Below are 115343 nucleotides of genomic sequence, written 5' to 3' on the forward strand. Positions count from 1 at the left end.
GTCTCCACGACAAAGCGTTTGGGGGGCGCGCTGTCGGTGTTGACCGCGCGCGAGGGCGTGAGGATGAAGCCCCCCAACGGCTGTCGCCTGGCGAGCTTGAGCGTCACCGTCGCCGATCCCGCGGCGGCGACCGGAACCTGCCAGACGCTGCCCGGATCATTGTCGATCAGCGCGCCCGCGCCGGACCCGCTCGCGGACACGACCGAGAGGTCCGATGAGGGCAGCACGTCGCGCGCACGGGCGGCGGGCAGTTGCACGGCGACGGGCGCGACCTGTCGGAACAGCGCGACTTCGCTGATCGCCGGGCAGGCCTGCGCCGCGACGATCCGCAGCCGCAACCGTCGCGCGACGACCGGCGTCGGCAGGCGGACGACACGTTGCGCCGCGATGCATTCGCCGCGGGCCACTTCCGTCCATCCCGCGCCATGGTCGATGTCGATCGCAAACCGGTCCACGCGCACGCCGAGCGGCAGGAATTCGCGGATACGGACGAGATCGAAGCTGGTGCCGGGCGGCAGGTCGAGCACGAGGCTTGGCGTATGGATGGAATCGGGCGTCGACCAATAGCGCGCGGGATCGCGGTCGAGCACGTTGGCCGCGGCAAAGCCCGGCCCGCGGACATGGTCGGCCGATGCGATCGCACCCTGGGCGCGATCCTTCGCGAACGTGGCGCGCTGCGCGTCGCCGAACGCGTGCAGCACCGCGACGTCGGGGTCGGCGAGGCGACCGCGCCGGTCGGGCGGCAGGTTGAGGATCAGATTGGTCCCGCGCGCGACCGATTCGTCGAACAGTTTCAGCATCCGCTGGGGATCCTTCACCTTCGAGTCTTCGTCGGCGTGATAGAACCAGCCCGGCCGGATCGAAGTGTTGGTCTCGGCGGGCCACCACAAGGGGCCGCCGCGCAAGCCCGCGTTGCCCTCGGCCTGGCTTGGCTTGTGATCGGCCATGGTCGGCCAGCACGGATCGCCCGCGACCCCGTCCTCGTTGCCGACCCAGCGCAGGTCGGCGCCGAGCGGCTCGAACGTGCACGCCATCGGCTGATGCTGGTGGACCAATGCGAAGATCGAGGGCCAGTTATAATAGGTTTCGGAATCGATCTTCCGCGTCTCGCGTGCGCCGCCATAATAGCCGTCGCCGCCATTGGCGCCGTCGAACCAGAATTCGAACAGCGTACCGTAGCGCGTGCAGAGCTCGACGATCTGCTTGCGGTAATACTCAAGATAGGCGGGGCGGCCATAGTCCGCGTGGTTGCGATCCCATGGCGACAGGTAGATCCCGAAATCCATGCCGGCGCGGCGCGCCGCCTGTTCGAACTCGCGGACGATATCGCCCTTGCCGTCGCGGAACGGGCTGTTGCGCACGCAATGCTCGGTCAGCATCGTCGGCCACAGGCAGAAGCCGTCGTGATGCTTGGCGGTCAGGACGATACCGCGCAGGCCGCCCGCCTTGGCCGCGCCGACGATCTGATCCGCCGAGAAGTCGGTCGGCGCGAACAATTTGGGGTCCTCGTCGCCATAGCCCCATTCGCGATCGGTGAAGGTGTTGATCGAGAAGTGAACGAACGCATATTGCTCGCGCGCATGCCAGGCGAGCTGGCGCGGGGAGGGGTTGCGCCCCAGGGTGCTGGTGCGGCCCCCGACGCGGGTTTGCGCGCCCAGCCGCTCGACGTGCCGATCGAGGCCAAGCCCGATGCGAGCCCCGAGGCCAGCATCTTGCGGCGGGTGATGATCGACATGGCGGCTCCCTGAAAACTCTTGGGTCATGCGGCGTCGGAGCGCTTGCGAAGCGCGATGCGGTAGGGGCGGCCCGGTGTGGTCGCGAACGTCATCGTATGCGGGGTCCGTGCGAACCGGACCGCCTTGCCGCGCTGCGATACCGTCACCGCTTCGAACCCCGGCGGCGTCCGCACCGTCAGGCGCTCGCCCCCGGCGGTCACGGTCGCGTCGACATGCCGGTCGCTCCAGGCGATCGCGACTTCGTGACCGCCGCGCGCGCGCAAACCGGCAACGCGCCCCGAGGTCCATTGCGGCGGCAGCGCAGGCAGCAACGCGATCTCCGTCTCGCGGCTTTGCAGCAGCATCTCGGCGATCGCGGCGGTGATGCCCAGATTGCCGTCGATCTGGAATACCGGGCGCGGTTGCGCGGGGTGGGTGTCGAGCAGATTGGCCGCCACGCTGTTGGCGATGAACGCGGAGAGCGAGCGTCCGGCCTGCGCGCCGTCGCCGAGTCTGGCCCAGACCGCGGTCGCCCAGGCGCGGCTCCACCCGGTGCTGGCGCCGCCATGCGCCTCGCGCCGCGCCATTGACGCACGCGCGGCCTGCGCGAGCCGCGGTGTCCGGACCGGGTCGATCGCATCGCCGGGATAGAGCGGATACAGATGCGAGATGTGGCGATGCCCCGGATCCTGCTCGGCAAAGTCGCTCGACCATTCCTGCAGCTGGCCGTAGCGGCCGACGCGGTACGGTTCGAGCTGCTTAAGCAATCCCACGAGGCGGGCGCTCAGCCCGTCGACGTCGCCGATCACGCGTATCGCCGCGATGCAGTTGGTGAACAGTTCGCGGATCAGCGCGAGGTCCATCGTGCAGCCGGCCGAGATCGCCGCCGCCTTGCCGGATTTTGTCATGAACAGGTTCTCGGGCGAGATCGACGGGGCGGTGGTCAGATGGCCGCTGCGGGGATCGCGGACGAGCCAGGCCGCACAGAACTCGGCACAGCTGCGCATCAACGGGAAGCCGCGCGCCTCGAGGAACGCGCGGTCGCCGCCAAAGCGGTAATGCTCCCAGACATGCTGGACCAGCCACGGCCCCGCCATCGGCCAGTTCGCCCAATTGGGATCGCCGACGCCCGCACCGACCGGATGGCTCATCGCCCATAGGTCGCTGTTGTGATGCACGCACCAGCCCGGCATGCCGTAAAGCGACCGGGCGGTCTGCGCGCCGGTGGCCGCGAGCCGCTCGATATGGTCGATCAGCGGCAGATGGCAGTCGGCGAGATTGCAACTCTCCGCCGACCAGTAGTTCATCTGGAGATTGATGTTGGTGGTGTAGTTCGCGCTCCAGGGCGGGCGCAGTTCGGTATTCCACACGCCCTGGAGATTGGCGGGCATCGTGTGCTGACGCGAACTGGCGATCATCAGGTAGCGGCCGAGCTGGAACAGGCGCTCCGCGCGCGGCGTATCGCGGTCACCCGCCGCACCGTGAAGCGCGAGATCGGCGCGACGGTAAAGCGCCTGGTGATCTGCGACGTGACGGTCGAGCAGCGCGGTGTAGCCATGCCGCGTGCCCGTCGCGAGGATGCGCTCCGCCGACGCGCGCACGGCCGCCGCGGGCGTGTCCGGCATCAGATCGAAGCGGCGGAATCCGGTGGCGGCGGCGATCCGGACGGTCGCCGATGAGGCGCCGCGGATGCGCAGCGCACCGTCCGACGCGGTGACCGCGCCGCCATCGGTCTCGACCGACAGGAGCGTCGCGAACGCCATCCCCCGGCCCGGCGTGTCCGAATAGCGCACGGGGTCGGCGACGTCGCGGTAATTGGGTTCGCACAACGTCGGCGCCTTGCCGACCAGTGCGATCCGGTTGTTGCCGGCATTTGCGGTGGCGGTCGCCGTCGCGCGCAGTTTGCTGGTCAGCTTGAGGCGGCAATCGATCATCCCGCGCCGGTCCGCGGTCAGGCGCAGGACGATCACCGAGTCGGGATGCGAGACGAACAATTCGCGGTGATAGGTCGCGTCGCCACAGCGATAGCCGACCGTTGCGACCGCGCGATCGAGGTCGAGCACACGCCGATACGCCTGCGGGGCTTCGGTATGATCCATCTCGAGCTCGAGATCCGCCATCGGCGCGTAGCTGGCGCTGAACGGCCCCTGTAGCGCCGCGCTGCGCCGATCGGCGTTCACCGGATCGCCCGCAAAGACGGACTGACGGACCGCCGTCAGTGCATCCCGGCCGTCGAGATCGGCGGTGTCTGCGGGCTGTCCGCTCCACAGCGTGTCGTGATTGAGCGACATCACGTCGCGCGCGATCCCGCCGCCCATCATCGCCCCCAGCTGGCCGTTAGCGACCGGATGGCCGAGCAACCACTCGGTGGCCGGCTGATCGGCGGTGATCCGGTGGCGTGCGTCCGTCCCCGGCTCGGCAGCGGCATCGCCCATTCCTGCGAGCAGGCCGGCAAGCACCGACCCCGTACCCCCGGCCAGGACCGCGCGGCGCGATACGTGGCCGGACGCGGGGGACCTGGTTCCCAGCTCAGAAATCGACCGTCGCCCCGATGTTGATCGACCGACCCAGCGCGTCATAGACCGAAGGCGAGGTGTTGACGCGTTCGGCGGCCTCGAGCGGCGGGCTGGGGCGGACCGGCGCCGCGCGGTTCAGCACGTTGTTCACCACCAGCCGCAACGTCAGCGCGCGCGATACCGTTACGCTGCCGCTGAGATCGAAGACGTCGTAGGCGGGCAGGTATTTATATTCGGCCGGCACGGTCGGATCGTCCTCGCCGAAGATCGGGTTGCCAGCGAGGCGCGAGTTCTTCAGCCCCGAATTGTGGCGCCAATTGACCGAGACCAGTCCTTGCGTCTGCGCGGACTCGGGCGAACTCAGCGTGAACCGGAAATTGTGCTGATAGCGGCGATAGCCCTGCCCCGCATAGGGGCCGAACAGACCGACAACATTATAGTCGGTATCGGGGAGCCCGAGATCGCCCCCTTCGCGGTCTGCAGCGTCGCGACATAGCTTGTCGAGAACCGCGCCCAGCTGCCCATCCGCGTGTCGTAATTGGCAGAGAAATTGAAGCCGCGCGCGTTGGTCCGGCCGAGGTTGCTGTATCCCTGGTTGATATAGCCCGTCGCGGCACCGGCATCGCTGAACAGCGTCCCGTCGGCGTTGCGCTGCAGTTGGCTGCAGAAGAAGTCATAGCCGGTGTTGGCGCAGGTCTGCAGGAAGTCGATCGCCCGGTAATAGCCGATGCCGTTCTGGATCTCGATGCTGTAATAATCGGCGGTGGCGGAGAAACCGCGCAGCATCCGCGGCGTGAGGACGAGGCCGTAGGTATAGGTATGCGCCACCTCGGGCGTCACCAGCCCCTCCGAGCCGTTGCGCACGGTGCATAGGAAATCCGGACATTGCTGGATCGCGCCATATTGCGCCGCGGTGACACCGGTGCTTGCACAGATCTCCCGGCTCGCGACCGGGCTGGTTCCGGCGCACGGGTCGCCCAGCGTGTTCGTGTCGAGCGTGCCGTAGCTGGTATTGGCGTTCGACGAGAGCTCGTAGATGCTCGGTGCGCGCGTCGCCTTGTTGTAGCTCGCGCGGAACAGGATGTCCTCGACCGGTCGCCAGCTGCCGTCGATCTTGTAGGTCGACCGGATGTTCTCGACGCCCGAATATTCCGACCCGCGGATTGCCGCGCCGATGCTGAGGTCGCGGATGAACGGCTTGTCGCTGACCAGCGGCACGTTGACCTCTCCGTAAAGATCCACGGCATCGTTCGACAGCGTCGACGGTGTCGCGCCGAACGCGGCCTGATACGCGGCATCGGGGCGCGAGCGATAGGTGTTCGCGCGATATTCGCCACCCAGGGCGATGTTGATGCCCTTGCTCGAGAACGGACTTTTCAGCCCATAGTCGCCAAGGTCGCCGGAAAGGTTCGCGTTTCCGACCCATTGTTCATAGCGCTCGCGGAACACGCCGCCGCCCTGCGCAAACGACAGATACTCGACCGCGGCGGCGCTGGGGGCATTGGTCGAGAAGATGTCGAGCGGGACGCACCTGGGGTCGGTACCGTTGACCGCCGCGACGCAGGTCGCCGTGCCGTTGACGTCGACGACCTGCAGTGCATTGGCGACCTTGGTGGGATCGATCCGGCCGGTCTGCTGCTGCCGGTACAAGGTGGTCGAATAGACCCCGCCGACGTCGTAATGCCAGGCGCTGCCGAGATCGCCGCGAACGCCCGCCACCGCGCGATAGATCTCGTTCGACGAGCGGGTCGTCTGGGGTTCGGTGAAGCGATAGCGAACGTCGGTCCGGACGCTCGTGCCCGTCCCGGCCGCCGATCCGCACAGTGCCGCCGCCTGTTGTCCTGACAGCAGCGGGTTGTTGCAGTTGATGTCATACGGCGTCGAGCCGGGCTGGATCGTCGCGGGATCCGACTGGCTCTGCGATTCCGATCGCAGATACAGGCCGTTCGCATAGAGCTGGATCGCGGGCGACACCTCGTAATTGAGGAACGCCGCGCCGTTGTAGCGCGTGTTCTCGCGCTGGAAGAAGAAGCTTTCGTTGTAATTATAGCCGTTCGTGCCCGTGAACGGGACGAATTCGCGGCCACCCCCGGCCGCATTGGTAAGGATGCTGCCATTCTGTGCGGGCCCTGACAGCGCCTGAAAATAGCCCGCCGAGGTCGCGGACGACGGCGAGGCGCAGACCACCGACTGGCCCGACAGCGTGATCGGGCAGACCGAGAACGACCGCGACGATGCCAGCACGGGCTCGACCTGGCTGTATGCGCCGAAGATCGAGATATTGCCGCGACCGCCGGCGAAGTTCTTGCCCATGCTGATGTTTGCGTCGAACCGGCCGCCATCGTTGGTCATGCCACTTGGCACCGCAAACCCTGCATTGCGCGCGGCCTGCGCTGCGATGTTGTCGCGGTTGTCGGCATTGTAGAAGCCGTAATTGACGTTCGCGTTGACGCCTTCGAAGTCCTTGCGGAGGATGAAGTTCACCACCCCGCCGATCGCGTCCGACCCGTAGACCGCGGACGCCCCGCCGGTCAGCAGGTCGACCCGCTCGATCAACCCGACCGGCACGACCGAGGCGTCGATGCCCTCGGTGACGCCGATCCGCTGGCCGTCGATCAGCGTGAGCGTCCGGTTGGTGCCGAGCCCGTGGAAATCGAATTGCTGTCGCCCGTTGCCGTTGGACAAATTGGTATCGCTGTTCTTGATCGCGGGCACGCGGTTCAGCACCTCCTGGACGCTGAACGCCGCCTGCAGCTTGATGTCGGCCTGCGTGACGCTGGTCACCGGCGCGGTTTCGACGAGGTTCTTCGAGCGGATGCGCGATCCCGTCACGACGATGTCGCCGCCGGGGGTGGCGTCGGGGCCGCATCGTCCGTCGTTGCCGAGGCGTCGCCGGTCGCGCCCGCTGTACGCTCCTGACCGCCCGCGGTCTGTTGCCCGGGGCCGCCATCGAAACCCGCGTGAGCGCGGCCGCGCGCGTGATGACATAGACGCCCTGGCCGGTCCGCGACATCGTCAGACCGCTGCCCTGGAGCAACCGGCCCAGTGCTGCGTCCGCGGTCATCGCGCCATTGACGGCCGGAGCGACGCGATCACCAAGCGCGGCTTCGTCGAACACCATCTGCACGTGCATCTGGCGACCGAGCAATCGTAGCGCGGGGCCGAGCGGTTGGGCGCGTACGTCGACACGGACGACCCGCCGGGTCTGGCCCGTCTGCGCCAGCACCGGCGCCGCCGTCATCATCGTCGCGATCACAGCGCCGCTCGCGCCGACGATCATACGCTTCGTCACAGTCATCCACCGCCCCCTAGTCTTGTTATACTTTTATGACGCACGGGGTCGTTGGATGCTCAGCAAATTGCCGCAATTATCTTCGATTGATCTTCTTTTGGTTGGCAACCGGTATCACTGGTGCCGTTTCAACCGGATGGTCGTGTCTTCGACCGCGGCATCGACGGGGAAGGTCGCGGCGATCGCCTGCGCGAACGCGTCGACATCGCCGATGTTGAACACACCGCTGATCCGCACGTCCGCGACGCCGGGATCGACCACGACGCGGCGTCGCTCGGCATAGCGGTTCATCCGTTCCGCGGCGGCACCCAGCGTTTCCGCGGTGAAGCTGATCTGTTCCGCGCCCCAACCTTCGCCGCCGGCGATGGGGCCGATCGCGGGCCCGATCGAGCCGATCGTCCCCGACACCGGCAGGCCGATCTCATGGCCCGGCGTCAGCGCGCGCTCGACCGTGAGGCGGCGACCGTCGCGACGGACGATTGCGTTCGTCTGGCCCTGCGGCGTGTCGCGCAGCACCGCGACGTGCCCCTCGAACAGCGCGACCCGGATCTCGCGGCTGAGCCGTTCGACCGAGAATTCGGTGCCGGTCGCGACGATCACGTTGCGGCCGCTGCGCACCGCGAACGGGCGCAGCGGGTCCTTTGCGACCTTGAACCGCGCCCGGCCCTTTTCGAGGACGATGTTCCGCCGCTGTGCGGTGAAGGCGACCGTGACGAGGCTGTCGGCATCGAGCGACAGGCGCGAGCCATCGGCCAGCGCGATGACGCGACGTTCGCCGATCCCGGTGCGATAGGCATCGCGCCCGCCCTGCCACCACAGCAGCGAACCGACCGACAGCGTCAACACCAGCGCCGCGGCGATCGCCCAGAAGAATCGGGCGGGCCCAGGGGATGGGGGAGGGCACGAACCGGGTCCGCAGCCAGCGTCGTTGCCCCGCGCGGTGGACCGCACCGAGCGCGTCGCGGCGCAGCGCCAGCATCTCGGGCGCGTCGGCATCCGCCTCGACCGCGTCCCAGGCGGCGAGTGCCGCGCCCAGTTGCTCACCGCGCGCCGCGTCGCCGGCCAACCACTCGTGCAGTCTCTCGCGGTCCTGCGGCGACATCGTGCCGTCGCTCAGGCGCAGGCACCAGTCGATGACGACGTCCGCATCGGGGCGGAGCGCGGTCATTTCGCCTCTCCCATGACGGCCAGCAACGCGCGCATCGCGCTGGCGATATGCTTTTCGACCGCGCTGACCGAGATGCCGAATGCGTCGGCGATCGCCTTTCGCTGCATGCCCTCCAGCCGGTAGAGTATGAAGATCTGTCGCGTGCGATCGGGCAGCCCGCCCAGCGTCCGCGCCACGCAGCCGACGCTCTGCCGCGCGGACAGCAACCGTTCGGCGTCGATCGGATCGATCGCAAGGTCCGGATCGCCCGCATTCGAGCGTTGATACCGCGAGCGCGTGGCCTCGCGTCGATAATGATCGCGCAGCAGGTTGGCCGCGGCCTGGAAGATATAGCCTTCGGGATTGCTCGTCGCCGGGCTCGTCATCGTCGCCATGCGGATGAAGAGATCCTGGATCAGGTCCTCCGCCTGCGCCGGATCGCCGAGACGCCGGATAAAGAACGCCATCAGCGCCGGCCGCATGCGTTCCATCAGCGCCGACAGGTCGCGCGAAGGCGTGGCGCCGGCAGGCCGCGTGGGCTTCATCATAATAGATAGACGTCCGGCGCCGCGATGTGCTCAACCGAAACCTGAAACTCTTTCACTCGCTCTGGATGGTTGGTGGCGAGATCTCGGGGATCAGATTGACGATGAACCACCCGCGCTCTGAAGACCGAGGCTGGCAATGGACGTCTCGGTCGAAGGCTCTCGCGCGTTTGAAGCGGTCAGCCGAAGCGCTGCCCGGCGGCGTCCACCACCTGTTCGCCGTCCTCCTTGGCGAACGCCCCCGCTGCGGCTCGGGGAGCAGATCGAGGACGGCTTCGGACGGGCGGCAGAGCTTCACGCCGAGGGGCGAGACGACCAGCGGGCGGTTGATCAGGACCGGGTGCGCGATCATCGCGTCGAGCAGCGCGTCGTCGCTCAGCGAGGCGTCGCCAAGACCGAGTTCGGCATAGGGCGTGCCCTTCTCGCGCAGCAGATCCCGGGGCGTAAGGCCGGCGCGGTCGACCAGCTCAACGAGCAGGGCGCGGGACGGCGGGGTCTTCAGATACTCCACGACGTGCGGTTCGATACCGGCGTTGCGGATCATCGCCAGCGTGTTGCGTGACGTGCCGCAGGCGGGGTTGTGATAGATGACGACGTCGACGGCCATGGCGCGTCCTTTCAGCAGCAGGGGGTCAGTTCGGCGATGAGCGGCGCACACAGCTCGGCCGAGCTGGCGCAGCAGTCCTTGATCAGGAACAGCGTCAGCGCGCGCAGCCCGTCCAGATCGGCGCGATAGATGATGGAACGGCTGTGCCGCTCCGAGCGCACGATGCCGGCGCGGGCGAGGATGCCCAGATGCGCGGACATGGTGTTCTGCGGCACGCCGAGCTGTCGGGCGATTTCGCCTGCCGCCATCCCGTCCGGCTCGTGTCGTACAAGCAGGCGGAACGCATCGAGGCGCGTATCCTGCGCGAGCGCCCCGAGCGCGGTAATTGCCAAGCCGATATCCATGTATCCAGCATAGCCGATATATCCGGCAGGGCCAGCCCGTGTGTATGGAGCAGCAGCCTCGCACTGTACCTGCGCAACAGCGGGCCAGCCGGTTTCCTTTCCCGTCACGACATTCGCAAGCCGGGCGGCAAAACCGGTCAAATCGCGGAGATGAGTTGGCGTCCGACGTGGTGAGGCCAGGAAGGAAGCGTCGGCGTCCGTCAGTCGGCCGCCGCACTATCGAACGCGAGGCTCGACCGGTAAACGACAGAGGCGCGTGCGTGGCGCGCCTCCAGTAACGAACGTCAAAGCCGTGCGGCGGCGCTCGCGAGGGTGATATACATCGCGCCTTCCGGGACGACATATTCGTTCTCGCCCCAGAAGAACGGCCAGTCGTCGCGGTTCTCCGGATAGTCGGGCTTCAGCAGCAGGACGCCCGGCACCACGCCGCCGGGAATGAACGAGAAGTCCGCGCGGTTGCTGCCATAGGCCACTTCCTTCGACATCGCGCCGACGCCAGAGACGAACGAGCGGTCCGACGCCGGATGATGACCGTGGAGGAAGTCGAGCGCGCGCAGCACCGGCGCGGTGTCGACCACCGCCGGAAAGGCGCGGTGAAGCGCGTCGGCGGTCAGGCCGAAATTGAGCACCGCGCCGCTCCCGGCCCAGCCCCCGGCAGTGATCGGCACGCCGAACGGATTGGCGGTCTCGGTCGCCTTCGCGCGGGCTGCCCAGTCGCGCGCCGCGGTCTCGACCTGCCGGCGATAGCCATCCGGCATGTGGCGAAGCGCCTTCACCATCGTCGTCGCGGTCGCATCGAAGCGACGCAGCATCGCCGGGGCAAGCGCCTCGACCCGTTCGGCGTAGCCCGTGTCGCCAGTCGCGACGAGCAACTCCACCGCGGCGGTGAACTCTTCGGCGTCGAGCGGGCCGCCCGTCGTGTTGCCGTGGCGGAACAGGTCGGGTGCGTGGCGATGTTCGTCGGCCCACACCTGTTGCGCGCGGTCGAGACAGCGTTTGGCGAACGCCGGATCGCGCGTCTTCCACACGCGATAGGTCGCGGCCAGCGCCGCCGCCGATCCATAATCGAGCGCGGAGGCCTTGCTCGTGAAGGCCCAGCGGTCGTCGGGCGTACCGCTGCGCCCGCCGCGCGCGTCATAGGCGCGCTGATAGGGTTTGAGCGTCGGGTCGAAGATGAGCCCGTCGGTCTTGGTCGCCGCATCGCCCAGATGCGTGTACTGGCCAACGTCGGGCTCGACGATACCGTGGATCGCATGGCCGACCGCGTCATACTGCGCCAGCAATTGCAGGCTGCCGTGGCGGATCTGTTGCAGGATGTCGGGCACACCGTCGGGCACGTGCATCTCCACCCGCCGCGTCGTCCAGTCGACCGCCACCGTGTCGCGGTCGATCCCGAAGGTCTCGACCGCGTCGACGAGCTGGCGCACGACCTGATATTGGGTCTGCGTGCGGATGTCGAAATCGCCGGCATCGAGCCAACCGCCGATCGCAAGGCCGGGGATATGCTCGCCGGGCTTGAAGCGCGTGTCGGTCGTCGGCCCTTGCCGATACAGGTCGATATGCTCGTGGTTGACCGGGGCCTGTAGAGCATCGTCGCGGTGCGGGTCGCCGTGCCAGACGCGATAGGCTTCGTTGACGGCGACATGATCCATCGCGATCGGCAGATAGACGTCGTTAGTGAGGTGCCACAGTCCCGTCAGCGCGTCCGCGCCGATCGGAAAGGGCGCGCTGCGCGTCGTCCCATAGTCGATCGCATAGGTGCCCGGCGTCTTCACCGTGCTGAAGTCGAACCGGACATAGCGATAGCGCAGATAGTTACCCCATTCGCGCGTCGACCCCGCCGCCACCGGCGCGAAGACGCCGTCGGGGTTCAGCCGCAGCAGGCGAGGGCGGAGCGCGCGGCGATCGTCGCGGTCCAGTTCGATCGTCGCGACCTTGGGCAGATCGGCGCGATAGCCGGCCTGCGAATGGCCGATGACTGGCGGGCGCAGCCAGTCGGGAACGCTGTTGGCGTCGAGCGTCCATTCGATCACCTTGCCTGTCCGACCGCCCGGCAGCAGCTGACGCGCGACATACCACCCGTTCTGCGCTTGGTTGCGCCCGTCGAACAGCGATACCGTCCCCTCGCGCGTGGTGATGCCGACGCGCCGCGCGGGGTCTTCGGGCGCGAGGATCAGCTGCCGCGCGCTCGCAAAGGCTTGCGGTTCGGCGCCCGGACCATCGCTGCGCCCGCTCGCCAGATTGCGCTCGGGTACCAGCGTCATCGCATCGGCGGGATAGCGCGGGAAAAGCGCGGGCTTGCCGTCGGCGGCATAGCTTTTGTGGAAATAGGCAGAGGGCACGAATTCGAGGTTCAGCCCCGCCTTGCCGACCTGTGCCGTTGGCAGGGGCTGGTCGAGCAGCACCGACAGCACGACCATGGCGCCGCGCCGTTCGGCGCGGACGGTATAGCTGAAGTCGGGATAGCGCATCGCGACCTCGATCACGCCCGCCGCCTTGTCGACCCGCCGGCGGACGAAGATGGCGGCCGGATCCCACTGACCCGGCGTCGCCGACAGGCGCACATCGCCGTTGGTGGCGGTACGCACGCCTTGCTGGATGAGTTCGACGCCGCTGATCTTCGCGTCGGCGAACAACCCTTCGTTGACGTTGGAAAACACGAGCCAGTTGACACCCGGCGCCTCGAAATAGTCGGAGCGGTCGAGCCGGAGCGGCGCCCGATCGGGTGCCTGCGTCACCCCCGCGCTGCTCGTTGCGAGAAGCGCGGCAATCATCCACGCGCGATACTGCGTGCCCATCAGCAATCCTCCCCTATCTTATCGTTAGCGCTACCATATCTCCACATTGTCCGTTTTCAAGCGGCTGAAGCGTTGCTCTGCATCAAATGGGAAAGGGTTGTCCGTGGATCGCGACTGGTAGCTCACAGCCGCCGGCGTTCTCATGTTGCGCAGGGAACGGGGGACGTCAGGGATGGCCCAAACCAAAACGGCCCCGCATCGCTGCGAGGCCGTTGGAAACTCTGGTGGACGCACTTGGGCTCGAACCAAGGACCCGCTGATTAAGAGTCAGCCAAGTAGGCCGCGTTTTCATTGTCTTTTCCGACTTATTCCCGCTCTGTACCCTACCGGCATGCCGAGGAGGTCCGTAATTTGTCGGAATGGGAGATGGCGAAAAATCATCCTGCCGTAGGTCAATATGAGGAACGAATCACCCTCGCGGACTGCTAATGGCACATGGGAGAGCAGGAATGCTAACAACATTGCGTCCTGAAGTATTAAGCGTCACAGCAAATGAAGGGAGGTTCTTATCGATGCCCCCGGTCTTGCGGTCACTTTAGATATTGAACCAGCATCATTTCTTTCGGACGAACTACTCGCAGGGTGTGCTGCTGCTCGTCGCTAACAGCAAGCCTTGATCGGCCAATGCCCAAATTTGGGCCAGTCTCCACCGGGGTAAGCTGTATGGCGATTATCTATCGGTCCCGCTGCGGTACGCACCGGGCGACGTTGCACGGGCTACCCGTCTTCCAGCTAACTAATAGGCAAGTGTGGCTCACCGCAGGGAAAATACTCGCGACGCATGTTGAGATGACCGCCGATTACGTTCGTGACGACCTAGGTGACACCATCGGGCCAAAAATAGGGTTCGAAAATCTGCGTCGGATTGCTGCTGCCGTTGACGCGATCGTGATGGTCGGACCGCATACGCCCAGGTGTTAATAGACAGATTCAGCGGATCGTCCGGTTCATTAACGCTTCAAATCTACGCCCGGTGCCGGGAGGGAAGCCGTGGCATGATTGACTATGAGCGCTACCTGATTGAGCTCGCCCTGACTGTTCTCCAGGAGGTAGCCGAGGCGCCGGCAGCGGAGCAAAAACCGTCAAGCGGAACCAGGCTAGCCCTTCGGGTCCTTCGTCCTCACTGTCCTGATCAGTGGCCTCTTACGCAATTCTGGAGCGGCATCAACGCAACGGATGACATGGTTCGCCCGCAGATCGTCAAAGCATCGTTGAACGGCATAATCCATCAACTGGAGAAATCGGGCGCTCGGACCATAAACCGGTAGGCGTAGGTGCCGGTAATTTAGCGCATGCCGTCTATCGAGGCGGTCAGTTCGTTTATTGATATAGATTGCCCGAATCGTTCAGGGACGCATAGGCTATGTGGATGATGAACGACCGCGAAGTCTGGCTAAAGGCGATGGCGATCGTGGAAGTGCATGGCACGATGGAGGCCGCTCCCATCGTTGATACAATCCTCGATGTGCTGGGCGACGAGCCCCACAAGAACGATTGGGCGCGTGTAGCCGCGGCGGTCGACGTAATTCTGGAGGGTCAGGCTCAGTGAACGCAGGTCGCTTTGTCAGCTTCAATAATCGTTGAACCGGCTGGCCACCCCGGGAGGAGATGACCAGCCCGGTCATACTTACTGCGGCTTTGTGGAGCTCATGCTCCCCTGAGTTGCCGGCGTATGGTTCATGGTTGCCGGCTTCGATGCTTTAGCCTTGGGCTTCTTCGCCATCGCTTTATCGCCAACGCGATTTCCAGCGTCCGAACCAACCGACACGACGCGCCGGCGGAGAGTCTATGACGACCCGGTCAATAACCGACGACGCCACGTCAGCTGTGTAATCGCCGAATGCGACAAAATCGGATATGCGGAATTCCAAATCTACTCGGCGGCCCTCGACGCCGTACGGGATGATCATTGATACCATCTGCTCACCGGCAGATACGAAAGTGCGGTATACAATTTCGCCGTTCACACGGAGCTTCTGATCAACAGACATTACGCCTGCCGATTGATGTATGCTGACGAGCCCCTCTCGGAGATCATCGTAGCCTGTGGTGCCGCCATCACGCCATTCGCAGGCACATCGGACGTCACCAACGCGTTCACGCCGATCGCCGCGTCGTTGCCGACTGTCACTTTCCCCACGACTTTGGCTCCAGAGCCGAGAAATACGCGATCACCCAGCGTGGGCGCACCTGCCTTCGACCCGCGATTTATCTGGCCGAGCAGCACGCCCGGAGTAATGTTGCAGTTTCGCCCGATCACAGCGTCATTGTGCACGTAGATACCACCGAACCGATTAATGAAAAGGCCACCACCAATTACCGTGTTCTCTGGGATGGCTATCCCGTATTTGTATCGACAGCGAAGTAAGATTAGCTTGAAAAGTGGGTAGACCGTCAGCTTTGTTATCTTCTTGGTCTTCAGGTAACCTGTGCTGCGCATCCAGCAGGTGTATTTAAAGCCTGGAGTAAACAGGTAGTGCTTAAATGCTTGAGCCGTACTTACCTGACCAGAGTAGCGATAGAGATCTTCGCTTAGTAATGTCCGAAGTTCCCGAAAAGATCGTGGGCAACCGTCTAGATGACCAGGACGTTTTCCGTCACCGTTGTGTATGTCAGACATTCATGCCCCCGTTTGCCTAAGAGCCTTATCTAGCAGATATTGGCCGCCGTCTATAGGCCTTGGCGGCGCAGACGTTCTCTGCCGCCGCCGATCACAACCCGCGGATAGCCGCGGTTTACCCGCCCCAAGTCGTTCAGGCCGTTTTAATCTGGCCGGTCTAGAAATGTGCGCATTCTCCGTAAAACGATATCAGCGCCATACCGGGAGAGATGGGCATTATCTACCATCAGCGCCTTCCCATTACGATAGGCTAAACATTCATCACCTCGGCACAGCGACGTCATAGGATTAAAAAACTCGTCTTCTCCGGCGACATTACTTAGCTTCTTGTTAAACTCTTGATTATTGCGAATAGGCACGTAGAAGTCGGCGTGAGGAAGATCGCGCTGCTGAAGGCGCATTGCTAAATATTGAGGATTAGCTATCGGAAAGTCTGGGTTGTCACCAATGATTCTTACACTAAGGCCCATTGCCCGTAATTTAGATACTGACCTTGCCACGTCGCGAACGCTGAGGCCATTCTTCTTAAGGTTGTACTCCCAGTATCCTGCTAAGACGATGTTCTTGATGTTGTAACTCTTAATGATATTCAATGCGTGGCTATTGTTTGATCGGCAATGCTCTCGACTCGAAATTGTCACATCAAGTATCGGAAGGCACCCAGCGTTTGCATACAATATAACGGAATGGCGCAGGGCAGGATCTATACGAGAGATTGCGCCACGGTAATGATCTCGCATGAGAGTCTCCCCACAGTAGGACCGGCGATCCTGCACCAGTGGCAATTCGGCAGTTTGCCCCATTCCAGTCATCATAGCCCTGTTTGAGGAAGCACGGACGCTCGCTGTTCCGCTCCGCATTTGCTTCAGTGCTAGGTGCTTCCATGTTCGGGAAGCGTTGTGGGAGCCCCTTGGTGGCAAACAAGACAGCGCCTAGAACTGCAAAGGCGGCGACTCCTGTGCCGGAGCCTACAAATATCGCACGCTGCGACACCGTTTGGCGTTTGCGAAACGGTCGCTCTACGAAACGCCAAGAGAGCCATGCTAAGGCGAACATCGCCGCCAGCATCAGCGCCTTTTCTCCAAATATAGGCGGGCGAAGTAAATAGTAGTTCGAGAAAACTATCAGGGGCCAGTGAACTAAGTAAAGCGAATAGGAGATAAGGCCTACCCAGACTAACGGCCTGCAGCCTAAGATCCGCCCAACTATGGTCCGGCCACCAGAATTGGCGTGTATCAAGGCGGCTGCTCCTAAGCAGGGCCACATAGCGTTGGGCCCCGGAAAAGGGCTTTCGGAACTGAGTAATATGCTTGAAAGAGCAATAGCGGCAAGTCCAAGGACGGCGACACACTCTGCCACTATTTTCGACACACTCGGGATAGCCCCTAGTGCCAAGATAGAGCCTATTAGGAGCTCCCAGGCGCGTGATGGAAGAAGGTAATAGTTGCCACTGGGATGGGAATGCAGCAGCGCCACGCTCAGGGCAAAAGATACCCCGGCTGCTATAGCTACCGCGATATTGATCTTGCCCCGGGCAATTCGAGATAGCGCAAACAATGCTAGTGGAAAAATTACGTAAAACTGTTCCTCGACGCCAAGCGACCATGTGTGAATAAGCGGCTTGAGTTCGACAGCTGCCGCAAAATAATCCGTTTGTTGCCAAAACAGGATATTCGAGATCGACAATGATGCGGCCACAAAACTGATGCCGAGGTCTCGCAACTCGTCCGGCATCAATATGGCCGTGCCAATTGCGAACGTGCCCAACATCGTTGCGAACAAAGCTGGCATAATGCGTCGTGCTCTGCGTTCGTAAAACGTGATCAACGAGAACCGACCGCTGTCGATATCTCGAATGATAGCAGACGTTATTAGATAGCCAGAAATAACAAAAAAGACATCTACACCAACGAAGCCGCCACTGAAAAATGTCGAGCCCATATGGAATAAAACGACGGGAAGCACCGCCAGCGCGCGCAGTCCATCGATATCGGATCTATATCCGACAACCGGAGACGCCCGCTCAGCAATCTCGGGTAATACCTTGGAATCGTGCATCGTGACTTCCCCCCGCCCCAAGTTGGCTCGATGTATGGCCCATGGACCGGCGTCAACCATCAAGATGAGCATAGTATGCCGAAATGGGAAGATCATGGTTACTGCTCGCCGCCCTACAGATGCGGTCGAGTCTGGAAACTAGGCTGAAAGAACGAGTATCTACGCTTTGGCTGCGGCGAGTGCGCGCCGCGAACTTAGTTCGTATGCTCCGGTCCTATGGAGCGCAGCGCGATCGGGGGAGGGGCGGGCACTGGACGGGAGAACGAGACCCGCTCTACCGTCCAAGCGACAAGCCCCTCCACCTTCGATGAGGCTTCTTGTGCGTTACCTCAACTAATCCGCGGCCGACTTTTCCGTGTCAAAGCTTGAACGGGTGCGTTTGAGCGGGGAACATGATTTGGTCGCTATCGGACATAGGATTTTCAGCGTAGAGCGTGAAAGCGCGATTTTGACCGCGCTTGGAACCATCGCTTAGCTCAGAGCACCACGCCCTCCAAGCCGAGCTGCATCGCCGACGGGCTTTAACGACGTAAATTGCGGTGCTCGTTCACCGCCTGCCTTTTGCAAATGTGCTACCAGCCGTCGGACGGTCGGTGGCATCGTTGGCCAGATGTTGTGTGGTCGAGGATTCTAGCTATTGCGGTGGCGAAATGCTTCGAGCGATATGGAGATCGGGAAATGGTTGAACTCGCTTACAGCGCGCCAGAATTGCGGCTTTGCGTGGATGATATTGTTGATCGGAATACGACAATCGATCGAGCTGATCAGCTCTATCTCGTCCTCGATTATGCGGCGAGACGCGCCTGGGTAGAGCTAGGGACATCGCAGTTTTACGCTCCGGAAGCGGAGGATGGGGCAGGAAACGTATGGGAAATTCAGGCTGATAGTTTGGATTTTAGTGTCTCTATCTTTTTCTCAGGCGTCGGTCATGTTGTGATCAAAGAGCTCAGTCGCCCTGGCTCGTCCCTCAATGCGATAGATCGCTATTGTGCGTCATTTTACGCAAGGCAATCGTGATACTTTAAATCACCGCCGCATTCTGCAAGGCAGCTATTGGCTGCTTTGCCGGGTGTTCCGGTGGCTATAGGTGCTGGGATTGGAAGCGCCGCGGTGGATCTCACTTTGTGCGCTGCCCCCATCTCCATCGCAGGCCTCGCCGTGGGTGAACTCGCACTCGGTGTCTTATTTTCGTTGGGAGCCAGACTAGGCGTAACGGCACCCCGCCGTTTGCTGTCGATGTTAGCCATTTCTGGCGCTAATCCGTTCGTCCAATGCCTACGCCGCCGCAAGACGTAATTGGGTAACGTCGCCGCTTGCCGGATGTAGCGCAGCGCGCTGTCAATCGTGTCGCATGGGGCATAGCCGTGCCGAGACATTTGTCTTAGTAGCGCATGGCGGCGCATGCGGTTTCGACGATCGGCACGAAACCTCATGTGGTAGGCTTGATGGAAGGTGAAACACCGTGCGCTTATTCTACTATCATTCGAAGCACGGCAACTTCGGTGATGACCTAAACGGATGGTTATGGGAGCGCCTAGCGCCGGGGCGATGGGATGACCGTAGCGATACGCTTTTCAGCGGTATCGGTACTATAATTGGTAACCCACAGCCGCCTGCGTCTCGAACCGTCGTATTCAGCAGCGGCTTCGGTTACAGCAAAATACCTGCTGATTGGGGCAGCGATCGGTGGAAAGTTGCCGCCGTTCGCGGGCCCCTAACGGCAAAAGTTCTTGGGTTGCCAGCAGACGCAGCCGTGGCGGATGGTGCGCTTCTCCTTTCTACGCTCCAGGAGCTTAAACCAATCCCCGAACCCAAACGCGGCAATGTTATTTTTATTCCGCATCATACCGCTCTGGACTTTGCCGGGTGGGAAGAAGCCTGTGATTTGTCAGGCGTGGATATGGTTGATCCTCGCGGCGATAGTCATCAAGTCATTGGACGTATCCGCGAAGCTAAGCTTGTCATTGCTGATTCAATGCACGCCGCGATCATTGCCGACACTTTGCGCGTACCATGGATACCTGTCGCATCAAGTAACCAGATCAGCACATTTAAGTGGTTAGATTGGTCAATGTCGTTGCAAGTTCCCTACGAACCTCAACGCTTACCAATTCCCTCTGCGCGTGGCGCATTTGACAGCTGGGCTCAGAAAGTTTCCCGCAGCGTAAACTATCTCGAACCTCCTACTCCTGAGTTCGCTACTGCCCATCAAAACAAAGCTTTATCTTTTACGGATGATGCGACTGCAAGAAAATTAGCATGGCGCAAGCGATATCTTCACAAGATGCCTGCTAGGGCAATGAAGCATTCTATATTCACGAAATATAGCTCAGCGTCAGATGCTCGCCGTGTGAATAAAACGGCGGAAGCCCTGTCTAAACACGCCGCTCGTAAAGGATATCTGAGTGATGAGTCGGTCTTGAAGGCGAGAGTAGATGAGTTACTTTCAAGATTTAACAACGTTATCAATGGCGCATTCAAATGAGCCCGATGCCTTCGATTTCTGTCATAATTCCACTTTACAATAAAGCGGAGACGATCGAGCGCGCAGTCCGTTCGGTGCTTTGCCAACAGCACGGCACATTCGAAATAGTGATCGTTGATGACGGTAGTACTGACGGATCTTGCTCGGTGGCATCATCGATAGTCGATTCTCGAATAAGGCTTGTGACGCAGGCTAATGCTGGGCCGGGAGCCGCAAGAAATAATGGCGCGTCTTTGGCGCGTGCACCGCTGTTAGCATTTTTAGACGCAGATGATGAATGGAGGCCTAGCTTTTTATCGGCAGCGGTCGATGCTTTAGATACAAATCTTGCGGCAGTTGCGTATGTTTGCGGATACGACGCGGGTGATTATCGGAAGTTCAGACCTAATAAGGTCGTGGAATTGTATCAATATAGTGGACTCTACCCTCCGCCATCTGAGGCAGATGGGCGCGTGCTTAAGGCAACCGTGGATGCTATGCATTCGTCTTCAGTGGTGGTCCGAAAGCGCACCTTTGATAAGACCGGGGGTTACTTCACCGAAAATGGCTGCCGATATGGAGAAGATAGCTGGCTATGGCTAAAGGTGCTGTTTTCGGGGGCGATATACTGGGATCGCTTTGAGGGGACTATTTTTCATGTTGAAGACTCTGATTTAGGTTTTGCCACGAAACTGAGAAAGTCGGCGCGCCCAATATCTAGCTATCCAGATGCCTTATTGGATGGGATTGACCCTGAATATCATGCATCCCTAGCTAGGGCTGCGTTTCGATATGCTGAATCGGACTATAACTTAATGATGCGATCGGGAGCCTATGCAGATGCCAAGACAATTTTAGACCGGTATTGTCTAGGTGGTCGACTACGAAAGATGAGTCACTATACAAGGATGATTAAGTGGATCGTAGCCGGCCGTTTCGGAGTGGCGTAGCCGGGAAACTATTTTGCTCAACGGAACTGATCGGGTGCGGACCAATCCCCTTTAACACGCGTGTCAGCTGCGATACTCTTCTTGGCTCATGTCGCGCCCAGCTCCTCGATCCAGTAGTCAGACTTGTTGGACAGTACCTTACCTCACCGCCTCACGCCGAGTGCCAAATTCACCGCGCGCACCCCTTGCCCAGCGTGATCCTCGCCCGAGTGTAGAGGCCAGATAGCAGCGCGGTGCCGGTCCACTTCGACAGGTCGCATTCCTTGATCGTGACCTTGCCCCCGATTCCCTTGTTGTCGACGTGAACAATCGCCCTAGGGCCGATTGCGATCAGCTTAGCGATCGTCACGTCGGTTGACGCAGCCGCGATCTGAATGTGCGCGCCGCCTGGGTTCTCGGAGGTCAGCGTGCCGACGGTGGCTAGTGCCCAGAACCGGTAGCTGTAATGCCCTATGTTCGCGACACGGATCCGGTCCAGTGTCGTCGTCGCCTTTGTATCGATCCCACCATCGGTGCAGTCGTGGAGGTAAAGGTCGGTCGCGGTGAAGCTGTCGCCGCGCTCGGCAGCGATGCAGTCGGCATTCGCGTACTTTTTGGGGTCAGCCAGCACCGTCTTGAAACCGGAGACCTCGCCGCGCCGGATGGTGATGTTGTGCGCGCCGTCCATCACGATACCGCCCGGGATGTCCCCCGGAGACGTATTGATGCCCGAGCCCGTGATGCGGAAGTCCTGGACGACCCAGTTCGACGACCCGTTGCGGATGAAGATGCCGCGCTTGCGGGAGGTGATCGCGAACCGTTGCAGCGTCACATTGTTGATCGGCGTGTACGCGCTGGTCTTGCTCGATCGCGGCTGGGTGGTGACGCCCTCGCGCGACGCCTCGATGCGAAAGTCCTGCACCGTACGGGGCAACTGGTCCCAGACGTTCGGCTTCTCGACGCGGAACAGCACGCAATCCATGGCGCGCGTTGCCCAGAAGTTGCCGCTAACACCGGGGCGGGGATACATGCAGGCGCTGTTCGCCCCGTAGTCCTTGGCGACGGTCGTGATGCGCGCCGCAGCAATGGCGGCGACGATCGGCGCGGCCGGCGCAGGGCAGGGCACCGCGACGCTGTAGCGCCAAGGTGGGCCACCCTCGCACGCGAAGACCGTCACCCCCTTTTTATAGGAGGCGTGGTCTTGGCGTTGACGATGACGATCCCCGGCGTCGCTGGACTGTTGTCGACCAGCTCGACCGGGGAGGTAACGATCTGCTGCGCCGCAATCGGCGAGGCGATCAGCGTGATGGCGAGTAGGATGATGCGGGTCATGGCGAGGCCTCTCAAGATTGCGGAATGTAGAGGGGCGTGGAGTACGGACCGGCCAGGATCGCCGCCCGTGCGGTGGGGTAACTCACGCTTGGCACCGGAACGCCTCCATCGATGGCAAGGCTCGCATAGACGCCCGCCGACTGACCCATGCCGGTCAGCGTAAATTCCATGCGCGCGTTGCTGTGGAAGATCTTGGAGAAGCTGGGGGCGTAGAGGAACTGTGCCCCCGTGACGGGGCCTTGCATTGCCTCGGCAGCGATCGACAACGATGCGTTTGAGCCCCCAACCACGCCCTGCCGCCAAAGCGCCATTCCCGACCCGTCGTCGTACGCAACGCGGCGTTTGTCGTGCTGGTCGTAGCGATATGCCGAGTAGCCGACAGTCTTGGTCGAGCGAAGCCCCGCCTGCCCGTTGCTGATGTCCGCGCCGGTCAGCTTGAAAGGCGCATTAAGCTGCCAGATGGGATCGCGGGTATAGATGCGATCCTGCAAGCCATAACGGCCTTCGACTGCCGGGTCGCAGTAGTGCAAGGCGTCGAGGCCGTATCCCTGGAGCGCCGTGACGAGCGATGCCGGGATGCGGCTATCCCCGCTGTAGAGGATGAAATAGAACATCCCGAGAATGTAATCGTCCCAATCGTCCACAACTGCCTTGCGAGCAGCGGCGTCCATGCCTGCCTGTGCATACCGGAAGGCATTCAACGGCAAGTCGGTGGAGAAACCGCCAAGAACTTGCGTTCCAGTCGTAAACGCCAGTCGCTACAGGCGTGCCGGTGGTAACGATGTCGGCAAGGTCAACTGCCTGCGCCCCCGAGGTTTGCGAATTGACCAACGCGCATTGCCGGGGAAGAGAGTCGTAACGCAACGCGTTGTAGTTTCGCGGCGGACCGTTGCGGAACAGATAGTCCCAGCGGATCGCTCGCGCCTTGAGGTTCGTCACCATCAGGCGCTTGTTCATGGACTGCGGAACCGGGTCTGCCGCGCCCGCCGCCAAGCCGACCGCATTGAGGTCAACCGTATCCGGCAACAGCCCGCTCGCCGGGACGCCGGTGGTCACATACGGATCGACCCGCACGTTGGTGACTTCTGCGTGGTTGAAAAGCTGGAGATACGCGACCTGCGGGCGGTAACCGTTCAGATTTCGATGCCGGAACCAGCCGGCTCCGATCCCATCAGGTACGGCTCGCCAGTGAGGAACACGCCCTCGCCTTCCATATCGCCCCAGATGAAGCAATCGGCGCGAGCGGTGAAGGTGCGCCCGTCGCGCGTGGTCAGCGTGCCGTTCGCGCCGGACCGCGTAAAGCTAAGCGCGCCGCCCGTCATATAGATCGGTATGTCGAGACCCGCGAGCGCCTGCGTTGTTCGGGTAGGATCGAAAAGGCGGCGAAGGCCATAGTTCCAGACCCGGCCCTCCATCGAGAGTCCGGTCTGGTCGGATGTGTCGGAGCGACCGTAGAAATCGAGATTGGCCCACTTCGCCACCTCGCGGAAGAACCCCGAAGGTGCTGTGTAGTTCTTCGCATCGACCCAGCCCAACCCGGCCGCTGGCATCCCGCCGATGTCGTCGATGTTATAGTCGTGGAAGTCGCCCAACATCTTGACGGTTTTGCCGGCGCGCTTTGCCTCGTAGGCTGCTGCCAGCGCGCCGGGAGTAAGGCCAACAATGATGACCTGGGCGGTGTGGTTGGCCTCCCCGACGCCGCGTTCCTCGATGTACGGGCACCCATAAACAAGCGCGTCGATGAAGGTCGTCGTGATGGCGTGAAACGCTGCCTGCTCGCCGATCGTCAGGTCGCGATTGAACAGCGCCATGCCGCCCAGCTTGCGATCAGTGAAGGCGGTCGAGCCGGTCGCGCCGAGATAGCGAAGCTTCTGGGTCGCGGGGCTGACGAGCGTTGCAGCCGTGCTGGTGATCGCCAGTTGGTGCTGAATACCGTTTGCACCGCTATTCACTTGCGTGCTGTTCTGACGGCCATAGCCCTTCCAGCCGAGACCGCCGTACGGTGTACCGACGTTGCTTGGCGCGACGCTGGCCCCAGCCGCGCGGAACCCAAACCCTGATCCCGCGCCGTTAAGTGTGCAGCCGTTGGTGCCGCCCGTATCAAGCGCACCGGCATCCAGCGCCACCTTGGTGCTGCCCGTGCGGACATTGACCATGAAACGGTGGTTGTCGCGGTTGATGTCGGCAAGCGTGAAACTACTCTCGTAGTAATCCGCTGCCGATGCAGTCGTCGCGCCGGAATATGGCGCGAACGTCGGAGCGCCGACTTTCACCAGATCGCCCGTGCCGGGAGACTTCACGTTGACCAGCATCTGCGCTTCGGTCGCAAACGGCAGACCCGTCAGCAGTTGAGTCGCGTTCCACAGCGAACCATTGCCTTCGTTGTACGCCTTAAGCCGCCGAATCATCCGGTCGAACTGACGCGCCACCGATGGGATGAGCTGAGTGCCAGACGCGGCATACGCGTTCATCGCGGTAGTGGTTTCTGCCTGATAGGCGAAGGCGGTTGGCCCGGAACTCGCTGCGGTGACCGTCAGCACACCGCTCGCACCCGTCGCGCCCGTCGCCGCGACCGAGAAGTTGACCGTGCCTGCCGACAGCGCCGACATACCGACGACGACCTTCCAGCCGGCCGAGGAATCGCCGGCGATCACTAGGCGACCGTCGTTCGGGGTGACGGTCGGCGTGGCGCCCGCCGGGACGTTGCTGATGTTCGACACCAGCGTGCCCGCCGCGGCGTTCGATGCGATCGAAGGCGAGGATGCCGACAGGGCGAGGGTCGGCGAAGGGGTAGGTGTTGGGGTGACGCCGCCGGGGATTGGGGTGCCGATCGACGCGAGGACGCCCGCGGCCGCACCGACCATCACCACGCTGTAGGGCAGGAAAACCCGGCGCGTCGCGGTGCCGGGGCCGTGCTGAATCACGACTTCTGTCAGCATGGTCGGATCGAGCGCGCCACCCGCCGACAGCGCACCTGCCTCAGCAGGATCCGCAGCAGCGGCGACGCCGGCGCGCACCGCCGCTGACGCGACTGCGTCCTCGACCGTGAGGCGCGCGGGTCGGCGATCCGGGAACCGTGGGTCCCAGAGTAGAATGGTCTTCATGCGATTTCCCTCGGGCTCAGTGTGCAGTGGTGATGACGGAAGTGGCGGCGTCAGCCTGCTTGAGAGCCGCCTGCTGCTCGGAGATCGTCGCGGCGACGCGGGCCGCGAGCAGCGCCCGTTCGGTCAGCGCCATCGCAAGCCGGATCCGCGCGGCGCGCTCCGCCGACACGTACGGCAGGACAAGGTCCGCCCATGCCTTGGCGTCGTCATAGCGCGCCTAGACGCGGTCGATGGTCGCGGACGATGCGGTTGGCATGGTCGCGCAGCCGGCAAGCGCCATCGACGCCGCGCACAGCGCAGCGGTCAGCGATCTCTTCATGGTGATCCTCTCAGGTGACGGCGTTGAAGGTGAGGCGGGCGACTTCAGTCATGTCGCTGCGGTAGAGCGCGGCCTCGGCAGCCCGGCGACGCACGAGGCCCGCCATCACTTGTCCAGCTGCGCGCGTCCACGATCCGAACGCCCGCGCAGCCTCGGTATGCTTCCCGGCCCGATGCTTCTTCAGCACCTCGGACTGTCGAAAGCCCTTGGGCAAACCGAAGATCCAGACGCGCGGGCCGATCCCGATATTGTAGGCCAGGGCGACCATGGCGCCGAACTGGGCGGGGGTGGTCGCGGCGTCGCCGATCGCGGCCGACACCGGCTTGGCGAAATCGCGCTCGACCAGCTGCGCGAACATATCGTCCGCCTGCTCCTGCGTGATGTGATCGCCCAGCTTCACCAACCGGCCGTCGAGGTAATAGGTCATGCCCCAGCCGATGGTGTACGGCTTCCGGCCGGTCGCCGGATCGGGGTACGCCAGCAGCTTGCAGGACTCGAAGTGATGCATCAGGGCGCGCGCCTTCGGCCCCACCTTCCGGTCGGTCATGATTATTTCCTTCGATGTGAAGCTATTGGCCGGATCGGTCGTTATCGACGCGCCTGGCTAACCCTAATCGGCTCGGGCCGGCCCGCCAGAACCCTCCCGGTTGAGGCGGGCCGTTATTCCGCGGGAGTTGCCGGGCCCGTTCCGATCGTCTGTGGAGGCAGCTTGTCGAGCGCCGTCGCGAGGTTGGCGTCCTGCTGGGCGCTCCCGCCTTTGCCGACGTTCAATACCGCCGCGACCGCAGCGCCGACGATCGGACCCAGACCGGTGAAGAAGCCATCGACAAAGCGCGTGTTGTTCGCGGGGACTTGATGGAAGAATGAGATCGCAGCCAGCCCGACGTATCCAACGATCAGGGTGAGGGCGATGATGTAGCGCCAGTGGCGATCAACGTCGTTCATGTCGCCGGCTCCACGGGGGTGGCGGTGAGACGAGCCGCGGCGATTGCGCCCTTCTCGGCAATCTCGTTGGCCTCTTGGCGTTCACGCATCTGCCGGACCCGTGCCGCTGAATCGCGCGCGCGCTCGGGGTCGAGTTCGATCAGGGCCAGCAGCATGGTCAGGCACTGGTCGAGATTGTTCATCCGGTGCCGCATGATCTGAAGCTCGGCCGCATGCTCGCGGCGCTCTTGCTCGATCTTCGCCTCGTGCTGAACCGATTGCCGGTCCAGCCGCGCCTCGAGTTCGGCAATACGCTTGCCCATGCCCTCGATGTCGGCGCGACGTTGGCTGCCAGCGATAACCTGCCACGGGCCCCACTGCCGGATGATCAGCGAGATCACGCCGATGCCCGCGAGGACAACGCCCGTCCAGACGCCTGCGCGAATGGAGCCCCCTGACGCGGTCTGAAGGACTGGGCCAACGGCTTCCGCTGCCGCTGGTATAACTGCTGTCATGAGTCATTCCTTCCGCGATCGTTGCGCGTTCACCGGGCTTGTTGCCGGTGGCAAATCTTAAAGAAGCTAGAGGATCACGCCCGCGGACTGCGCGAGCTGCCGCTCGATCCGGAAGCGGATATCATCGGGGCATGCCTGGTTGAGCACGGCCAACGAATAGAGACGGCCGTCGATGAAGCTCAGATAGCCATTGCCGTCGTACCGTGCGCCGACCAGCGGCTGCTCGGTGGCGAGCGGGTAGGTGTTGGCCGCGGTGTCCGTTGCATCAACGACCGGAACAGCGTTCGACCGAACAACAGCGTCAGTGCTTCTAAACGACAGCATCAGTCGGCGATCGACAGCGCCGCCAACACCATCCGACGTACCGCTTGGATTGGTCATCCGGAACGTGGCAGATGCCCCGCCGCGCACGCCAAGCCAAAAGGTCCCGTTCGAGCTCGACGTCGTCGTGGTCCCGCGCCGGCCGAAGAATATTGCCGTGCTGAGATCCTCGCTGTCGTCCCGAGCGCGGCGCAGGCCGGCAAAGGCCGTGAACTGCGGATATCGGAACCCGCCCGCCGGGCCCATCGTGTAGAAGGTCGATGCACCGTTGAACTCGAGGCACGGATAAAAACCGTCCATGCGGAAGACGGCCTGGCGATCGGGATCGGGCTGGACGAGATGATTCCCAAAGCCGCTCTTGTCCTGGACGACGGCGACGCTCCCGCCGACGATCGCCGGAACGGTCATGGCGACGTCTGCCCATAGGGTCGAGGTGTCGCTCAGGTCGAACCACGCGCCGTTCGCCCCGCTATAGGCAAAGGCTTCCACCGGCAGGATCGGATCGTCGGCCGCATCCTGGATCTCGACCTGGAACGGCGTCGGCGCCGAGCCATTGCCGTTCGCATCGCGCGCGACGACGGTGATCTTGAGGATCTTGGAACCGTCGGCCGCGGGGCCGTTGGCGACATCGTAATCCTGCGCACGCATCGAAATGGTCCGCCCGCTGCGCGCAAATTTGCCAGCATCCGGACCGCTGATCTCCAGCGTGCCGGGCTCGCTGAGCGTCAGGAGATAATCCTTTGGCTGGTTCTCGACAGCGGTTTGCTGAGTCGCGCTGGTGATCGACGGAGCGACCGTATCGGCGTGGTTCCAAACCACCGATGGCGCATCGGCATTGCCCTCGTCGTCGAACAGCTTGCTGCCCTTGTGGCTGGTTGCGTTGATCGTCGCCTGGTCGACGGCCAGGAAGCCCGTCGCGAAAATATGGAATGGATTGGTGCCGGTGGTGTCATCCGTGAACGTGCAGCTGGCTACGCGGACGCGACTGTTCGCATAGGCATAGACCTGCCCGATCGAACCCGACCCGTATTTGACGGGTCGCTGCCCGACACACTGGACCAGGTACGCATCGCCCCACATGCGAAAGTTACGCTTGTTCTCGACACCGAGGCACCGCGTGAGGGTGATCTGGCTTTTGAAATCGTAGCCACCATCGGTGTTATACCGCGCAACGCAGTCCTCGAGCGTGAGCCGGTAGTTGCCGCGCTCGCCGGAAAAGCCGTCCGAGTTCCAGTATGCCGAGCCGTTGTTGTTGTAGTTGTTCTCGGAGATGCAGCGGCGGAAAACTACGTCGTGCGCAGTATCGTCGATCTGGAAACCGCACGCGAAATTGTCGCCATCCTGTTTTTGAGCATCGGCATGGCAATCCTCGATGAGGACGTTTGCGCTGTCATACCGGACGATGACGAACTGCTTCGAATAGCCGTTGCCGTTGCAGCGACGTATCGTCAGGCCGTTGATCGATGCGGTTTGGCCCGATGACGCACTGTTCTGAATGAGACGGCGGATGTTGTTTCCGTCGATATCCTCGAACGTCAGATTGCTGTTCGCCTGGCGCAGGCGAAAGCACGTCCCGGCATTGCGAAACTCGATCGACTTGAAGACCAGATTGCTGGCGCCGGCATTCAGCCAGAAATGCTCCGCAACGCCGCCTGGCGATCCCATCGACCATGGATTTGCGCGATCGCCGACGAACACAGCTTTCATCGGATTGCCATCAGCATCGACGCCGCGGACGGTGACAGCCTTTGCGGTCGTCCCGCCCCTACTGATCGTCATCGTCGACGTCGGCAGGGTGTAGGTGCCGGCATCGGCGCGAAGCCAGACCTCCGCGCCGGTCAGCGCTGCCTTGCTGATCATGGTGTTCAGCGCAGAAAGCGGCGCGGCGTTATCCCATGACGAACCGTCAGCCGAACCAGCAGCTGCCCGGGCGATGCGAACCGGCGCCGGGCCGGTGGGCGGAGGCGTCATGTCGACGTCGCCGGCATAGAATAGCTCGAAGCTGGTGACCTCTTCCTCGAGGTCCAGCTCGATACGCGAGCAGCACAGCCGGGCGTCGACCGACTGCTCGGAGTCGACCAGGCGAACCGCCGGCGTCGCAAGCGAGGGATCGGACCAGACCAGCGCCGCGACGCTGACCGAGAAGCGCGGGTCGCCCGCGAGCACGAGGCCGCGCTCGTCGACGATCGTCTTCGCGTCTGCCAGGAGGTCGAAGAACCCCTCGCCGGGGGTGAGCGAACCGTCACGCGCGCCGGTCAGCGCATCGCGGACGGCGGTGTTCTCGTAGCGCTCGATGATGGCTTCGCGCGTCGCCGCGGCGATGTCGTTGGGGAGAGCGCTCATGATGTCTTCCAGCTCACGGCAGCAGCCTTCAGCGCATCGGTTTCGGTCGCTGCGGATTTTACGGCACGCTTGGCGATCTGCGCCTTCGCCTCGATGTCCTCGACATCGCCGGATGACGTAATCCCATCGGCAAACCGCTTCAGCACTACCGAGAGCTTCTCGCCGGTCAGCGCAGCTTCACGGGCCGCGTACGGATACTTCGCCTTGCGATCGGTCAGGGACAGCGCATCGAGCACCGTCGCAAGGATGCCGGCGGACCGGTCGACCTCGATACCCTTGCGGCTGTAGACCCACTTCTTCGCGCCACCGTTGGTCAGAAAGGTCATCTGCCGGGTTTCGCGCTCGTCATCGATCTGCGCGAGCAACCGTGCCTTGACCAGTGCCATGTCAGGCACCCAGCCCGATGCCGGCACGTACTTCTCGCGCGCGAGGTCACCGAACCGCGGCACCTCGTACGTCGTCCAGGTCGCGTCCCATGTCCGGGTGGCGTTCATCGCCGGGTGCACGTCGGAAAAGACCTGCGCCTGAATCTCGCCGGTTCTCAGGAGAATGACCCACTGTTTCAAAGCCCGGTCCTCACGGTGAACGCGCCGGCAGGATCGCCCTGGCCCTTGCTCGAGGCTGCCACCGGCTGCGCGCGCAGCAGCGGGGCGGCGTCATAGGTCGCGCCTGGCGTCAGACCGGATACGGTGATGACGCCGGTGTTGAGACGGCCTTGAACCACATCGATCTTGCCGGTCGTGGTGTTGCCCTGGCGATACGCTTCGGTGCCGACGATCTCGGCCGCGGCGTCGGTCCAGCTGGCGCCGCCGGTCGGGCGATATTGCAACCTGGTGGCGGCGGTGAGCGAGCCGTAATCGAACGCGGGCGATCCCTCGTTGCGGAAGTAATAGGTCACGTCGAGCACCATCGAGATCCGGCCGCTGCTGTCGGCCTTCGCCGAGACGAACGACGTCGGTGCCGATGGATAGGTCGGTGCGCGGCTCTTGATCGTCGGGAAGCTCGTCAGCGAGGCGCTGGCGTCGGTCGGCGGTGGTGCGACGGCGTCGGGTAGATTGATCGTGACGGTGCCGGGCAGCACTGCGCCATCGAGGAGCGACACGACCTGGATGGTCCCCGACGATTGCACGGCCGTGATCGTCACGGTGCCGCGGGCGATCGATGACGGATCGTTGTCGATCGTCGCGGTGATCGAGCCCGCGATGACGATCGAGAAGTCGGTTGCGGCCGACACGTCCGCGCCGCCCCGGCGCCGCGTGGCCTTGACCGACGCCGGCAGCTGGCCGGCGACGATCGCGCCTGAAGCGTCGGTCGATATGCTGATAACCGTGTCGGAAAGATCGAGGCTCTTGGTGATGTCCGAACCCAGCTCGGCTGGCTTCCATTCCTCGATCGTCGTGCCATCCGCATAGCGCGCCTGGATCGCCGGGCTCATCTGGTACCAGGCGGGGCCGGGCAGCGCGCCGGTACCGGGCGTGGTCGAGACGTACAGCCAGCGCGAACCGTCCGACAGGTCGACGATATCGCCCTCGCGGTACGTCGTGCCGACAACGTAAAGGCCTCGCGGTGTCAGCGGCGCGGAGAACGCAATGTCGGAAAGAGCATGGACCGTCCAAGTCGGCTGCGCCTTGATATCGACACGCCACCAAGGCGTACCGTTCTCAAGCTGCTTGACCGACGACACCGGGGGCAGCGCCGAACCGTCCGCCTGCAGCGTCGCCATCACGTCGCCGATCGCGCCGATCCGCGCGACGAACAGCTTGCCGAGCCAGCTGACGCCGGCGACCGCATTGACGCTCTGCGCAATGCGCTGGATCAACTCGCGCGCGGTGGTCTGCGCGGTCACCTGAATCGACAGCGGCATCGGCCGCAGCGTGTCGAGCGCGGCGAGCGATGCCTGATCGATCCGGTCGCCGGCGCCGACGATCTCGGCAATGCGCCGGATCAGCTCGCCTGCCAGGCGCGGATAACCGCTCGAGCGCCCGCCGGCGTCGCCCTTCACCAGATAGCTGAGCGTTCCCTCGGGCGGCGCGCCGTGGCGCACCTTGCCTTCGGCCAGACAGGTCGCAAACCGCCCGGCCGGGATCGTCGCGGCGACCAGCGCCGCGTGATCGGCATAATCGCCGACTGATGCGGGAAAGCGAGACAGCTTGTCGAGCGCGACCTCGACCGCGGCGATCGGGCCGGCACCGGAGATCTGCACGACGGAATTCGCGACGTCGACGAGCACGCCGCTGGCATAGCGCGGCGCGCCGAGCGCCAGCGGCTTCGCCGTGCCCTTGAGGTCGGCCGATCCTTCAGCACCGCCGGTGCCGGCATAGGTCCCGAGCACCGGCTGATCGAGCCATGCGTCGTCGACGGCGATCGAGGCGGTGGCGATGCCGGCGTCGATCGACGGCTGCGCCTTTACGCGGCCTTCGAAGCGCTGCGTCCAGGTCGCGAACGGCGCGCCGACGTCGCCGGTCCAGATCCGCACCGGTGCGCCCGCATAGCGCAGCGCCGGCGCGCCATCGAACGGCAGGCAGGAAAAGGAGAGGTTCGACGCCGGCGTGCCGACCTGGCCGTCGAACTCGCCGGAAAACAGATCGTACGAGAGCTTCGGCAGCTTCGAGATCGCCGGCCACCAGACGGTATCGTTCAGATGGCAGACGCGGCTGTCGTCGACGCTGGCCATCCGGAGCGTCACCGGCGCGAGCGTACCGGCCATGCGGGCGACGATCTCGATCAGCGCGCCCTTCATCGGATCAGGCTGACCTGGTTGACCTGCCAGCCCCAGCTCGCGGCGCGGCGCTGGACGGCCGTGAGGTCGCCGACGAGCGTGCCGTAATAGCAGCGGCGCTGCCGCTGCGCGTCGGGCGTGGGATCGGTGCAGACGAACACTTCGCCAGTGTTGCCGATGCGCTCGATCAGCGGGCGCACTGCCGCCTCGACCTCGTCCTTGTGGACGGCGTTGAACTCGATCGACAACGTCGGGAGCTTCGGACCCCGGCGCTTGAGCGGTACGCCACGCGCCGACAGATCATAGCTGCCAAGATCCTTGACGCCGAACTTGCCCCCGAAGGTGAAGTTGCGGTGCAGCTGGATCTTGCTGCCGATCACGACGCGGCCGACCGTAGCGACCGCGTTGCCGAGCCCGCCGATCGTCAGGCGGACATATCGGCCGACGATCGCCGCGCCCGACCACCAGCCGATGCCGCGCCCGCTCGCCCACCCGGCCGAGCCGGCGAGGAACGGAAGCGCGCCGGTCGAGAAGCTGCCGGCCGGAAAGCCTGCCCCCTGGCCTGCGGTGGCGACCTCGACGGTTAGCGTCCACGCGCCGGTTGCACCGTCACAGCCGAGCAGCGCGGCGAAGTCGAGCGCGCGATCGGCGCCGAGATCCACGACGAGGCTTTGCGCCGCGGCGCCGGCAGCGGACTGCCAGGTGACGCCGAGATAGTCATTGCCGACATAGGCCGCGTCGTGCCCGGCCGCGGTGGAGCTGGCCGTCACGCCTGCGAAGGCGAGCGGCTCGACGATGATCGCACTGGCCATGTCTTATCCCGCCGCCACGAAGGATCGGCCGCTGCCGATGAAGCTGCTGTCGTTGCCAGCAGCCAGGGTGAGCCGCGCCAGCAAATCATTCGTCAGCGCCGCCTGCTGGCTCATCTGATCGAGCAGCTCGTTGGTGGTCTGCACGCCGGTCGCCGTCGCCGCAGCGCTGGCGGCCGTGGCTTTGGCGAACGGCGATTCGACCGACGTGCCGATCGGCGTGGCGTTGTCGATCGTGCTGATCGCCTTGTTGGTCGCGGCCTGCACGGCGTCGAGCGCGTCGAAATACGCCTTGGTCGATCCGTAGAGCTGGCGCTCGATGTCGAGATAGGTCTGCGCAGCCGCCTGGTATTTGCTCTGGTCGATCGTCTTCCCGCCGGCGATCTGGGCGAGATACGGCGCCAGCGCTGCCTTTGCCGTCTGCTCCTGGTCGCGCAGCGAATAGGGCGAATTCGACCCCATCTTCAGACTGGCGACAAAGTCCTTCAGGCTGGCACTGGCGGCTGCGGTGCTGTTCTTCACCTGGGCGAGCTGCAGATCGTACAGCTGTTGTGCCTGCATCATCTGCTCGGCGCTCGCCCCACCTTCCTTCAGCGCGTCGACCGTCTTCAGGAATTTGGCGTTCAGCTCGTCGATCGCCGCGCCGACCGGATCGAGCATCGCCTTCAGATCCTTCGGCACCGCCTCGATCATCAGTGCCTTCGACAGCGCTTTTTCGAGATCCCCGCCGGCCGCGAGGATCCGCTTCGATGCAGCCGAGATCCCGCCGATCACGCCATCGGACAATGCGTCAGCGATCGCCGCGCGCACCGCTTCCTCCTCGGTGGCGAATGCCATTACCGAGCCGCCCTTGACGTTGCCCTGACCGGTCGGATCGACGCGGTACGCGCCTGCCTTGTGCCCCGGCCGGTAGCCGAGCGACACCGAACCGGCGCCGGTGACGGTACCGCCGAGCGCTTCGGCGATGCGGTTGAGCGATCCGGCCACGCTGTTGGCCGACGCGGATGCTGCCGCCTTCTCGGCCGTGCCGTTGCCCTTGGCCGTACCCGCCGCCAGGCCATCGCTGCCGAAGGTCAGCGTCGAGGATCCGGACGTGCTTTTCTTGAACAGCCCGCCGATGACGCTGCCGACGATGCCGCCCGCGATCGCGCCGAGCGGACCTGCTGCGCCGCCCAGCGTCTTGCCGAGCGTCCCGCCGATCGTCGAGGCGACCGTCTTGCCGAGTGCGTCGCCGGCGACCTTGCCGAGCGCACCGCCGACCGCGCTGCCGAGCTGGTTCTGTTTGCCACCGGTAATCGAAGCGAACAGCGACCCGCCGAGCTGGCCGTATGACGCGCCGGTCAGCACACTGCCGATGCCCTTCTCGAGACGGTCGAGCGACTCGGTGCTGATCTTCAGCGGCGAATTGCGCAGGCCGTCGATCAGCGACCTGGCCGAACTGCCCGCCTGCGCCTCGATGCCGCCCGGCTGCAGCATGGTGCGGGCCGGTCCGCTGATCCGGATGCCGAGCAGATCGGCCACGCCGGCAATACCATCACGCACCTGGTCGGAGAATGCGATGCCCGCCGCTTCAGCGTGGTCGCGCATCTGGTCACCAGTCGCATCAATGCCCGCCTGCCAGGCGGCGATCGCGCCATCGACTTCCACCGGTCCCATAATGAGACGGAAGTTGTCGTGCGCCGCGGTCGTCTGCGACGCGGTGAAATCGCGCTTCGCATTGCGGATATAGACGACCTGCTGGTCGGGCGTGATCTTGCCGGCGCCGGCCAGCTTGTCGATCTCGCCCAGCTCGTCGCGGTACCGGCGCGCGGCATCGGCTGCCGGATCGAACTTGCCGAGGATTTGCTCAAGCGCGGTGTCGAGCTTCTTCTGCTCCTGCGCCGCTTCGCGTTCGGCCTTGGCCGTATCGCGCACCGACGCGCGATAATTGTCGACGGCGAGTTTCCCCTTCTCCCATGCGACATGGAAGTGGTCGGAATGCCCCTTGTCGCCGGGACCGAACAGCTGCTCGACACCGCCGGCATTGCGACGGATCGAGACGCCCGCCTTCTCGAAGATCGCGCGGACATCGTCCTTCGTCATCGATCCCATGCCGCCCTTCGGCACGAAGTCGAGTGCGGCGCCGCGGTAATGGTCCGAGCCTGCGACATGCTTGCCGCCGGTCGTGCTGGTGATGCGCGCGCCGAGCGTATCGCGCAGCAGCTTCGATATCGTCGTCGGCGACGCCAGCTCGGCATCGCGCGCAGGCTTGCGGCTCGAGGCGCTCTGACGATCGCGCTCCTCCTGCATCTTGGCCTGGCGCTTCTTCTCGATCGCAGCCAGCTCGCGGGTCAGCGAGGCGTCGACGTTCTTGCCGCGAGCCGCTTCCGCTGTTGCCGCGCGCTGGGCTGCGGCTGCCTGGTCGTCATACAGCTTCTTGATCCGCTCCATCGGATCGACGGACCGCTTCGCTGCTTCGGCCGCGAGGTCGATGCGGGTGCGCTGGACGTTCTGCTCGGCCTGATCGATCTTGGCCTGCTGATCTGCGGCGTCCTTCTTCAGCTTCGCCATCTTGGCTTCGTACTGCGTCGCGACGACCGCCGGCACACCGCCGGGCCCGAGCGACCGAAGGTTCTCGCCCTCGGCCATCGCCTTGGTCTGCTCGATCAGCGCGAGCGTGGAACGGCGGACGGCGATCTCGCGCGCCAGCTCCATCTTCGCATCGATGTTGGCCTGCTCGGCACGCGTGCGCAGTGCCTTGTCGCCCTCATCGAGCGCCTTGGTCTGCTCGCGGATCGCCATTGCGACGCCGTCTGCCGAGCGTGCGACCATGTCCTGCGCCTTGGCCGTGATCTCGGCTTCAGCGGCGGTTTTCTTCAGCTTGGTGACCGCGTCCTCGAGCGCGTCATTGCTGTCGAGCAGCTTGGCAATCAGCGGCGGAAGAACGGTCAGCGCGACTAGCGTTGCGGTACCGGCGAACGTGCCGAGGAAGGCACCGACGACGCCGAGTTTCCCGCCCATGCCGGTCAGGGCGAAGCCGACCTGGCCGATCTGCTGCGAGAATGCGGTCGCAACGGAGCCGCCATTTGCCGTCTGCACGGCGAAGTCCTGGATCTGCTGCCCTAGCATCAGCATCGACTGCTGCTGCTGGCCTGCCGACTTGGTGTTGTCGTTCGCAGCCCGCGTGTGGATCCCGGTCGCGCTGGCGGTCTTGTTCAGCTCGACCTGGACGGCCTCGAGCGCGAGGATCCGCTGACGGATCGCGCCGGCGTCGGCCTCCTCGGCGCGCGCGGCGACCATCGCGGCATCCGCCTCGAGGCGCATGGCTTCGGTGACGGTCCGCGAGCTGGCTGACGCCGCGAGCATTGCCGCGTTCAATTCGCGCGCGACGGCTGCCTTCTCATCGGCCGCGGCCGCGGCCTGGCGCAGCGACGTGATCTCGCCCGACAGATCGAGCGAACCCGTGGCGGTGCGCGGTAGCTTCAGCGACTGCTCGGCGAGCTTTTGCACCTCGGCAAAGCTCTGCCCGAAGCTGTCGCGGATCCCGGCCGCGGACGTGCGCGCCTTCGTCGCCAGGTCGGCGAACGATCGCCCGCCCTCGCTGCTGAACTGCTCGGCACGCAGCTGCAGGCGGGCGACGATATCGAATTGCGATGACGATGCCATGCTATCCCCTCCCTGCTGCGGTGCCGCGGATGGCGGCGAAGAACTCGCGGGCGATCTCGCCTTCACTGGCGGTGATCATCGGCCCGATTGCGAACGCGTTGCGAAACTGCACGACCGGCAGCAGCACGAAGATCGGGATCGTTGCGGATCCGCGGCCGGCATCGATGCGGCGCTGCGTGTTCGGTTTGGCGATCTGCTTGCGGCCCGACAGGACCGCGTTCTCGGCGACGAGCAGCGCGGCGCGGCCGGGGCGCTGGACGAAGGTCAGCTCCTGATTGTGCAGGGCTTCCCATTCGACCGGCGTCGGCCGGGCATCGCGCCCGCGGCCGGTACCGGGCTTGCTGCCGGCAGCGGGCAGCGGGATCGCGAGATACTGGCCTTCACGTCCCCGGATGGTGCCGGGCGTGGTCCAGAACGCGATCGCGGCGCGGGTGCGCGCACCGCCCTTGATCCAGATCGTGCCTGACGGATTGCGCGCCGGGCCGCTTTTCGGGAACGTCGACGACTGCCAGGCGCGCCATAGCCGTCCGGGTACGGCCGATTGTGTTGCCGCCTCGAGGCGCTGCTCGAGGCGACGGGTGGTCGATGCGACGGCCGAGGTACCAGCCGCCAGGTGGCGTCGGACCAGACGATCGCCATCGCGGGCGAGCGCCGCGGCGTCGAGCGTGAGGTCCGTACCGTCATTCGCCACTAGGCTTCTCCAGGCTGTCGATGATCGCGAACGCGTCCATCAGCGCGGCCGGCTGCTCGCCCGGGCTTCCTGGGCAAGGCAGCACCTGCGGCATCAGGGGCGAGGCGAAGCGTCGGCAGTGGAACCAGAGGTCGACGACCGGCCAGATCCACGCGGGGAGCGCGAGACGCGGATTTTCTTTCCAGCGCGTGCCGGCGATCTCCCAGCCGCCTTCGACCGTGCGGCCGAACTGGAAGGCTTCGGGCTGGCGTCTGACGGCGACGGCCGCGGCGAGTTTCCCTCCAGCCCTCGCGGCTGTTGCAGCTCGTACGCACGGTTTCCGGCGAGGCTGAGCAGGAACGGCTCGATCTGCGACATGGTGGCGTCACTGACCTGACCGTCGCGGCCGAGCTCGAAGGTCACGCCCTCGATCTCCATGCCGACGCAGTAGCGCTTGAGCGCGACGATCGGCGCGATCGCGCGCCGGCGCTCGAGCTGCGCGACCAGGTCGCGGTAATCCGGCCAGCATTCCGCCAGGATCTTGCGGACGCCGGCGAGCAGCGCGCGATCGTCGACGCTGAGCTGGTCGACGTCGCCTTCACCTTCCGCCTCGATCAGCCCGAGCAGTCGATCGAGATCCGGATCATCGGCCAGCAGCGCGACCACGCCGCCCCGAATCGCCTGGCGCAATTCGAAGCCCCAGACCTGCGCACAGCGATGCGGGCCCGACAGCTCCGCCTCCATCTGGCCGCGCTCGATCACGTCGCCGGCGCGCAGATGAAGCACAGGCGCGCCGGGCTTCGGGTTGCCGTGGTCGTCGGTCATCCAGGGCGGGGTGTAGGGGGTCGTCGCCCCCTTGCTGGTCAGGATCATCTAACGGCCCTCAATAGAAGACGAGGAAGCCGTCGGAATCGCGGACAAAGCCGTCCTTGCCGATCGAGCGGACCTGCAGGGTGACATCGTCCGAGCGCAGCTTCCCGCGCATGCCGTTGTCGAGCATCACCGGCTGCGTCGCCGGCATGACCATCGCCCAGCGGTTGCCGGTCTGGCTGCCGTGACGCAGGACGCTCGGCATCTGCACGCCGTTGCCGATATCGGTGATCGTGTCCCGGTTGGCGACGAGCGTCGCCAGCGGGTCGAGCTTCAGCATCTTCTTGCGATCGACGATCTGACCGGGGCCGAAACCATAGGGCGTGTTCGGATCGTCGATGTTCTCGATCTGGCTGCCGGGATCCACCGACCAGGTCGAGATCGTGGTGGCCTTGCGGTTGAGGCTGGCTGCCGGCGACACGCCTGCGCCCTGCACCAGCATCGGCGCCGAATGCCCGGCGATCACGAGGTTGGCAGGAATCGGCGCGTCGACGCGGCCGGCATAGATCCCGGTCATGTTGAACGTGCCGTAACCCGGGCGCGCGCTCTTGCCGTCTGGCGTCATCGTGCCGCGGCAGCCGACGAACTTCATCAGCCGGCCTTCTTCGTAGATGTAGCACGTCCCCGACGGCTGGTCGGTCAGGCGCGAGGCGGTGTCGCTGGGCGACGTCTGCGCGTAGCTCCAGTTGGCCGGCATCGAGACCTGCGTCGTCGCATCGAGCGCGGGCGTGAACGTCTCGGACAGCGTCGCGACGCGCGCGGCGCTGTATTCGATGACGGCGGGCTGCGCGCCGGCTCCGGTGCCGCCGGTCAGCAGCAGGATCATGCCGAGCACGGCGCGCGACACGGCAGGGAAGCCCGCCGGCAGCGTGAGGGTGCTGGCGCCGCCCGCGGTCGCAGCGGCCGCAGCGATCGCCGCGGTGAACTGGCCGCGCCAGCCGCATGCCTGAAGGGGCTGGTGCAGCGGGGGCTTCACGGTTGCCGAATAGACGACACTGGGCCCGGCGCCTTTGATACGCGACTTAAAGCTGATCGGCGTGACCTGGCCGATGATGAGCGGCGCGCCGGCGACGAGCGAACCGGTCGCCTCGTTCGCGTCTTCCATCGTCCAAGGCGTGCCGTAGGTGACGCTGTCGGCCTCGACGGGCAGCGCGTCGACGGTGGGATCTGGATTGGCGTCGACGCCTTCGATGCCTTCAAGCTTGAACAGCACGGCGACGTTCGCCGGGCGAATGGTCTGGTCCATGGGTGGCCTCCTTCAGGCGGGTAGAGCGGGGTCGGCCCGCGAAGTGGAAAACTGGATCTCGAAGTCCTGGGCAAAGCCGAGGCGGCGTACGCTCGAGAGCGCGGCGGTGAACAGGCGAAGGTCGCCGTCCTCGATCAGCTCGACGGTACCGCCCAGCGTCTCGTCGGCCATGAGCGCGGCGACGACGGACGCGAGCAGCGCGTTGCGCGCGAGCGTCGGTGCCTTGCCGCCAGCGCCGTCGACAAAGCCGTCGATCGTCACCGTCATCGCGCGGCGCGTGAGGCTGACCTCGCGCTCGAGCACAGCATGGCCGGCGTCGGTAATGCCGAGGGCGGGGAATGCGCTGGGGTCGCCGGCGGGCTCGACCTCGACCTCGACAGCCAGGTCGACGATCGCCGCCTCGATTGCGGCAAGGATCTGATCGCGCACCGTCATTGCGCCGGTCCCGCGTCAACGACGATCAGCCACCAGGCGCCGATATCGTCGCGGCGCGTGACGTCGGAGATCTCCCAGCGCTGGCCCTTATGAGTGAAGCTGTCGCGCGTTTTCGAAGGCCGCTTAGGCAGATCGCTCTGCTGGATTTCGTAAGTCAGCTTGCGCAGTGTGCTGCCGGCGCCAGGGAAGCTCGCAGCTGCGTCGTCGGTCCAGATCGCGCCGATCGGCTCGAGAAGGATGCCGTCCTGCGAATAAAGAATCGGCTCTGGATCGACGAAGGCGGCACGAATGGCGGCAAGCGCCGCCGCCTCGGCAGCATTCATTTCGCTGCGGCTTCCCGCTCGTCGGCTTTGGCGGCGGTTTCCGAAACGGCGCGATTGCCGTCAACCATGGCTTTCGCGCGGTCGGCGTCGATCTCACCGGCCTTGTCTCCGATCGACAAAGTCTCGCCCGCGTCGACATAGCTGCCATCGTTTCGAGATGCTGCGCTGTACAAAGTGATCTTCTTCATCGCTGATCTCCAGCAAAGGGGGCGGCGCAACACGGTCACGCCGCCCAGGTGCACCGGGCAATGGGAGGTAGCGGAGCCCCGGTGTTAGGCGACCTGACCGGTCAACAGCACTCGGCCGACGGTGTCGGCGCTGGCCTGCGCCTGCGTCGCGGCGCCGATCAGCGTGTTGTTGGTGGCCGTGGTGGTGACGTTGAACGCGGTGTTGTCCCAATAGACCTTTTGGCCCTGGGTCCACGCGCCCGTCGCCTTCGCGAGGTCGAACACTTCGACGCGACGAGCTTCGACGGGCTGGCCGGCCGCGGCATCGGCAAGGGCGACGGCAAAGATCGCACCGGCGAGGATGCCCGAACCCGACGCGACGGTGCGCGGGGCGATGAGAGTCAGGGTCTGACCCTGCTGGACGTAGTTGCGTGCCATCTCGGCTTACTCCTTGTCTGCCGCGGCCTTGCGGCGCGTCGGCTTGGCTTCGGTCTCAGCCGCCTGCGGGGCGACCTCGGCCTGATGCGGGTTCACAGGCTCAGAAGCGTCCGCCGTCCCACCGGTTGCGGTGTTCGTCTCGACGGGCGCGGCTTTGTCCTGCTTGGCGGTGAAGTCGTCGGACACGTCGGTCGCGACTCCGTCGGCGACGAGCTTGTCGGCTTCGTTGTCGTCGACATGCAGCACACCCTCGTGGGGGTGCCGAAGACTGCCGCCGACATAGGCGGAAGTCAGGAGGCTCAGGAATTTCATCGGGTATCTCCAGAATGGAGGGGGCGGCACGGGCCGCGCCCCTCATCCGTCAAAGGGCGGCGATCAGGCGCCCGGCTGCTTGTACGCGGAGCGCCAGTTCACGGCGCCGACGCCGTAATCGTGGCGGACCTTCCACTCGACGCCATCCACGCGCCAGCCGTCCTGGCTGTCGGTGAACGGCTCGGTGACGCCGTTCAGGAACACCACCTCGATCGCCGGCGCGACGTTCGGATCGGCGAACGCATAGTATGCGGTGCCGGCGAGGCGCTTGCTGGCAACGATGTCGGCGAACAGGCCCTTCACGATGTTGGGCTTCTGCAGCTTCGACACGGCATCGGGGTCATACTCGCTGCCGTTGATCGTCACTGCCGCACCGCGCAGGCCGCGCGGTACGAGCAGCGTGTTCGGCGAGATCTCCAGATACTCGTTGCCCGAGAGATCCTTCTGCGACGCCATGGCGACGTCGATCGCGTCGAACGATGCGACACTCGGGATCGCGCCGGCAGCGGCGAGATTGCCGTGCTGCGACGAGAAAAGCGCGAAGCCGTCGTTCATCAGCGGGTTGCTGTTCAGCAGCGCATAGACGTCGATCTCGATGGTGAGCTTGGCAGCGCGACCGAGGTCGACTGCGAGGCCCGAGAAGATGTCCATGTCGTCGTTCACGATCATCTGCCGCGACAGGTTGATCATGTTGCCGACGGTCTTCGCCTTGATAAGCTCCTTCGCCAGATCGGGGATCGGCTTGTCCTTGAACTCGCCGGCCTCGTTGACCTGGTCCAGCGCACCGAAAGTGCCGCGCAGGTAGCGGGTGTGCAGACGGAAGTCGGTCACGGTGCCGGTGCCGGCAAAGCGCGACCACGTATCCGGCGTCGTGGCATAGGCGGCCTGAAGCGTCCGGTGGATCGCGTTCTCGAACAGGACGGGGAAGTCGCTGGTCGTTTGCGTGATCACGGCTGCGCGCGGGCTCATCGCCTCGCGAACGATCGCGTCGGGATCGCGCGACGTGACGTTCATGCCGATGTTGGCGAGCGACTCGCGCGCCAGATCGACGTTGCGCACGCCGCGGAACTCGCCTGGATCGATCTTTACGGTTTCGCCGCGCAGAGCCGCTGCCTTCTCGACGAGGTGGGCGACGCCCGCCTTGACGAGCAGCCAGTTGGTGGCGCCTTCCCGAAACTTCTCGCGCTGATCGACGGTCACGCGCGCCGGGCTGTTGTGGCCGACGTTGGCCGCGTCACCGCCCTCGGCGAGCTTGTCGAGGATCTTCTCGCGCGCAACGGCGAGCGTGGTGTCGCCGTTAACGAGCTCGTCGACGAACTCGTTCGTCATGCCGTGCTTCGTGCCAAGCGCGCGGATGCCACCGACGCGGGCGCGCTCGGATGCGACCGCAGTGTCAATACGCGCCTGCGCATCTGCGGGGGTGATGGTCTCGGCCGGCTTCTGCTCGCCCGCCGGCTTTTTGTCCTGCTCGGACATAGTCGTCTCCTGGTTGGGTAGGGGAGCGGCGGGTGCCGTCCGGTGTGCGCTCGCCATCGCCGACGTGGTGATGAGCGGGCTATCGGGGGCCTTGCGGAACCCGAATGCTTTGACGTTGATCGCGGCCGACGCTGTGATCGCGCTGCTGATCGACGTGATGAAGTTCTGAGCGAGGGCCTCGGTCGCCGTCATCCACGTCTCGGCATCGAGCATGGAAATGAGGTCTTCGGCGGCGAGCCCCGTCTGGCCGGAATAGATGCCGACCAGCTGGTCACGAATGCGATCCAACTGGTCGGCAGCAGCGCGAAGCTCCTTCGCGTCGCCGCAGGCGCAATCCCAGGGATTGTGAATCATCATCAAAGAATTGTCGGCCATGATGATCTCGTCGCCGACCATCGCGATCGTCGACGCCATCGACGCGGCCAGGCCGTCGATGTGCACGGTGATCTTGCGGCCACCCTGCTTTGCGCGGGCGAGCGCGTTGAAGATGGCGAGACCTTCCATGACGTAGCCGCCGGGCGAATTGATCCGGACGTTGAGGTCATCCGACCCCGCGGAGATCAGCGGGACGAGCGTCTTTGCGTCGAGACCGTCCCAGCTATCGCCGACGATCCCATAGATGAGGATTTCAGACATTCAGGCCCCCTGGGCTGCGCCATTGGTGGATGCGGCTGGCGCCGCCGGGTTGCCGACCGCCGTGACGTGGCGCGGATCGGAATCGAAGATCAGGCCGAGCGAGGTCGATCTTCTCGGCATCGGCCTTCCACTCGGCGAGGAACGTGTCGGGATCCTCGCCGCGCTCGCGCGCGGCCTGCGAGATCGTCATCTGGCCTGACCGAATTGCGTCCCGATTGGCCTTCACTTCGTCCGACGGGTTGATCATCGCCCGACCGGGTGGGGTCCACCGGACCGTGACGCCTTCGACGTCCTCGCCGACCATGATCAGCGCATCGATCATCCAGGTGGCGACCGAGTCACAGAACTGAGGAATGAACATCGTCCACTGCCACGTCGCAAGCGATCGCTGGTATTCGAGCCAACCCATGCGGCCAGACGAGAAGTTCACGTTCGACAAGTCGCCGGTCAGCGCCTCGTACGGAACGCCAAGGCCTGCCGCGACGGCGCGGAGCGATACCTTCGTATAGTCAGCGTAGCCATCGACGCCTGGGGGGGACGAGAACGACACCTCTTCGCCGGGACGAAGATACTGGAAAGTGCCGGGCTCGACATAATCGAGCGGCTCGCGGTCCTCGACGGCATCATCGGTCGCGATGCCGGGAATCGCATTCCCGTCATCATCGCCGGTGACGACGCCGACGAATGCGGACGCCAGCTTCTGCCGGGTCAGCTGCGCGTCTTCGAAGTCGGCGAAGTCCTTCATCCGCAGCACGATCGGTGCAAGCCAGGTCGCACCGTGCTCCATCTCCGGCCGGTCGGCGCGGAAGACGTGGGCGATGTCCACGGCAGGAATAAAGGTCGAACCCAGCGACGTCGTGCGACCGCTGCCAGGGTGGCCGTTGTACAGCCAGTATCCCTCGCGCGCCCCGATCGGCGTGAACTGGACGCCGTTGATCAGGAAGCTGCCGTTGACGCCGGGGGCCGCGGCAAGCGGGCCATGCTTGGACGGATCGATATAGTCCGGCTCGAGCACTTGCATCTGAAAGGGCAGGGGCAGCCGATCGGAGAGGCGGCGCCAGCGACGACGTAGAACGACGGCGCCGCTCTCCACGATGGTCCGCGCTGCCTGAAGTTGCAGGCCATAGAGATCATGCCGGCCGCTGGAATCGCACGACTTCGTGTCGAAGTGCTTTCGTGCGATCTTGTTCAGCCGGTCGTCGATGACGCCGTTACGGTAGACCTGGAACGTGATGCCGGTGCCGACCAGGTTGTTCGCGATCGTCGCGACGCCTCGTGCTGCGAATGGATTGTTCCGGACGAGGTCGCGGGCGATGCCGCGAAGCGCTGCGGTGACCGCCGGCGATAGTTCGCCGTTCGCATCCCGCTGCGTGCGGCGCCATCCTGCGGCGCGGCGGCCGAATGTCGCGCCGTCATATTCCGCCCGAGGGCCTCGTCCGCGCGCGATACGCTGCTTGGGCGCGACGGGCGCAACCTGCTGCGGCTGCCGGCGCAACAGGCGGTCAATCAGGGATCGATCAGCCAAGGTCAGAGCCCGCTGCGATAATAGGGGACACGGCGACGCAACACGCCGCTAGCGGCGTTGGCCTGCATCTTGATCTGCGCTTCGACGACGGCGATCGCGGCGGTGACCGCCTCGACCGATTGGAAAGTCGTCTCGCGGCCGTCGGCGAAGCGGACCTTCTGCGCGCCCATCGCAACCGCGAGCAGCGACTGGTGAAGCTTATCGAGGTCGGATTGCTGATACGCCATGCCTACCTCCTCCGGTTGCTGGTGAACGGGTTTGAGCGCTTCGCCCTGGCGGCGGGCGGGGAATTCGCCGGCTTCGGTGCCGGTTTTGGAGCAGTCAGCATGCGCCCCGGCTGGGGCGGTTCGGATCGTTCGGCGGTCGAGTGATCGTCAGGCGGTTCCGGGACTTCGGGTTCGCTGGGCTCTGACTGCTCGCCGGTCAGCTTCGCCCATTGGCCTTCGGTCCAGCGGTCGGCGCCAAGGCTGATGGCAACGGCCCGGGCGTACACGGCGTTATCGAGCGCCTCGTTGCGGTCGCGGAGCTTGTGCCATTCCCGCCGGATGCCCCCGGTGCGCTGCTTGATCTCGCGAAGCTCTTCCGCGACCAGCTGCTTGATCCACTCGTCGTCGGTGCCCTGCGGCAGGTAGATGTACCCGTCGGGATAGGCCTCGCCGTCGGTGGGCTTCTCCAGCCCAAGCTGCCCGTAGAGCTCGAGCTTCAGCATCGACGTGCCGATGTTCCAGAGCCTGACGCCCTTCTTCAGCTTCCGCCCGTTGACCGAAACATCCTGCCAGGATGGCGCGCCGATCGCTTGCTGCGCGGCTAGGGACTCGCGCCCCTTTACCGCCATGACGAAACCGGGGTGGCGGCGAGCCCACCCGTAGACCTCCATCGTATTCTCACCGTCGCCTGAATCGACCGCGACGCGCGCGAGGCGCATTGATCGGCCGTCAGCGGAAACCCACTCGCGCGCGATCTCCTGATCGAGCTTTTTCCAGGTCGCCTTGTCAGCGATTGGACCGAACACCTCGATGCGCTGGACGAACGCCCGACGACGGCCGGAACCGAATGCCCAGATGTCGGCGTCGATACGACCACCGCCGCCTCGCTGAACGTCTGCCGCCATGACGAGCAGCCCGGCCCATGATGGCGGCGTTCCGATCATCATGGCCGCCTCGCGACGTTCGTAGAGCCGCTGCCACTCCGGTGCCTCGCCGCGCTCGGCCCAAACATCGCCAAGCACCTGATTGACGAACGTCTTTAAAAGGTTGGGGTCCTTGCGGACTTCCATGAACTCGCGGGCCAGTTCGGCCCAGGCCGCGCCGCGGTGCTGACTGTAGCCAGACCAGATATGGAAGCTGCGGTGGCGTGGCCCGTTCTCCGGGGCATGTGCGCGCCACTCGCCGTTGAGGTCCATCCAAGGCTTGTGCGATTCCTCGATGTCGCAGCCAGCTTCGCACCGATACCAAGCGCGCTTCGGGTTCTCCTTCGGTTCCCATCGAATGCCGGGGCCTGTTCCATCGCCCCAGACCAGCACCTGCATGTGCCCGCACTGCGGGCAGGGGACGTACCGATGTTCCTGCGTCCCCGCGTAAAACAGCGCGTCGATCCGGCTGATACCCGCCAGCGTTGGCGTGGAGCCCGCGGCACTTAGCGGCTCGTCTGACGTCTGGTTGCGCTTGAACGCCAGGCGGGCAGGGTCACCCTCCAAGCCGGAGGATACGGGGTAACCGTCAGGCTCTTCGAGCAGCACGCTGTCAGTCGTGACGCGCCGGAATTCCTTTGGGCTGTTCGCACCCTTGATCTGGATCCAGCCGCCCTTGAAGCGCTTGGCCCTGATCTGGTTGTCCCGATGCCGCGGTTTGAACGTCGCGACGGTGCGGATGATTGGCCACTGCAGCACCGGGTCCAGATCGTCTCGACTGTATTTCTCAGCGTCGTCGATCGTCGGCTGATAGATCAGCAGGCGCCGCGGGCTCTGATGGATGCACCAGCCGATATAGTTCTGGACGATCTGCGAGTAGCCGATGCGGCTGCTCTTCTTCACCGAGATCTGCGTGGTCGCCGGGTCGGTGAACGCATCCGCTATCCCGTCCTGGAACGGGAAGGCGCGAAAGCGTTTGCCGTTATCGAGGCGGGCATGGATCGCTGACCATGCTGACAGCGTCAGGATCGGCTTCGGCTTCCAAGCCGCGATCCATTCCCGCACCGCCGTCAGGATAGCTCCTGCCGGCGCGGTGATCACCTCAATCGTCGTCTCCGGGGGCGTCGTCCTCATCCATGCCCCCGCCCCTCGACTCCTCGACCCGCGTCAGGCTGAGGTCTTCGAGCGCGTCCTGAATTGCTTGCTCGATCCGAGCGCGGAGCAGTTCGTCGCCTTTGGCGACGATGGCCGGCACGCGCATCAGGCGGCCCATCGACACGGCGATGACGCTCGTCACCGCCATGGTCATGTCCGGCAGCGATGCGAGTTCCTTGCGGTCCAGCGCGTTCGCCGTCGCGATCTTGTCCGCCTGCTCCTTCGTGAGGCGGGTGCGTTCGACTTCGAACGACGCCGTCCCCTCACCAGAGGTGGCGAGCTTCCGCACCTTGAAGTCAACGTGTGCCTCGACATACTCGTTCGCGGTCTGGCCTGGCCGGGGAAAGTCACCCGCCTGCATCCGGTCGCGGACCCAGCTGTCGGACATGCCGACAAGCCACGCCACCTGTGCCCGGGTTAAGGCGGCATTTTCAATACTCGAAATTGCCGCCTCCCAATCAGTGAGATGGGCTGTTCGCCGCCATTTTCACACTAGCGGCGGCGGCATCCTATGGCAGCCCGTGGCTACGGAAGACCTGCGCCTTTGCCCCCCGTATTACCCAGGCTGGCCGGAAGGACCCAAGGGAGCGCCCCGACCCTGTCCGTTTCGCGCGGTGCGGCGCAACATACGTGCGTAACCGCGCAGGTGGGTCGGAGAATCGCCCTGACTTAAATCTAGGTGCGGGCAATATTGAGGATCAACGACGCCTCGCATCCGTTCGAGGAATACCAAAAGAGGAGAGAGATGATGTTGAAGACAGTAGCTGTGTTTGCAGCGATCGCCATGTCCACTGCTGCAGTGGCTCAGCAGAGCGGCCCAACCGGGTCAGGTACGCCAACCGGCCCGGATGCAAAGGTCGCCGTCAACGGTAAGAAGCTGGATAACTCCGGCGCTAGCAAGCCGATGAAGGCAAAGACCAAGAGCCAGAAGACGATGTCGCATTCCAAGGCGCATTCGACGGGCACGATGTCCGGCGATCGTACGATGGCTCCCGGTAATTCGATGTAATCATATTTGAGCCGCTACTTCGGTAGCGGCTCAATTGATCCATACCGTAGGACAACCGCCCGGAGCCTTGCTCCTGCGTTGGGGACGAGGGTGGCAAGCCACTACGCTCATCGCGGTCCGCTTATGCGGCGATAGGCGGACTTTGTACCTCATCCGTTCCAAGTAGCCAAGCCCCGATCTTCATGTTGATGCCGGCGAAAGCGACCAATACGAACTTGCCGTCGCCGCCCTTCACAACCTCACCCGACAACCCCGCTCCCGGACCCTCGGTCACCTTGACCGGCTGCCCGATAGTGAATGCTTGGCGCTGACCCATTCGGGCAGCTCGCTTGCCTCTCTCCTCGATACGACGCGCTTCGGCGATCTCGGCATCGCTGATCGTCGGGATGGCGCCGAGATGCCTGAAGATCGAGAAGCTGGGATGCTCGGAGAACGGCTGGGCCGCGATGCTCGCCAGGTCGTAACGCTGACTGGCGCGGGCAAACACGAAAGTCGGCATGATCGGAGCAGCATACTCGACCCGCTCGCGTGTCCTGCCACGACGCCGGGTCAGCGTTTGTATCGGGCTCCACACATCGAACCCTGCTGCCTCGAGAGACGCCGCGAGTGGCAGCGTGCGCGACGCTCCGGTCCGTAGGATGCACCAGTCAGTTCCCCGCGCCATCGCTTCAATCTCTCCAAGCATCTGGTTGGTTCGGCTTGGCGACCCGGCCGACCAAGCCGCTGTAAACAATATGGAAACCGATTTGGGTTAATTCGGGTTCTCTAAGACTTTCAATGAATCGCCGGATCCAAGAATGACGACTGACTGCACTGCTGAGCGAACTGACCACACGATCGATCGGCCCCTGGTCGAGCAGGCTCGCTACTGGACGATGCTGAGCCATTGGGCGCGCGGCGATGTGATCGACCTCGGGCCAGACAGCGCAGCCGGAGCCCATTCGACTGACATAAGCTCCGCGCCGTAAGCAGGTTGACCATGCGGCGATCATGCGTGAGCCTCCAATTTCCGCTGATCGGTCGGCGGTCCCGGGATTGCCATCCGCCGGTAGCGCTCGGCCGTTGCGCGGCTGGCGGCGAACGCCTCATCGGCATCAGCGACCTGTGATTTCTTCCGCCCCTCGATCCACGAGACTGGGTCAGCTTTCCCGGCAGCGCTGACGATCGCGTCGTTCGTCCACCTCTCGCCGTGCTCACGCCGCCATTTCGCAATCAGGGCGCCGGCTTGGTTTCGGGACTTGCCCGCCGCCATGAGCAGCGCGATGCCAGCGTTGAAGAGGGCTTTCGCAGGATCGATCGCTGCGTCAGCGGCAGTTACGTCAGTAACTGTACTACCTCCTCCCTCCTTCCTCTGGCGGGACTTTTCCCCACCGGTGGGTAACTGGTTCCCCACCGGTTCCCCATTCGCACCCCTTTTACGGGGCTTCGCTTCCCCACTGGCCTTAGCTGAGGGGGTGTCAGTTCCCCACTGGACGTAGCTGAGGGGGTGTCGAGTTCCCCACCATCGCGTGTTGAACGGGCCTCGATGTTCACCCAGTTCCGAACCGCTTCCGTCTGCGGATAGGTCGAATTGGGCTTCTTCGGGCGTTGGTACTGGCAGAAGTTACGCACGGCGCCGTAGCGCTTGCCGCCGGCTTCGTACGCCATGATGCAACCGGCTTCCGCAAGCTCGTCCAGCAGGGGGACCGCATCGACGCTGTCTGCCGGCAGGAGCCGCATCTTGAGCTTTACCGGCGACCACTCGAACGAGCCCATGTCGTCGCACTCATTCCAGATGCCGAGGAACAGCAGCCGCGCGAACGCCGACAGCGAGACATAGGTCTCGTCGGTCCAGAGGCCGGGATGGATCGATCTGATACGCGCCATTATGCACCTTCCCTGGAACTGTAGAAATCGCTGCCGCGGACGGCTGAGTTTGCGCCGAAGAACCAGCCGAGAGCCTTGCCCGAGGGGCCGCTGCGGCGTTTGGGGACGAGGAACTCGACCTTGTTGCGGACGGCTTCCATGTCGGTCCGCCACGCCTCGTATTTGGCGCCGAACTGGTCGTCCGGTTCCTGCTTCTTCAGGTATTCTTCCTCGCGGTAGACAAAGAGGATCACGTCGGCGTCCTGCTCGATCTGTCCGCTGTCGCGCAGATCCGACGGCATCGGTCGCTTGTCGGGACGCTTCTCCACGTCACGGCTGAGCTGTGCCACCGCCATCACGACGAGGCCTTCGGACTTGGCGAACTGCTTGAGCCCGACGCTAACCTCGCTGGCGTGCTCGTACGGTGACATGCCCTTGCGGCTGTGCGCCATCAGCTGGAGGTAATCGACGACTACGAGCTCAAGCTTCTCGCCCTTCGCCGCGAGGCGGCGCTTATGGCTGCGTGCCTGGCGGATCAGCTTCGCCAGCGTAAGGCCAGACGTTTCGTTGATCTCGATCGGCAGCTCGTCGAAGCGCGACTTGGCTGCGATCACGGCGGCCATCTCGTGCGGGCGCACCGTACCGTCGCGCACATGCTCGTAAGGCACGCCGCCGCGTGGTGAGAAGGTCATGTCCGCGATCATGCGGCGCGTGAGCTCGTCGGCGCTCATCTCGAGCGAGAAGATCAAGACGCCGTGACCCATACCGGCTGCGCCAATGGAGTATGATGTGACCAGCGATGTCTTGCCCATGCCGGGACGGCCGCCGATGACCACAAGGTTCGATGGGCGGAGCACGCCGATCGCGCTGTCGAGGGAATTGATCGTGCCGCAACGAACGCCGACAACAGGCTTACCGAAGCTGTCGATGACAGCCTGTGCGTATTCGCCGACGGATGCCTGTGCAGTCACAACCTGTTCCGCCAGCTCAGCGACGGCCTCGTCGGCGTTCGCAACCAGCTCTTCGCGCGTCACCGACAGATCGCGAGCGGATGCGACGACGTCTTTCAGACCCGCTACCATCCGGCGCCGGCTCGACAGCATCGTGATCTGATCAAAGTACGCCTTGGTGCGCGCCTTCGGTCCGGCGTTGAGATCGGCCGCGGCCAGCACGGAATATGCACGGGGCCATTCGCCATCCTCGGCGAAATGCGGGGCCAGCGTCACTACGTCGACCGCGCCAGACGCCGATTGCTCGATCATCTTGCCGTAGATGCGGCCGTAAAGCGGGACCGAGAAGTCGGCAGGCCGGCAACGATCGGCCACCTCGTCGATCAGCCGGTTATTGGCGAGCAGATCGCCAAGGAAGCCGATCTCTGCTTCGACATTGTACAATGGGCTCGCAGTCGCGGCTGTTGCGAACTGCTCTTCGAACGCGCCGCTCATGACCGGATACCGCGAAGCTGGTCGTTCCAGTCTTTGAAGCCCTCGGCAGGCCACATGATGCGCGTGGCGTAACCGCGCTCGATCAACTCCTCCTCGGCCTTCTCGACTGCTGCACGACCGGCAGCGTCGTTCTGGCCGGCAATCACGATCGAGACGATTCGCCGCGGGTAATCGATATGCGGCATCATCGCAGTGCCCAGCGTAACCCAGACCTCGGCGCCAAGCTCCTGCGCCAGGCTGAGGCCGTCCTCCGGCCCCTCGGTGACGATCAACTCATCCCCGACGCTGTCGGCGTCCGAGTTGATGCGCAGCGCGCCACCTTTGATTCTCCCCAGGCTGCGCTTGGGCTTCTCCATCCGCGCCTTCTGCTTTCCGCCGTCGGCAAGGAAAATGCGCTGCAGGCCAATAAGTTGATCGTCGCCATCGACCACCGCGCCGATGAGTGCGGGCAGGTCAGGGCCGCATTCACCGGACGCGTCATCGTACCAAGCTGGAGTTCGTGCAAAGCGGATCGTGTGGGGAATCGGCATGACGATGCCACGCCCGCGTAGGTAGACTTCGGCGGGCGTGCCTGGGGCAGGGGAAGCCTTATCCCAGACCCGCTGGGCACGATCGATGGCACGTTGGCGGTCGCCTTCGTCTTCCGCCGCCGCCTTTGCGCGCTGAACTGGATCGACGCCCGGCAGGCTCGCCGCACCCAGCCACTTCATTGCATCCATGAAGCCGAGGTTCTCAGTCTCCATGACGTATTTGACGATGTCGCCGGACGCGTTGCAGCCAAAGCAGTGATACGTGCCCTTCGCATCGTTCAGCTGCATTGATGGTGTGCGTTCGCTGTGGAAGGCGCACAGAGCGCGCTTCTCGTTCTTGCCCGCCCGGACAACCTTTCGGGTGCGGGCTACGACGTCGCTGATGTTGTACCGCTGCTTGGCCTCGTCGACGGCCTGACGGAATGCTGCGTCGCGTTCGGCGCGTCCGGTGGAACGGCTCACTTGGTGTCTCCCTTCGCAGCCGCGATCATTTCGAGCCACTGGCAGGTGATCGCGTGCGCCCGACGGATCAACGCCTCGTGCGGTGCCACTTCCTCGACGGTCGTCTCACCGTCGAGTTCGGCGCGAATGATTGACGGCAACAGGGTAGCAAGCGTGACCGATGCTGGGTCATCACCTGAGCAAACCGATCCCGCGTCCGCCCAGCGCCCACCAACGAGTGCCAGTAGCGGATCCGCGAACCGGCCGCCCCACTCGTGACAGCCGGCCAGGAACGTCGGCAGGTCAATAGGTGAGGCGGTGTTGGCATACGCTGCCGCCCGGTCTTCCGACTTGCCGAGCACGCGACCCATGTCGCCCCAGGTTGCGCCGTCGTCTGTCTTGATCGACGTGATGACAGCGTTTTGCGTATCGACCGCGGCTGACGCGGAGAACGTGCGACGGCGTCCGTGGATGTACGGTGCGTTCATGCGGCAATTGCCTCTGCATGGTGAAAGACACGAAAGCGCGGCAGCAGATCGATCTTACGGTGATCGCGCTTGCCAATCTGATCGCGGCGTTGACGGACGCCATGCGTGACGCCGACATCGGAAACGACGTCGTCCACCGCTTCTTGGACGAGCTGGATCATCTGAATTGGTTGACGATCCACGGGATGCCGCGTCGCGTCCTGACCGATATCGTCGACATCGTTCGCAGCACTGTGCCGACCAATGATTAAAGGTGGGGTGACCGCATGCATCATGCGGAGCGCGATCACCCCTACATCCGCCGCTGCCGGTAAAAAGCGCTTAGAAGTTGGCGGCGGAGAAGCACACCAACTCCACGGATGGTATATCAGCCATGCCGTATTAAGCGCCATGACGCTAACTGGCATTGGTGTCCATACAGATCGACGAAAGCGATCAGCCGCGTTCATGCTGCAATGCTAGCGTTGCTAACGCGATACGTTGCCATAAAATTGCGAACGCGCACGTCGGTTTCCGGCCATACGCGTCTACCGTTTTTCAACTGGCTGACGAAATGCGGATCGCGCATGGCCTTACGGCCAAAAGTCACCGGTGACATTGCATGATCATCGATGAAGATCGAGATCGCATCGACGAGGGGGAGCGTATCGGTCTGCATAAGACAGACCGTAATGTAGGGCGTGTCCCACAGTCAATCACTTTGTGTAGGCTGCGTCCTAGCATTCCGATAAGAAGCCAAATGTGGGAAGAGCCCCACATGACTGATAACAGTGCGACCCCGCTTCAAGTTGCTATTCGTGAGGCCGTGATAGCCTCAGGTCGAACTCGCGATGCAAATGATCAGCTGCTCAAGAAGGCGCTAGGAACGACCGGAAAACCACTTTGGGATATTGAGCGTGGAAAGAGCAAGAGGCCTGGTCCGGACACATTGCGAGCGATCGAGCGAGTACTGTCGCTTCCCGACGAGCAACTTGTCGAGCTCGTGCATCCGCGATCATCGCCCATAAAACAGCCGCCAGCATTCGACGCCGACCAGCCAAAAATACATACAGCTGATGCAGGCGAGATGGTCGAAATTATTAAGCTCGATCTGTCACTGCCCATGGGGCCAGGCGCGACAGTCGACGACTATATTGAAGAGGAACCCGTATCCTTCGACTTGGGCTACGTCCGCGGCTTTACGCGCACTCCTCCGCACCGTTTGCGTATCGCGCGCGGTGTGGGTGACAGCATGTTTCCGACGCTGAATAGCAACGATCTAGTCTGGATTGACAGCACCCAGACGAACCTCAACCAGCAGGACCGAGTGTGGGCCGTGTCGATCAACGGCGCCGCTGCGATCAAGCGGTTACGCTCCCTTAAGGAGGGCCGCGTATTGGTGATTTCTGATAACCCGACGATCGACAATTACGAGGTCGGTGGAGACGAAATTAGGATCGGCGGGCGCGTTATCCGGTTTGCGAGGGACCTTTGAGCGAGCCGGAACCAGAGCGCACATTCCGCTTCCTTTACCGAGGCAGAGACGCCACCCGCAACGCTATCGAAATGCGACACCTCGGCGCATCGTTGATTGGCCTAGATCGCATTATGGCTGACGGCCTTATGGTTCTTACTGAGCAAAGATTGCCTACCCGGCGCGAACGTCCGCCGATCGCGTTTGAGATAAATGCCCCGCGGGCAGGCTCGGTTGAAATATTAGGCGGCCTTGCCCCGATGATAGGGCAACTGCCACTTCTATGGGATTTCGTTGCCTCGGGACGAGCCAAAAGCGCAATGGAGTTTGCAGCATATGTTCTCAAAGTCCGCGGTGGACGGCCAGCGGAGGCTGAGGTACACAAAGAGAACATGTTAGAAATCCTGCGTATTACAGAGGCGACCAGGGACCGCGCAGACCAGCGCTGGCATGATACATTACGCGAAACGATAGGCCATCTGGCTCACTCCGTAGCAGAGCGGTCCGGGTACGCTTCCAAGCAAGCCGTCGCACCGGTCGGACGCTCCGTGGATCAACTGCAAATCGGCGAGGCAACCGGCGATGGGAATCTGATCGACGCCGCGATGGCTGATGTTATTCGTGAGGGTGGCGGTGCTACCGTTGGCGATCAAGAGAGGATCGTGGTGCAGGTCGATGGTTATCAACACCACAACCGAACGCTGAAGATTGCGCGTTTGGATGGCGAAGGCTTCATGACTGCCAATGTCACCGATCCGGCATTCGATATCTCACCCAACCTTTACACCGAGGCCGCGACGATTCGAGCCCGGCTAGTCATCGACGCAAAGAAGACTTTCCGCGATGGCCGCATCGAGCGTTTGCATATCTCCAACGCGGTAGAGATACTGGCCGCGTAGTGCGCGCTATTTCCCTAGCAATCGTCGGCATAGATTACCCAAACAAGCGCGGTCCTGGCCGACGGTTCGAGCTTGAAATATGCAAGCCAGGCGAGCCGATCGAGCTACGGCCGGAGCCCGAAAACCAGTTCGATGAGCACGCAATTGCCGTGTTCTCTTGCCGTGGTGTTCAGCTCGGATACCTTGCATCGGAGCGTGCCGTGTTCATCGGCACCCTGTGGCGACAGGGCCATGATGCCACAGCCATATTTCAAAGCCTCGAGCCGAAAGTGGGCTGGATCCGTGTTGCATTCGATGGCGAGCAGCCGTCACTTCCCCTTACAACATCAAACGAGCCCGCCCCGGGCGCAGACGGCTTTTGGCCAGATCAGATCTATGACGATGACCTATAAGTAGGATCAGGCCTACTTTACGCTTGACCAAGTAGGACACATCCCACATAAACGCTTTCGAAGGTCGCAATATGAGGTTGCGCTTTGGGAGGTCGGACATGGCAACGCAGTTCAAGCATACTGATTTCACGAACATCCCAACGTTAGCGGCGCAACCCAACATCCGGGTCGCGTTTATCGCAGGCGAGGCGACCGCCGCGGTTCACGACGCGATGGCAAAGCTGCCCGCGGACACACGCGATGGCACGCTGGATGATCTGGTTTGGGACCAGGGGGTCGCAGCAGCCGAGAACGTCACGCTTATTCAGAGCATGACCTGCGCACTGGTTGAGAAGGCGCAGGAGCTGCTGTCGCCGCGAATGTACTCAGCGTTTCTTCGCTGGGGCGAAGCGGCATCGTATCTCAGTACAATCTTTGAGACCGACGCAGATGGGGACCTTCGCTGCCAGCGGAATGCGGCAGCGGGTCGAGTGCTGGGCGAGGTATCCGCCGAGCATATGCACGACGTTATTATCAAGATGCTCGTCGTAGGAATAGAGACGGCAGATTGTTCGGCCTTCGGACCGTTCGCAGACGTCAAATCCAATGATCAGTTTGGCTGCGAACAAACGCTGTTGCGTGGCTTGAGCGCGGATCTCGACTGGGTGTCGCCGCTGCCGGCGTTGTTTAACGAGTTGAGCTGCCGCGCATGGCAACTGTCCAACAGCAGTAGCTCGTTCAGTCTCCCAATCGGCTCGGCTATCACGAGCACCTTCAGCTTCGCACGCGGCCTAGATAGCGCTGAGCAACGGACGCCTGCCGGGTCATCTCAAATGCCCGCTAGCTACGACCGATTTATGGGTGGACCCTTCATCTCATGGCAGCGGGCATACTCGCGATATGAGGAGGCGCACCACACGCTCTACGCCTACGACCGCGATATCTATTCCTCGACCTTCGCGACACCCAACGTGGCGGAGAGCGTCAAGGATAGTGTGCAGGAGCAGTTCGACGTCCTGCTGATGGCCGAACACGACGCGGTGCAGTGGCTTTATCGTATCCCGGCACCGAGTGCATCGGAGCTGGCAATCAAGCTGAAGATTTTCGTCGAAATGGACGGTTACGACCTGACGTACGCCCCTGAGGCGATCCGCCAGATCACGATCGACGCTCGTCGGTTCGGGCGACATGGCGCGCATTTGCAAACGGACGAAGCCCTCCTTGCAGCTTTCGCCGCGCGTCGCCGGGAGTTTGAAGCAATCGAAGGCGTCGAGCTTCACGGCCATGAGGAAGACACGTATTTCGCGCGGGTTGACGCGACAGAAGCCGTGCTCATGGACAATGCCGCGACCACGATCGAAGGCGTGCTTGCGAAGCTTCGCGTCGCGTTTCTTCACCAGACCGGCGAAGACTGGTCGGACCTCGCAATATCGAACACGAAGCTGCCCAAGTTCGCCGACGGCCTTGCCATGTCCGATATGTACACCCGACTGGCATGGGCTGCGATTGAAGATCTAGCACGCATCGCAGGTGTCAGCTTGGCGGAGCAAGGCGCATGATGGGCCTCGTTGAATCGTGCGGCGACGTCTGCACGTTGTCGGACATCAAAGCAGTCCAGCATTACCACCAGACGCCTAGGCATTCCGAGCACTACCTTCTGGAGCTTCATTCAGGGAAAGAACCTCTGAAGCTCTTCGCGTTCGACTACGCGGCGCTGGAAGCCAGGCCTGTCCAGCTCATGCCGGTGGAGCCTGGCACCCGGCTTATTACGGTGTACGGCGGGCTTGCCGAGAATGAGCAGCCGTTCGTAGACAAGGCGCCGATCATCGCATGGGCGCTGTGCATCGACGGACAGGTTCGGCCGGTCACGCCTGCGGGCGTCAGCCGCGGGTTCAATCCCGCTAGCTCTGGCAACTGGTTTCCTGAGTACCTCGAGTTCTCGAACGGCGCGATCCATCAGTTCGGATATGACGCTGAGCCGGAAGATTTCGGGAGCGTCGCTGTGGTCATCGAGCGCGAGACCCGCCGCCAGCGCAACTATGAAGCCGAGCGTAAGGCTCGTGCGGCTGCCCAGGACGAGGAGACGAACCAATGACCTGCGCGTCCTGCCGATTCTGGGATCGCTACGCCGACAGCGATATCTCCAAGAAGTTCGGAGATTGCCGGTTCAATCCGCCACTCATCAGCGAGACGCTTCTTGCCCGGATGCTGCCGGGGCCGAGCATACCGCTCTCCGACTACGACGACATCGAACGCGATATCTACGTCGCGAGCGCTTTCCCCGTCACGCATCAGGAAAGCGAGTGCGGTCGTTGGGATGGGAGGATGCCGATATGATGACGGACCGATCCACGACCTGTGCGACGTGCCGCCATTGGCGGCGCATGGGGCCGAAGCTGGCGAACGCGCAACGAGATCCATCATCGGCCACGGATCAAGGCACCTGCGAACGGCGGGCTCCTACGGTCGTTCAAGGTGAATTGCCGTTCCCCGTATCGGTGTTCCCGGTAACCCATGAGAGCCGCGGATGCGGCGAGTATGGAGCGCGGAATGGCAATGGTGGCCCGGGTGGCGGCGAACGCGCCGGGCAGGGCGGGGAGGGCGACCACAACGTTACGCCGTTTCGTCGGATCGCAGCATGACGGCAGCCGAAGCATTTAATCGCAGTCAGACCGATCGCACCGCACATGAGGGTGGCGCGCGAGTGTCGAGTACCGCGCGTGCCGACGGCTACCTTCGGAAATCGGTGGTCCTCACGACCAGATCTCCGGCGCGGAGCCCTTCGATACGCCATCGGTTTTCGACCGCAGCTCGGAACAATGTGGCCACTCGTTCGGACGATTTGTTACGTTCAAGGAGCGCAAAATGCACGGCCGCCGCGGGCGACAGCCGGCCGCGGACAGTCGTTGTAACCGGTTCGAAAACTCCGGGGGCACTGTTGTCGGTGAATTCCAGTTCGAAGCTGCCGTCGTCATTGATCATAAGTCGTCGGCTCCGTCTGAAGCGTCAACTGTCTCATTGCGGGACTGGGCAGGTCAATAGCGGCCTGCCCATAAATCACCGGGTTAAGCTTGGCCGCGCCGATAGCGTTCGGTCTAGCTCAGTCGGTCTCGCTAGTTCCGCTTCCGTCGTCGGTCGACTTCCACTTACCCTCGGCAACTTGATCATCGTCATCGCCGTCAATTGCCTGCTCATATGCAGCGCTCTCATCCGCGATGCCGGCTTCCGTGCTTTTCTTCGCAGTGTCCGCGAAGTCAGCCTTGCTTGGGTCGGCTGGGTTGCTGTCGGTCATGATCAACTCCTCTGCTGGAGCGTCCTCAACGCATCATCGCGGCCTGCAGGGGCCGATCGATCTTCCTATCCCACATCAATCGCTAGGAGCTTGCGCTGATGGGCCTCGCACTTGAACGCCTGCCTGATTGGCCGGTCGCCATGACCCGTGAGATGGCGCTTGCGTACACAGGCGTTGCAGAGGCCCAGTTGCGCGAGTGGGAACGTCGCGGGACCGTTCGCTTCTGCCTCCGTGGGCCTCGAGGCGCTGCGATCGCAGCGCGATCGTCGCTGGACGCTGCCGTGCATAGCCTGTTCGCCAGCGCAGCCGCCGACGACGGCGCAATCGAGTTCGACTGATGGCGATCGCGCGACTGCCGGCATACGTTCGGCCCACCCCGCTCGCGGGTGGCAAGACTGGCTATTACTTCGAGCTGCCGCCTTGGGCGCGGCCTACGAAGGACCCCCTGACAGGCAAGAGGAAGCCCGCGGTACGGCACGGTCAGGCATGTCCCGTGATCTCGACGGCGCTCGGTACTGACCTTGCCCAGGTGCATGCGAAGGGCGCGGCCCTCAACGAAGCGCTGCGCGAATGGCGTACGGGTCAGATGGGGCAGGGGCGTATCGCCGAGGGCACCGTAGCATGGCTGTTCCAGTGGTACCGCGAGCAGGGGCGTTTCACCAAGAACAAGGCGAAGACGCGCAAGGACTACAAGGCGCTCATGGACATGCTGGTGGCGTTCGAGACGAAAGTCGGACAGCCGCCGCTCGGCAAGCGCATAGCTTCCAAGGTCGACGCCACGGTCGCTGACAAGCTCTACCAGAAGCTGAAGGAGAAGGGGGAACGGCAGGCATCCTATGCCATGCAGGTTTGCCGGCTCGTCTGGACGTGGGCGGCGCGTCACCACCGGATCACTGGCGTGAAGGAAAACCCGTTTAAGGGCATGGGGCTGTCTAGCACGGCCGCTAAGGGCAATCGCGAGACGAGCCGGGCGGAGTATAACCTCTACCGCGAGACGGCCCGTAAGCTGGGCTTCCAGTCGATGGCTACGGCTGCCGCGCTCTGCTTCGAATGTTGCCAGCGCGTATGGGATGCGTTTGGGTTCGAGGATTCGGATGGGAAGGAACATCGTGGGATCGAGTGGGCAGGGTATCGGCCAGGCGAGGAGATCAGCCTCGTGCAGTCAAAGACTGGCAATCCAGTAACCTTGCCGCTGTCGATCGTCGTGACCGCCCACGACGGCAAACCAGAGACGGTGTCGCTCTATCCCGAACTGGAGGAAGAGCTCGCCCGATCGCGTGCGGTGGTCGCTGCCGATGCCGAAGTGATCGTGCTCGAGGAGCGCAGCGGGCAGAAGTACAAGGAGCGGCGCATGTCGTCCGTCCATCGGAAGATATGCGATGAGGCCGGTTTACCGAAGGCAATGACGTTCACTGGATTCCGGCATGGCGGCATCACAGAGATCGGCGACGCCGGCGAGGACGACGTGCGCGCGGTCTCAGGTCACAAAACGCTCGCAGTGACGCGAATCTATAACAAGGCTAGCGCCGAAAAAGCCCGCCGGATCGGCGCAACGCGGCGTGGGCATATTGAGGCGCTGGGTGGCGCAGAGGTCTGATTCGGGATCTTAGGCAGCGAGATCGTTTCGTACCAAAACTAGTGCCTCAGCCAATTCGACCAGCGCCCGCTTTGTCAGCGGACCCAAGACTTCCCCGTGATACGGATTGGCAAGGCTTGCAGCACCGACTGCTTCCGCATCCGCTGGCTTTGGCGTCCAAGCAACTCCTTGGCCGAACGCACGGGCGTCCGCGGCCGTGACAGCGCCCAACGCATGAGTGCTGGGCATTAATCCGTATCGGGCGTCCGGTGGCAGTCCATTCTGAGCAAGTAGGCACTCAAGATCGATAGATACGTGCTTCTCACCTTTGGCCGCCTTGAATGCCTGAGAGGAAATTCGTCGCCCGTTTACGGGACATGGCACAACTTGGACTGGCGAACGGCAATGCCTCAGTAGCCGATCTGCATTACCTATGCCGATATCGTCATATCGGTCGTCAATCTCGTAGCTCTGCGCAGTTGGCTCACACATTCCTAGGCAAGAGCTCGCAATACCGACGCCTCTAGAAGCGTAACAGCCCCACTTGCTTCGGCATCCACTAGTGACCCGGTCTCACGATCCTTGTGCCACGAATAAAAGGAACCGTCTTCGTCCACCAGGAAGCCAAACGACATCGTTTGAAGATGCCATTCGATTTGGACCGAGCTATCTGCGCCGGGAACGAGGGACCCATCAGGCAAGCCATTCCGAAAATGTTCTTTGAGAACGTTGGCAATCTGCCGGAGATGCCCCCTTGAGACGGGGCTTGCGCCATAACCATCCCAATTCGCAGGTAGGTTAGCTAGCTTGTGGATTTCCCGATCAACCCAAACAATCCCGCTCGACGGAATTGTCTCATGAGATGATGGTGACCTCTGCAATAGCGGGAATTGAACACCTGGCTGGCTGGGCGCAGTAGCGCCGGCCGCCGCCGTTTGAAACGACGTGGAAATTAATACCAGTGCTGAAGTAGCTCCACGCAAGGCAATCATTGAGCTGACCAACGCAGCTTGGCTTCATCAGTGATAAGACTGTCAAAGCGGTGAGCGATATAAGCGTGTGCTGCATCAAGAAATGTGTCGACCTGTTCCCATTCAGCAACGAGCATAGACGCCTTCCAGAGAATCCGAATTACCGGCCGCACTTCCTCGCCCTCCGCTGATGGCAGCGAAGCAGCAACAATCTGCACACTAAGGGTAGCTTCGCTATCATCCACAGGAATACGTTCGAGCCACGCATTTTGCCAGTTGCCCATGGGGACAAACTCGCCCCGTGAATCCCCATCGTTTGGCTCTCGCTGAACGTGGTTCAAAACAGACGAAAGAAGCGCCCGAGTTTGCCCTTTCGGCGCACCAATTACGTCATCATACATGAGCTCGACAGCGCGCGGGTTCGGCAGTCGGGTATTCTGGCGCCGATGCCATTCAGAAATCGTCGCCCTAACGTTATGGAAGCTCGACCGAATTTCATCAAACCCCGGGTAGTTTGCTGGCTCATCGATGCCGACGAGACGCCTCCAATTGCGGGCAAGCAAATTATCTTGAACCTGTACGAGATTGGAGCCGTCGCTGCTTATAAACCACCAACGCGACAGGTGGGGGACGTCGGTAAGCGGTGGAAGACCCGCAAATTGTTCGAAATCAGCGCCGTCAAACGGATCAGCGCGCTGAACGCTGGGAAATTCGCGCGCCAGCTGCTCGTGAAGTGACTGCACATTGAATGGGTTAAAAAGGCCAACGTCGGCAAGACTTACCGTGATACCCACCTCGTTGACAGGCGGATGCGAGTATCGCGTTGCGCTTTTCATTTGAGCAATCATCCCCCCCATATGGCTACCGTTAGCAATCGTTGAAGGTCGCTGCAATCAGCGGCGCCAATATGTCGGAATGCCGTGTCGGAACATGTCGGGAGAACAAAGCTCCGCCACCGAGAAAATCGTTTTCCTTCAAGGTGGTGGATGGTGGACGCACTTGGGCTCGAACCAAGGACCCGCTGATTAAGAGTCAGCTGCTCTACCAACTGAGCTATGCGTCCATTCCGGGGCGGTTTTGGTGGCGCCCTGGTGTGGCGCCCCGCTGCTGGAGGCGCGCTGTTAGCAGACTCATCGGGGGCTGCAACCCCTTTTCGTCCTACCAGCGAACAGTTTTTCGATTTTCGCGGTCAATCGACATCAAAATCCCGAGGCACAACAGCACCGTCATCTGCGACGACCCGCCATAGCTCACCAGCGGCAGCGGGATGCCCACCACGGGGGCGAGGCCCATCACCATCATCAGGTTGATCGCGACATAGAAGAAGATCGTCGTGGCGAGCCCTGCGGCGGCGAGCCGCGCGAACCGCGACTGTGCGCGCTGGCCGACCTCGATCCCCCAGCGGATCACGAGCAGGAACGCGAGGATCAGCAGGCAGCCGCCGACCAGCCCCCATTCCTCGGCCATCGTCGCGAAGACGAAATCGGTATGCCCCTCGGGGAGGTAGTCGAGATGGCTCTGCGTGCCGTTGAGGAATCCCTTGCCCCACAGCCCGCCCGATCCGATCGCGATCTTCGACTGGCTGATATGATAGCCGGTGCCCAGCGGGTCACTCTCGGGATCGAGGAAGATCAGGATCCGGTTGCGCTGGTAGTCGTGCAGCGCGAAGTTGATCGCGAGCGGGATCGCGACCGACGCGGCGACCGCGCCGCCGACGAACAGCCTGATCGGGATGCCCGCGAGGAACATCACCGTCGCGCCGCCCGCACAGATCATCAGCGCGGTGCCGAGGTCGGGCTGTTTCATCACGATCGCCGCTGGAATGCCGATCAGCACCGCGGCGGGCCAGATCCCTGCGAACCGCCGCGTCTCGTTGGGCGGCAGCATGTCGTAGAAGCGCGCGCACGCGAGCACGATCGCGGGCTTCATCAGTTCGGACGGCTGCAGCCGGATGAAGCCGAGGTCGAGCCAGCGCTGGCTGCCGCCCCGGACCGCGCCGAGCAGTTCGACGAGGACCAGTGCCAGCACGAGCGCGCCATAGGTCGGCCAGGTCGCCGCCTTCCAGACGCGTTCGGGGATGCGGGACAGCATGACCGACCCTGCAAGCAGGACGAAGAAGCGGACGCCCTGCGGCAGCGTCCAGGGCCGCAGCGAGCCGCCGGCGGCCGAATAGAGCACGACCAGCCCGAAGGTGCCGATCGCGGCGACGAGCAGCAGCGTGCGCCACGGCAGCGCGGCAAGCTGTTCTGGGACGATACGCGAGGTCATTGGACACGCTCCGTGGTGCCGTCCTCGGCGACGCCGCCGTCGGACGTGGCCAGATCGGCCTGCGCGCGGTTGGCGCTGTCGGTCGCGTTGGCGACCGCGGGCGCGTCGCTGGGGACGATCGCATCGGTCTTCGTCGCGATCGCAGCGGGGGTGCCGACTGCGCGGTGCGATAGGCGGCGGCGGTCGCCGCCATCCGCGTCCTGATGTCGCCGCCCCAGGTCGGCTCGACCTCCGCCAGCGATTTCAGCGCACGATCGCGGTCGAGCATGTAGGTCATGATGTCGCGTGCGATCATCGGCGTGTCGAGGTTGCGCACCGTATGGCCGTTATGCTCGAGCACGACCGCGAGCGCGTAGCGAGGATTGTCCGCGGGCGCGAAACCGATGAACAGCGCATGGTCGCGCAGCTTGAACGGCAGCTGGCCGTTCTTGAGCACGCCCGAACGCCGCTCCGCCATCGTGATGCGGCGGACCTGCGCGGTGCCGGTCTTGCCCGCGATCGCCACGCCCGGGATGAGCAGCCGGGCTGCACCGCCGGTGCCGCCGCCGTTTATCACCCCGAACATCGCCTCGCGGACACGGGCGAGGTTCTCCGAGATCAATGTCGAGCGCGGGGGCGTCGCGGTGCACCTGGCTTGCAAGGATGCTCGGCTGAAGGTCGCGCCCCGAGGCGAGCCGCGCCGCCATCACCGCGAGCTGAAGCGGATTGGCGAGCACATAGCCCTGACCGATCGACGCGTTGAGCAGAATCGGCGACGGTCCACGGCCGCTTGTACTTGCGCAGCTTCCATGCCGGATCGGGCATCGTCCCGAAGCGCTGCGTCGAGAAGGGCAGGTCGAACTTCTGCCCTAGTCCCAGCGTCCGCGCGATCGGCGCGATCCGGTCATAGCCGACGCGCCGCGCCATCTCGTAGAAATAGATGTCGCAGCTCTGCATGATCGCGTTCTTGAGATCGAGCGGCCCGTGGCCACCGCGCTTGTGGCAGTGGAACACGCTGGTGCCGAGCCGCATCGCGCCCGAGCAGTTGACGCGCGCGCCCGGCTCGATGCCCGCATGGAGCAGCGCGAGCCCGTTCATCGGCTTGACCGTCGAGCCCGGCGGATACAGCCCCTGCGTGACCTTGTTCATCAGCGGCACGTGATCGTCGTCGCTCAGCATCTGCCATTCGAGATGGCTGATCCCGTCCGAGAAGCTGTTGGGATCATAGGCGGGCATCGACACCATCGCGAGCATCTCGCCGGTGCGGCAGTCGATGACGACGACCGATCCCGAATTGGTGCCGAGTCGGCGCGCGGCATATTCCTGCAGGCCGGCGTCGATCGTCAGGCGCGCGGTCTTGCCGGGCACGTCGGGCTTGGTCGCGAGTTCGGCGACCAGCTTGCCGCGTGCGGTGACCTCGACGCGCTTCGCGCCGGCCTGGCCGCGCAGCTCGTCCTCGAGCATCTTCTCGAGCCCGTCCTTGCCGAGCTTGAAGCCCGGCGTGACGAGCAACGGGTCGCGCGTCTTCTTGTACTGTTCGACATTGGGCACGCCGACATAGCCCGTGAGATGCGCGACCGCGGCGCCCGCGGGATAGTTACGCGCAAAGCCGCGCGTCGGCGCGACGCCGGGGAGTTCGGGCAGCCGCACGCTGACCGCGGCGAACCGTTCCCAGTCGAGATTCTCCGCGACCTGCACGGGCTGGAACCCGGCGGCATGATCGAGATCGATCGCGATCCGCTCGACCTCCTCGGGCGGCAGCTGGAGGATGCGGCCGAGCAGCGGCAGCACGCGTTCCTTGTCGCGCAGCCGGTCGGGGATGATGTCGACGCGGAAATCGGTGCGGTTGTTCGCGATCGGCACGCCGTGGCGGTCGACGATCCAGCCGCGTCGCGGCGGCAACAGCGTCATGTTCACGCGGTTGCTTTCGGACAGCATCGTGTAGCGGTCGTTCTGCGCGATCGACAGCCACGCCATCCGCCCCGCCAGCATCAGGCCCACGCCGCCCTGCGCCGCGCCCAATATCCAGGCGCGGCGTGAGAAGCTGTAGGCTTGCGACATTTCGGTCACCACGCGCGGCGGGCGTCTCATTGCTGAATTCGACTCATTCCTGGGCACGACGCCGTTCGATCATCGCCACGATGCGCGCGGCCAGGGAAAAAGCATCATGGTTATCACGATCTGCGCCAATAGCACGGTGTCGACATGCGTGCCGACCCTGACCGCAAGAAATCGCCCGCCGAGCGCGCAGCACGCGATCCCGCCGCTCGCGATCAGCCAGTCCTGCCAGAAGTCGCGGAACACCAGCCGTTGCTCGATCATGTCGATCACGACGAAGGCGAGCGACCAGAGCAGTACCGCGCTGCCAAGCGGCTGGCCGCTGAGCAGGTCGTCGAACAGCCCGAGCGGTGCCGCGGCCCAGGGGCGCAGCGCGTAGCGCGCGAGCAGCCGCCACGCGAGCAGCATGACGAACCCGAACGGCGGCAGGATCGGGATCGTCGCGACGATCGGCACGATCGTGATCAGCGATCCGGCCATGACGGTCAGCCACGGGATCGCGCGCGCGCGTCCGCCCGCGACCTTGGGTTCGAACGGCTTGTAGTCGACCGAGTTTCGCGTGCTCACGGGCGCGCGTCGGGTTGGGCGGCGATCGGCCGGGGCGGGGGCACGGGCATGAAGCTGCGCTCGACCACGGCGAAGTCGAGCGTGTCGGGATGCGCGAACGTCCGCGCCATCACTGAATCCGCGCCCGCCTGCATCACGCGTGCGACGGGGATGCCCGGCGAATACAGCCCGCCGACGCCCGACGTCACGAACAGGTCGCCCGCCTTGAAACGCACGTTGGTGGCGTTGACCGACCGCACGTCGATCATCCCGTCGCCGCGCCCGACCGCGATCGCGGGCAGGCCGTCGCGGGTCCGGCGGATCGGCACGATGCTGTCGACGTCGGTGAGCAGCATCACGCGTGCCGCGTTGGGGCCCGTCTCGATGACGCGGCCGACCAGCCCGTCGGGGCCGCGCACCGCCATGCCCTGGCCGACCCCGCTCCACCGTCCGGCGTTGAGCAAGGCGAAGCGGCGACCGCTCGACGCGCTCGAACTGACCAGCCGCGCGGACACCACCGGATCGGCGATCCGGTCGCGCACGTGGAGCAACGACCGCAGCCGGCGATTGTCATAGGCGATGACCCGTGCGCGCATCAGCAGCGCGCGAGTCTGGTCGCGTTCGCGGCGCAGCGCGATGTTTTCCTGCTTCACGAAGAAATACTGGCCGATCGCCTCGGGGATCGCGGCGATCCCGCCGACGGCCCAGGCAAGACCCGACGAGACCGGCGTGGTGACCCCGGCGATTCCCATCCGGGCGGCGCTGAACGCCGGCGGGTTGAACGTCGACATGACGAGCAGCGCCGCGCCCACCGCCGCGCCAGCGACCGCGAGCACGTAGCCAACGAACACACCATATTGGCGTCGCCTTGAAAATCCCGTGCGACGGTCGCGGGCTGGCGCCATGCGCCTGTCCCCTTGCTCTCGGGCATCGCCGGCCCCGGGGGCCCTATCCCCGCGGTCCCGACGATGCGATTTCCACCCCAGTCCTTTTTTAGCCGCTCATCAGCACGCCGCGGAACAGCGGATCCTCGAGCGCGCGCCCGGTGCCGAGCGCGACGCAGGTCAGCGGATCCTCGGCGACCGTCACGGGCAGCCCGGTCTCGTCGCGCAGCACCTCGTCGAGCCCCTGGAGCAGCGCGCCGCCGCCCGTCAGGACGATGCCTTGGTCGACGATGTCCGCGGCCAGTTCGGGCGCGGTGTTCTCCAGCGCGACGCGGACGCCCTCGACGATCGTCGCGACCGGCTCGCTCAGCGCCTCGGCGATCTGGCCCTGGTTGATCTGGATTTCCTTGGGCACGCCGTTGACGAGGTCGCGGCCCTTGATGTGGATGATCGTGCCGATCCCGTCCGCGGGCGGCTTGGCGATCCCGACTTCCTGCTTGATCCGCTCGGCGGTCGCTTCGCCGATCAGCAGATTGTGGTTGCGGCGGACATAGCTGACGATCGCCTCGTCCATCTTGTCGCCGCCGACGCGGACCGACGTCGTGTAGGCGAGACCGCGCAGGCTGAGCACCGCGACTTCGGTCGTGCCGCCGCCGATGTCGACGACCATCGAGCCGATCGGCTCGGTGACGGGCATGTCGGCGCCGATCGCGGCGGCCATCGGCTCCTCGATCAGCCAGACCGTGCTGGCACCCGCGTTCGACGCGGCATCGCGGATCGCGCGACGCTCGACCTTGGTCGACCCCGACGGCACGCAGATCACGATTTCGGGCCAGCGGGCAAAGCGGCGGGGGCCGTGCACCTTCTGGATGAAATACTTGATCATCTGCTCGGCGACGTCGATATCGGCGATCACGCCATCGCGAAGCGGGCGGATCGCCTCGATGTTGCCGGGGGTCTTGCCCATCATCAGCTTGGCGTCGTCACCGACGGCCTTGACGCGCTTGATGCCGTTGATCGTCTCGACCGCGACGACCGACGGCTCGTTCAGGACGATGCCGCGGCCACGGACATAGACGACGGTATTCGCGGTACCGAGATCGATCGCCATGTCATGCGACATGAACTTGAAGAAACGCGAAAAGGCCATTCAATCAGGGTCCCGTATTCCTGGCCGCCGGACGGGCAGCACATCGCACAATAATCTCGCGAGGCCCGCCGGCGTTGTCCTCCACCGGGTGCCTAAACTAAAGAAGAGGGGCGTTTGCGGGTCGCGGGATGCCGTCGCTTGGTCTAGACGCAAACCCATGTCAATACGGCGTCTACCCGAGCATCTGGTCAATCGTATCGCCGCCGGTGAAGTGGTGGAAAGGCCCGCCAGTGCGTTGAAGGAACTTGTCGAGAATGCGATCGACGCGGGGGCAGGGCGGATCACCGTCGTGCTGGTCGACGGCGGCACCGCGCGGATCGAAGTCGTGGACGACGGATGCGGGATGACACCTGCCGACATGGCGCTCGCACTCGAGCGCCACGCGACGTCGAAATTGCCGGACGAGCTCATTGAATCGGTCGTGACGCTCGGATTCCGCGGCGAAGCGTTGCCCTCGATCGCGAGCGTCGCGCGGCTGACGATCGAGAGCCGCGTCCGCGGGCAGGAGGGGTGGTCGCGGATCGTCGACAATGGCCGCGTCGAGCGCGAGGCACCCGCCGCGCTCCCCCGGGACGCGGGTGATCGTCGAGGACCTGTTCGCGCGCGTTCCCGCCCGTCGCAAGTTCCTGCGCAGTCCGCGCGCCGAATATGCCGCCTGTCTCGACGTCGTCCGCCGGCTGGCGATGGCACGTCCCGATATCGGCTTCACGATCGAGCATGACGGCCGGCGCGCGATGTCGGCGATGCAGGTCGAGGATCGCCCGGGGCGCGTGGCGACGCTGACCGACCGCGCGCTCGCCGACAACTCGGTCGCGATCGACATCGAGCGCCCGGTCGAGTCGGGCATGCTCGTGCTTGGCGGGGTCGCCAGCCTGCCGACCTATAATCGCGGCATCGCCGACCACCAGTATCTGTTCGTCAACGGCAGGCCCGTGAAGGACCGGCTGCTGATGGGCGCGATCCGCGGTGCCTATGCCGAGATGCTCCCGCGCGACCGGCACGCGGTCGTCGCGCTGTTCCTCGACGTTCCCGCCGACCAGGTCGACGTCAACGTCCACCCCGCCAAGACCGAGGTCCGCTTCCGCGACCCGGCGATGGTCCGCGGCCTCATCGTCTCGGGCCTGCGCCGCGCGCTCGACGCCGCCGGCCACCGCAGCCAGCGCGCCAGCGACTCCGCCCTGGCGATGTGGCAACAGGAAACTTCCTCTCCCCCGGGGGAGAGGAAGGGGCCCGCCCGCAAAGCGGGTGGGAAGGTGAGGGCACGCCCCAAAGACTACCCCTGGAATCCCGCAGCTACGCCACGGTAAACGACGCCCGCCCGACCTTCTTCGCCGCCCCCCGCAGGCGCGCGCCGAACCCGCCTGGACGCCCCCGCCGCAGACCAGCGCCTTCCCGATGGGCGTCGCGCGCGGCCAGGTCGCAAAGACCTATATCGTCGCGGAGGCCGAGGACGGCCTCGTCCTTGTCGATCAGCATGCCGCGCATGAACGCCTCGTCCTCGAACGCATGCGCGCGGCACTCGTCGGGGGGACGATCGCCAGCCAGGCGCTGCTGATCCCCGAAGTCGTCGAGCTCGACGAGGCCGGATGCGACCGGCTCGAATCGCGCGCGGCCGAACTGTCGGACTTCGGGCTCGACCTCGAACGGTTCGGGCCGCGCGCGATGCTCGTCCGCGCGACACCCGCGCTGCTCGGCCAGAGCGATCCCAAGGGGCTCGTCACCGACCTCGCCGACGAACTCGCGGCCTTCGACGAGGCCTTGTCGCTCAAGGAGCGGCTCGACGCGGTGGCGGGCACGATGGCGTGCCACGGCTCGGTCCGTGCGGGCCGGATCCTGTCGGTGACCGAGATGAACGCGCTGCTCCGCGAGATGGAGATCACGCCGCATTCGGGCCAGTGCAATCACGGGCGCCCGACCTGGGTGAAGCTGGCGCATGGCGACATCGAGAAACTGTTCGGGCGCAAATAGCCGGGTCAGGCGCGCGCGGACATGTCGAGGAACCGCATACGTAGTTCTACGAATTGACCGCGGCTGTCGGTTGCAGGAGAGCGAGCGCGGGAAGGCGCGTTGACCGCAGAATCACGCCGCCCCCTTCGACCGTGACATCGACGCTGCTCATACCGCAGAGGGTATGCGCGCGCTCATCGGCCGATCGTCCTGAAATGGAGATCGTGATGACACTTCTCAAAGCATTCATATCCGCGCTTGTGCTGCTGTTCGCGACATCGTCGTCATACGCCAAGTCGCAGGAGCAGGACATCCAGGTCCAGGCTCTGAAGCAGACGCCCGCCCGGTGGGTGACCGCGGTGAGCCGCAAACTCGAGCGGGTGATGGTCTTCCCGCAATTCATCAACGAGGTGCCAAAAAGCGGGATCGTGTCCGTCAGCTTCCGGGCCGATGGTGCAAATCGACCGACGGCGCTGACCGTCACCAGGAAATCGGGTGACCGGCGATTGGACAGGGCCGCGATGCTCTCCATCAACCGGCTGGGGACGTTGCCCGTGATGCCGGACGGGTTCCGGTCCGGTCAGCGTTTTGTCGCGAACCTTCTCTTCGCGGCCAACTATGCCGATTATGACCGGCAGGTTGCGCTGCTTCGCAAAGAGGCGAAAACGACGCGCATCGCATCCACCGGCGATCCGGATGCCCTGGCGATGGTGATCACGTCATATGCGGGTGCCGGATCCTGAGGCACGCATAACCGGCCACACCCCTCCCCGTTTCTGCGGGCGGGGAGGGGTGTGTCTGCCACCAAGCTTGATGCGGCCCCCGGTCGGCATTCGGCTGACCGGGGCTGGCCCTATGGTGCAGGCACCGCCTTGCGGCGTGGCTGGCGCCGCTTTGCGGCCTTGCTATAGTCCGGCCGCCGGTACCCGGGGACAGGGGCGGCGGGAGATGGACGATGATGTACCGCTTTGCCCTGGTCGCGCTGCTGCTTCCGCAGATCGTGCCTGCACAGGCCGCGCTGGCGCAGGAGTCGTCCGAGCGGATCATCCAGGTGACCGGGACGGCGAGCGTCGAGACTGCGCCCGATCTGGCACTGCTCGACATCTATCTGCGCGGCGAGGGGGCGACGCCGGATGCGGCGACCACCGCGCTGGCGGCGAAGCAAAAGGCGGTGACGGGCGGCGTCCTGGGATTGCTCGGCGCCGGCAGCGAACTCACCACGAGCAACATCACCGTTATCGAGGCGCGTAGCGGCACGTGTGCGGACGGGCGCGGCTATGGCAGCCAGCCGCGGCTCAACACGGGCGATTGCGCGGTGACCGGTTATATCGCGACGATGCAGAACGCCGTCCGGACGCGGAACGTCGCCAAGGCGGGGACCGCCGCCGGCCTTGCCTCGCGCCTGGGTGCGAGCGATGCGCGGCTGCAGGGTTTTGCCCTGGCGAACCCGGAAGAGGCGCAGGGTCGCGCCAGTGCCGCCGCGATCGCAGCCGCGCGCCAGCGGGCCGAAGCCGTGGCGAGCGGTGCCGGGGTATGGCTCGGCCCGATCATCAGCGTCCGCGACCAGGCGAATTTCGAGTTTGGCGCGCAAGCGCGCGTCGCGCCGGGTGCGCCCCCGCACCGCCCGCGCCGAGCATGGCCGCGCCGATCCCGATCGACCTCAAGCCAAAGCCGATCGAGACGCGGGCGCAGGTCTTCGTCAGCTATGCGATCGTGCCATAAGCACGGTGTCGGCGCGCCTGACCTCGACAGTCATGATGCGGCGGGCCTGACGGGTTTGAAAAATTTTACGCCGGCTGGCGGGAAAAATCCTGCGCGGTCAAAGGAGTATCCGAACGCCGTGCGAGACGTGATCCTCCGGCGTTAATCCTGTCGCAACCTTTCCCGCGGTTGCGCATTCCGGTTTCATTCCGTCTCCAAGAGTTCAGGCCATGAAACAGCTATTCCCCATCGTCTTCGCCCTGATCCCGCTGGCCGCGATGATCGGGGCCTGCGTCACCTGCCCCTGAATACGTGGCATAGGACCGGTTGAGGTTTCCCCCCGCCGCACATAGCAAAAAGGCCCGCCCGGATCGCTCCGGGCGGGCCTTTTCGTGTTGGCCTGGAGAAGGCGAGGGGGTTAGCCCTGCGCCTCTTCCTCTTGGTCGCGCGGGGCTTCGGCGGTGGCGCCGGGCTCTGCGTTCGGATCGTAATCCTCGACGAAGCCAGCCTCGTCACGCTCGAACATCGACGACATCACGTCGACGCCCGAAGCCTGCATCTCGGCCTCTTCAGGCGAACGGGCGACGTTGACCTTGACGGCCACCGACACCTCGGGGTGCAGCGATACCTTGACGGTATACAGGCCGATCGCCTTGATCGGCTTGTCGAGCACGATCGCCGACTTGCCGACCTTGTGGCCATCGGCCACCAGCGCGTCGACCAGATCGCGAACCGCGACCGAACCGTAGAGCTGACCGGTATTCGACGCCTGACGGATCAGGGTCACGGTCGTGTCGTTGAAGGTCTTCGCTTCGGTCTCGGCATCGGCACGGCGCGATGCGTTGTCCGACTCGATCCGCGCACGGTTCGCTTCGAAAACCTTGCGGTTGGCTTCGTTCGAACGAAGCGCCTTCTTGTTCGGGAGAAGGAAGTTACGGGCGTAGCCGTCCTTTACCTTCACCACGTCGCCGATGGCGCCGAGCTTTTCGACGCGCTCAAGCAGAATGACGTCCATGGGGGCGCTCCTTACTTAACGATGTAGGGCAGCAGGCCCAGATGACGCGCACGCTTGATGGCCTGGGCCAGTTCGCGCTGCTTCTTTGCGGCCACCGAAGTGATACGCGACGGGACGATCTTGCCACGCTCGGACACGAAGCCCTGCAGCAACCGGACGTCCTTATAGTCGATCCGGGGAGCGTCTTTGGCGGAGAACGGGCAGCTCTTGCGGCGGCGGAAGAATGGACGTGCCATGATTATTCAGCTCCCTCTTCGCGGTCACGACGGGGACCACGGTCCGGACGATCGCCGCGGTCAGGACGGCCTTCACGGCCACCTTCGCGGTCGCCACGACGCTCGCGGTCGCGGTCCGACTTGCGCATCATCACGGTCGGGCCCTCTTCGAGCGTGTCGACCTTGACCGTCATGTAACGGATGATGTCTTCGTTGATCTGCGTCTGGCGCTCCAGCTCTGCGATCACGTTGCCCGGGGCATCGATCTCGAGCATGACGTAGTGCGCCTTGCGGTTCTTGGCGATCTTGTACGCCAGTGAACGCAGGCCCCAGTTCTCGGTCTTTACGACCCGACCTTCGTTGTCGTTCACGATCTTGGTGGCGATTTCCGCCAGAGCGTCCACCTGCGCCTGTGCCAGATCCTGGCGCGCAAGGAACACGTGCTCGTAAAGAGCCATGTCTTGTCCTTCGTCTTGGCCGATCGCTGATACACGCCCCATGCGTGCACCCCTCCGGCTGTCGTCTAGAATGCAAACAGGGGCGAGAGACGCGAGTCCCTCACCCCGGTTGCGATGGCCCTTACCCGATTGGCGGGGAAAGGCAAGGTGTCGAAGGTGCTGGTGGCCCTTCTACCCCTCCGTCGTCCACCCCCTCCTCCGTCCAGAGTAACGGAGCGCCGCCCTGTCTGACCCTGGATCCTGACGTTCGTCAGGATGACGGGGTCTATCGAGGACGGCGCGGGTCTCAGGACGACACGGTCTTACCGGAACGCGCCGCCACGCACCTGGACCACGTTGCCACGGCCGTTGATCAGCACCGCGTCATTGCCCGAGCGGACCCACTGGCTGCCACGCGGCGGCGCGGCGAGGCGATAGTTGCGGTACGTCGTGATCACGCGGTAGTTCTGCGCCTGGCGACGATCGAAGCGCTGGCCGGTGCGCCAGTTGCGATACTGGTTCGGGCGGACGACCGTCTTCTTGGTGACGACGGTGCGGCCATTGTTGTTCTGGCGCACGGTGGTCACTTCGCGGCGCTGCTGCGCTTCGGCCGGCGCGGCGGCGAGCAGCGGGCTGGCGACGAGGGTGGCGGCGAGTGCGCTGAGGATGAACTTCTTCATGGGTAATCTCCCGTTGAAACACGGCGCCGTTGCTGCGGCGTCCTCCATAATCTGGGGGCCGGTTGTCGCAGGCGCTTGTCGCAGGGGCGGCGAAATGGTCGCAGTTTGTCGCAACCCCGGCGCCTTCGTTCAGGTTCGTGCGGTTGCAACTCGGGCCGCACCTTTCTAGTCCGCCCGCTTCAAAGAGGAGAGGTCATGCGCGCGTTCATCTTCCCCGGCCAGGGGAGCCAGTCGGTCGGCATGGGCAAGGCGCTCGCCGACGCCAGCAGCATCGCCCGTGACGTCTTCGCCGAAGTCGACGAGGCGCTCGGCCAGCACCTGTTCCGGCTGATGAGCGAGGGGCCGGCGGACGACCTGCTCCTCACCGAGAACGCACAGCCTGCGATCATGGCGAACGCGATCGCCACGCTGCGCGTCGCCGAGAAGGAAGGCGGTCTGCGGCTTGCCGACAAGGCCGATTATGTCGCGGGGCACAGCCTCGGCGAATATACCGCGCTCTGCGCCGCGGGCGCGCTCGACCTGTCGACCACCGCGCGTCTTTTGAAGCTGCGCGGCCGGGCGATGCAGGCGGCGGTACCGGTCGGCGAGGGGGCGATGGCGGCATTGCTCGGCGCCGATCTGGAGAAGGCGCAGCTGATCGCGGGCGCCGCGGTCGATCTCGATCCTGGCCGAGGGCGGACCCGAGCTGGTGTGCACGGTCGCCAACGACAATGATCCGTCGCAGGTGGTCATTTCCGGCCACCGCCTCGCGATCGAGAAGGCGATCACGCTCGCCAAGGATCTCGGCGCCAAGCGCGCTGTCCTGCTCCCCGTCTCCGCGCCGTTCCACTGCCCGCTGATGCAGCCCGCCGCCGACGCGATGGAGGCGGCCTTGCTCGAGGCCGACCTGCGCGCGCCGCTGGTGCCGGTGTTCGCCAACGTCGACGCGGTGGCTGTCGCAGAGCCCGGCGCGATCCGGCATCTGCTGGTGCAGCAGGTGACCGGCATGGTCCGCTGGCGCGAATCGGTGCTGGCGATGCACGCGGCCGGCGTTGGGCAGTTCGTCGAATTCGGCGGCAAGGTGCTTGGGCCCATGGTCAAGCGCATCGCCCCCGACGTCGAGACGGTCAGCGTCATCACGATGGACGACATCGAGGAATTGGTGAAGAAGATGTGACTCAAGCGAAGGCGCAAAGGCGCGAAGATGATGGATATCGAGGCAGCTGCTTCCGACGTCATTGATGTGTCGCTGCGCCTTCACCGCGAGCTTGGGCCTGGTTTGCTTGAAAGCGTTTATGAGACCGTTCTTGCCGCCAAGCTCACCAGTCTGGGATATCGGGTCGAGCGGCAGCGGTCTGTTTCGATCGATTTCGAGGGACTGCACTTCGACGCTGCATTCCGCATCGATCTCGTCATTGGCAATCGGTTGCTCGTAGAAATCAAATCCGTCGAGCGGCTGAACGCCGCTCATGCAAAGCAATTGCTGACCTATCTGCGACTTACCAAACAGCCCCTTGGGCTGCTGATCAACTTCGGAGGCGAAACGCTGAAGGAAGGGCTCCGCCGGGTCGTCAACGGCTACACCCCTTCGCGCCATCGCGCCTTCGCGTGAACCAATTTACTGGAGATTAGAATGTTCGACCTCACAGGCATGACCGCGCTGGTTACGGGCGCATCGGGCGGGATCGGGTCCGAGATCGCCAAGGCGCTCGCAGCCCAAGGCGCGCGGCTGGCGGTATCCGGGTCCAACGCCGACAAACTGGAGGCGTTTCGTGCCAGCCTCGGTGGTGATCACGTGGCGCTGCCGTGCAACCTGTCCGATGGCGCCGCGGTCGATGCGCTCGTGCCGCAGGCTGTCGAAGCGCTCGGGAAGATCGATATCCTCGTCAACAATGCCGGCGTCACGCGCGACAATCTCGCGATGCGGATGAAGGACGAGGAGTGGGACAGCGTCATCCGCGTCAACCTCGAAGCCGCGTTCCGCCTGATGCGCGCCGCCGCCAAGCCGATGATGAAGGCGCGCTTCGGCCGGATGATCTCGGTCACGTCGATCGTCGGTGTCACCGGCAATCCCGGCCAGGCGAACTATGCCGCGTCGAAGGCGGGGCTGATCGGCATGTCGAAGTCGATGGCGCAGGAACTTGCCAGCCGCGGCATCACCGTCAATTGCGTCGCGCCCGGCTTCATCACCTCGCCGATGACCGACGCGCTGCCCGAGGCGCAGAAGACCGCGCTGACGACGAAGATTCCCGCCGGACGGCTGGGCGAAGGCGCGGACATCGGCGCGGCGGTCGTCTATCTCGCCAGCCGCGAGGCCGGGTACGTCACGGGGCAGACCGTGCACGTGAACGGCGGAATGGCGATGATCTGACGCGCAATCGCGTGGAGTGAGCGCCTAACCCGATGAACTGACGCTTGCCACGAAACGGACCCCGTTCTACGGGCGTTCAGGAACTGTCAAAAACCCCCAAAGATAGAGGGAACGAACATGAGCGAGACCGCAGACCGCGTGAAGAAGATCGTCGTCGAGCATCTCGGCGTCGAAGCCGACAAGGTGACCGAAGATGCGAGCTTCATCGACGATCTGGGTGCCGACAGCCTCGACATCGTCGAGCTGGTCATGGCGTTCGAGGAAGAATTCGGCGTCGAGATCCCTGACGATGCGGCCGAGAAGATCGCCACCGTCAAGGACGCGATCACCTATATCGACGAGCACAAGGCCTGATCAGGGCCTGAGGTCCGAGCCTTCGGACCTGCCCTGATGGGTTTGATCTGAGCGGCTCCCCGTCCTTGGGCTAAGAGGGCGGGGAGCCGTTTCGTTTTGAAAGCTTACGGAGTTTGAGGTCATGCGGCGTGTCGTCGTAACCGGGCTAGGCCTGGTCACCCCCCTGGGGGCCGATGTTGAAACGGCTTGGGCGAACATTCTCGCCGGCAAGTCGGGGGCTGGCCCGATCACGCGCTTCGACGCGTCCGATCAGGTCTGCCGGATCGCCTGCGAGGTGAAGCCGGCCGATCACGAATATGGCTTCGATCCGGGCAAGCGCGTGGACCACAAGGTCCAGCGCCAGGTCGATCCGTTCATCATCTACGGCATCGACGCCGCGGGCCAGGCGCTCGAGGATGCGGGCCTGACCGAGATGACGGTCGAGGAAAGCTGGCGCGCCGGCGTGTCGATCGGTTCGGGGATCGGCGGTCTGCCGGGGATCGAGAGCGAATCGATCGTTCTTCACACCAAGGGGCCTCGCCGCGTCTCTCCGCACTTCGTCCACGGCCGGCTGATCAACCTGATCTCGGGTCAGGTCTCGATCAAATACGGGTTGCGCGGGCCGAATCATGCGGTCGTCACCGCGTGTTCGACCGGTGCGCATGCGATCGGCGATGCCGCGCGGATGATCGCGATGGACGATGCCGACGTGATGCTCGCTGGCGGCGCGGAAGGCACGGTCTGCCCGCTCGGTATCGCCGGCTTCGCGCAGGCGCGTGCGCTGTCGACCAACTTCAACGATCTGCCCGAAAAGGCGTCGCGTCCTTATGACAAGGACCGCGACGGCTTCGTGATGGGCGAGGGCGCGGGTGTGGTGGTGCTCGAGGAATATGAGCATGCCAAGGCGCGCGGCGCGAAGATCTATGCCGAGGTGATCGGCTATGGCCTTTCGGGCGACGCGTATCACGTGACCGCGCCGCATCCGGACGGCGACGGCGCGTTCCGGTCGATGCAGATGGCGATCAAGAAGTCGGGCCTCAAGCTCGAGGACATCGACTACATCAACGCGCACGGCACCTCGACGCCGCTCGGCGACGAGCTCGAACTCGGTGCGGTCCGTCGTCTGTTCGGCGATGCGATCTCGGGCCTGTCGATGTCGTCGACCAAGTCGGCGATCGGGCATCTGCTCGGCGGCGCCGGCGCGGTCGAGAGCATCTTCTGCATCCTTGCGCTGCGCGACCAGATCGTCCCGCCGACGCTGAACCTCGACAATCCGAGCGACAGCTGCGTGGGGGTCGACCTCGTCCCGCACGTCGCCAAGAAGCGCGAAGTCCGCGCGGTGTTGAACAACTCGTTCGGCTTCGGCGGCACCAACGCCTCGCTGGTGATGACGCTGGTCAAGTAAGAGTTTGTTCCCCCGCAAAGGGTCACCCATCGAAGTAATACTTCGATGGGCCCCAAGGCGGGGCCCCAGACTGGGTCCCCGCCTTCGGAGAAACAAGAGGTGAGAATGCGCAAGGTCGGCTGTTTCGGAGTGATCCTCGCGCTGGCGGCGATCGTCGCGCTGTTCCTCGTCGTCCAGGGCTGGGGCGGCGCCGGCCCCGCCGCGCGCACGCTCACCGTCCAGGTCGCGCAAGGGTCAAGCCTCGCCGCCGCCGCGACCGAACTCGAGAAGGCCGGCGCGATCGGCTCGGCCAGCCGCTTCCGACTCTACGCGCGCATCTTCGGCTCGGGCGATCCGATCAAGGCGGGTGAATACCGCATCCCGCCGCATCTGAGCCAGTCGGACATCCTCAAGCTGCTGCAGGGCGGCAAGACGCTCCAGCGGCTGGTGGTGGTGCCCGAGGGCTATCCGTCGGTGCTCGTCCATGATGCGCTGATGAAGGCCGATGGTCTCACCGGGACGGTCGCGGTCCCGGCCGAGGGATCGGTGCTTCCCGACAGCTACGCCTTCCAGCGCGGCGACACGCGCGCGTCGGTCGTGGCGGGCATGCAGAGCGCGATGACGCAGTACCTTGCCAAGGCCTGGGCCGCGCGCAAGCCGGGCATCGCGGTATCGACCCCGGCCGAGGCGATCGTCCTAGCGTCGATCGTCGAGAAGGAAACGGGCAAGCCGTCGGAGCGCCGGATGGTCGCGGCGGTGTACGGCAATCGCCTGCGGAACGGCATGCCGCTTCAGGCGGACCCGACCGTGATCTATCCGATCACGAGGGGGCGCCCGCTTGGCCGGCGTATCCTGCGGTCCGAGCTGCGCGCGAAGAACGGGTATAACACCTATGCGAGTGCCGGGCTGCCGGCGGGGCCGATCGCCAATCCCGGCCGCGCGTCGATCGATGCGGTGCTGGACCCGGCACAGACCAATGCACTGTATTTCGTTGCAGACGGTACCGGCGGGCATGTGTTTGCCGACACGCTCGACCAGCACAACGCCAATGTCCGCAAATGGTACGCGATCCGCAAGGCCCGCGGCGAGATGTGACGCGGCGGCCCGGCGGGCCAGTCCGTCAGACCACCCCTCCACCCGCCATCCCGCCCATTCGGATTACGCCCTCCACCCGTCATCCCAGCGAAAGCTGGGATCTCCCGCCGCGGAAGACCCCAGCTTCCGCTGGGGTGACGGGGCTTTGCTGGGGTGGTGCAGCTTCCGCTGGGGTGGCGATATTCGCCCTTACCCCCGCAACGCGTTGGCCGCGCGCGCCTTCATTTCGATCTCCGCCATCGTGCCGCCGGTGACCCAGCTGCCACCGACGCACAGCACCGGCTTGAACGCCAGCCACTCGGGCGCGCTGGCCTCGGTGATCCCCCCGGTCGGGCAGAAGCGCGCCTGATAAAAGGGTGCCGCCAGCGCCTTCAGCGCCTTCAGCCCACCGCTCGCCTCGGCGGGGAAGAACTTGAAATGCGTGAGGCCGAGGTCGAGCCCGGTCATGATGTCGGCGGCATTGGCGATGCCCGGCAGGAACGGCACGCCGCTCTCGACGATCGGCGTCGCGAGCCGCTCGGTCAGGCCCGGCGAGACGATGAACTCGGCACCAGCGTCCATCACCTCGGCGAACTGGCGCGTGTTGACGACGGTGCCCGCGCCGACGATCGCGCCCTTGACCTTCTTCATCTCCGCGATCGCCTCGAGCGCGGCGCCGGTGCGCAGCGTCACCTCGAGCACGCGCAAGCCGCCGGCGACGAGCGCCTCCGCGAGCGGACGCGCGAGCGCGGCATCCTCGATCACCAGCACCGGAATGACGGCGCTGGTCTGCATGATGTCGACGATCGTGGGGGTCGTGGTCATTGCGTGTGTTCCTGTGCGAAGGCGGCCGCGGCGCCGAACAGGCCGGGCTGGGGATGGGTGATGAGCTTGACGGGCATCGCCGCCATCATCGTCTGGAAGCGGCCCTTGGCGACGAAACGCTGGTCGAAGCCCGAGCGGATCAGGCGATCCTTGATCCGGAAGCCAAGCCCGCCCGCGATAACGACCGCCTTGGCGCCCTGTGCCAGCGCGAGATCGCCCGCGACCGCGCCAAGCGCGAGGCAGAAACGGTCGAGCGCTGCGAGCGCGATCGAATCGGTGCCGTCGATCGCCTCGGTCCAGATCGTCCGGTCGTCGCGGCTGGGGACCGAGCGGCCCTCCATCTCCGCGAGTGTCTCGTAGATCGCGACGATCCCCGGTCCGGCGACGACGCGCTCGGCGGATACGCGGGTGAAGGTCTTGCGCAACCGCTTGAGCAGCGCATCCTCGATCCCGTCGAGCGGCGCGAAGTCCATGTGGCCGCCCTCGGTTTCGAGCACCTGATAGCGGTTCTTGTGACGCAGCACCTGCGCGACGCCGAGCCCCGTGCCCGGACCACAGACCGTGGTGATCCCCTCGGCGGGGAGCGGCGTATCGGGACCGCAGAGGTGGATGAAGTCGCTGTCGGGCACCTGCGCGACCGCATGGCCGACCGCGCCGAAATCGTTGACGACCACCCACTGGTCCGCCTTCAGCCGCTCGGTGATCAGCGACTTGCGGATGATCCAGGGGTTGTTGGTGAGGCGGATGACGTCGTTGGCGACCGGCGACGCGACCGCGATCGCCAGCGCGCGGGGCAGGGGGCGGCCAAGGCCGGCCTCGAACGCCTGATACGCGGTCTGGAGCGAGGCATGGTCCGCGGTTTTGAGCGTCACCGGTTCGCCGAGTGTCACGACGCGGCCATTCTCGACCTCGGCGATCGCGAAGCGCGCATGCGTTCCGCCGATATCTGCCGCTACGATTTCCATGTCATCCTCCGTCCATATCTTGTCTCATCCCCGCCGTCCCCAACGCCCGTCATCCCAGCGAACGCTGGGATCTCGTGCCTTTAGGTCCGTCCCCGTGGCGGGAGATCCCAGCGTTCGCTGGGATGACGGGTTGGGGCTGCACGGGGCGTAAGCGGAATACTTAAAGCCCCGCGCCCGCCAGCATCGCCGACGCGCCCTTCTCGGCCTCGTCGGCCAGCCCGCGGAACATGCCGAACAGCTCGCGGCCCATGCCGCTGACGGCGGGCGGCAAGGTCACCATCTCGCGCGTCGCCCACACGTCCGCATCGACCAGCGCTTCCAGCGTGCCGTTGATCGCATCGACGCGGATCATGTCGCCGTCGCGGATCAGCCCGATCGCGCCGTCGAGCAGTGCCTCGGGCGAGCAATGGATCGCGCACGGCACCTTGCCGCTCGCGCCCGACATGCGGCCATCGGTGACCAGCGCCACCTTGAAACCGCGATTCTGCAGCACGCCCAGCGGCGGGGTCAGCTTGTGCAGCTCGGGCATGCCGTTCGCGCGCGGTCCCTGGAAGCGGACGACGACGACGACATCCTTCTCCAGCTCGCCGCGCTTGAACGCCTCGATCACGTCGAGCTGGTCGTCGAACACCATTGCGGGCGCCTCGACGATCCAGCGATCGCGCTCGACCGCGGACACCTTGATGCAGGCGCGGCCGATATTGCCCGCGAGGATCCGCATGCCGCCATCCGCCGAGAAGGGCGCAGTCGCGGGGCGCAGGATCGTCTCGTCACCGCTGTCGGGCGTGTCGCGCCATTCGAGCGCACCGTCCGCGACCACGGCGGTCTTCGCATAGGCAGACAGGTCCTGCCCGCCGATCGTCATGATGTCGCCGTGGAGCAGGCCTTCGCCCAGCAGTTCGCGGATGACATAGGGCATGCCGCCCGCCGCCTCGAACGCGTTCACGTCGGCCGAACCGTTGGGATAGACGCGCGCGATCAGCGGCACCGCGGCGGAGAGGCGGTCGAAATCCTCCCAGTCGATCACGATCCCCGCCGCACGCGCGATCGCGGGAACGTGGAGCAGGTGGTTGGTCGACCCGCCGGTTGCGAGCAGGCCGACCGCCGCGTTGACGATCGCCTTTTCATCGACGCAGTGCCCGAGCGGGCGGTAATTGTCGCCGCGCGCGCCAATCTTCGCGAGCCGGTGAACCGCCGCGCGCGTCAGTTCCTGACGCAGCTTCGTGCCCGGATTGACGAACGCCGCGCCCGGCATGTGGAGGCCCATGACCTCCATCATCATCTGGTTGGTGTTGGCGGTGCCGTAGAAGGTGCAGGTGCCCTTCGAATGATAGGCGCCGATCTCCGCCTCGAGCAGCTCCTCGCGCCCGACCAGCCCCTCGGCGAACTTCTCGCGCACCGCCGCCTTGGCCTTGTTGGGCAATCCGGTCGGCATCGGCCCGCCCGGGATCAGCACCATCGGCAGATGCCCGAAGCGCAGCGCGCCCATCAGCAGCCCCGGCACGATCTTGTCGCAGATGCCGAGCAGCGCCGCACCCTCGAACGTGCCGTGGCTCAGCGCGATCGCCGTGCTCAGCGCGATCGTGTCGCGGCTGAACAGCGACAGCTCCATCCCCGGATAGCCCTGCGTCACGCCGTCGCACATCGCCGGCACGCCGCCCGCGACCTGCGCGGTGGCACCCGCCTCGCGCGCCCAGACCTTCATCAGCTCGGGGTAGCGATAGTAGACGGCGTGCGCCGACAGCATGTCGTTATACGCCGTCACGATGCCGATGTTCATGCCGGCATCGGCCTTCATCGCGTCGCGGTCCTCCTCTGTCCCGGCATAGGCGTGCGCGAGATTCGCGCAGCCCAGGCCCGGACGCCGGACCTGCGCTGCCGCCTCGCGCTCGATCAGCGCGAGATAGGCGGCGCGGCTGTCGCGCGAGCGGTCGATGATCCGGTCGGTGACCGCGGCGACGACGGCGTTGAGCATCTCAGGCGGCCCAGTGAACGTCGACGGGCAGCTCGACCTCGGCCAGCACGCGCCCAATCGGATATTTGGACGACGGGCCCTGTTCGATCGCCTGTTCGAGGACCTTCTTCTTTGCGTCGCCGGTGATCATGATCATCAATGCCTTGGACGATGCGATCGCTGCCGCCGACAGCGTCACGCGCGCAACCGGCGCCTCGGCTGGCAACGGATCGGGCGTGACACCCAGCGCACGTCGCTCCTTGGGTCCGCTCAGCGCCTCGTCATAATCGGGGCCGGGGAAGATCGACGCGGTATGGCCGTCTGTGCCCATGCCGAGAAGGCAGAAGTCGAGCGGCCAGTGCAGGTCCTGCATCAGCGCATCCGCCGAACGGCCCGCCGCCTTGTAGTCGGAGATTGCGTCGGGGACGATCGGCTTCACCCGCGCACCCTTGGGCAGGAAGATCTTGGCGAGCGCGGTGACGTTCGACAGCGGATCACCCAGCTTCACGATCCGCTCGTCGCCGGGGATGATCGTGACCTTCTTCCAGTCGAGCTTGGCCTGGGCGAGCTTCTCATACGCCGCCATCGGCGTCTTGCCGCCCGCCAGCGCGATCACCGCCGAGCCGCGCGCGTCGAGCGCACTCTCGATGACGAACTGGATGTCACCGGCAACGGCGTTGGCGAGTTCTTCGGAATCCTCGTAATCCCACCATTCGATCTCGGTCATATGTTCAAACTCACTCAGTAATTATTGTTCGTGCCCGACGGTACCGTTCGTGCCGAGTAGGGATCGAGCGAAGCCGAGAGCCCGTATCGAGGTACAATGCCACAAGCGGGCCAATCCCTCGATACGCCATCTCGACTTCGCTCGAAGGCTACTCGGGACGAACGGAAAAAAGCACCTTCAGTCGTCCTGCCAGGTCACGCCGTCGCGCTCGGTCAGCGCGATCGCGGCGGACGGGCCCCAGCTGCCCGACGGATAGCTTTTGGGCTTCATTCCGTTGGCTTTCCAGCCCTCGCGGATCGCATCGATCCACGTCCACTGCGCCTCGACCTCGTCGCGGCGCACGAACAGCGTCTGGTCGCCCTCGATCAGGTCGAGCAGCAGGCGTTCATAGGCGATACGCCGCCGCGTCCCTGCAAATTCCGCATCGAGGCTGAGGTTCAGCGGCACCTCGCGCAGGCGGACACCCTCGCGATCGAGACCCGGTTCCTTCGCCATCACGAGCAGCTGGACATATTCCTCGGGCTGGAGACGGATGATCAGCATGTTCGGCTGCAGCAGACCGCCGCGCCCCGCGAACATCGAATGCGGTACCGACTTGAACTGGATCGCGATCTCGCTGCGGCGGGCGGCCATGCGCTTGCCGGTGCGCAGATAGAAGGGAACGCCGCGCCACCGCCAATTGTCGACGTGCGCCTTGATTGCGACGAACGTCTCGGTGGTCGACGCCTCGCCGAGCTCGTCGGCATAGCTTTTCACGAACTTCCCGTTCACCGCGCCTTCGCCATATTGGCCGGTGACGGTCACGTGCGGCACCTCCTCGGGCTTGATGAGGCGGAGCGAGCGGAACACCTTCGACTTCTCGTCGCGGACGTCGGTACCCTCGAACCGCGCGGGCGGCTCCATGGCGATGAGCGCGAGCAGCTGGAGGATATGGTTCTGGACCATGTCGCGCAGCGCGCCCGCGCTTTCATAATAGCCGGCACGTTCCTCGAGGCCCACGGTTTCGGAGATCGTGATCTGGACGTTGTCGATCCCCTGCGCGTTCCAGACGGGCTCGAAGAACGAATTGCCGAACCGCAGCGCAAGGATGTTCTGGACGGTTTCCTTGCCGAGATAATGATCGATCCGGTAGGTTCGGTCCTCGGGGAAGGCCCGGGCGACCGCGTCGTTGATTTCGCGGCTGGTGTCGAGATCGTAGCCGAGCGGCTTTTCGAGACCGACGCGCACCGTCTCGCCAGCAAGCCCGACCTTGTGCAGGCCTTCGATCGCCGATTCGAACAGCGAGGGTGCGGTCGAGAGATAGATCGCAAGACCGCCGGAAATGTCGCCGATCTTGTCCGCGAGCGGCTGGAACGCGGCGGGATCGGACAGGTCGGTCGGCTGGTAATGGATGCGCTCGAGGAACGACGCGATCGCGGTCTCGTCCTTGCGATCGTCCGACAGGAACTCGCCGAGCGCCTTTTCGGCGAACGCGCGGTACTGCGTATCGTCATATTCGTGGCGCGCGGCACCGGTGATCGTCAGCTCCTCGGGCAACAGCCCGTCGGCGTGAAGGCCATAAAGCGACGGCAGCAGCATGCGCTGCGCGAGATCGCCGGTGGCGCCGAACAGGAGCAGCTTGGCTACGGGATTACGATGCATGGAAGCTCCTGAACTGCCCGGTCAGAAGACCAGGCCGGCGACCGGGTCGACCCCGGCCATGATGTTGAGGTTCTGGACTGCGGCGCCGCCGGCACCCTTGCCCAGATTGTCGAGCGTCGCGACCAGCCGCGCATGGCCGACCGCGTCGTTCCCGCACACCCTCAGCGTAAGCCGATCGGTGCCGGCATTCTCCTCGATCTCGACCGCGCCAGCGTCACCGGCGGCGATGTTGACGAGCGTCGATCCCTCGAACGCGGCGCGCAGGACGTCCTCGATCGCCGCGAGCGAGGGGCGGCCGGGCAGGGCATGCAGGTGCAGCGGCACCTCGACCACCATGCCGCGATACGCGTTGGCGACCGCGGGTGCAAAGATCGGGGCATGCGTCAGCCCGGCGTGCTGCGTCATCTCGGCGATGTGCTTGTGCGCGAGGCCGAGTGCATAGGCGCGGAACGCGGTCGTCGGGCCATCAGCCTCGAACTCGGCGATCATCGACTTGCCGCCACCCGAATAGCCCGACGCGGCATTGATGCTCAGCGGCAGATCCGCGGGGATCAGCCCGGCGGCAACCAGAGGCGCGACCAGCGCGAGGAAACCGGTCGGGTAGCAGCCTGGATTGGCGACGCGCGCGGCGTTCGCGATCCGCTCCGCCTGTCCCGGAAGTTCCGGAAAGCCATAGGTCCAGCCCGGCGCGACGCGATGCGCGCTCGACGCATCGATCACGCGCGTGCGCGGGTTGTCGATCAACGCCACGGCTTCGCGCGCGGCATCGTCGGGCAGGCAGAGGATGACGAAATCGGCGTCGTTCAGCGCCTGACGACGGGCTTCTGGATCCTTGCGGCGTTTTTCGGGCAGCAATGCGATTGTCAGATCGGTGCGACCCGCCAACCGGTCGCGAATTTCGAGCCCGGTGGTACCAACCGCGCCGTCAATGAAGACCGTCGCGCTCATGCCGCCACCGCCGCTGGCGCTGCCTGATCGATCGCATCGAGATCGACATAGCCGACCAGCCCGCTTGGCCGCGCAACGCCCCAGGCAGACTTGCCCGCGATCTCGAGCACTTCGAGCGTGTCGCCGCTGTTGAGCGTTGCCATTGGTGTGCTGTCGTCGTCGCGCGCGCTGCGCAACGTCACCGGGCGTGCAACGGTACGCGGCATGGGAACGGCGTAATGCGGCGCGAAAACCAACTCGGCGAGGCGGATGTCGGCGATGTCGCGACGTACCGCGTGCGTCCGCGGGTCGAGCTCGACCGACCGCCCCGTCAGCGCAAAGCTCTGCCGGGGCGAATCAACGGCGTCCCGGCGCGGCGAGACGGTGTCAGGCTTATGCTGCGTGGGGCTGGGCGTCGTTATCGCCAATGAATTGCCCGAATTCTTCAAGAAACACTGCCCCTTCGCTGGTCCGTGCGACAAAGATGTTGCGCTTGTCGCTATCGTCGCGTTGCCGGCGCAGATAGCCGAGGGCACCCAACCTGTTCAAGGCGCGCGTTACGACGGGCTTCGATACGTTCAGTGCACGCGCCAGACCGCGCACGGTATGCGGGCCGGGTTTGAGGTAGACGAGCAGGAGGAGCGCCATCTGGCGATTGGTCAGATCAGGTTCACCCGACCGGACATAATCAACCAAAGCCGTCATCCAGGTTGATAGGGTATTGACTGCCATTGATGCCACAGCGTTGATCCGCCATCTGAATATTAAGCACGATGCTCATCCAAGAGCGTCATTACGGTGTCACAACGCCCGCCCTCGCGGCTTGTTTCCGTGGTTTCGGGCCTAGGGCGCGATAAGCGGAGCCCGGGTTGCGGTTGATCGTTGCCGCTGACTCGCCTATGTGCGCGCCTTCGCAAAAGTTCCGGGGTTTTCCGCGCAATGTTCGCCTTTCTGCTTGTCATCCACGCGATCATCGCGGCGGCCCTCGTCACCGTGATCCTCATGCAGCGCTCGGAAGGCGGCGGTCTGGGCATGGGCGGCAGCCCGGCGGGGCTGATGTCGGCCCGTGGCGCGGCGGATTTCCTGACGCGCGCGACCGGCGTCCTCGCGACGATGTTCGTGCTCTTCTCGATCCTGCTCGCGGTGCTTGCCGCGAATCACCGCACCAGCGAGATCGATACCTCGCTGGCACGCACGCCAGCCGCAGCGGCCACCGCGGTCCCGACCGCGCAGCCCAAGGGCGACGCCGCGCCGTTCGCCGGTGGTGCCGAGAATGCGGGCGTCGCTGCGCCGGCCCCGGCCGACAACGGCGCCGTCCCGCTAGCCAACTAAACACTCCATTCGCCGACAAAAGGCCCCTGCGTGATCCGCGGGGCTCTTGTCGTTCGTCCCCAACACACGCTACGAGACTCTTCCCATGGCTCGGTACATTTTCATCACCGGGGGCGTGGTATCGTCGCTCGGTAAAGGTCTCATGGCGGCATCGCTTGCCGCCCTCCTCCAGGCACGCGGTTACAGCGTCAGGATCCGGAAGTTCGATCCGTATCTGAACGTCGATCCCGGCACGATGTCGCCCTATCAGCACGGCGAGGTCTACGTGACCGACGACGGCGCCGAGACGGATCTCGACCTCGGTCACTATGAACGCTTCACCGGCGTGCCCTCGCGCCAGTCGGACAACGTCACATCGGGGCGCATCTACCAGCAGATCATCGCGCGCGAACGCCGCGGCGATTATCTCGGCGCGACGGTTCAGGTCATCCCGCACGTCACCGACGCGATCAAGGCGTTCGCGCGCGCCGAGACCGACGATGTCGACTTCGTGCTCTGCGAGATCGGCGGCACCGTCGGCGACATCGAATCGCTCCCCTTCATCGAGGCGATTCGCCAGCTGAAGAACGAGGAAGGCCGCGGCAAGGCGATCAGCATCCACGTGACGCTGGTCCCCTACATCGCCGCCGCGGGCGAGTTGAAGACTAAGCCGACGCAGCATTCGGTCCGCGAGTTGGCCGCGCTCGGCGTCCAGCCCGACGTGCTCGTGTGCCGCTGCGAGCACCCGCTGCCGCCGTCGGAGCGCGCCAAGATCGCGCTGTTCTGCAACGTCCCCGCCAGCGCGGTCATCCCCGCGCTCGACGCGAAGAGCATCTACGGCGTGCCGCTCCAGTATCACGGCGAGGGCCTCGACATCGAAGTGCTCCGTGCGTTCGGGATCGAGCCTGCCGAGGCACCCGATCTGTCGCGCTGGACCGAGATCATGGACCGGCTGACCAATCCGCAGGGCGAAGTCACGATCGGCGTGGTCGGCAAATATGTCGGCCTGCAGGACGCGTACAAGTCGCTCAACGAGGCACTGGTCCACGGCGGAATCGCGAACCGCGTCAAGGTCAACGTCCGCTGGATCGACGCCGAACTGTTCGAGAATGCCGAGAGCGACATCGCCGGCCAGCTCGAGCCGTGCGACGCGATCCTCGTCCCCGGCGCATTCGGCGAGCGTGGTGCCGAGGGCAAGATCGCCTCGGTCAAGTTCGCGCGTGAGCGCAAGATCCCGTATTTCGGGATCTGCTTCGGGATGCAGATGGCGTGCGTCGAGGGCGCGCGCGACCTGAGCGGCGTGCCCAACGCCTCGTCGACCGAATTCGGCCCGACCGACGAGCCCGTGGTCGGCATGATCACCGAATGGATGGGCCGCGAGGGGCTCGAGACGCGCGCGGCGGAGGGCGATCTCGGCGGCACGATGCGGCTCGGTGCCTATGACGCCAAGCTTGCGGGCAACAGCGTCGTCGCGTCGATCTATGGCGGCACCGAGATTTCGGAACGCCACCGCCATCGCTACGAGGTCAACACCGGGTACAAGGAAGCGCTCGAGCGCGGCGGCCTCGTCTTCTCGGGCATGTCGCCCGACGGAACGCTTCCGGAAATCGTCGAGCGGCCCGACCACCCCTGGTTCGTCGGCGTCCAGTTCCACCCGGAACTGAAGAGCAAGCCCTTCGACCCGCATCCGCTGTTCGCCAGCTTCATCGAAGCCGCCGTGAAGCAGAGCCGCCTGGTCTGAACCGCAGTGGGCGCCCCCAAAGGGCGCCCACGAACGCGAAGTATTGATCACGCGAAGGCGCAAAGGCGCGGAGGGACCCAAATCCAGGCGCCACCCTCGTAAGATCCCAAAATCTTCGCGCCTTTGCGCCTCCGCGCGAACTTTTCTACGCTCCGAACCCCAGACACAAAAAGGGCGCCCGGACCGAAGTGTCCGGACGCCCAACAACCAGAAGCAACGTCGTTCAGGCGGCCTGATCGATCACCGCCGTATCCGTGCTCGCGTCGACCGCAGCCAGCGGCGCGCCGGTCTTGATCGCAATGCTCTTGGGCTTCATCGCCTCGGGCACCTCGCGGACCAGATCGATCACCAGCAGGCCGTCTGCAAGCCGCGCATCGTGCACCAGAACGAAGTCGGCAAGCTCGAAGCGCCGCTCGAACGAGCGGTTGGCGATGCCGACATGGAGCAACTGTCCCTCGGGCGCCTTTTCTTCCTTCTTGCCCGACACCAGCAGCAGGTTTTGCTGCGCGGTGATCGCGATCTCGTCGCGCGCGAAACCCGCGACCGCGAGCGTGATCCGATAGCGGTCCTGCGCGATGCGTTCGAGATTGAACGGGGGGTAATTGTCGGACGACGCGGCGCGCGCGTTCGTCTCGATCATGTCGAACAGCCGGTCGAAACCAACGGTCGAGCGGCGATAGGGGGTAAGGTCGAGTCGCATGGTCAAATCCTCGTCTTGAGCAATCCAACAAAAGCCCATGTCCGCCTGTGCGCGACCTGGGCGCGCAGCCCGTCTGGCACTGCGCGGTGCAGATCTGGGATCGCGTCCGGATCCGTCAAGAGGGCGAAATCCCCGCGACCAGGGGAAAATTATCCGCGTCGATAGGCACGCTTTCCCGGGGCCAAGCCAAATCGCGTTGAACGCCCATCGGATTGGTGGAGTTTAACGGGGACGGCTCAGGGGAAATCACGGAATGTCGATAACATTAGCGTTTCTACTCGCGGCGCAGGCGGCCGTGCCCGTCCAACCCGCGCCCGACCCGGCCCAGTCCGCACCCGCCCAGCCCGCACCCGCCCCGTCCACACCCACCGACGCGGCGGGGCAGTCGCGTGACTCCGCCCGCGAGACCGGACGGCTCGGCACCGCGCAGCAGGGCGGGGGGACATCGTCGTCACCGCGCGTCGTCGCGCCGAGACGATCCAGAGCGTCCCCATCGCGATCTCGGTCATTGGCGGGCAGGCGATCGCCGACACCGGCGCGTACAACGTCAACCGCATCACGCAGCTCCAGCCAACGCTGCAATTCTATTCGACCAACCCGCGCAACTCGGCCGCCAACATCCGCGGCCTCGGTGCGCCGTTCGGGCTGACCAACGACGGGATCGAGCAGGGCGTCGGCATCTATGTCGACCAGGTCTATTACAGCCGCATCGCCTCGGCGACGTTCGACTTCACCGATACCGAGCGGATCGAGATCCTGCGTGGCCCGCAAGGCACGTTGTACGGCAAGAACACCACCGCGGGCGCGATCAACATCTATACGCGCAAGCCCAGTTTCACCCCGAGGCGCGGATCGAACTGACTGCGGGCAATCTACAGTTCGTCCAGGCAAAGGCATCGGTGTCGGGGCCGCTGGTCGACGACAGGCTTGCAATCCGGCTCTCGTCGTCGATCACGCGCCGCAACGGGACGATCGAGAACGTCCGCACGGGCAAGGACGTCAACGCGCAGGATAACCAGAGCCTGCGTGGGCAGCTCTACTGGCATGCGACGGGCAATCTCGATCTGACGCTGTCGGGTGACTACAACCACCAGGATCCCGATTGCTGCGCGCAAATCTTCGCGCGCGTCGGCAAGACGCAGCGGCCGACCGCGCGTCAGTACGACGCGCTCGCGTCCGCGTTCGGCTATGCGCCGCCATCGCGCGACGCGTTCGACCGCGTCACCGATCTCGATACCCCGCTGCGTGCCCGGCAGGAACTGGGCGGCGCCTCGCTGCTCGCCGAATGGGATCTGGGTGCGGTGTCGCTGACGTCCGTTTCCGCGTGGCGGTCTCTGGGACTGGAAGCCATCGAACGACCGCGACTTCATCGGCCTGCCGATTACCACCGTGTCGGCGAACCCGTCGCAGCAGGAACAGGTCAGCCAGGAGCTTCGCCTGTCGTCCAACGGCCGCAACACCGTCGATTACGTCGCGGGGCTGTTCTACTTCCACCAGACGATCGATACGCAGGGATTGCAGGTCCAGGGCCCCGCCGCGAGCCGCTATCTGCTCAACCCGACCAGCGCGAACGCGTCGAACCCCGCGGTGCTCAACGGGCTTACCTCGGTGAACACGATTGGGTTCGAGAACACGTCGGCCGCGGGATTCGGCAAGCTGACGTGGCACGTCACCGACAAGCTGTCCTTCGCACCCGGCGTCCGCGTCAATTATGACAAGAAGACGGGCTCCTACGTATCGGTCGTGACGACCGGCGCGGGCGCGGTGCTGAATTGCTCGACCGCGGCGCAGGGGGCGAGTTCGGTCGTCCGCGACCAGTGCGGCACGCTCGCGCCACAGGTCTACACCCCCGATTTCGACGACTGGAACGTGTCGGGCGATGCGACGCTCGCCTATGATCTCGCGCAGGATATTCACGCCTATGCGACCTATGCACGCAGCTACAAATCGGGCGGCATCAACCTGTCGGGGCTCCCGCTCGACGGTGCGAACAACCCGATCCTCGCCTCGGCGACGGTCAAGCCTGAGACCGTCAACCATTATGAGCTGGGGCTGAAGACGCAGTTTCTCGATCGTCGCGTGACGCTCAACCTCGCGGGCTTCTGGACCGAGATCAACGATTACCAGGCGACCGTCACCAACGGGCAGCTGGGGGTGCTTCGCGGTTATCTGGCGAATGCGGGCAAGGTCCGGACGCGCGGGTTCGAATTCGACTCGGCGTTCCGCCCGACCTCGCGGTTCAACGTCTATGCCAACGGTGCCTATACCGACGCCAAATATGTCCGCTTCGTCGATGCGCCGTGTCCGCCCGAGCTCTCCGGCGGGTCGGCACCGACCGCGACCAGCCCTGCGGCGCCTGCGGGCACCGGCACCGTCAGCCCGTCCAACTGCAACATCTCGGGCCAGCGGCTGCCCGGCATCTCGAAATGGGCGTTTTCGTACGGGGCGGAATATGACCTGCCGGCCCGGATCGGCGACCTCGATGGTCAGGTCTATCTTGGCTATGACGGGAGCTATCGCTCGACCTTCTCCTCCAACCCGTCGCCCTCCGCCTATACCAACATCAAGGGCTATGCGCTCAGCAACTTCCGCCTCGGCTTCCGTGGCGAGGACCGGCTGAACGTATTCGCCTGGGTCCGCAACGCGTTCGGCAAGGACTATTACGAGCTCCTCGCGCTACAGTCGGGCAGCACGGGGCTGATCGTCGGCCAGCCGGGCGATCCGCGCACTTACGGCGTCACGGTATCGCGGTCGTTCTGATGCGGTTCAGCAAGGATATGCAAAGGAATCCCCTCTAAGGGGGGCGCCGGGCGGGAAGTGAGATCCGGAAGCTCCCGCTTTCCGCCCGGCAACTGATCTACGATGATGAAGTACAGCCCAAGTCCAGAACTGTCCCGGACAAGCAAACGCCCGGACCGTTGCCGATCCGGGCGCCTGCGTGACGATCGCTCGTCAGCCCCCATTTTTTCGCTTCCGCTCAGCACCTTGGGTGCGGCGTAGAAGCATTCCCCGAACCACGGCCGTTGCCTGTGTCTCAGCGAGGTTTTTGCTAAATACTTACAGGGGGTTTGTCACCCTGTTTGCGGGCGGCACCACACGATTGGATCGGTGCTGTGTCGAATCCGCAACAGACCAATCTAGCCATGCGCGCTCAGGGGCTGAGCGGACAGCGGGGAGGGCGGAGTGGTTGCCTAGCGCCGGGCCGCGTCCTAGAGCCGCAGGACTGTCTTTTCTAACGATCGAACCCCCGCACCCATGATCCTGTCACGCTATGAACGGATGATCGCCCGGCGCTATCTGCTGCCGGGCAAGGGCGAGGCGTTCATCTTCCTCGTCGCCTCGATCAGCCTCGTCGCCGTCATGCTCGGCGTCGCCGCGCTCGTCATCGTGATGAGCGTGATGAACGGCTTCCGTGCCGAGCTGTTCGACAAGATCGTCGGGCTCAACGGCCATGCGGTGGTGCAGCCGCTCGGTGGCCGGATGCCCGACTGGCGCGAGATCGTCGCACAGGCGCGCGCCACCCCCGGCGTCACCAGCGCGGTGCCGCTGATCGAACAGCCGCTCGCCGCCACCTATAACGGCCGTGCGGAGGCGGTGCTCGTCCGCGGCATGCGCGTCGACGACATCCGCCGCAACTCGACGATCCAGGACAAGGTGCTGATGGGGTCGCTCCAGTCGATCACGCAAGGGGCCGGCCGGATCGCGATCGGCTCGCGGCTCGCCGAGTCGCTCGGCGCGCAGGTCGGCTCGGACATCTCGCTGTTCAGCCCGCAGGGCCAGACCACGCCATTCGGCACCGTCCCCCGCATCGTCAGCTACAAGGTCGGCGCGATCTTCGAGATCGGCGTCTACGACTATGACAAGGCGTACATCATCATGCCGATCGAGGATGCGCAGACGCTCCTCCTGATGGGCGACGCCGCGGGCATGGTCGAGCTGAAGACCGTCAATGCGGACAAGGTCGGCGAGATCCTGAAGCCGCTCGCCGAGAAGATCGGCGGCCGTGCGGTCATCCAGGACTGGCGGACGATGAACGCGCAGCTGTTCGAGGCCTTGGCGGTCGAGCGCGTCGCGATGTTCACCGTGCTCTCGATCATCATCCTCGTCGCGGTGTTCAACATCCTGTCCTCGCTGATCATGCTGGTCCGCGCCAAGACGCGCGACATCGCGATCCTGCGGACGATGGGCGCGACGCGCGGCGGGCTGATGCGGATCTTCATCGTCGTCGGCACGACGATCGGCGCGCTCGGCACGCTCGCCGGGCTCGGGCTCGGCTTCGTCTTCCTGTTCTACCGGCAGGGCGTCGTGAACTTCGTCCAGCTCGTCACCGGCCAGAATCTCTGGGATCCCTCGATCCGCTATCTGACCGAACTCCCGTCGAAGACCGATCCGGTCGAGATCATCGTGATCGCGCTGATGGCGCTGATCTTCAGCTTCCTCGCCACGCTCTATCCGGCCTGGAAGGCGGCGAGTACCGACCCCGTGCAGGTGCTGCGTTATGAATAATGGCCTTCCGATCGAGCGGCGCAGCGCGCAGGCGTACGACTATGTCCTGCAGACCAGCGGTCTGACCAAAAGCTTCACGCAGGGCGGCGCGACGATCGACGTGCTGCGCGGCATCGACCTCGGAATCGCACCGGGCGAGATCGTCGCGCTGCTCGGCCCCTCGGGCTCGGGTAAGTCGACGCTGCTCCAGGCGGTCGGGCTGCTGGAAGGTGGGTTTCAGGGATCGATCAAGATCGCCGGCACCGAGGCGTCGAAGCTCAACGCGCACGAGCGCACCGTGGTACGCCGCGACAGCCTCGGCTTCGTCTATCAGTTCCATCACCTCCTCCCCGATTTCAACGCGACCGAGAATGTCGTCCTGCCACAGCTCGTCCACGGCGCGACGCGCGCACAGGCGGATGCGCGCGCGGCCGAACTCCTGACCCAGCTCGGGCTCGGCCACCGCCTCACGCACCGCCCCAGCCAGCTCTCGGGCGGCGAGCAGCAGCGCGTCGCGGTCGCCCGCGCGCTCGCTAACAAGCCCGCGCTCGTGCTGGCGGACGAGCCGACCGGCAATCTCGACGAGCATACCGCCGACATCGTCTTTGCCGAATTCGTCCGGCTGGTCCGCGAACAGGGCACAGCGGCGCTGGTCGCGACCCACAACGAACGGCTCGCCGCGCGGATGGACCGCGTGTTCCGGCTGCACGAGGGCCGGCTGGCTTGAGCTGGGACGCGACACCGACGCTCGTCGGGCGTCACGTCACGCTCCGCCCGCTGGTCGCGGCGGACAAGGACGCGCTGGTCGTCGCCGCGTCTGCGGATAATCTCTGGGACCTGTTCTACGCCAATGTCGCGCTGATGAAGGCCCCCGACCGCTGGCTCGCGGCGGCGTTCGAGCAGCAGGATTTTGGCCGCGCGCGGGTCTTCGCGGTGGTGGTGGACGGCATCGTCCGCGGCAGCACCCGCTTCATGCGGATGAGCGCGGCGAACCGGCGGCTCGAGATCGGCGGCACCTTCTACGCCACCGCGGTCCAGCGCACCGGCGTTAATACCGAGGCGAAGCGGATGCTGCTGACCCACGCCTTCGCCACCCTCGGCTGCGAATGCGTCCAGATCCGCACCGACAGCCTCAACAAGCGCTCACAGGCCGCGATCGAGCGGCTTGGCGCGAAACGCGACGGCGTGCTGCGCGGGCATCAGGTGATGGCCGACGGCCGCTTGCGCGATACCGTCGTGTACAGCATCCTGCGCCACGAATGGCCGGGCGTCCGTCAGAACCTGACCTATCTGCTCGCCCGACACGAGGACCGCGTATGACCATCACCGACTTCACCGTGAAGACCGCCAACGGCACCCCCGCGTCGCTCGCGGCCTATGCCGGCAAGGTGCTGCTGATCGTCAACACCGCCTCCAAATGCGGCTTCACCCCGCAATATGAGGGGCTCGAGGCGCTCCACCGCGACTATGCCGACCGCGGGTTCGAGGTGCTGGGGTTTCCATGCAACCAGTTCGGCGGGCAGGAGCCGGGCGACGCGGCGGAGATCGCGAACTTCTGTTCGCTGACCTACGACGTGACGTTTCCGGTGTTCGCGAAGGTGGACGTCAACGGTGGGGAGGCGGATCCGCTGTTCGAGCGGCTGAAGGCGGATGCGCCGGGTGTGCTCGGGTCGAAGGCGATCAAGTGGAACTTTACCAAGTTCCTCGTCGACCGGGAGGGCAAGGTGGTCGATCGGTACGCCCCCACCACCAAACCCGCCGACATCCGCAGCGACATCGAAAAACTGCTCTAGCGCCCCCTTACTACCACCCCGGCGAAGGCCGGGGCCCAATAGGAAAGGTCGCAGTAACGAAGCGCAACCTCCGTCGCCACCGGCTCCCAATTGGGCCCCGGCCTTCGCCGGGGTGGTAAATGTGGGGAGCACCCGCACCACAAGGATGTTCCCCCGCGAAGGCGGGGGTCCAGACTGGGCTCCCGCCTTTGCGGGAGAACACTTCTAAAACGAAACCGTGGCCGCGCCCGTCTCGCGCGCCAGCGCCAACGCACCGCCCGACCCACACCCCCGTCATCCTGACGAAAGTCAGGATCCAGAACCACGCAGTTTGCCGCCCGCGGCTCTGGATCCTGGGTCGAGCCCAGGATGACGGTCGAAGCTCCGCGGAGGCGCCTCCGTCGTCGCCGTCCACACCGCCCGCCTCAACTCATCGCGTCCTGGCCCGGCTTCTCCCCCAACGCGACTGGTCGAATCACGCCGCAACGCCTACCTCTCACCCATGCATTCCGGTTACGTCCCGCTCCGCGTCTTTTCCTGTTACACCATGCTCGACGGCGCCATCGATCCGAAGGCGATCGCCAAGCAGGCGCGCGCGCTGGGCTTTCCCGCGGCGGCGCTGACCGACCGCAACGGGCTGTACGCCGCGATGGCTTATTCGGACGCCGCGAAGAAGGACGGCGTCCAGCCGATCATCGGCGTGATGCTCGGGCTCGGCCGGCCCGACATGCCCGACGGCGTCGCCACGCCGTTCGACTGGATCGCGCTCTACGCGCAGAACACGACCGGCTACGACAACCTCTGTGCGCTCGTCTCGATGGCGCATCTCGACCGCCCGATCGAGATGCCCGCGCATGTCGATTTCGCCGCGCTCGAACGCCACACCGACGGGCTGATCGCGCTGACCGCGGGCGGCGAGGGCGGTCTTGCGCGGCTGTTCGCGGAGGGCCAGCCCGACCGCGCCCGCGCCTATCTCGACCGCCTCCAGCACCTGTTCGGCGACCGCCTCTACATCGAGCTCTCACGCCGCGGCGACGCGACCGAGATCGCCGCCGAGGAAGCGCTGATCGACATCGCGTACGAGCGCAACCTGCCGCTGGTCGCGACCAACCCGTGCTGCTTCACCGAGAGCGCGTTCGGCGACGCGCACGACGCCATGCTCTGCATCGCGCATTCGACCTATGTCGAGACCGAGGACCGCATCCGCAGCTGCCCCGAAGCGTGGATGAAGCCCGCGCCGGTGATGCACGAGATGTTCGCCGACCTGCCCGAGGCGATCGCCAACACGCTGGTCGTCGCGCAGCGCTGCGCGGTGATGGCGCCGTACCGCAAGCCGATCCTCCCCAGCCTCGCCGGCGATATCGAGGGCGAGGCGAAACTGCTCCGCGACGATGCCGAGGCCGGGCTCGAAAAGCGTCTGGCACGCATCACCGAGCTCCACGGAGAGGCCGAGGACGGCTGGCGCGACGTCTATCGCGCGCGCCTCGCGTTCGAGGTCGACGTGATCGTCCAGATGGGCTTTCCCGGCTACTTCCTGATCGTCGCCGATTTCATCAAATGGGCGAAGGATCACGATATTCCGGTCGGCCCGGGCCGTGGGTCTGGCGCAGGCTCGGTCGTCGCCTGGGCGCTGACGATCACCGATCTCGATCCGATCAAGCTGGGGCTGCTGTTCGAGCGCTTCCTGAACCCGGAGCGCGTGTCGATGCCCGATTTCGACATCGATTTCTGCGAAACCCGCCGCGTGGAGGTGATCCGCTACGTCCAGGAGAAATACGGCCGCGACCAGGTCGCGCAGATCATCACCTTCGGTAAGCTGAAGGCGCGCGCGGTGCTCAAGGATACCGGCCGCGTGCTGCAGATGAGCTATGGCCAGATCGACCGGCTGGCAAAGCTCGTCCCTAACCACCCGACCGATCCCTGGACGCTCGAGCGCGCGCTGAACGGCGTCGGCGAGCTCGCCAAGGAATATGCCAACGACAATGGCGTGCGAAAGCTGCTCGATCTGGCGATGAAGCTGGAGGGGCTGCCGCGCCACTCGTCGACGCACGCGGCCGGCGTGGTGATCGGCGACCGGCCGCTCGCGCAGCTCGTGCCGCTCTACCGCGATCCGCGTTCCGACATGCCCGTCACGCAGTTCGACATGAAATATGTCGAGGGCGCCGGCCTCGTGAAGTTCGATTTTCTCGGGCTCAAGACGCTGTCGGTGCTGCAGAAGGGCGTGCAATTGCTCGCCAAACGCGGCGTCAAGGTCGATCTCGACGCGCTCGAATGGGATGACGCGGGCGTCTACGCGCTGCTCCAGAAGGGCGACACGGTCGGCGTGTTCCAGCTCGAATCGGAGGGCATGCGCCGCACGCTGTCCGCGGTTCGCCCGTCGAACTTCGGCGACATCATCGCGCTCGTGTCGCTGTACCGACCGGGCCCGATGGACAATATCCCGTCGTTCGGCAGGCGTAAGAACGGCACCGAGACGATCGAATATCCGCACCCCGCGCTCGAGACGATCCTGTCGGAGACCTACGGGATCTTCGTCTACCAGGAACAGGTCATGCAGGCCGCGCAGATCCTCGCGGGCTTCTCGCTCGGCGGCGCCGATCTGCTGCGCCGCGCGATGGGCAAGAAGATCAAGGCCGAGATGGACGCGCAGCGCGCGATCTTCGTCGAGGGCTGCGCCAAGGTGAACGCCATCCCGAAGGCGAAGGCCAACGAGCTGTTCGACTTGATCGACAAGTTCGCAGGGTACGGCTTCAACAAGAGCCACGCCGCCGCCTATGCGTTGCTCGCCTACCAGACCGCGTGGCTGAAGGCGCATTACCCGCACGAATTCTTCGCCGCCTCGATGTGCTACGACCTGCACCAGACCGACAAGCTGGCGATCTTCACCGACGACATGCGCCGCCTCGGGATCACGTCGCTGCCGCCGTGCATCAATGCGAGCCAGGCCGAGTTCGACGTCGAGCCGCATGAGGACGGGCTCGCCGTCCGCTATGCGCTCGGTGCGCTCAAGAGCGTCGGCGAAGGCGCGATGGAGAAGCTCGTCGTCGAGCGCGTCGAGAACGGTCCGTTCGCCGGGCTCGACCAGCTCGCCAAGCGCGTAGACCCGCGCCTGCTCAACAAGCGCCAGCTCGAGACGCTCGCCGCCGCGGGTGCGTTCGACCTCGTTCGAGCCCAACCGCGCAGGGATCCACGCGACCGCCGAGACGATCCTCGCGATCGCCGCGCGGACGCACGAACAGAAGACCAGCGGGCAGGGCGGGCTGTTCGGCGATGCCGAACCCGCCGGCGACGCGATCAAGCTGCCGCCGTCGGTGCGCTGGACGCTCAGCCAGCGGATGGACCAGGAGAAGGAGGCGTTCGGCTTCTATTTCTCCGCGCACCCGGTCGATCGCCACCGCCACATCGCCAACAGCCACGGCGCGCGCGCCTATACCGCGCTGTCCGAGCTCAACATCCCCGACGACGGCAGCCGCGCGGGCGCGACGATGGCGGTGCTGGTCGAGGACGCGCGCTACCGCACGTCCGCGCGCGGCAAGCGCTTCATGATGGCGCAGTGCTCGGATGCGAGCGGCCAGTTCATGGCGACGTGCTTCGACGAGCAGGTCTCGAAGGATCTCGAGGAAGCCGCCAAGGCCGGCGGTTGCGGGCTCATCACCGTCGAGCTCGATCGCAAGCCCGGCGAGGACACGCCGCGAGTCAGCATCAAGCGGATCCAGCCGTTCGAGGGGCTCGCCAACCTGGCCCGGTTCCAGGTGGTGGTGACGATCTCGGACATGGCCGCGTTCGCCGGGCTCGCGTCATTGCTCGCTGACCATCGCGGCGCGCGCGGCGAGGTGCGCGTCCGCGCGCCGCTCCCCGATGGCGAGGTCTGTATCCTGCTCGGTCGCGACTTCCTGCTCGACGGCGAACTTGCAGAGCACATCGAGTCGTTGCACGGTGTGACCAAGGTGGAGCTGAAGACCTCTGAAACGAGGCTCGCTCTGGTCGGATAACAGCTTGGGAGAGCGAGAATGCTGGGTGGAATGCAGGATTTCGAGCTTCGCGTCCCCCGGCTGATCGACCACGCTGCGCGCGAACATGGGGCGCGGGAACTCGTCAGCTACTGGGCCGACGGTCGCGAGACGCGCACGAGCTGGTCGGGCATTTCGCGCGACGCGCGCAAGCTCGCGCAGGCGCTCGAAAAGCTCGGTGTCGCGGCCGGTGACCGCGTCGCGACGCTCGCGATGAACCACGCGCATCACCTCATCGCCTGGTACGGGACGATCGGGATGGGCGGCGTGATCCACACGATCAACCCGCGGCTGTTCGACGAACAGCTCGTCTACATCGCCAACCACGCCGAAGACCGCGTGATGCTCTACGACAAGGCATTCCAGCCGCTCGTCGACCGGCTGCGCGGGCAGTGGACCAGCGTCCGCCATTATATCTGCTTCGACGATCTCGGGCCCGACGGCTTCCAGGCACTGCTCGACGCCGAGGATGGCGATTACGACTGGGTCGAAGGGCCCGAGCGCGATCCGTGCATGCTCTGCTACACCAGCGGCACCACCGGCAATCCAAAGGGCGTGCTCTACACGCACCGCTCGACGATGATCCACGCGATGGCGGAGGTCGCGCCCTGGGTGTTCGATCTCTCGCCGAGCGCGGTCGTACTGCCGGTCGTGCCGATGTTCCACGCCGCCGCCTGGGGGCTGCCGTTCGCCTGCGCGCTGTCGGGGGCGAAGTTCGTCTATTCGGCGGTCAACGACCCCGCGGTGCTGTGCCGGCTGATGAACCAGGAGCGCGTGACGCACTCCGCCGGCGTACCGACCGTCTGGCTCGCGATGTTCGGCCATATGGATGCGACCGGCGAGGCGCCCGAGCATTTGAAGCTGGTGACGATCGGCGGCTCGGCGGCGCCGCGTGCGATGATCGACCGGATCATGCGGATGGGCGCCGATGTGAAGCACCTCTGGGGCATGACCGAGACCTCGCCGATCGGCACCGCGGGCTTCGCGCCGCCGCACTGGGACGATATGAGCCACGACGAGAAGCTCGATCTCGTCGGCAAGCAGGGCAGCGTGCCGTTCGGGATCGAACTGCGCATCGTCGACGACGCGGGGACCGTCCTCCCGCGCGACGGGTCGATCGCGGGCAAGCTCCAGGTCCGCGGGCCGTGGGTGGTGCAACGCTATTTCGGCGCCGACGAGGATGCGGTCGATGCGGCGGGCTGGTTCGACACCGGCGACGTCGCGATGCTCCACGCCGACGGGACGATGCAGATCACCGATCGCTCGAAGGACGTCATCAAGTCCGGTGGCGAATGGATCAGCTCGGTCGATCTCGAAAACGCTGCGGTCGGCTGTCCCGGCGTCGCGGAGGCGGCGGCGATCGGCGTGTATCATCCCAAATGGGACGAACGCCCGCTGCTGATCGTCGTCCGCAAACCCGGCAGCGAGGTTACCGATCAGGCGATCCTCGACCACCTCGCGAAACACGTCGCCAAATGGTGGCTGCCCGACGCGATCGTCTTCGTCGACGAGCTGCCGCACACCGCGACGGGCAAACTGCTCAAGACCGCGCTCCGTGACCGCTTCAAGGATTTCGCGCTGGCGGCGTAATCGAACCGGGTCGATCCGGCGCGTTTGCGGCATGCGGAAACGCGCGGTTCCTATCCTTGCGGACACGACGACGCTTGTCTCTGCGTTCTTGCCTCAAACCGAGCGCGGCGTGCGCTTGGCCTTCCGGATACGCGGCTCGACCAGCATGTCCGCCGCCTTCTTGATCTCCTGGCGGAGCTCGTCACGCTTCTCGTGGATCGACGCGATCACCGGGCCCATCGCCACGCCAAGATCGACCAGCACTGCCTCGGCCAGCTGGAGCGAACTCTCCAGCGTCTCGGGCACCGCATCGGTCACGCCGGCGCGGTAGAGTTCGGCGGCATGTGCGGTATCACGCGCGCGCGCCACGATCGGCAGGTCCGGCGCCAACGCGCGCACCCGCCTGGCAAGCCGCACCGTCAGCACCGGATCATCCATCGTCAGGATCAGCGCCTTCGCGGTCTGCAGCTTCAGCCGGTCGACCAGTTCCGCGCGCGAAACGTCGCCGAACAGCACCGGGTGCCCTTGCCGCCGCGCGGCCTCGACCGAATCGATATCCGCCTCGACCGCGACATATTTCTGCCCGTGCACGGCGAGCATGTCCGCCACCATCCTGCCGACGCGACCAAAGCCGATCACGACCGTCCCGGGGCCGTCGTCGTCGATCTCGATGTCGCCCGTGTCCGCGACTGCCCGGCTTTCCAGCTGGCGCGAGACGGTGCGGCCGAGCTTGGCGAGCAACGGCGTGATCGTCAGGCCGATCGCGGTGACGGTCTGCCAGAACGACGCGGTCGAGGGCATGATCAACTGCGCCTGCGCGGCGGTAGCGAGCACGATCAGCGTCGTCTCGGACGGGCTGCCCATCAACAGGCCCGTTTCCGCCGCCACCCCGCGCCGCGAATTGGCGACGCGCAGGAACAGGAACGTCACGACCGCCTTGACCGCGACCACGCCCGTCACCGCGAGCAGCAGCGACGGCCAGTTCTGCGCGATCAGCCGGAGGTCGAGGCTCATCCCGACCGAGATCAGGAACACGCCAAGCGCGAGGCCCTTGAACGGCGCGGTGATGACCTCGACCTCGCTGTGATATTCGGTCTCGGCGATGAGCAGCCCGGCGAGCAGCGCACCGACGATCGGCGACAGCCCGGCGGCGGTGGTCGCGACGCTGGCGACGATGACGACCAGCAGCGATGCCGCGAGGAACAGTTCGGGGCTCTTGGTCCGCGCAGCCTGGCCAAACAGCCGCGGCAGGACGACACGGCCGCCGACATACATCGCGACGACGGTCAGCCCGCCGCGCAGGGCGACCCCGGCGATATCCACCCAGCCATCGTCGCTCGCGGTCGGTGCGAGCGCGCCCAGCACGAAGATGATCGGGACGAGCGCCAGGTCCTCGAACAACAGCATCGCGAACGCGCCGCGCCCGACCGCGCCGGTGGTGCCGACCAGCGGCAGGACCAGCGCGGTAGACGAGAGTGCGAGCGCAAACCCCAGCCCGATCGCGCCGGCCCATCCCTGGCCGATGAAATGCAGCGCGACGCCGATGATCAGCGCGGAGCCGATCAGCTCGGCCGCGCCCGTGCCGAACACCAGCCGCTTCATCGACCATAGCCGCTTGAACGAGAGTTCGAGGCCGATCGAGAATAGCAGCAGGATGATACCGAACTCGGCGAACGGTTCGATCGATTCGGGGTTCGAGATGGTGAGGTAATAAAGCCACGGCGCGATGCCGGTAAGCGCACCAAGCCCGGCGGGGCCGACCAGCAATCCGACCAGGATGAAGCCGATGACCGGGCTGACCTTGAATCGCGCGAATGCGGGGATCACCAGCCCGGCGGCGCCGAGAATGACGAGCGCGTCGCTGAAACTTTGGTTGTCGAGCCGTAATGCCATGCCTGCAACCTTAGGGGAGGCGTGGCGGAATTGTCACCCGTGGTGTTGCATCGTCCTCAGACTCCTCCGTCATACTGACGAAGGTCAGGATCCAGGGTCACACAGCGCTGCGGTTTTGGCTCTGGGTCCTGACTTTCGTCAGGATGACGGGAGGGGGACGGTATCCAAAGAAAACCCCGCTCCCGTCATTGGGGAGCGGGGGAATCCAGTTACGCCCAGTTGGCCATTTCGGCTTCGAGGTTCGAGCGGACCTGCTCGAAGAACTGCTCGGTCGTCATCCACGGCTGGTCGGGCCCGATCAGGATCGCGAGATCCTTGGTCATGTGGCCGTCCTCGACCGTCTTGATGCAGACGCGCTCGAGCGTCTCGGCGAACTTCGTGACGTCGGGCGTGTCGTCGAACTTGCCGCGATACTTGAGGCCACCGGTCCATGCGAAGATCGACGCGATCGGGTTGGTCGAGGTCGCCTTGCCCTGCTCATGCATGCGGAAGTGACGCGTGACGGTGCCGTGTGCGGCTTCCGCCTCGACGGTCTTGCCGTCCGGGGTCAGCAGGATCGAGGTCATGAGACCCAGCGAGCCGAACCCTTGCGCGACCTGGTCCGACTGGACGTCGCCGTCATAGTTCTTGCACGCCCAGACGAACTCGCCGTTCCACTTCAGCGCCGACGCGACCATGTCGTCGATCAGGCGATGCTCGTAGACGATGCCCGCTTCCTTGAACTTGTCCTTGAATTCGCTCTCGAAAACCTCGGCGAAGAGGTCCTTGAAGCGGCCGTCATAGGCCTTCAGGATCGTGTTCTTGGTCGACAGGTACACCGGCCATTTCAGGTTCAGGCCGTAATGCATCGACGCGCGTGCGAAGTCGCGGATCGAGTCGTCGAGATTGTACATCGCCATCGCGACGCCCGCCGACGGGAACTGGAACACTTCGCGGTCGATCGTCGCGCCGTCATCGCCTTCGAACACCAGGCGCAGCTTGCCGGGGCCCGGGACGAGGAAATCGGTCGCGCGATACTGGTCGCCGAACGCATGGCGGCCGACGACGATCGGGTGGGTCCAGCCCGGGATCAGGCGGGGGACGTTCTTGATCACGATCGGCTCGCGGAAGATCGTCCCGCCCAGGATGTTGCGGATCGTGCCGTTCGGCGACTTCCACATCTTCTTCAGGCCGAATTCGGTCACGCGCTGCTCGTCGGGCGTGATCGTCGCGCACTTGACCGCGACGCCGTGCTTCTGCGTGGCGAGCGCGCTGTCGATCGTCACCTGGTCGTTGGTCGCGTCGCGATGCTCGACGCCGAGATCGTAATAATCGAGCTGGATGTCGAGATACGGCTTGATCAGGCGCTCGCGGATCCATTCCCAGATGATCCGGGTCATCTCGTCGCCGTCGATCTCCACGATCGGATTCTTAACCTTGATCTTCGCCATTTTCGGTCCTTCGGGGGAGGGGTTGGACGAGCGTCTAGGGGAGCCGACGGCGTCGATCAACCGCCCGGCCGGGCAATTGACGACAGCGTTGATCGCGGGCCCGTTCAGGTTCGGCGTTGTATCGCGCGTTCAGCACGGATAGACCCGCACGCTATGGCATCGCTCGACAAGCCGCCCGTCACGACCTCCACGGTCAAATGGCGATTTCCCGCAGTCCATCCGGAAGGCTATAAATACGTCGCGATCGCGACCGGCATCACGCTGCTGCTGACGATGGTCAGCCATGTGCTGTTCTGGCCGATGGTCGGCGTCGTGATCTGGGTCGCGACCTTCTTCCGCGACCCCGTCCGCACCACGCCGCAGGGCGAAGGTCTGATCGTGGCGCCTGCCGATGGCCTGATCACGATGATCCAGCGCGTGCCGATCCCGCGCGAACTGGCCGGTGAGAACGGGCTGGGCGACGTGCCGCTCGTCCGCGTGTCGATTTTCATGTCGGTATTCGACGTGCATATCAATCGCACGCCGATCGCGGGCACGATCCGCCAGGTCGTCTATATCTCGGGCAAGTTCCTCAACGCCGACCTCGACAAGGCGAGCGAAGAGAATGAGCGTCAGCATTTCGTCGTCGAGGATCGCAACGGGATGCAGATCGGCTTCACGCAGATTGCGGGCCTCGTCGCACGGCGCATTCTCGGCTTCGTGAAGGCGGGTGACATGGTTGCGGTCGGCCAGCGGATCGGTCTGATCCGATTCGGCAGCCGGGTCGACGTGTACCTGCCCGATCATGTCGTGCCGCAGGTGTGCCTCGGTCAGCGCAGCATCGCAGGCGAGACCGTGCTGGGCCGCGTCGGCGGCGTGCCGGTCGGCGGCATCGCGCAGTGATCGACCACGATCCGGCCGTGCCGGCGGACGCGCGTGGTCCGATTCGATCCGGTCGACCGCGTCGCGCCCCGCGTGGCCTTCCACTGCGGGCCGTCGCCCCGAACGCGGTCACCGCGCTTGCGCTGTGTTCCGGCCTGAGCGGTGTGCGGTTCGCGATCGGTGGACAATGGGAGAGCGCGGTCGCGATGATCATGGTCGCGGGCGTGCTCGACGGGCTCGACGGCCGGATCGCCCGGATGCTGCACGGCGAGAGTCGATTCGGCGAGCAGCTCGATCTCGCTGTCCGATGCGATCTCGTTCGGCGTCGCGCCGGCGCTGATCGTCTATCTCTGGTCGCTCGCGGCACTTCCGCGTGTCGGCTGGATCTCTGCGCTCATATTCGCGGTATTCTGCGCGCTTCGTCTCGCGCGGTTTAACGCAAAGATCGACGAGAGCGATCAGCCGCATAAATCTGCGGGCTTCCTGACCGGCGTTCCCGCGCCTGCGGGGGCCGGGCTCGCGCTCATGCCGATGTTCTTCTGGTTCTGGACCGACGAGCCGCGTTTCGCGTCGCCCTATCTAGTGGCGCCGTGGATCGCGTTCGTCGCGCTGCTGATGGTATCGAGCATCGCGACCTATTCCTGGGGGTCGCTCAAGCTTCGCCGGAATGTCAGGTTCGAGGCGCTTGCACTCGTCGTCCTGCTCGGTGCGGCGCTGGTGAGCGCGCCATGGCACACGCTCAGCATCATCTGCATTCTCTATCTGATCTCAATGCCGTTCAGCATCGCAAGCTACGCCAAAGTCAGGCGGCAGCGTTCCAGCGGCGCGCGGGTGGCTGAACCGACGTCGACGCCCAGCGCCTGACCGCTATCCGGCGCTCGGCAACCGCCAGCGTCCGGAGTGGCTGGAAGGCGGGCTCGACGTTGCCGAGCGCCAGCCGGACGATACGGTTCCATTGCGGGGCGATCGCCGTGACGATCGTCATCCCTGCAACCCCGAATGCACCTGCGAATATCACGAAGCTCAGAACCAACATCACGTCCGCCTTCCTGTAAGTTGCGAACAATTCACTAACGTCCGCAAACACTTGGCCAGAAACTTCGTTCCGTTCGTCGCATTTTGATTCCCGTCATGCGGGGCCGAATCTGCGCCGAGTCGAACATCTGTTCCCCTCTGAACCCTTTATGTTCTCATTGCGTTCCGGCTGTCAAGCGACGCTCTGTGGCTTGTGTTTTGCCTGCCACCCGGTTAAGGGCCGCGCCTCTAACCCCGCATGGGAGGCATCATAGCCCGGTGCGTTTCGGTCATTCGGCCGGCACGTCATCCGCTTCCCAGAGGCACAACCGGAAGGATATATCCCTATGGCGGCACCAGTCGTCTCGATGCAGCAGCTCATTGAAACGGGCGCACATTTTGGTCACCAGACGCATCGCTGGAACCCCAAGATGAAGCCTTACATCTTCGGTGATCGCAACGGCGTCCACATCCTCGACCTCTCGCAGACCGTGCCGCTGTTCGCACGCGCGCTCGAGTTCGTCTCGTCGGCCGTTGCCGGTGGCGGCAAGGTCCTGTTCGTCGGCACCAAGCGTCAGGCGCAGGAGCCCGTCGCAGACGCCGCGCGTCGCGCAGGCCAGCACTTCGTCAACCATCGCTGGCTGGGCGGCATGCTCACCAACTGGAAGACCATCTCGGGTTCGATCAAGCGTCTCAAGACGCTCGAGGAAATGCTGTCGGGTGACACCGTCGGCCTGACCAAGAAGGAAGTGCTTCAGCTCACCCGCGAGAAGGACAAGCTCGAGCTCTCGCTCGGCGGCATCCGCGACATGGGCGGCATCCCCGACGTGATGTTCGTGATCGACGCGAACAAGGAAGAGCTGGCGATCAAGGAAGCGAACACGCTGGGTATTCCGGTCGTTGCGATCCTCGATTCGAACGTCTCGCCGGATGGCATCGCGTTCCCGGTTCCCGCAAACGACGACGCCGCCCGCGCCATCCGCCTGTACTGCGAGGCGATCGCGATCGCCGCGACGCGTGGCGGCCAGGAGCAGCAGCGCCGCACGGGTGCCGATATCGGCGCGATGATCGAGCCGCCGAAGGAAGAGGCTGTTGCCGAGCCGGTCGTGGAAGCTTCGGCTGACACGGCACAGGTTGCGGCGAATGCCGAGACCGCCGCAGAGTTCGCGGCCGAGGGTGAGCGCCAGATCGACGCATAAGCGTCGTCGCCGAACCGTCATGCGGGCGGGGTAGGGCATTCGCTCTGCCTCGCCCGCAACTACATTCAGACCTAAACAAGGATGAGAGACATGGCCGATATCACGGCAGCAATGGTCAAGGATCTGCGCGAAAAGAGCGGCGCAGGCATGATGGATTGCAAGAAGGCGCTCAGCGAGAACGCCGGCGACATGGATCAGGCGATGGACTGGCTGCGGACCAAGGGTCTGGCTGCTGCTGCCAAGAAGTCCAGCCGTACCGCGGCCGAGGGCCTGGTCGGCGTCGCCGTGTCGGGCACCAAGGGTGCAGCGGTCGAAGTGAACTCGGAGACCGATTTCGTCGCCAAGAACGACCAGTTCCAGTCGTTCGTCCGTGACGTGACTCAGATCGCGCTCGCGAAGGGCGGCGACATCGAGTCGCTCAAGTCGCAGGCGATGCCATCGGGCAAGACCGTCGAGGAAGTCCTGACGAACAACGTCGCGACGATCGGCGAGAACCAGTCGCTGCGCCGCTCGCGCACGCTGGAAGTCAGCAAGGGCGCGGTCGTGCCGTACATCCACAATGCAGCCGCTCCCGGCCTCGGCAAGATCGGCGTGCTCGTCGCGCTCGAATCGGAGGCGTCTGACGAGGTTCTCCAGGCGCTCGGCAAGCAGCTCGCGATGCACATCGCAGCGGCCTTCCCGAAGGCGCTGAACGAAGCGGACCTTGACGAGGGCGAGATCGAGCGCGAGCGCGCGATCGCGACCGAGAAGGCCGCCGAATCGGGCAAGCCTGCCGACATCATCGCCAAGATGGTCGAAGGCGGCATCGCCAAGTACCGCAAGGAGCATGCACTGGTCAGCCAGCTGTTCGTGATGGACGGCAAGACCAAGATCTCCGACGTCGTCGCCAAGGCCGGCAAGGATGCGGGCGCCGAGATCAAGCTGGTGGACTATGTCCGCTTCCAGCTCGGCGAAGGCATCGAGAAGGAGCAGTCCGACTTCGCCGCCGAAGTCGCTGCCGCATCGGGCGTCCCGCAGGCGTAACCTGACACTTTCCCTCGCTCCTACGGGGAGAGGGAAGGGGCCCGCGGCCAGTTGGCCGGGGGAAGGGTGAGGGGTGTGGCGGGGTTGCGAACCTCACGCCCCCTCATCCGGCCCTGCCGGGCCACCTTCTCCCTGCGGGGAGAAGAATAAGCCGGTGGCACTCCACCTGCCTCGTCATCCCCGCGCAGGCGGGGATCCACATCCTCCGCGGGCGGTGATCGATCGAGACGCCAGCCATTATGGGTTCCCGCCTCCGCGGGAATGACGATAGTTGTCGTGCGCGCACGACCGAGGCCGATGATTTTTCCGTCGAATTGCCGTCAGGAATCGGTGCAGGCGTCGCGCAGCGCTTCCCATCGTGGCGCTCGCCGCCTAAGGTCCGCGCCGCCCCGCCAATCACAATTCGAGATTTATGACGCTTCCGCGCTTCAAACGTATTTTGCTGAAACTGTCGGGCGAGGTCCTCATGGGACCGTCCGGCCTGTCGATCGATCCGACCGTCACCGCGCGTGTCGCCCAGGAGATCGCCGACATCAGAGCCAAGGGCTATGAGATCTGCATCGTCGTCGGCGGTGGGAACATCTTCCGCGGCATGGCCGGCGCCGCACGCGGCATGGACCGCGCGACCGGCGACTATATGGGCATGCTTGCGACCGTGATGAACGCGCTCGCGGTGCAGAACGCACTGGAGCAGATCGGCATCGACACGCGTGTCCAGTCGGCGATCCCGATGGCGAGCGTGTGCGAGCCGTTCATCCGCCGTCGCGCCGAGCGTCACCTTGAAAAGGGCCGCGTCGTGATCTTCGCGGCGGGCGTCGGCAGCCCCTATTTCACCACCGATTCGGGCGCCGCGCTGCGTGCTGCCGAGATGAAGTGCGATGCGCTGTTCAAGGGCACCTCGGTCGACGGCGTCTACAACGCCGACCCGAAGACTCACCCCGACGCGGTGCGGTACGAGACGGTGTCGTACAGCCGCGTGTTGTCCGACGACCTCAAGGTCATGGACGCGAGCGCGATCGCGCTGTGCCGCGACAACAATATCCCGATCGTCGTTTTCAACATTCGCGAACCCGGCAATCTCGCCGCGGTGCTGGCGGGTGATGGCGTGTCGACGGTTGTTCAGAACGAGCAGGAGAGTTAAGATGGCAGCGTATGACAAGAGCGACCTGGAACGCCGCATGGCGGGTGCCGTCGAAGCGCTGAAGCACGATCTGGCGGGCCTGCGCACGGGCCGCGCGTCGACCGCGCTGCTCGATCCGGTGATGGTGACGGTCTACGGCTCGTCGATGCCGCTCAACCAGGTGGCGACCGTGTCGGCGCCCGAACCGCGGATGCTGTCGGTGCAGGTCTGGGACAAGTCGAATGTCGGCCCGACCGACAAGGCGATCCGCTCGGCCGGCCTCGGGCTGAACCCGATCGTCGACGGCCAGACGCTGCGTCTGCCGATTCCCGACCTGACTGAGGAGCGCCGCAAGGAGCTCGCCAAGCTCGCCGGCCAGTATGCCGAAAAGGCGCGCATCGCGGTACGCAACGTGCGCCGAGACGGGATGGATTCGCTGAAGGTCGACGAGAAGAAAGGCGTGTTCGGCGAGGACGAGCGCAAGCGTCACGAAGTCGAAGTCCAGAAGCTGACCGACAGCACGATCGCTGATCTCGATGCGACCGCGACCGCCAAGGAAAAGGAAATCCTGGGCAAGTGAGGCCGTTGGCCTCTTCGACTGCGCCGTTGGCTGCCGTCCCTTCGGGCGGCGCGGTGCCGCGTCATGTCGCGATCATCATGGACGGCAATGGCCGCTGGGCGAAGAAGCGGTTCCTGCCGCGCTTTGCCGGGCACAAGGCCGGGGTCGAGGCGGTGCGCAAGGTGACGCGCGCCGCGCGGGCCATGGGGATCGAGGCGCTGACGCTGTACGCGTTCTCGTCCGAGAACTGGCGCCGCCCGGTCGAAGAGGTCAGCGACCTGATGGGATTGCTCCGGCATTTCATCCGCAGCGATCTCGACGAACTCGCGCGCGAGAATGTCCGGCTGCGCGTGATCGGCGACTATCACAGCTTTTCGCCCGATCTGGTGGCGATGGTCGATGATGCGATCGCGCGCACCGCGACCAACACCGGCCCGATCCTCGCGATCGCGCTGAATTACGGCGCGCACGCCGAGCTGGTGACCGCCGCGCGGCGCCTCGCCGAGCGTGCGCGCGACGGCTCGCTCGATCCTGCCGACATTGATGCGGCAGGAATCGAGGCCGAGCTCGACACGCACGACCTGCCGCCGCTCGACCTGATGATCCGCACCTCGGGCGAGCAGCGTCTGTCGAACTTCCTGCTGTGGCAGGCAGCCTATGCCGAGCTGCTGTTCGTCAACACTTTGTGGCCCGACTTCGACGGCGTCGCGCTCGCCGACGCGGTTGCAGCGTTTGGTCTGCGCCAGCGCCGTTATGGTGGGCTGTGACGCTTACCGACCCTGAAAAGGCGCCCGATCAGGCGCTTCGCACACCGTCGAACCTGCAACTGCGGATGATCGCGAGCGTCGCGATGATTGCGGTCGCGACAGTCGCGCTGATGATGGGTGGGATCGTCTTCTGGCTGCTCGGCGTGCTCGCCGCGCTGTTCATGATGGCCGAATGGTCGATGCTCCAGGGCGTCGATCGCGCGACCAAGCGGACCGCGCAGTTCGCGCTGTCGGTTCCGCTCGCGTTGATGGCGCCTGCATCGCTTATCATCGTCGTCCGCGACTTCTTCACGCTCGGGCTGCTGGCCGGGGCGACGTTCTTCGTGGTCATCATTACCCGCCGGCCGCGGCTCGCGCTCGGGGTGATCTATTGCGGGCTGCCCGTGCTCGCGCTGATGGTGATCCGCCGGCAGGACGACGGGATTCTCTATACGCTCTGGGCGCTTTCGCTCGTCTGGGCATGCGATATAGGCGCGTTCTTCACGGGGCGGACGCTTGGCGGTCCCAAGCTCGCGCCGGTGATCAGCCCGAACAAGACATGGTCGGGCCTGATCGGCGGGATCGTCCTTGCAAGCCTCGTCGCGGCCGCGCTGCACTATAGCTATGCTTTGCCGCTCCGCCTGGCGCTGGCGACCCCGATCCTCGCGGCATTGGCGCAAGGCGGCGATCTCTATGAGAGCTGGCTGAAGCGCGTTGCCGGCGTCAAGGACAGCGGCAATATCCTGCCCGGTCATGGCGGCGTCATGGATCGCCTCGACGGTCTCGTTCCCGTCGCACCGGTCGCGGCGCTGCTGATCCTGCTGCCGCACCTCCTGCCATGAAGACGATCACGATCCTCGGCGCGACCGGCTCGGTCGGGACCTCGACGCTCGACCTCGTGGAGCGCGAGCCCGATCGCTTCCGCGTCGTCGCACTGACTGCCAATTGCGACGTCGCCCGATTGGCGGCGGCCGCGATCCGTACGCGCGCCGAACTGGCGGTCGTTGCCGATGAGCGGTGCCTCGCCGATCTGCGCGCGGCGCTTGCCGGCACCGGTATCCGCGCGGGCGGTGGCGCGGACGCGATCGCGGAGGCCGCGTCGTCGGGCGCGGACTGGACGATGGGGGCGATCGTCGGATGTGCGGGGCTGAAACCCGTCATGGCTGCCATCGAGCAGGGCGGCACCGTCGTCATCGCGAACAAGGAACCGCTGGTATCCGCGGGCGACGTGATCCTGGCCGCCGCGGCGCGATCGGGCGCGGTGCTGCTGCCGGCCGATTCCGAGCACAACGCGATCTTCCAGTGCTTCGACTCCGCGCGCCCCGAAGGCGTGCGACGGATTATCCTGACGTGCAGCGGCGGTCCGTTTCGCGACTGGACGACCGAACGGATGCGCGACGTCACGCTCGAACAGGCGGTCAAGCATCCCAACTGGTCGATGGGCGCAAAGATCTCGGTCGATTCCGCGACGATGATGAACAAGGGGCTCGAGCTGATCGAGGCGGCCCGGCTGTTTCCGATCCCGCATGACCGGATCGAAATCGTCATTCATCCGCAGTCGGTCGTCCATTCGCTTGTCGACTATCAGGACGGATCGGTCCTTGCGCAGCTCGGCCCCCCGACATGCGGACGCCGATCGCGCACACGCTGGCCTGGCCCGCACGAATGGCGACGCCGATGGCGCCGCTCGATCTGGTCGCGATCGGCCGCCTCGATTTCGAAGCGCCCGACCCGGCGCGCTTTCCGGCGCTTCGGCTGGCCCGCGAGGCGCTGGAAGCTGGCGGCGCCCGGCCGGCGATCCTGAATGCTGCCAACGAAGTCGCGGTCGAGGCTTTCCTGCAACGACGTATCGGCTTCCTCGAAATAGCCGCAATCGTGGAAGATACGCTGTCGTGCTACGACCCGGGTGCGCCGGACAGCGTCGAGGCCGTGCTGGCGATCGACACCGAGGCGCGGATACTGGCGGACAAGCGGGTAAAGGATTGCGTGGTTTGATCGAAACGCCGGGTATCCTGTTGACGATCCTGTCCTTTGTCCTTGTGATCGGACCGCTCGTGTTCGTTCACGAGATGGGCCATTATTTGGCCGGCCGGTATTTCGGCATCAAGGCGGACGCCTTTTCGATCGGCTTTGGCCGCGAGATCGCGGGCTTCACCGACAAGCGCGGGACGCGCTGGAAGTTCGGCTGGCTGCCACTCGGCGGCTATGTGAAGTTTGCGGGCGACATGAATCCGGCGAGCCAGCCTTCTGCGGACTGGCTTGCGCTTCCGGCGGCCGAACGCCGGCAGACGTTCCAGGCAAAATCCGTGTGGCAGCGCGCGATCGTCGTTGCCGCGGGGCCTGTCATTAATTTCATCGTCGCGATCGTCATACTCGGCGGCTTCGCGCTCGCTTATGGCGATATCCGCATGCCGCCCGTCGTTGGCGCGGCGATGCCCGGCAGTCCCGCGGCCGCGGCAGGGCTCCAGGCGGGAGACCGCGTTACCGCGCTTGGCGGCCGCTCGATCGAGACATTCGACGACATGGCCCGCTTCGCGCAGAATCCGTGCCGGCGAACGCGTCCGCATCGACGTGACGCGCGACGGGCAGCAGATCTCGCGCGACCTCGTCATCGCAACCGACCTGCAGCGTGACCGCTTCGGTAACGAGTTTCGAGTCGGTCGGCTCGGGATTGCCGGGTCCAAGCCCGTGATCGTTCCCGTCAGCCTGATCGAGGCCCCCGTCGTCGCGGTCAAGCGGACGGGCGAGATCGTGTCGATGATGGTGGAAACGCTCGGCCAGGTGATAACCGGGCGGCGTTCGGTCAAGGAACTCGGCGGTCCGCTCAGCATCGCCAAGGTGTCGGGCGAGCAGATGTCGCTGGGGATCGAGGCCTATGTGTTCCTTATTGCCCTCGTCTCCATCAATCTGGGGTTCATCAATCTCCTGCCAGTGCCGATGCTGGATGGCGGACATTTGTTTTTCTATGCGATCGAGGCGGTTCGCCGCCGGCCTGTCGGACCGGAGGTTCAGGAATGGGCTTTTCGCGGCGGGCTGGCGGCCATTCTTGCGCTCATGCTTCTCGTGACCTTCAACGATCTGG

At 64.7% G+C, this 115343-nt stretch carries 101 protein-coding genes, 1 tRNA gene and 10 pseudogenes (2 of these 112 running past the window's edge); 41 read left to right on the forward strand and 71 right to left on the reverse strand.

What is annotated here, in order from left to right; genetic code table 11:
- The 10 genes and pseudogenes from QP165_RS18080 to QP165_RS18120 form a co-directional block, all read right to left on the reverse strand.
- A protein-coding gene (locus QP165_RS18080; RefSeq protein WP_333996676.1) for an alpha-L-fucosidase crosses the window boundary here: on the reverse strand, positions 1 to 1763 show its 5' portion. Its footprint begins 187 nt before the window's first position; only the first 1763 of its 1950 coding nucleotides appear in the window; it begins with the start codon at positions 1761 to 1763; its stop codon lies beyond the left edge, outside the window.
- Positions 1760 to 4174 (reverse strand): glycoside hydrolase family 95 protein, encoded by a 2415-nt coding sequence (locus tag QP165_RS18085; RefSeq protein WP_333996677.1) that lies wholly within the window; start codon positions 4172 to 4174, stop codon positions 1760 to 1762. The genes QP165_RS18080 and QP165_RS18085 overlap by 4 nt, the downstream gene beginning before the upstream one ends.
- A gap of 70 nt (positions 4175 to 4244) precedes the next feature.
- The gene (locus QP165_RS18090; protein WP_333996678.1) at positions 4245 to 4475 is read right to left on the reverse strand and encodes a hypothetical protein; all 231 of its coding nucleotides are present in this window, start codon (positions 4473 to 4475) and stop codon (positions 4245 to 4247) included.
- A 116-nt stretch (positions 4476 to 4591) separates the two neighbouring features.
- Positions 4592 to 7063: a TonB-dependent receptor plug domain-containing protein gene (locus QP165_RS18095; protein ID WP_333996679.1), complete on the reverse strand. Its 2472-nt coding sequence runs from the start codon at positions 7061 to 7063 to the stop codon at positions 4592 to 4594.
- Positions 7064 to 7217: 154 nt separating this feature from the next.
- Positions 7218 to 7529 (reverse strand): annotated as a pseudogene (locus QP165_RS20125) (STN domain-containing protein); the annotation flags it as partial.
- Positions 7530 to 7637: 108 nt separating this feature from the next.
- The gene (locus QP165_RS18100; protein WP_333996680.1) at positions 7638 to 8369 is read right to left on the reverse strand and encodes a FecR family protein; all 732 of its coding nucleotides are present in this window, start codon (positions 8367 to 8369) and stop codon (positions 7638 to 7640) included.
- 318 nt (positions 8370 to 8687) lie between these two features.
- Complete coding sequence (locus QP165_RS18105; RefSeq protein ID WP_333996681.1) at positions 8688 to 9218, reverse strand: RNA polymerase sigma factor; 531 nt, start codon at positions 9216 to 9218, stop codon at positions 8688 to 8690.
- 176 nt (positions 9219 to 9394) lie between these two features.
- Positions 9395 to 9822, reverse strand: a pseudogene (arsC, locus tag QP165_RS18110) (arsenate reductase (glutaredoxin)).
- An 11-nt stretch (positions 9823 to 9833) separates the two neighbouring features.
- Positions 9834 to 10166 (reverse strand): ArsR/SmtB family transcription factor, encoded by a 333-nt coding sequence (locus QP165_RS18115; RefSeq protein ID WP_333996682.1) that lies wholly within the window; start codon positions 10164 to 10166, stop codon positions 9834 to 9836.
- A 284-nt stretch (positions 10167 to 10450) separates the two neighbouring features.
- The gene (locus tag QP165_RS18120; protein WP_333996683.1) at positions 10451 to 12964 is read right to left on the reverse strand and encodes a glycoside hydrolase family 9 protein; all 2514 of its coding nucleotides are present in this window, start codon (positions 12962 to 12964) and stop codon (positions 10451 to 10453) included.
- Positions 12965 to 14333: 1369 nt separating this feature from the next.
- Between QP165_RS18120 and QP165_RS18125 the strand changes: the two genes are divergently transcribed.
- Positions 14334 to 14513, forward strand: a complete 180-nt coding sequence (locus QP165_RS18125) for a hypothetical protein (RefSeq protein ID WP_162235451.1) — start codon at positions 14334 to 14336, stop codon at positions 14511 to 14513.
- A 441-nt stretch (positions 14514 to 14954) separates the two neighbouring features.
- Here the strand turns inward: QP165_RS18125 and QP165_RS18130 are convergent, their stop codons facing one another.
- The 3 genes from QP165_RS18130 to QP165_RS18140 form a co-directional block, all read right to left on the reverse strand.
- Positions 14955 to 15584, reverse strand: a complete 630-nt coding sequence (locus QP165_RS18130; RefSeq protein ID WP_333996684.1) for a serine acetyltransferase — start codon at positions 15582 to 15584, stop codon at positions 14955 to 14957.
- Positions 15585 to 15727: 143 nt separating this feature from the next.
- Positions 15728 to 16324, reverse strand: a complete 597-nt coding sequence (locus QP165_RS18135; RefSeq protein ID WP_333996685.1) for an SGNH hydrolase domain-containing protein — start codon at positions 16322 to 16324, stop codon at positions 15728 to 15730.
- On the reverse strand, positions 16227 to 17642 hold the full coding sequence (locus QP165_RS18140) for an acyltransferase family protein (RefSeq protein WP_333996686.1): 1416 nt from the start codon (positions 17640 to 17642) through the stop codon (positions 16227 to 16229). Before QP165_RS18140 ends, QP165_RS18135 begins: the two co-directional genes overlap by 98 nt.
- A 678-nt stretch (positions 17643 to 18320) precedes the next feature.
- On the opposite strand from QP165_RS18140, the gene QP165_RS18145 reads away from it, so the two are divergent.
- The 3 genes from QP165_RS18145 (at position 18321) to QP165_RS18155 (ending at position 21056) form a co-directional block, all read left to right on the forward strand.
- Positions 18321 to 18659, forward strand: a complete 339-nt coding sequence (locus QP165_RS18145; RefSeq protein ID WP_333996687.1) for a hypothetical protein — start codon at positions 18321 to 18323, stop codon at positions 18657 to 18659.
- A 445-nt stretch (positions 18660 to 19104) separates the two neighbouring features.
- Positions 19105 to 20127 (forward strand): polysaccharide pyruvyl transferase family protein, encoded by a 1023-nt coding sequence (locus QP165_RS18150; protein ID WP_333996688.1) that lies wholly within the window; start codon positions 19105 to 19107, stop codon positions 20125 to 20127.
- Complete coding sequence (locus QP165_RS18155; protein WP_333996689.1) at positions 20124 to 21056, forward strand: glycosyltransferase family 2 protein; 933 nt, start codon at positions 20124 to 20126, stop codon at positions 21054 to 21056. Before QP165_RS18150 ends, QP165_RS18155 begins: the two co-directional genes overlap by 4 nt.
- 169 nt (positions 21057 to 21225) lie before the next feature.
- Here the strand turns inward: QP165_RS18155 and QP165_RS18160 are convergent, their stop codons facing one another.
- The 25 genes from QP165_RS18160 to QP165_RS18280 form a co-directional block, all read right to left on the reverse strand.
- A complete protein-coding gene (locus QP165_RS18160) occupies positions 21226 to 22212 on the reverse strand; it encodes a hypothetical protein (RefSeq protein ID WP_333996690.1) in 987 nt (328 codons plus the stop codon).
- On the reverse strand, positions 22209 to 22367 hold the full coding sequence (locus QP165_RS18165) for a hypothetical protein (RefSeq protein ID WP_333996691.1): 159 nt from the start codon (positions 22365 to 22367) through the stop codon (positions 22209 to 22211). The genes QP165_RS18160 and QP165_RS18165 overlap by 4 nt, the downstream gene beginning before the upstream one ends.
- A gap of 11 nt (positions 22368 to 22378) precedes the next feature.
- Positions 22379 to 23038 carry an FAD-dependent oxidoreductase gene (locus QP165_RS18170; RefSeq protein ID WP_333996692.1) on the reverse strand — a complete coding sequence of 220 codons (660 nt, stop codon included), beginning with the start codon at positions 23036 to 23038 and terminating at the stop codon, positions 22379 to 22381.
- Positions 23039 to 23500: 462 nt separating this feature from the next.
- Positions 23501 to 25471, reverse strand: coding sequence for an FAD-dependent oxidoreductase (locus QP165_RS18175; protein ID WP_333996693.1), 1971 nt, complete (start codon positions 25469 to 25471; stop codon positions 23501 to 23503).
- 329 nt (positions 25472 to 25800) lie between these two features.
- Positions 25801 to 26337 (reverse strand): lysozyme, encoded by a 537-nt coding sequence (locus tag QP165_RS18180; RefSeq protein ID WP_333996694.1) that lies wholly within the window; start codon positions 26335 to 26337, stop codon positions 25801 to 25803.
- Positions 26338 to 26450: 113 nt separating this feature from the next.
- Positions 26451 to 26735 carry a hypothetical protein gene (locus QP165_RS18185; RefSeq protein ID WP_333996695.1) on the reverse strand — a complete coding sequence of 95 codons (285 nt, stop codon included), beginning with the start codon at positions 26733 to 26735 and terminating at the stop codon, positions 26451 to 26453.
- On the reverse strand, positions 26732 to 27115 hold the full coding sequence (locus QP165_RS18190) for a hypothetical protein (protein WP_333996696.1): 384 nt from the start codon (positions 27113 to 27115) through the stop codon (positions 26732 to 26734). The genes QP165_RS18185 and QP165_RS18190 overlap by 4 nt, the downstream gene beginning before the upstream one ends.
- A 180-nt stretch (positions 27116 to 27295) precedes the next feature.
- Positions 27296 to 29893: a right-handed parallel beta-helix repeat-containing protein gene (locus QP165_RS18195; RefSeq protein WP_333996697.1), complete on the reverse strand. Its 2598-nt coding sequence runs from the start codon at positions 29891 to 29893 to the stop codon at positions 27296 to 27298.
- Complete coding sequence (locus QP165_RS18200; protein WP_333996698.1) at positions 29890 to 30459, reverse strand: hypothetical protein; 570 nt, start codon at positions 30457 to 30459, stop codon at positions 29890 to 29892. The genes QP165_RS18195 and QP165_RS18200 overlap by 4 nt, the downstream gene beginning before the upstream one ends.
- Positions 30456 to 32633: a hypothetical protein gene (locus QP165_RS18205; RefSeq protein ID WP_333996699.1), complete on the reverse strand. Its 2178-nt coding sequence runs from the start codon at positions 32631 to 32633 to the stop codon at positions 30456 to 30458. The genes QP165_RS18200 and QP165_RS18205 overlap by 4 nt, the downstream gene beginning before the upstream one ends.
- Positions 32630 to 33424, reverse strand: a complete 795-nt coding sequence (locus tag QP165_RS18210; protein ID WP_333996700.1) for a hypothetical protein — start codon at positions 33422 to 33424, stop codon at positions 32630 to 32632. The genes QP165_RS18205 and QP165_RS18210 overlap by 4 nt, the downstream gene beginning before the upstream one ends.
- 3 nt (positions 33425 to 33427) lie before the next feature.
- The gene (locus QP165_RS18215; RefSeq protein WP_333996701.1) at positions 33428 to 37066 is read right to left on the reverse strand and encodes a phage tail length tape measure family protein; all 3639 of its coding nucleotides are present in this window, start codon (positions 37064 to 37066) and stop codon (positions 33428 to 33430) included.
- A 1-nt stretch (position 37067) separates the two neighbouring features.
- Positions 37068 to 37757 (reverse strand): DUF6441 family protein, encoded by a 690-nt coding sequence (locus tag QP165_RS18220; protein WP_333996702.1) that lies wholly within the window; start codon positions 37755 to 37757, stop codon positions 37068 to 37070.
- 93 nt (positions 37758 to 37850) lie between these two features.
- On the reverse strand, positions 37851 to 38609 hold the full coding sequence (locus QP165_RS18225) for a hypothetical protein (RefSeq protein WP_333996703.1): 759 nt from the start codon (positions 38607 to 38609) through the stop codon (positions 37851 to 37853).
- A 10-nt stretch (positions 38610 to 38619) separates the two neighbouring features.
- Positions 38620 to 39852 (reverse strand): hypothetical protein, encoded by a 1233-nt coding sequence (locus tag QP165_RS18230; RefSeq protein WP_333996704.1) that lies wholly within the window; start codon positions 39850 to 39852, stop codon positions 38620 to 38622.
- A gap of 12 nt (positions 39853 to 39864) precedes the next feature.
- Complete coding sequence (locus QP165_RS18235; RefSeq protein WP_333996705.1) at positions 39865 to 40287, reverse strand: hypothetical protein; 423 nt, start codon at positions 40285 to 40287, stop codon at positions 39865 to 39867.
- A complete protein-coding gene (locus QP165_RS18240) occupies positions 40284 to 40610 on the reverse strand; it encodes a hypothetical protein (RefSeq protein WP_333996706.1) in 327 nt (108 codons plus the stop codon). The genes QP165_RS18235 and QP165_RS18240 overlap by 4 nt, the downstream gene beginning before the upstream one ends.
- Positions 40607 to 40798, reverse strand: a complete 192-nt coding sequence (locus QP165_RS18245; RefSeq protein ID WP_333996707.1) for a hypothetical protein — start codon at positions 40796 to 40798, stop codon at positions 40607 to 40609. Before QP165_RS18245 ends, QP165_RS18240 begins: the two co-directional genes overlap by 4 nt.
- A gap of 84 nt (positions 40799 to 40882) precedes the next feature.
- The gene (locus QP165_RS18250) at positions 40883 to 41215 is read right to left on the reverse strand and encodes a DUF2190 family protein (protein ID WP_333996708.1); all 333 of its coding nucleotides are present in this window, start codon (positions 41213 to 41215) and stop codon (positions 40883 to 40885) included.
- Positions 41216 to 41221: 6 nt separating this feature from the next.
- Positions 41222 to 41527, reverse strand: coding sequence for a hypothetical protein (locus tag QP165_RS18255; RefSeq protein ID WP_333996710.1), 306 nt, complete (start codon positions 41525 to 41527; stop codon positions 41222 to 41224).
- 63 nt (positions 41528 to 41590) lie between these two features.
- Positions 41591 to 43639, reverse strand: a complete 2049-nt coding sequence (locus tag QP165_RS18260; protein ID WP_333996711.1) for a ClpP-like prohead protease/major capsid protein fusion protein — start codon at positions 43637 to 43639, stop codon at positions 41591 to 41593.
- Positions 43632 to 45164: a phage portal protein gene (locus QP165_RS18265; RefSeq protein WP_333996712.1), complete on the reverse strand. Its 1533-nt coding sequence runs from the start codon at positions 45162 to 45164 to the stop codon at positions 43632 to 43634. The genes QP165_RS18260 and QP165_RS18265 overlap by 8 nt, the downstream gene beginning before the upstream one ends.
- 2 nt (positions 45165 to 45166) lie before the next feature.
- Entirely contained in the window at positions 45167 to 45391 is a 225-nt protein-coding gene (locus tag QP165_RS18270; RefSeq protein WP_333996713.1) for a hypothetical protein, read from the reverse strand.
- 2 nt (positions 45392 to 45393) lie between these two features.
- Positions 45394 to 47427: a phage terminase large subunit family protein gene (locus QP165_RS18275; RefSeq protein WP_333996714.1), complete on the reverse strand. Its 2034-nt coding sequence runs from the start codon at positions 47425 to 47427 to the stop codon at positions 45394 to 45396.
- Entirely contained in the window at positions 47396 to 47836 is a 441-nt protein-coding gene (locus QP165_RS18280) for a terminase (protein WP_333996715.1), read from the reverse strand. Before QP165_RS18280 ends, QP165_RS18275 begins: the two co-directional genes overlap by 32 nt.
- Before the next feature lie 360 nt (positions 47837 to 48196).
- Between QP165_RS18280 and QP165_RS18285 the strand changes: the two genes are divergently transcribed.
- Positions 48197 to 48457 (forward strand): hypothetical protein, encoded by a 261-nt coding sequence (locus QP165_RS18285; RefSeq protein WP_333996716.1) that lies wholly within the window; start codon positions 48197 to 48199, stop codon positions 48455 to 48457.
- A 121-nt stretch (positions 48458 to 48578) separates the two neighbouring features.
- On the opposite strand, the gene nusG is transcribed toward QP165_RS18285, so the two are convergent.
- From nusG to QP165_RS18330, 9 genes are all read right to left on the reverse strand, one after another.
- The gene (nusG, locus tag QP165_RS18290; RefSeq protein WP_333996717.1) at positions 48579 to 48956 is read right to left on the reverse strand and encodes a transcription termination/antitermination protein NusG; all 378 of its coding nucleotides are present in this window, start codon (positions 48954 to 48956) and stop codon (positions 48579 to 48581) included.
- Positions 48957 to 49125: 169 nt separating this feature from the next.
- Positions 49126 to 49449: a hypothetical protein gene (locus QP165_RS18295; protein WP_333996718.1), complete on the reverse strand. Its 324-nt coding sequence runs from the start codon at positions 49447 to 49449 to the stop codon at positions 49126 to 49128.
- Positions 49446 to 49709, reverse strand: coding sequence for a hypothetical protein (locus tag QP165_RS18300; RefSeq protein ID WP_333996719.1), 264 nt, complete (start codon positions 49707 to 49709; stop codon positions 49446 to 49448). The genes QP165_RS18295 and QP165_RS18300 overlap by 4 nt, the downstream gene beginning before the upstream one ends.
- 62 nt (positions 49710 to 49771) lie before the next feature.
- The gene (locus QP165_RS18305) at positions 49772 to 50323 is read right to left on the reverse strand and encodes a hypothetical protein (protein WP_333996720.1); all 552 of its coding nucleotides are present in this window, start codon (positions 50321 to 50323) and stop codon (positions 49772 to 49774) included.
- A complete protein-coding gene (locus QP165_RS18310; protein WP_333996721.1) occupies positions 50323 to 51747 on the reverse strand; it encodes a replicative DNA helicase in 1425 nt (474 codons plus the stop codon). Before QP165_RS18310 ends, QP165_RS18305 begins: the two co-directional genes overlap by 1 nt.
- Positions 51744 to 52739 (reverse strand): DUF7146 domain-containing protein, encoded by a 996-nt coding sequence (locus QP165_RS18315; RefSeq protein ID WP_333996722.1) that lies wholly within the window; start codon positions 52737 to 52739, stop codon positions 51744 to 51746. The genes QP165_RS18310 and QP165_RS18315 overlap by 4 nt, the downstream gene beginning before the upstream one ends.
- Positions 52736 to 53206: a hypothetical protein gene (locus QP165_RS18320; RefSeq protein ID WP_333996723.1), complete on the reverse strand. Its 471-nt coding sequence runs from the start codon at positions 53204 to 53206 to the stop codon at positions 52736 to 52738. Before QP165_RS18320 ends, QP165_RS18315 begins: the two co-directional genes overlap by 4 nt.
- Complete coding sequence (locus QP165_RS18325) at positions 53203 to 53496, reverse strand: hypothetical protein (protein WP_333996724.1); 294 nt, start codon at positions 53494 to 53496, stop codon at positions 53203 to 53205. The genes QP165_RS18320 and QP165_RS18325 overlap by 4 nt, the downstream gene beginning before the upstream one ends.
- A gap of 155 nt (positions 53497 to 53651) precedes the next feature.
- Positions 53652 to 53864: a hypothetical protein gene (locus tag QP165_RS18330; protein ID WP_333996725.1), complete on the reverse strand. Its 213-nt coding sequence runs from the start codon at positions 53862 to 53864 to the stop codon at positions 53652 to 53654.
- Between the two features lie 99 nt (positions 53865 to 53963).
- On the opposite strand from QP165_RS18330, the gene QP165_RS18335 reads away from it, so the two are divergent.
- The 6 genes from QP165_RS18335 to QP165_RS18355 all read left to right on the forward strand — a co-directional run bounded on the left by QP165_RS18335 (position 53964) and on the right by QP165_RS18355 (position 58266).
- Positions 53964 to 54680, forward strand: a complete 717-nt coding sequence (locus QP165_RS18335; protein ID WP_333996726.1) for a S24 family peptidase — start codon at positions 53964 to 53966, stop codon at positions 54678 to 54680.
- A complete protein-coding gene (locus tag QP165_RS18340) occupies positions 54677 to 55558 on the forward strand; it encodes a DUF7946 domain-containing protein (RefSeq protein WP_333996727.1) in 882 nt (293 codons plus the stop codon). Before QP165_RS18335 ends, QP165_RS18340 begins: the two co-directional genes overlap by 4 nt.
- Positions 55558 to 55950 carry an HIRAN domain-containing protein gene (locus QP165_RS20130; RefSeq protein WP_443019337.1) on the forward strand — a complete coding sequence of 131 codons (393 nt, stop codon included), beginning with the start codon at positions 55558 to 55560 and terminating at the stop codon, positions 55948 to 55950. The genes QP165_RS18340 and QP165_RS20130 overlap by 1 nt, the downstream gene beginning before the upstream one ends.
- A 98-nt stretch (positions 55951 to 56048) precedes the next feature.
- A complete protein-coding gene (locus QP165_RS18345) occupies positions 56049 to 57488 on the forward strand; it encodes a hypothetical protein (protein WP_333996728.1) in 1440 nt (479 codons plus the stop codon).
- On the forward strand, positions 57485 to 58024 hold the full coding sequence (locus tag QP165_RS18350; protein ID WP_333996729.1) for a hypothetical protein: 540 nt from the start codon (positions 57485 to 57487) through the stop codon (positions 58022 to 58024). Before QP165_RS18345 ends, QP165_RS18350 begins: the two co-directional genes overlap by 4 nt.
- Positions 58021 to 58266 carry a hypothetical protein gene (locus QP165_RS18355; protein ID WP_333996730.1) on the forward strand — a complete coding sequence of 82 codons (246 nt, stop codon included), beginning with the start codon at positions 58021 to 58023 and terminating at the stop codon, positions 58264 to 58266. The genes QP165_RS18350 and QP165_RS18355 overlap by 4 nt, the downstream gene beginning before the upstream one ends.
- 763 nt (positions 58267 to 59029) lie before the next feature.
- Here the strand turns inward: QP165_RS18355 and QP165_RS18360 are convergent.
- Positions 59030 to 59221, reverse strand: a complete 192-nt coding sequence (locus tag QP165_RS18360; protein ID WP_333996731.1) for a hypothetical protein — start codon at positions 59219 to 59221, stop codon at positions 59030 to 59032.
- A 98-nt stretch (positions 59222 to 59319) separates the two neighbouring features.
- On the opposite strand from QP165_RS18360, the gene QP165_RS18365 reads away from it, so the two are divergent.
- On the forward strand, positions 59320 to 59559 hold the full coding sequence (locus QP165_RS18365) for a hypothetical protein (protein WP_333996732.1): 240 nt from the start codon (positions 59320 to 59322) through the stop codon (positions 59557 to 59559).
- Complete coding sequence (locus tag QP165_RS18370; protein WP_333996733.1) at positions 59559 to 60818, forward strand: tyrosine-type recombinase/integrase; 1260 nt, start codon at positions 59559 to 59561, stop codon at positions 60816 to 60818. Before QP165_RS18365 ends, QP165_RS18370 begins: the two co-directional genes overlap by 1 nt.
- A gap of 967 nt (positions 60819 to 61785) precedes the next feature.
- Here the strand turns inward: QP165_RS18370 and QP165_RS18375 are convergent.
- From QP165_RS18375 to QP165_RS18405, 7 genes and pseudogenes are all read right to left on the reverse strand, one after another.
- Entirely contained in the window at positions 61786 to 62604 is an 819-nt protein-coding gene (locus QP165_RS18375; protein WP_333996734.1) for a TIGR04255 family protein, read from the reverse strand.
- A 151-nt stretch (positions 62605 to 62755) separates the two neighbouring features.
- A tRNA-Lys gene (locus tag QP165_RS18380) sits at positions 62756 to 62831 on the reverse strand.
- Between the two features lie 95 nt (positions 62832 to 62926).
- Positions 62927 to 64036, reverse strand: a complete 1110-nt coding sequence (gene rodA / locus QP165_RS18385) for a rod shape-determining protein RodA (RefSeq protein ID WP_056021850.1) — start codon at positions 64034 to 64036, stop codon at positions 62927 to 62929.
- Positions 64033 to 66106, reverse strand: a pseudogene (gene mrdA, locus QP165_RS18390) (penicillin-binding protein 2). The gene rodA and the pseudogene mrdA overlap by 4 nt, the downstream one beginning before the upstream one ends.
- 39 nt (positions 66107 to 66145) lie before the next feature.
- Positions 66146 to 66640: a rod shape-determining protein MreD gene (locus tag QP165_RS18395; RefSeq protein WP_333996735.1), complete on the reverse strand. Its 495-nt coding sequence runs from the start codon at positions 66638 to 66640 to the stop codon at positions 66146 to 66148.
- Entirely contained in the window at positions 66637 to 67524 is an 888-nt protein-coding gene (mreC, locus tag QP165_RS18400; RefSeq protein WP_056021859.1) for a rod shape-determining protein MreC, read from the reverse strand. The genes QP165_RS18395 and mreC overlap by 4 nt, the downstream gene beginning before the upstream one ends.
- An 88-nt stretch (positions 67525 to 67612) precedes the next feature.
- Positions 67613 to 68653: a rod shape-determining protein gene (locus QP165_RS18405; protein WP_056021862.1), complete on the reverse strand. Its 1041-nt coding sequence runs from the start codon at positions 68651 to 68653 to the stop codon at positions 67613 to 67615.
- A 157-nt stretch (positions 68654 to 68810) separates the two neighbouring features.
- Here QP165_RS18405 and mutL point away from each other — a divergent pair.
- The 3 genes and pseudogenes from mutL to QP165_RS18420 all read left to right on the forward strand — a co-directional run bounded on the left by mutL (position 68811) and on the right by QP165_RS18420 (position 72467).
- A pseudogene (gene mutL, locus QP165_RS18410) lies at positions 68811 to 70621 on the forward strand (DNA mismatch repair endonuclease MutL).
- A 194-nt stretch (positions 70622 to 70815) separates the two neighbouring features.
- Positions 70816 to 71343: an energy transducer TonB family protein gene (locus tag QP165_RS18415; protein WP_333996736.1), complete on the forward strand. Its 528-nt coding sequence runs from the start codon at positions 70816 to 70818 to the stop codon at positions 71341 to 71343.
- 215 nt (positions 71344 to 71558) lie between these two features.
- Positions 71559 to 72467, forward strand: a complete 909-nt coding sequence (locus QP165_RS18420; protein ID WP_333996737.1) for an SIMPL domain-containing protein — start codon at positions 71559 to 71561, stop codon at positions 72465 to 72467.
- 252 nt (positions 72468 to 72719) lie between these two features.
- On the opposite strand, the gene rplI is transcribed toward QP165_RS18420, so the two are convergent.
- The 4 genes from rplI to QP165_RS18440 all read right to left on the reverse strand — a co-directional run bounded on the left by rplI (position 72720) and on the right by QP165_RS18440 (position 74648).
- Entirely contained in the window at positions 72720 to 73316 is a 597-nt protein-coding gene (rplI, locus tag QP165_RS18425; protein ID WP_056021874.1) for a 50S ribosomal protein L9, read from the reverse strand.
- A gap of 11 nt (positions 73317 to 73327) precedes the next feature.
- A complete protein-coding gene (rpsR, locus tag QP165_RS18430; protein ID WP_031393978.1) occupies positions 73328 to 73552 on the reverse strand; it encodes a 30S ribosomal protein S18 in 225 nt (74 codons plus the stop codon).
- A 2-nt stretch (positions 73553 to 73554) separates the two neighbouring features.
- Positions 73555 to 73989 (reverse strand): 30S ribosomal protein S6, encoded by a 435-nt coding sequence (gene rpsF / locus QP165_RS18435; protein ID WP_031393977.1) that lies wholly within the window; start codon positions 73987 to 73989, stop codon positions 73555 to 73557.
- A gap of 302 nt (positions 73990 to 74291) precedes the next feature.
- Complete coding sequence (locus tag QP165_RS18440) at positions 74292 to 74648, reverse strand: RcnB family protein (protein WP_333996738.1); 357 nt, start codon at positions 74646 to 74648, stop codon at positions 74292 to 74294.
- Between the two features lie 195 nt (positions 74649 to 74843).
- Here QP165_RS18440 and fabD point away from each other — a divergent pair.
- The 6 genes and pseudogenes from fabD (at position 74844) to mltG (ending at position 79810) form a co-directional block, all read left to right on the forward strand.
- Positions 74844 to 75804, forward strand: a pseudogene (gene fabD, locus QP165_RS18445) (ACP S-malonyltransferase).
- 27 nt (positions 75805 to 75831) lie between these two features.
- On the forward strand, positions 75832 to 76239 hold the full coding sequence (locus QP165_RS18450) for a GxxExxY protein (protein WP_333996739.1): 408 nt from the start codon (positions 75832 to 75834) through the stop codon (positions 76237 to 76239).
- 21 nt (positions 76240 to 76260) lie between these two features.
- Positions 76261 to 76998 (forward strand): 3-oxoacyl-[acyl-carrier-protein] reductase, encoded by a 738-nt coding sequence (gene fabG, locus QP165_RS18455; RefSeq protein WP_130324232.1) that lies wholly within the window; start codon positions 76261 to 76263, stop codon positions 76996 to 76998.
- Between the two features lie 117 nt (positions 76999 to 77115).
- Complete coding sequence (locus QP165_RS18460) at positions 77116 to 77352, forward strand: acyl carrier protein (protein WP_031393971.1); 237 nt, start codon at positions 77116 to 77118, stop codon at positions 77350 to 77352.
- 121 nt (positions 77353 to 77473) lie between these two features.
- Positions 77474 to 78736 (forward strand): beta-ketoacyl-ACP synthase II, encoded by a 1263-nt coding sequence (fabF, locus tag QP165_RS18465; RefSeq protein ID WP_333996740.1) that lies wholly within the window; start codon positions 77474 to 77476, stop codon positions 78734 to 78736.
- A gap of 105 nt (positions 78737 to 78841) precedes the next feature.
- A complete protein-coding gene (mltG, locus tag QP165_RS18470) occupies positions 78842 to 79810 on the forward strand; it encodes an endolytic transglycosylase MltG (protein WP_333996741.1) in 969 nt (322 codons plus the stop codon).
- Between the two features lie 189 nt (positions 79811 to 79999).
- On the opposite strand, the gene eda is transcribed toward mltG, so the two are convergent.
- The 8 genes from eda to QP165_RS18510 all read right to left on the reverse strand — a co-directional run bounded on the left by eda (position 80000) and on the right by QP165_RS18510 (position 87533).
- A complete protein-coding gene (gene eda / locus QP165_RS18475) occupies positions 80000 to 80614 on the reverse strand; it encodes a bifunctional 4-hydroxy-2-oxoglutarate aldolase/2-dehydro-3-deoxy-phosphogluconate aldolase (RefSeq protein ID WP_333996742.1) in 615 nt (204 codons plus the stop codon).
- Complete coding sequence (gene glk / locus QP165_RS18480; protein ID WP_333996743.1) at positions 80611 to 81579, reverse strand: glucokinase; 969 nt, start codon at positions 81577 to 81579, stop codon at positions 80611 to 80613. The genes eda and glk overlap by 4 nt, the downstream gene beginning before the upstream one ends.
- A 160-nt stretch (positions 81580 to 81739) precedes the next feature.
- Entirely contained in the window at positions 81740 to 83554 is a 1815-nt protein-coding gene (gene edd, locus QP165_RS18485; RefSeq protein ID WP_333996744.1) for a phosphogluconate dehydratase, read from the reverse strand.
- Position 83555: 1 nt separating this feature from the next.
- Positions 83556 to 84260: a 6-phosphogluconolactonase gene (gene pgl / locus QP165_RS18490; RefSeq protein ID WP_333996745.1), complete on the reverse strand. Its 705-nt coding sequence runs from the start codon at positions 84258 to 84260 to the stop codon at positions 83556 to 83558.
- A 177-nt stretch (positions 84261 to 84437) separates the two neighbouring features.
- Positions 84438 to 85901 carry a glucose-6-phosphate dehydrogenase gene (zwf, locus tag QP165_RS18495; protein ID WP_333996746.1) on the reverse strand — a complete coding sequence of 488 codons (1464 nt, stop codon included), beginning with the start codon at positions 85899 to 85901 and terminating at the stop codon, positions 84438 to 84440.
- 21 nt (positions 85902 to 85922) lie between these two features.
- The gene (gene argC / locus QP165_RS18500; protein WP_333996747.1) at positions 85923 to 86849 is read right to left on the reverse strand and encodes an N-acetyl-gamma-glutamyl-phosphate reductase; all 927 of its coding nucleotides are present in this window, start codon (positions 86847 to 86849) and stop codon (positions 85923 to 85925) included.
- Positions 86846 to 87256 carry an SH3 domain-containing protein gene (locus QP165_RS18505; protein WP_333996748.1) on the reverse strand — a complete coding sequence of 137 codons (411 nt, stop codon included), beginning with the start codon at positions 87254 to 87256 and terminating at the stop codon, positions 86846 to 86848. Before QP165_RS18505 ends, argC begins: the two co-directional genes overlap by 4 nt.
- Entirely contained in the window at positions 87222 to 87533 is a 312-nt protein-coding gene (locus QP165_RS18510; protein WP_056021912.1) for a MarR family transcriptional regulator, read from the reverse strand. Before QP165_RS18510 ends, QP165_RS18505 begins: the two co-directional genes overlap by 35 nt.
- Before the next feature lie 234 nt (positions 87534 to 87767).
- Here QP165_RS18510 and secG point away from each other — a divergent pair, with 234 nt between their 5' ends.
- On the forward strand, positions 87768 to 88160 hold the full coding sequence (gene secG / locus QP165_RS18515) for a preprotein translocase subunit SecG (RefSeq protein ID WP_056021915.1): 393 nt from the start codon (positions 87768 to 87770) through the stop codon (positions 88158 to 88160).
- Positions 88161 to 88245: 85 nt separating this feature from the next.
- Positions 88246 to 89880 carry a CTP synthase gene (locus QP165_RS18520; protein WP_056021917.1) on the forward strand — a complete coding sequence of 545 codons (1635 nt, stop codon included), beginning with the start codon at positions 88246 to 88248 and terminating at the stop codon, positions 89878 to 89880.
- A 223-nt stretch (positions 89881 to 90103) separates the two neighbouring features.
- Here QP165_RS18520 and QP165_RS18525 read toward each other — a convergent pair whose 3' ends face one another.
- Positions 90104 to 90580 (reverse strand): Hsp20 family protein, encoded by a 477-nt coding sequence (locus QP165_RS18525; RefSeq protein ID WP_333996749.1) that lies wholly within the window; start codon positions 90578 to 90580, stop codon positions 90104 to 90106.
- Positions 90581 to 90833: 253 nt separating this feature from the next.
- Here QP165_RS18525 and QP165_RS18530 point away from each other — a divergent pair.
- The 7 genes and pseudogenes from QP165_RS18530 to QP165_RS18560 all read left to right on the forward strand — a co-directional run bounded on the left by QP165_RS18530 (position 90834) and on the right by QP165_RS18560 (position 102437).
- A pseudogene (locus tag QP165_RS18530) lies at positions 90834 to 93340 on the forward strand (TonB-dependent receptor).
- A gap of 495 nt (positions 93341 to 93835) precedes the next feature.
- The gene (locus tag QP165_RS18535; RefSeq protein ID WP_333996750.1) at positions 93836 to 95086 is read left to right on the forward strand and encodes a lipoprotein-releasing ABC transporter permease subunit; all 1251 of its coding nucleotides are present in this window, start codon (positions 93836 to 93838) and stop codon (positions 95084 to 95086) included.
- On the forward strand, positions 95079 to 95792 hold the full coding sequence (locus QP165_RS18540) for an ABC transporter ATP-binding protein (protein WP_042467156.1): 714 nt from the start codon (positions 95079 to 95081) through the stop codon (positions 95790 to 95792). The genes QP165_RS18535 and QP165_RS18540 overlap by 8 nt, the downstream gene beginning before the upstream one ends.
- The gene (locus tag QP165_RS18545; protein ID WP_333996751.1) at positions 95789 to 96385 is read left to right on the forward strand and encodes a GNAT family N-acetyltransferase; all 597 of its coding nucleotides are present in this window, start codon (positions 95789 to 95791) and stop codon (positions 96383 to 96385) included. Before QP165_RS18540 ends, QP165_RS18545 begins: the two co-directional genes overlap by 4 nt.
- Positions 96382 to 96858 (forward strand): glutathione peroxidase, encoded by a 477-nt coding sequence (locus tag QP165_RS18550; protein WP_333996752.1) that lies wholly within the window; start codon positions 96382 to 96384, stop codon positions 96856 to 96858. Before QP165_RS18545 ends, QP165_RS18550 begins: the two co-directional genes overlap by 4 nt.
- Positions 96859 to 97339: 481 nt before the next feature.
- Positions 97340 to 100829: pseudogene (gene dnaE / locus QP165_RS18555) on the forward strand (DNA polymerase III subunit alpha).
- Positions 100830 to 100847: 18 nt separating this feature from the next.
- The gene (locus tag QP165_RS18560) at positions 100848 to 102437 is read left to right on the forward strand and encodes a long-chain fatty acid--CoA ligase (RefSeq protein WP_333996753.1); all 1590 of its coding nucleotides are present in this window, start codon (positions 100848 to 100850) and stop codon (positions 102435 to 102437) included.
- A gap of 93 nt (positions 102438 to 102530) precedes the next feature.
- On the opposite strand, the gene QP165_RS18565 is transcribed toward QP165_RS18560, so the two are convergent.
- Both QP165_RS18565 and QP165_RS18570 read right to left on the reverse strand, forming a co-directional pair.
- Positions 102531 to 104309 (reverse strand): cation:proton antiporter domain-containing protein, encoded by a 1779-nt coding sequence (locus QP165_RS18565; protein ID WP_333996754.1) that lies wholly within the window; start codon positions 104307 to 104309, stop codon positions 102531 to 102533.
- A gap of 209 nt (positions 104310 to 104518) precedes the next feature.
- Positions 104519 to 105739 carry an NADP-dependent isocitrate dehydrogenase gene (locus tag QP165_RS18570; RefSeq protein ID WP_333996755.1) on the reverse strand — a complete coding sequence of 407 codons (1221 nt, stop codon included), beginning with the start codon at positions 105737 to 105739 and terminating at the stop codon, positions 104519 to 104521.
- A 153-nt stretch (positions 105740 to 105892) separates the two neighbouring features.
- Between QP165_RS18570 and QP165_RS18575 the strand changes: the two genes are divergently transcribed.
- On the forward strand, positions 105893 to 106621 hold the full coding sequence (locus tag QP165_RS18575) for a phosphatidylserine decarboxylase (protein ID WP_333996756.1): 729 nt from the start codon (positions 105893 to 105895) through the stop codon (positions 106619 to 106621).
- A 41-nt stretch (positions 106622 to 106662) separates the two neighbouring features.
- Positions 106663 to 107464: pseudogene (locus QP165_RS18580) on the forward strand (CDP-alcohol phosphatidyltransferase family protein).
- On the opposite strand, the gene QP165_RS18585 reads toward QP165_RS18580, so the two are convergent.
- The gene (locus tag QP165_RS18585; RefSeq protein ID WP_333996757.1) at positions 107403 to 107636 is read right to left on the reverse strand and encodes a hypothetical protein; all 234 of its coding nucleotides are present in this window, start codon (positions 107634 to 107636) and stop codon (positions 107403 to 107405) included. The pseudogene QP165_RS18580 and the gene QP165_RS18585 overlap by 62 nt on opposite strands.
- A gap of 325 nt (positions 107637 to 107961) precedes the next feature.
- Between QP165_RS18585 and rpsB the strand changes: the two genes are divergently transcribed.
- From rpsB to rseP, 8 genes and pseudogenes are all read left to right on the forward strand, one after another.
- Positions 107962 to 108813 carry a 30S ribosomal protein S2 gene (gene rpsB / locus QP165_RS18590; RefSeq protein WP_056021946.1) on the forward strand — a complete coding sequence of 284 codons (852 nt, stop codon included), beginning with the start codon at positions 107962 to 107964 and terminating at the stop codon, positions 108811 to 108813.
- A 90-nt stretch (positions 108814 to 108903) separates the two neighbouring features.
- Entirely contained in the window at positions 108904 to 109836 is a 933-nt protein-coding gene (gene tsf / locus QP165_RS18595; RefSeq protein ID WP_056417135.1) for a translation elongation factor Ts, read from the forward strand.
- A 412-nt stretch (positions 109837 to 110248) separates the two neighbouring features.
- Positions 110249 to 110977 carry a UMP kinase gene (gene pyrH / locus QP165_RS18600; protein WP_333996758.1) on the forward strand — a complete coding sequence of 243 codons (729 nt, stop codon included), beginning with the start codon at positions 110249 to 110251 and terminating at the stop codon, positions 110975 to 110977.
- A 1-nt stretch (position 110978) separates the two neighbouring features.
- On the forward strand, positions 110979 to 111536 hold the full coding sequence (gene frr / locus QP165_RS18605; RefSeq protein ID WP_056021953.1) for a ribosome recycling factor: 558 nt from the start codon (positions 110979 to 110981) through the stop codon (positions 111534 to 111536).
- A gap of 26 nt (positions 111537 to 111562) precedes the next feature.
- Entirely contained in the window at positions 111563 to 112282 is a 720-nt protein-coding gene (locus QP165_RS18610; protein WP_333996759.1) for an isoprenyl transferase, read from the forward strand.
- Between the two features lie 65 nt (positions 112283 to 112347).
- Complete coding sequence (locus QP165_RS18615) at positions 112348 to 113103, forward strand: phosphatidate cytidylyltransferase (RefSeq protein ID WP_056022404.1); 756 nt, start codon at positions 112348 to 112350, stop codon at positions 113101 to 113103.
- Positions 113100 to 114256, forward strand: a pseudogene (locus QP165_RS18620) (1-deoxy-D-xylulose-5-phosphate reductoisomerase). Before QP165_RS18615 ends, QP165_RS18620 begins: the two are co-directional and overlap by 4 nt.
- Positions 114253 to 115343, forward strand: a pseudogene (gene rseP / locus QP165_RS18625) (RIP metalloprotease RseP) (it continues 44 nt past the right edge of the window). The pseudogenes QP165_RS18620 and rseP overlap by 4 nt, the downstream one beginning before the upstream one ends.

This window comes from Sphingomonas sp. 22R3R2A-7 (genome assembly GCF_036856055.1).
GTDB lineage: Bacteria > Pseudomonadota > Alphaproteobacteria > Sphingomonadales > Sphingomonadaceae > Sphingomonas.

What these genes read in the sequence shown, in the direction of transcription:
- QP165_RS18105 (WP_333996681.1), bottom strand. Translation starts at nt 9,218, where the DNA reads ATGATGAAGCCCACGCGGCCTGCCGGCGCCACGCCTTCGCGCGACCTG.
- QP165_RS18115 (WP_333996682.1), bottom strand. Translation starts at nt 10,166, where the DNA reads ATGGATATCGGCTTGGCAATTACCGCGCTCGGGGCGCTCGCGCAGGAT.
- QP165_RS18120 (WP_333996683.1), bottom strand. Translation starts at nt 12,964, where the DNA reads ATGGGCACGCAGTATCGCGCGTGGATGATTGCCGCGCTTCTCGCAACG.
- QP165_RS18125 (WP_162235451.1), top strand. Translation starts at nt 14,334, where the DNA reads ATGATGAACGACCGCGAAGTCTGGCTAAAGGCGATGGCGATCGTGGAA.
- QP165_RS18130 (WP_333996684.1), bottom strand. Translation starts at nt 15,584, where the DNA reads ATGTCTGACATACACAACGGTGACGGAAAACGTCCTGGTCATCTAGAC.
- QP165_RS18135 (WP_333996685.1), bottom strand. Translation starts at nt 16,324, where the DNA reads ATGCGAGATCATTACCGTGGCGCAATCTCTCGTATAGATCCTGCCCTG.
- QP165_RS18140 (WP_333996686.1), bottom strand. Translation starts at nt 17,642, where the DNA reads ATGCACGATTCCAAGGTATTACCCGAGATTGCTGAGCGGGCGTCTCCG.
- QP165_RS18145 (WP_333996687.1), top strand. Translation starts at nt 18,321, where the DNA reads ATGGTTGAACTCGCTTACAGCGCGCCAGAATTGCGGCTTTGCGTGGAT.
- QP165_RS18155 (WP_333996689.1), top strand. Translation starts at nt 20,124, where the DNA reads ATGAGCCCGATGCCTTCGATTTCTGTCATAATTCCACTTTACAATAAA.
- QP165_RS18165 (WP_333996691.1), bottom strand. Translation starts at nt 22,367, where the DNA reads ATGACCCGCATCATCCTACTCGCCATCACGCTGATCGCCTCGCCGATT.
- QP165_RS18170 (WP_333996692.1), bottom strand. Translation starts at nt 23,038, where the DNA reads ATGGACGCCGCTGCTCGCAAGGCAGTTGTGGACGATTGGGACGATTAC.
- QP165_RS18175 (WP_333996693.1), bottom strand. Translation starts at nt 25,471, where the DNA reads ATGAAGACCATTCTACTCTGGGACCCACGGTTCCCGGATCGCCGACCC.
- QP165_RS18180 (WP_333996694.1), bottom strand. Translation starts at nt 26,337, where the DNA reads ATGACCGACCGGAAGGTGGGGCCGAAGGCGCGCGCCCTGATGCATCAC.
- QP165_RS18185 (WP_333996695.1), bottom strand. Translation starts at nt 26,735, where the DNA reads ATGAACGACGTTGATCGCCACTGGCGCTACATCATCGCCCTCACCCTG.
- QP165_RS18195 (WP_333996697.1), bottom strand. Translation starts at nt 29,893, where the DNA reads ATGAGCGCTCTCCCCAACGACATCGCCGCGGCGACGCGCGAAGCCATC.
- QP165_RS18205 (WP_333996699.1), bottom strand. Translation starts at nt 32,633, where the DNA reads ATGAAGGGCGCGCTGATCGAGATCGTCGCCCGCATGGCCGGTACGCTC.
- QP165_RS18210 (WP_333996700.1), bottom strand. Translation starts at nt 33,424, where the DNA reads ATGGCCAGTGCGATCATCGTCGAGCCGCTCGCCTTCGCAGGCGTGACG.
- QP165_RS18215 (WP_333996701.1), bottom strand. Translation starts at nt 37,066, where the DNA reads ATGGCATCGTCATCGCAATTCGATATCGTCGCCCGCCTGCAGCTGCGT.
- QP165_RS18225 (WP_333996703.1), bottom strand. Translation starts at nt 38,609, where the DNA reads ATGATCCTGACCAGCAAGGGGGCGACGACCCCCTACACCCCGCCCTGG.
- QP165_RS18230 (WP_333996704.1), bottom strand. Translation starts at nt 39,852, where the DNA reads ATGGACCAGACCATTCGCCCGGCGAACGTCGCCGTGCTGTTCAAGCTT.
- QP165_RS18235 (WP_333996705.1), bottom strand. Translation starts at nt 40,287, where the DNA reads ATGACGGTGCGCGATCAGATCCTTGCCGCAATCGAGGCGGCGATCGTC.
- QP165_RS18240 (WP_333996706.1), bottom strand. Translation starts at nt 40,610, where the DNA reads ATGAATGCTGCCGAGGCGGCGGCGCTTGCCGCCATTCGTGCCGCCTTC.
- QP165_RS18245 (WP_333996707.1), bottom strand. Translation starts at nt 40,798, where the DNA reads ATGAAGAAGATCACTTTGTACAGCGCAGCATCTCGAAACGATGGCAGC.
- QP165_RS18250 (WP_333996708.1), bottom strand. Translation starts at nt 41,215, where the DNA reads ATGGCACGCAACTACGTCCAGCAGGGTCAGACCCTGACTCTCATCGCC.
- QP165_RS18255 (WP_333996710.1), bottom strand. Translation starts at nt 41,527, where the DNA reads ATGAAATTCCTGAGCCTCCTGACTTCCGCCTATGTCGGCGGCAGTCTT.
- QP165_RS18260 (WP_333996711.1), bottom strand. Translation starts at nt 43,639, where the DNA reads ATGTCTGAAATCCTCATCTATGGGATCGTCGGCGATAGCTGGGACGGT.
- QP165_RS18270 (WP_333996713.1), bottom strand. Translation starts at nt 45,391, where the DNA reads ATGGCGTATCAGCAATCCGACCTCGATAAGCTTCACCAGTCGCTGCTC.
- QP165_RS18275 (WP_333996714.1), bottom strand. Translation starts at nt 47,427, where the DNA reads ATGAGGACGACGCCCCCGGAGACGACGATTGAGGTGATCACCGCGCCG.
- QP165_RS18280 (WP_333996715.1), bottom strand. Translation starts at nt 47,836, where the DNA reads ATGTCCGACAGCTGGGTCCGCGACCGGATGCAGGCGGGTGACTTTCCC.
- QP165_RS18285 (WP_333996716.1), top strand. Translation starts at nt 48,197, where the DNA reads ATGTTGAAGACAGTAGCTGTGTTTGCAGCGATCGCCATGTCCACTGCT.
- nusG (WP_333996717.1), bottom strand. Translation starts at nt 48,956, where the DNA reads ATGCCGACTTTCGTGTTTGCCCGCGCCAGTCAGCGTTACGACCTGGCG.
- QP165_RS18295 (WP_333996718.1), bottom strand. Translation starts at nt 49,449, where the DNA reads ATGATCGCCGCATGGTCAACCTGCTTACGGCGCGGAGCTTATGTCAGT.
- QP165_RS18300 (WP_333996719.1), bottom strand. Translation starts at nt 49,709, where the DNA reads ATGGCGGCGGGCAAGTCCCGAAACCAAGCCGGCGCCCTGATTGCGAAA.
- QP165_RS18305 (WP_333996720.1), bottom strand. Translation starts at nt 50,323, where the DNA reads ATGGCGCGTATCAGATCGATCCATCCCGGCCTCTGGACCGACGAGACC.
- QP165_RS18310 (WP_333996721.1), bottom strand. Translation starts at nt 51,747, where the DNA reads ATGAGCGGCGCGTTCGAAGAGCAGTTCGCAACAGCCGCGACTGCGAGC.
- QP165_RS18320 (WP_333996723.1), bottom strand. Translation starts at nt 53,206, where the DNA reads ATGAACGCACCGTACATCCACGGACGCCGTCGCACGTTCTCCGCGTCA.
- QP165_RS18330 (WP_333996725.1), bottom strand. Translation starts at nt 53,864, where the DNA reads ATGCAGACCGATACGCTCCCCCTCGTCGATGCGATCTCGATCTTCATC.
- QP165_RS18335 (WP_333996726.1), top strand. Translation starts at nt 53,964, where the DNA reads ATGACTGATAACAGTGCGACCCCGCTTCAAGTTGCTATTCGTGAGGCC.
- QP165_RS18345 (WP_333996728.1), top strand. Translation starts at nt 56,049, where the DNA reads ATGGCAACGCAGTTCAAGCATACTGATTTCACGAACATCCCAACGTTA.
- QP165_RS18350 (WP_333996729.1), top strand. Translation starts at nt 57,485, where the DNA reads ATGATGGGCCTCGTTGAATCGTGCGGCGACGTCTGCACGTTGTCGGAC.
- QP165_RS18355 (WP_333996730.1), top strand. Translation starts at nt 58,021, where the DNA reads ATGACCTGCGCGTCCTGCCGATTCTGGGATCGCTACGCCGACAGCGAT.
- QP165_RS18360 (WP_333996731.1), bottom strand. Translation starts at nt 59,221, where the DNA reads ATGACCGACAGCAACCCAGCCGACCCAAGCAAGGCTGACTTCGCGGAC.
- QP165_RS18365 (WP_333996732.1), top strand. Translation starts at nt 59,320, where the DNA reads ATGGGCCTCGCACTTGAACGCCTGCCTGATTGGCCGGTCGCCATGACC.
- QP165_RS18370 (WP_333996733.1), top strand. Translation starts at nt 59,559, where the DNA reads ATGGCGATCGCGCGACTGCCGGCATACGTTCGGCCCACCCCGCTCGCG.
- QP165_RS18375 (WP_333996734.1), bottom strand. Translation starts at nt 62,604, where the DNA reads ATGAAAAGCGCAACGCGATACTCGCATCCGCCTGTCAACGAGGTGGGT.
- rodA (WP_056021850.1), bottom strand. Translation starts at nt 64,036, where the DNA reads ATGACCTCGCGTATCGTCCCAGAACAGCTTGCCGCGCTGCCGTGGCGC.
- mreC (WP_056021859.1), bottom strand. Translation starts at nt 67,524, where the DNA reads ATGGCGCCAGCCCGCGACCGTCGCACGGGATTTTCAAGGCGACGCCAA.
- QP165_RS18405 (WP_056021862.1), bottom strand. Translation starts at nt 68,653, where the DNA reads ATGGCCTTTTCGCGTTTCTTCAAGTTCATGTCGCATGACATGGCGATC.
- QP165_RS18415 (WP_333996736.1), top strand. Translation starts at nt 70,816, where the DNA reads ATGGAGATCGTGATGACACTTCTCAAAGCATTCATATCCGCGCTTGTG.
- QP165_RS18420 (WP_333996737.1), top strand. Translation starts at nt 71,559, where the DNA reads ATGTACCGCTTTGCCCTGGTCGCGCTGCTGCTTCCGCAGATCGTGCCT.
- rplI (WP_056021874.1), bottom strand. Translation starts at nt 73,316, where the DNA reads ATGGACGTCATTCTGCTTGAGCGCGTCGAAAAGCTCGGCGCCATCGGC.
- rpsR (WP_031393978.1), bottom strand. Translation starts at nt 73,552, where the DNA reads ATGGCACGTCCATTCTTCCGCCGCCGCAAGAGCTGCCCGTTCTCCGCC.
- rpsF (WP_031393977.1), bottom strand. Translation starts at nt 73,989, where the DNA reads ATGGCTCTTTACGAGCACGTGTTCCTTGCGCGCCAGGATCTGGCACAG.
- QP165_RS18440 (WP_333996738.1), bottom strand. Translation starts at nt 74,648, where the DNA reads ATGAAGAAGTTCATCCTCAGCGCACTCGCCGCCACCCTCGTCGCCAGC.
- QP165_RS18450 (WP_333996739.1), top strand. Translation starts at nt 75,832, where the DNA reads ATGATGGATATCGAGGCAGCTGCTTCCGACGTCATTGATGTGTCGCTG.
- fabG (WP_130324232.1), top strand. Translation starts at nt 76,261, where the DNA reads ATGTTCGACCTCACAGGCATGACCGCGCTGGTTACGGGCGCATCGGGC.
- QP165_RS18460 (WP_031393971.1), top strand. Translation starts at nt 77,116, where the DNA reads ATGAGCGAGACCGCAGACCGCGTGAAGAAGATCGTCGTCGAGCATCTC.
- fabF (WP_333996740.1), top strand. Translation starts at nt 77,474, where the DNA reads ATGCGGCGTGTCGTCGTAACCGGGCTAGGCCTGGTCACCCCCCTGGGG.
- mltG (WP_333996741.1), top strand. Translation starts at nt 78,842, where the DNA reads ATGCGCAAGGTCGGCTGTTTCGGAGTGATCCTCGCGCTGGCGGCGATC.
- eda (WP_333996742.1), bottom strand. Translation starts at nt 80,614, where the DNA reads ATGACCACGACCCCCACGATCGTCGACATCATGCAGACCAGCGCCGTC.
- glk (WP_333996743.1), bottom strand. Translation starts at nt 81,579, where the DNA reads ATGGAAATCGTAGCGGCAGATATCGGCGGAACGCATGCGCGCTTCGCG.
- edd (WP_333996744.1), bottom strand. Translation starts at nt 83,554, where the DNA reads ATGCTCAACGCCGTCGTCGCCGCGGTCACCGACCGGATCATCGACCGC.
- pgl (WP_333996745.1), bottom strand. Translation starts at nt 84,260, where the DNA reads ATGACCGAGATCGAATGGTGGGATTACGAGGATTCCGAAGAACTCGCC.
- zwf (WP_333996746.1), bottom strand. Translation starts at nt 85,901, where the DNA reads ATGCATCGTAATCCCGTAGCCAAGCTGCTCCTGTTCGGCGCCACCGGC.
- argC (WP_333996747.1), bottom strand. Translation starts at nt 86,849, where the DNA reads ATGAGCGCGACGGTCTTCATTGACGGCGCGGTTGGTACCACCGGGCTC.
- QP165_RS18510 (WP_056021912.1), bottom strand. Translation starts at nt 87,533, where the DNA reads ATGACGGCTTTGGTTGATTATGTCCGGTCGGGTGAACCTGATCTGACC.
- secG (WP_056021915.1), top strand. Translation starts at nt 87,768, where the DNA reads ATGTTCGCCTTTCTGCTTGTCATCCACGCGATCATCGCGGCGGCCCTC.
- QP165_RS18520 (WP_056021917.1), top strand. Translation starts at nt 88,246, where the DNA reads ATGGCTCGGTACATTTTCATCACCGGGGGCGTGGTATCGTCGCTCGGT.
- QP165_RS18525 (WP_333996749.1), bottom strand. Translation starts at nt 90,580, where the DNA reads ATGCGACTCGACCTTACCCCCTATCGCCGCTCGACCGTTGGTTTCGAC.
- QP165_RS18535 (WP_333996750.1), top strand. Translation starts at nt 93,836, where the DNA reads ATGATCCTGTCACGCTATGAACGGATGATCGCCCGGCGCTATCTGCTG.
- QP165_RS18540 (WP_042467156.1), top strand. Translation starts at nt 95,079, where the DNA reads ATGAATAATGGCCTTCCGATCGAGCGGCGCAGCGCGCAGGCGTACGAC.
- QP165_RS18550 (WP_333996752.1), top strand. Translation starts at nt 96,382, where the DNA reads ATGACCATCACCGACTTCACCGTGAAGACCGCCAACGGCACCCCCGCG.
- QP165_RS18560 (WP_333996753.1), top strand. Translation starts at nt 100,848, where the DNA reads ATGCTGGGTGGAATGCAGGATTTCGAGCTTCGCGTCCCCCGGCTGATC.
- QP165_RS18565 (WP_333996754.1), bottom strand. Translation starts at nt 104,309, where the DNA reads ATGGCATTACGGCTCGACAACCAAAGTTTCAGCGACGCGCTCGTCATT.
- QP165_RS18570 (WP_333996755.1), bottom strand. Translation starts at nt 105,739, where the DNA reads ATGGCGAAGATCAAGGTTAAGAATCCGATCGTGGAGATCGACGGCGAC.
- QP165_RS18575 (WP_333996756.1), top strand. Translation starts at nt 105,893, where the DNA reads ATGGCATCGCTCGACAAGCCGCCCGTCACGACCTCCACGGTCAAATGG.
- QP165_RS18585 (WP_333996757.1), bottom strand. Translation starts at nt 107,636, where the DNA reads ATGTTGGTTCTGAGCTTCGTGATATTCGCAGGTGCATTCGGGGTTGCA.
- rpsB (WP_056021946.1), top strand. Translation starts at nt 107,962, where the DNA reads ATGGCGGCACCAGTCGTCTCGATGCAGCAGCTCATTGAAACGGGCGCA.
- tsf (WP_056417135.1), top strand. Translation starts at nt 108,904, where the DNA reads ATGGCCGATATCACGGCAGCAATGGTCAAGGATCTGCGCGAAAAGAGC.
- pyrH (WP_333996758.1), top strand. Translation starts at nt 110,249, where the DNA reads ATGACGCTTCCGCGCTTCAAACGTATTTTGCTGAAACTGTCGGGCGAG.
- frr (WP_056021953.1), top strand. Translation starts at nt 110,979, where the DNA reads ATGGCAGCGTATGACAAGAGCGACCTGGAACGCCGCATGGCGGGTGCC.
- QP165_RS18615 (WP_056022404.1), top strand. Translation starts at nt 112,348, where the DNA reads ATGATCGCGAGCGTCGCGATGATTGCGGTCGCGACAGTCGCGCTGATG.